84 protein-coding genes (2 of these 84 running past the window's edge) are annotated in these 115,343 nt (G+C 62.5%); 40 read left to right on the top strand and 44 right to left on the bottom strand.

Annotated features, from left to right (window positions below):
* The 3 genes from HCF10_RS03395 to HCF10_RS03385 form a co-directional block, all read left to right on the top strand.
* Positions 1 to 402 carry the final stretch of a LysR substrate-binding domain-containing protein gene (locus HCF10_RS03395; protein ID WP_167654872.1) on the top strand. It extends 471 nt beyond the left edge of the window, so only the last 402 of its 873 coding nucleotides appear in the window; its start codon lies off the left edge, out of view; it ends in the stop codon at positions 400 to 402.
* A gap of 91 nt (positions 403 to 493) precedes the next feature.
* Positions 494 to 964 carry a RidA family protein gene (locus HCF10_RS03390; protein WP_131697190.1) on the top strand — a complete coding sequence of 157 codons (471 nt, stop codon included), beginning with the start codon at positions 494 to 496 and terminating at the stop codon, positions 962 to 964.
* Positions 961 to 2,142 carry an aminotransferase class V-fold PLP-dependent enzyme gene (locus HCF10_RS03385; RefSeq protein ID WP_167654871.1) on the top strand — a complete coding sequence of 394 codons (1,182 nt, stop codon included), beginning with the start codon at positions 961 to 963 and terminating at the stop codon, positions 2,140 to 2,142. Before HCF10_RS03390 ends, HCF10_RS03385 begins: the two co-directional genes overlap by 4 nt.
* Here the strand turns inward: HCF10_RS03385 and HCF10_RS03380 are convergent.
* Entirely contained in the window at positions 2,139 to 2,480 is a 342-nt protein-coding gene (locus tag HCF10_RS03380) for an aspartate-semialdehyde dehydrogenase (RefSeq protein WP_065926412.1), read from the bottom strand. The genes HCF10_RS03385 and HCF10_RS03380 overlap by 4 nt on opposite strands.
* A 218-nt stretch (positions 2,481 to 2,698) precedes the next feature.
* Between HCF10_RS03380 and rapA the strand changes: the two genes are divergently transcribed.
* Positions 2,699 to 5,545 (top strand): RNA polymerase-associated protein RapA, encoded by a 2,847-nt coding sequence (gene rapA / locus HCF10_RS03375; protein ID WP_065926413.1) that lies wholly within the window; start codon positions 2,699 to 2,701, stop codon positions 5,543 to 5,545.
* Between the two features lie 180 nt (positions 5,546 to 5,725).
* On the opposite strand, the gene HCF10_RS03370 is transcribed toward rapA, so the two are convergent.
* On the bottom strand, positions 5,726 to 7,072 hold the full coding sequence (locus tag HCF10_RS03370; protein WP_145334980.1) for a spinster family MFS transporter: 1,347 nt from the start codon (positions 7,070 to 7,072) through the stop codon (positions 5,726 to 5,728).
* Between the two features lie 253 nt (positions 7,073 to 7,325).
* Between HCF10_RS03370 and HCF10_RS03365 the strand changes: the two genes are divergently transcribed.
* From HCF10_RS03365 to HCF10_RS03355, 3 genes are all read left to right on the top strand, one after another.
* Entirely contained in the window at positions 7,326 to 7,691 is a 366-nt protein-coding gene (locus HCF10_RS03365) for a YkgJ family cysteine cluster protein (RefSeq protein ID WP_131697193.1), read from the top strand.
* A gap of 138 nt (positions 7,692 to 7,829) precedes the next feature.
* Complete coding sequence (locus HCF10_RS03360; RefSeq protein ID WP_167654870.1) at positions 7,830 to 10,094, top strand: putative bifunctional diguanylate cyclase/phosphodiesterase; 2,265 nt, start codon at positions 7,830 to 7,832, stop codon at positions 10,092 to 10,094.
* 203 nt (positions 10,095 to 10,297) lie between these two features.
* Positions 10,298 to 12,475 carry a hypothetical protein gene (locus HCF10_RS03355; protein WP_131697195.1) on the top strand — a complete coding sequence of 726 codons (2,178 nt, stop codon included), beginning with the start codon at positions 10,298 to 10,300 and terminating at the stop codon, positions 12,473 to 12,475.
* 219 nt (positions 12,476 to 12,694) lie between these two features.
* Here the strand turns inward: HCF10_RS03355 and HCF10_RS03350 are convergent, their stop codons facing one another.
* Positions 12,695 to 12,997: a DUF2288 domain-containing protein gene (locus HCF10_RS03350; protein ID WP_131697196.1), complete on the bottom strand. Its 303-nt coding sequence runs from the start codon at positions 12,995 to 12,997 to the stop codon at positions 12,695 to 12,697.
* Positions 12,998 to 13,350: 353 nt separating this feature from the next.
* Between HCF10_RS03350 and HCF10_RS03345 the strand changes: the two genes are divergently transcribed.
* The 9 genes from HCF10_RS03345 to HCF10_RS03305 all read left to right on the top strand — a co-directional run bounded on the left by HCF10_RS03345 (position 13,351) and on the right by HCF10_RS03305 (position 21,038).
* On the top strand, positions 13,351 to 14,478 hold the full coding sequence (locus HCF10_RS03345) for a branched-chain amino acid ABC transporter substrate-binding protein (protein WP_090408372.1): 1,128 nt from the start codon (positions 13,351 to 13,353) through the stop codon (positions 14,476 to 14,478).
* Between the two features lie 229 nt (positions 14,479 to 14,707).
* Positions 14,708 to 15,631, top strand: a complete 924-nt coding sequence (livH, locus tag HCF10_RS03340) for a high-affinity branched-chain amino acid ABC transporter permease LivH (RefSeq protein ID WP_003172375.1) — start codon at positions 14,708 to 14,710, stop codon at positions 15,629 to 15,631.
* Positions 15,628 to 16,881 (top strand): high-affinity branched-chain amino acid ABC transporter permease LivM, encoded by a 1,254-nt coding sequence (locus HCF10_RS03335; protein ID WP_131697197.1) that lies wholly within the window; start codon positions 15,628 to 15,630, stop codon positions 16,879 to 16,881. The genes livH and HCF10_RS03335 overlap by 4 nt, the downstream gene beginning before the upstream one ends.
* Positions 16,878 to 17,645 carry a high-affinity branched-chain amino acid ABC transporter ATP-binding protein LivG gene (gene livG, locus HCF10_RS03330; protein ID WP_131697198.1) on the top strand — a complete coding sequence of 256 codons (768 nt, stop codon included), beginning with the start codon at positions 16,878 to 16,880 and terminating at the stop codon, positions 17,643 to 17,645. Before HCF10_RS03335 ends, livG begins: the two co-directional genes overlap by 4 nt.
* 1 nt (position 17,646) lies before the next feature.
* Positions 17,647 to 18,348 carry an ABC transporter ATP-binding protein gene (locus tag HCF10_RS03325; protein ID WP_131697199.1) on the top strand — a complete coding sequence of 234 codons (702 nt, stop codon included), beginning with the start codon at positions 17,647 to 17,649 and terminating at the stop codon, positions 18,346 to 18,348.
* 236 nt (positions 18,349 to 18,584) lie between these two features.
* The gene (locus tag HCF10_RS03320; protein WP_092356485.1) at positions 18,585 to 18,881 is read left to right on the top strand and encodes a BufA1 family periplasmic bufferin-type metallophore; all 297 of its coding nucleotides are present in this window, start codon (positions 18,585 to 18,587) and stop codon (positions 18,879 to 18,881) included.
* 23 nt (positions 18,882 to 18,904) lie between these two features.
* Complete coding sequence (gene bufB, locus HCF10_RS03315; RefSeq protein ID WP_167654869.1) at positions 18,905 to 19,783, top strand: MNIO family bufferin maturase; 879 nt, start codon at positions 18,905 to 18,907, stop codon at positions 19,781 to 19,783.
* The gene (locus tag HCF10_RS03310; RefSeq protein WP_167654868.1) at positions 19,780 to 20,556 is read left to right on the top strand and encodes an HvfC/BufC N-terminal domain-containing protein; all 777 of its coding nucleotides are present in this window, start codon (positions 19,780 to 19,782) and stop codon (positions 20,554 to 20,556) included. Before bufB ends, HCF10_RS03310 begins: the two co-directional genes overlap by 4 nt.
* Positions 20,553 to 21,038, top strand: coding sequence for a DoxX family protein (locus HCF10_RS03305; RefSeq protein ID WP_131697202.1), 486 nt, complete (start codon positions 20,553 to 20,555; stop codon positions 21,036 to 21,038). The genes HCF10_RS03310 and HCF10_RS03305 overlap by 4 nt, the downstream gene beginning before the upstream one ends.
* On the opposite strand, the gene HCF10_RS03300 is transcribed toward HCF10_RS03305, so the two are convergent.
* Positions 21,035 to 21,943, bottom strand: a complete 909-nt coding sequence (locus HCF10_RS03300) for a LysR family transcriptional regulator (protein ID WP_131697203.1) — start codon at positions 21,941 to 21,943, stop codon at positions 21,035 to 21,037. The genes HCF10_RS03305 and HCF10_RS03300 overlap by 4 nt on opposite strands.
* A gap of 218 nt (positions 21,944 to 22,161) precedes the next feature.
* On the opposite strand from HCF10_RS03300, the gene HCF10_RS03295 reads away from it, so the two are divergent.
* The 3 genes from HCF10_RS03295 to HCF10_RS03285 all read left to right on the top strand — a co-directional run bounded on the left by HCF10_RS03295 (position 22,162) and on the right by HCF10_RS03285 (position 25,249).
* Positions 22,162 to 22,761 (top strand): short chain dehydrogenase, encoded by a 600-nt coding sequence (locus HCF10_RS03295; RefSeq protein WP_131697204.1) that lies wholly within the window; start codon positions 22,162 to 22,164, stop codon positions 22,759 to 22,761.
* 96 nt (positions 22,762 to 22,857) lie between these two features.
* Complete coding sequence (locus tag HCF10_RS03290) at positions 22,858 to 23,529, top strand: COG3650 family protein (protein WP_145334984.1); 672 nt, start codon at positions 22,858 to 22,860, stop codon at positions 23,527 to 23,529.
* A gap of 106 nt (positions 23,530 to 23,635) precedes the next feature.
* Positions 23,636 to 25,249, top strand: a complete 1,614-nt coding sequence (locus HCF10_RS03285; protein WP_092487710.1) for an NAD(P)/FAD-dependent oxidoreductase — start codon at positions 23,636 to 23,638, stop codon at positions 25,247 to 25,249.
* Positions 25,250 to 25,309: 60 nt separating this feature from the next.
* Here the strand turns inward: HCF10_RS03285 and HCF10_RS03280 are convergent, their stop codons facing one another.
* Positions 25,310 to 26,404 carry a PLP-dependent cysteine synthase family protein gene (locus HCF10_RS03280; protein ID WP_167654867.1) on the bottom strand — a complete coding sequence of 365 codons (1,095 nt, stop codon included), beginning with the start codon at positions 26,402 to 26,404 and terminating at the stop codon, positions 25,310 to 25,312.
* A gap of 216 nt (positions 26,405 to 26,620) precedes the next feature.
* Between HCF10_RS03280 and nhaA the strand changes: the two genes are divergently transcribed.
* Positions 26,621 to 27,796: a Na+/H+ antiporter NhaA gene (gene nhaA, locus HCF10_RS03275; RefSeq protein ID WP_167654866.1), complete on the top strand. Its 1,176-nt coding sequence runs from the start codon at positions 26,621 to 26,623 to the stop codon at positions 27,794 to 27,796.
* 77 nt (positions 27,797 to 27,873) lie between these two features.
* On the opposite strand, the gene HCF10_RS03270 is transcribed toward nhaA, so the two are convergent.
* On the bottom strand, positions 27,874 to 28,338 hold the full coding sequence (locus HCF10_RS03270) for a glycine zipper 2TM domain-containing protein (protein ID WP_003189251.1): 465 nt from the start codon (positions 28,336 to 28,338) through the stop codon (positions 27,874 to 27,876).
* A gap of 157 nt (positions 28,339 to 28,495) precedes the next feature.
* On the opposite strand from HCF10_RS03270, the gene HCF10_RS03265 reads away from it, so the two are divergent.
* Positions 28,496 to 28,756 (top strand): hypothetical protein, encoded by a 261-nt coding sequence (locus HCF10_RS03265; protein ID WP_167654865.1) that lies wholly within the window; start codon positions 28,496 to 28,498, stop codon positions 28,754 to 28,756.
* A 36-nt stretch (positions 28,757 to 28,792) separates the two neighbouring features.
* Here the strand turns inward: HCF10_RS03265 and pdxH are convergent, their stop codons facing one another.
* From pdxH to dinG, 5 genes are all read right to left on the bottom strand, one after another.
* Positions 28,793 to 29,440: a pyridoxamine 5'-phosphate oxidase gene (gene pdxH / locus HCF10_RS03260; protein WP_167654864.1), complete on the bottom strand. Its 648-nt coding sequence runs from the start codon at positions 29,438 to 29,440 to the stop codon at positions 28,793 to 28,795.
* A 27-nt stretch (positions 29,441 to 29,467) separates the two neighbouring features.
* Complete coding sequence (locus HCF10_RS03255; protein ID WP_167654863.1) at positions 29,468 to 30,652, bottom strand: OmpA family protein; 1,185 nt, start codon at positions 30,650 to 30,652, stop codon at positions 29,468 to 29,470.
* Positions 30,653 to 30,795: 143 nt separating this feature from the next.
* Entirely contained in the window at positions 30,796 to 31,941 is a 1,146-nt protein-coding gene (locus HCF10_RS03250; RefSeq protein ID WP_131697212.1) for a serine hydrolase domain-containing protein, read from the bottom strand.
* Positions 31,942 to 32,023: 82 nt separating this feature from the next.
* On the bottom strand, positions 32,024 to 34,321 hold the full coding sequence (locus tag HCF10_RS03245; protein WP_167654862.1) for a beta-galactosidase: 2,298 nt from the start codon (positions 34,319 to 34,321) through the stop codon (positions 32,024 to 32,026).
* A gap of 98 nt (positions 34,322 to 34,419) precedes the next feature.
* The gene (gene dinG / locus HCF10_RS03240) at positions 34,420 to 36,564 is read right to left on the bottom strand and encodes an ATP-dependent DNA helicase DinG (RefSeq protein ID WP_027604440.1); all 2,145 of its coding nucleotides are present in this window, start codon (positions 36,562 to 36,564) and stop codon (positions 34,420 to 34,422) included.
* A 99-nt stretch (positions 36,565 to 36,663) separates the two neighbouring features.
* Between dinG and HCF10_RS03235 the strand changes: the two genes are divergently transcribed.
* A complete protein-coding gene (locus HCF10_RS03235) occupies positions 36,664 to 37,128 on the top strand; it encodes a CopD family protein (protein ID WP_167654861.1) in 465 nt (154 codons plus the stop codon).
* Between the two features lie 37 nt (positions 37,129 to 37,165).
* Here HCF10_RS03235 and HCF10_RS03230 read toward each other — a convergent pair whose 3' ends face one another.
* Both HCF10_RS03230 and HCF10_RS03225 read right to left on the bottom strand, forming a co-directional pair.
* The gene (locus HCF10_RS03230; RefSeq protein ID WP_131697215.1) at positions 37,166 to 37,924 is read right to left on the bottom strand and encodes a collagen-like protein; all 759 of its coding nucleotides are present in this window, start codon (positions 37,922 to 37,924) and stop codon (positions 37,166 to 37,168) included.
* Between the two features lie 156 nt (positions 37,925 to 38,080).
* Positions 38,081 to 38,776 (bottom strand): OmpA family protein, encoded by a 696-nt coding sequence (locus HCF10_RS03225; RefSeq protein ID WP_131697216.1) that lies wholly within the window; start codon positions 38,774 to 38,776, stop codon positions 38,081 to 38,083.
* 191 nt (positions 38,777 to 38,967) lie between these two features.
* Here HCF10_RS03225 and HCF10_RS03220 point away from each other — a divergent pair, with 191 nt between their 5' ends.
* The gene (locus HCF10_RS03220) at positions 38,968 to 39,465 is read left to right on the top strand and encodes a DUF6231 family protein (RefSeq protein WP_131697217.1); all 498 of its coding nucleotides are present in this window, start codon (positions 38,968 to 38,970) and stop codon (positions 39,463 to 39,465) included.
* Positions 39,466 to 39,767: 302 nt separating this feature from the next.
* On the opposite strand, the gene HCF10_RS03215 is transcribed toward HCF10_RS03220, so the two are convergent.
* Both HCF10_RS03215 and HCF10_RS03210 read right to left on the bottom strand, forming a co-directional pair.
* Positions 39,768 to 41,183, bottom strand: coding sequence for a diaminobutyrate--2-oxoglutarate transaminase (locus tag HCF10_RS03215; protein WP_145334996.1), 1,416 nt, complete (start codon positions 41,181 to 41,183; stop codon positions 39,768 to 39,770).
* A 180-nt stretch (positions 41,184 to 41,363) separates the two neighbouring features.
* Positions 41,364 to 41,579 carry an MbtH family protein gene (locus HCF10_RS03210; RefSeq protein WP_131697219.1) on the bottom strand — a complete coding sequence of 72 codons (216 nt, stop codon included), beginning with the start codon at positions 41,577 to 41,579 and terminating at the stop codon, positions 41,364 to 41,366.
* Positions 41,580 to 41,871: 292 nt separating this feature from the next.
* Between HCF10_RS03210 and fhuF the strand changes: the two genes are divergently transcribed.
* Complete coding sequence (fhuF, locus tag HCF10_RS03205; protein WP_145334998.1) at positions 41,872 to 42,597, top strand: siderophore-iron reductase FhuF; 726 nt, start codon at positions 41,872 to 41,874, stop codon at positions 42,595 to 42,597.
* Positions 42,598 to 42,611: 14 nt separating this feature from the next.
* On the opposite strand, the gene HCF10_RS03200 is transcribed toward fhuF, so the two are convergent.
* From HCF10_RS03200 to HCF10_RS03155, 10 genes are all read right to left on the bottom strand, one after another.
* On the bottom strand, positions 42,612 to 44,255 hold the full coding sequence (locus HCF10_RS03200; protein ID WP_167654860.1) for a cyclic peptide export ABC transporter: 1,644 nt from the start codon (positions 44,253 to 44,255) through the stop codon (positions 42,612 to 42,614).
* A complete protein-coding gene (locus HCF10_RS03195) occupies positions 44,255 to 48,037 on the bottom strand; it encodes a non-ribosomal peptide synthetase (RefSeq protein ID WP_167654859.1) in 3,783 nt (1,260 codons plus the stop codon). Before HCF10_RS03195 ends, HCF10_RS03200 begins: the two co-directional genes overlap by 1 nt.
* Entirely contained in the window at positions 48,034 to 57,063 is a 9,030-nt protein-coding gene (locus HCF10_RS03190; RefSeq protein ID WP_167654858.1) for a non-ribosomal peptide synthetase, read from the bottom strand. The genes HCF10_RS03195 and HCF10_RS03190 overlap by 4 nt, the downstream gene beginning before the upstream one ends.
* A 2-nt stretch (positions 57,064 to 57,065) precedes the next feature.
* Positions 57,066 to 66,545, bottom strand: coding sequence for a non-ribosomal peptide synthetase (locus HCF10_RS03185; RefSeq protein WP_167654857.1), 9,480 nt, complete (start codon positions 66,543 to 66,545; stop codon positions 57,066 to 57,068).
* A gap of 50 nt (positions 66,546 to 66,595) precedes the next feature.
* The gene (locus HCF10_RS03180; protein WP_167654856.1) at positions 66,596 to 71,401 is read right to left on the bottom strand and encodes a non-ribosomal peptide synthetase; all 4,806 of its coding nucleotides are present in this window, start codon (positions 71,399 to 71,401) and stop codon (positions 66,596 to 66,598) included.
* A 67-nt stretch (positions 71,402 to 71,468) separates the two neighbouring features.
* On the bottom strand, positions 71,469 to 72,461 hold the full coding sequence (locus tag HCF10_RS03175) for a TauD/TfdA family dioxygenase (protein WP_145335008.1): 993 nt from the start codon (positions 72,459 to 72,461) through the stop codon (positions 71,469 to 71,471).
* A 194-nt stretch (positions 72,462 to 72,655) separates the two neighbouring features.
* Positions 72,656 to 73,594 (bottom strand): ABC transporter substrate-binding protein, encoded by a 939-nt coding sequence (locus HCF10_RS03170; RefSeq protein WP_237683037.1) that lies wholly within the window; start codon positions 73,592 to 73,594, stop codon positions 72,656 to 72,658.
* Between the two features lie 28 nt (positions 73,595 to 73,622).
* Complete coding sequence (locus HCF10_RS03165; RefSeq protein ID WP_145335010.1) at positions 73,623 to 74,663, bottom strand: FecCD family ABC transporter permease; 1,041 nt, start codon at positions 74,661 to 74,663, stop codon at positions 73,623 to 73,625.
* A complete protein-coding gene (locus tag HCF10_RS03160; RefSeq protein ID WP_145335012.1) occupies positions 74,660 to 75,643 on the bottom strand; it encodes a FecCD family ABC transporter permease in 984 nt (327 codons plus the stop codon). Before HCF10_RS03160 ends, HCF10_RS03165 begins: the two co-directional genes overlap by 4 nt.
* On the bottom strand, positions 75,640 to 76,446 hold the full coding sequence (locus HCF10_RS03155) for an ABC transporter ATP-binding protein (RefSeq protein ID WP_145335014.1): 807 nt from the start codon (positions 76,444 to 76,446) through the stop codon (positions 75,640 to 75,642). The genes HCF10_RS03160 and HCF10_RS03155 overlap by 4 nt, the downstream gene beginning before the upstream one ends.
* A 409-nt stretch (positions 76,447 to 76,855) precedes the next feature.
* Between HCF10_RS03155 and HCF10_RS03150 the strand changes: the two genes are divergently transcribed.
* The 14 genes from HCF10_RS03150 to pdeM all read left to right on the top strand — a co-directional run bounded on the left by HCF10_RS03150 (position 76,856) and on the right by pdeM (position 93,811).
* Positions 76,856 to 79,000, top strand: coding sequence for a TonB-dependent siderophore receptor (locus HCF10_RS03150; protein WP_167654882.1), 2,145 nt, complete (start codon positions 76,856 to 76,858; stop codon positions 78,998 to 79,000).
* Positions 79,001 to 79,654: 654 nt separating this feature from the next.
* Positions 79,655 to 80,125 carry a YchJ family protein gene (locus tag HCF10_RS03145; protein WP_167654855.1) on the top strand — a complete coding sequence of 157 codons (471 nt, stop codon included), beginning with the start codon at positions 79,655 to 79,657 and terminating at the stop codon, positions 80,123 to 80,125.
* A 23-nt stretch (positions 80,126 to 80,148) separates the two neighbouring features.
* On the top strand, positions 80,149 to 80,631 hold the full coding sequence (locus HCF10_RS03140; RefSeq protein ID WP_131697231.1) for an LEA type 2 family protein: 483 nt from the start codon (positions 80,149 to 80,151) through the stop codon (positions 80,629 to 80,631).
* Positions 80,628 to 80,828 (top strand): SEC-C metal-binding domain-containing protein, encoded by a 201-nt coding sequence (locus HCF10_RS03135; RefSeq protein ID WP_003189235.1) that lies wholly within the window; start codon positions 80,628 to 80,630, stop codon positions 80,826 to 80,828. Before HCF10_RS03140 ends, HCF10_RS03135 begins: the two co-directional genes overlap by 4 nt.
* Before the next feature lie 166 nt (positions 80,829 to 80,994).
* The gene (locus HCF10_RS03130; protein ID WP_167654854.1) at positions 80,995 to 83,436 is read left to right on the top strand and encodes a penicillin acylase family protein; all 2,442 of its coding nucleotides are present in this window, start codon (positions 80,995 to 80,997) and stop codon (positions 83,434 to 83,436) included.
* A 138-nt stretch (positions 83,437 to 83,574) separates the two neighbouring features.
* Complete coding sequence (locus HCF10_RS03125) at positions 83,575 to 84,579, top strand: ligase-associated DNA damage response exonuclease (RefSeq protein WP_131697233.1); 1,005 nt, start codon at positions 83,575 to 83,577, stop codon at positions 84,577 to 84,579.
* On the top strand, positions 84,576 to 86,210 hold the full coding sequence (locus HCF10_RS03120) for an ATP-dependent DNA ligase (protein WP_145335022.1): 1,635 nt from the start codon (positions 84,576 to 84,578) through the stop codon (positions 86,208 to 86,210). The genes HCF10_RS03125 and HCF10_RS03120 overlap by 4 nt, the downstream gene beginning before the upstream one ends.
* 234 nt (positions 86,211 to 86,444) lie before the next feature.
* Positions 86,445 to 87,224, top strand: a complete 780-nt coding sequence (locus HCF10_RS03115; RefSeq protein ID WP_131697235.1) for a transporter substrate-binding domain-containing protein — start codon at positions 86,445 to 86,447, stop codon at positions 87,222 to 87,224.
* A gap of 57 nt (positions 87,225 to 87,281) precedes the next feature.
* The gene (locus tag HCF10_RS03110; protein ID WP_131697236.1) at positions 87,282 to 88,010 is read left to right on the top strand and encodes an ABC transporter permease; all 729 of its coding nucleotides are present in this window, start codon (positions 87,282 to 87,284) and stop codon (positions 88,008 to 88,010) included.
* Entirely contained in the window at positions 88,007 to 88,717 is a 711-nt protein-coding gene (locus HCF10_RS03105) for an ABC transporter permease (RefSeq protein WP_090408453.1), read from the top strand. Before HCF10_RS03110 ends, HCF10_RS03105 begins: the two co-directional genes overlap by 4 nt.
* A 9-nt stretch (positions 88,718 to 88,726) precedes the next feature.
* Entirely contained in the window at positions 88,727 to 89,845 is a 1,119-nt protein-coding gene (locus HCF10_RS03100) for a succinylglutamate desuccinylase/aspartoacylase family protein (RefSeq protein WP_167654853.1), read from the top strand.
* A gap of 13 nt (positions 89,846 to 89,858) precedes the next feature.
* A complete protein-coding gene (locus tag HCF10_RS03095; protein WP_131697238.1) occupies positions 89,859 to 90,623 on the top strand; it encodes an ABC transporter ATP-binding protein in 765 nt (254 codons plus the stop codon).
* 57 nt (positions 90,624 to 90,680) lie between these two features.
* Positions 90,681 to 93,161, top strand: a complete 2,481-nt coding sequence (locus tag HCF10_RS03090) for a ligase-associated DNA damage response DEXH box helicase (protein ID WP_167654852.1) — start codon at positions 90,681 to 90,683, stop codon at positions 93,159 to 93,161.
* Positions 93,161 to 93,811, top strand: coding sequence for a ligase-associated DNA damage response endonuclease PdeM (gene pdeM / locus HCF10_RS03085; RefSeq protein ID WP_167654851.1), 651 nt, complete (start codon positions 93,161 to 93,163; stop codon positions 93,809 to 93,811). The genes HCF10_RS03090 and pdeM overlap by 1 nt, the downstream gene beginning before the upstream one ends.
* 15 nt (positions 93,812 to 93,826) lie before the next feature.
* On the opposite strand, the gene HCF10_RS03080 is transcribed toward pdeM, so the two are convergent.
* Both HCF10_RS03080 and dcd read right to left on the bottom strand, forming a co-directional pair.
* Positions 93,827 to 94,027: a hypothetical protein gene (locus HCF10_RS03080; protein ID WP_027604457.1), complete on the bottom strand. Its 201-nt coding sequence runs from the start codon at positions 94,025 to 94,027 to the stop codon at positions 93,827 to 93,829.
* Between the two features lie 107 nt (positions 94,028 to 94,134).
* The gene (gene dcd, locus HCF10_RS03075; RefSeq protein ID WP_003172320.1) at positions 94,135 to 94,701 is read right to left on the bottom strand and encodes a dCTP deaminase; all 567 of its coding nucleotides are present in this window, start codon (positions 94,699 to 94,701) and stop codon (positions 94,135 to 94,137) included.
* A 389-nt stretch (positions 94,702 to 95,090) separates the two neighbouring features.
* Between dcd and HCF10_RS03070 the strand changes: the two genes are divergently transcribed.
* Positions 95,091 to 95,300, top strand: a complete 210-nt coding sequence (locus tag HCF10_RS03070) for a cold-shock protein (protein ID WP_002554837.1) — start codon at positions 95,091 to 95,093, stop codon at positions 95,298 to 95,300.
* A 211-nt stretch (positions 95,301 to 95,511) separates the two neighbouring features.
* Here HCF10_RS03070 and rpoS read toward each other — a convergent pair whose 3' ends face one another.
* The 8 genes from rpoS to HCF10_RS03030 all read right to left on the bottom strand — a co-directional run bounded on the left by rpoS (position 95,512) and on the right by HCF10_RS03030 (position 102,629).
* Complete coding sequence (gene rpoS / locus HCF10_RS03065) at positions 95,512 to 96,516, bottom strand: RNA polymerase sigma factor RpoS (protein WP_131697241.1); 1,005 nt, start codon at positions 96,514 to 96,516, stop codon at positions 95,512 to 95,514.
* A gap of 105 nt (positions 96,517 to 96,621) precedes the next feature.
* Positions 96,622 to 97,458, bottom strand: coding sequence for a peptidoglycan DD-metalloendopeptidase family protein (locus HCF10_RS03060; RefSeq protein WP_131697242.1), 837 nt, complete (start codon positions 97,456 to 97,458; stop codon positions 96,622 to 96,624).
* A gap of 207 nt (positions 97,459 to 97,665) precedes the next feature.
* Positions 97,666 to 98,301: a protein-L-isoaspartate(D-aspartate) O-methyltransferase gene (locus tag HCF10_RS03055; protein ID WP_178116722.1), complete on the bottom strand. Its 636-nt coding sequence runs from the start codon at positions 98,299 to 98,301 to the stop codon at positions 97,666 to 97,668.
* Positions 98,302 to 98,342: 41 nt separating this feature from the next.
* A complete protein-coding gene (gene surE, locus HCF10_RS03050; protein ID WP_131697244.1) occupies positions 98,343 to 99,092 on the bottom strand; it encodes a 5'/3'-nucleotidase SurE in 750 nt (249 codons plus the stop codon).
* On the bottom strand, positions 99,080 to 100,138 hold the full coding sequence (gene truD / locus HCF10_RS03045; protein ID WP_167654850.1) for a tRNA pseudouridine(13) synthase TruD: 1,059 nt from the start codon (positions 100,136 to 100,138) through the stop codon (positions 99,080 to 99,082). Before truD ends, surE begins: the two co-directional genes overlap by 13 nt.
* Complete coding sequence (gene ispF / locus HCF10_RS03040) at positions 100,135 to 100,608, bottom strand: 2-C-methyl-D-erythritol 2,4-cyclodiphosphate synthase (protein ID WP_092487654.1); 474 nt, start codon at positions 100,606 to 100,608, stop codon at positions 100,135 to 100,137. The genes truD and ispF overlap by 4 nt, the downstream gene beginning before the upstream one ends.
* 54 nt (positions 100,609 to 100,662) lie before the next feature.
* A complete protein-coding gene (gene fghA / locus HCF10_RS03035) occupies positions 100,663 to 101,508 on the bottom strand; it encodes an S-formylglutathione hydrolase (protein WP_145335039.1) in 846 nt (281 codons plus the stop codon).
* 8 nt (positions 101,509 to 101,516) lie between these two features.
* Positions 101,517 to 102,629 carry an S-(hydroxymethyl)glutathione dehydrogenase/class III alcohol dehydrogenase gene (locus HCF10_RS03030; protein ID WP_017137160.1) on the bottom strand — a complete coding sequence of 371 codons (1,113 nt, stop codon included), beginning with the start codon at positions 102,627 to 102,629 and terminating at the stop codon, positions 101,517 to 101,519.
* Positions 102,630 to 102,738: 109 nt separating this feature from the next.
* Here HCF10_RS03030 and HCF10_RS03025 point away from each other — a divergent pair, with 109 nt between their 5' ends.
* Entirely contained in the window at positions 102,739 to 103,635 is an 897-nt protein-coding gene (locus HCF10_RS03025; protein ID WP_167654849.1) for a LysR substrate-binding domain-containing protein, read from the top strand.
* A gap of 129 nt (positions 103,636 to 103,764) precedes the next feature.
* On the opposite strand, the gene ispD is transcribed toward HCF10_RS03025, so the two are convergent.
* The 9 genes from ispD to rnhB form a co-directional block, all read right to left on the bottom strand.
* Entirely contained in the window at positions 103,765 to 104,472 is a 708-nt protein-coding gene (gene ispD / locus HCF10_RS03020; protein ID WP_131697247.1) for a 2-C-methyl-D-erythritol 4-phosphate cytidylyltransferase, read from the bottom strand.
* Positions 104,469 to 104,747: a cell division protein FtsB gene (gene ftsB / locus HCF10_RS03015; protein WP_131697248.1), complete on the bottom strand. Its 279-nt coding sequence runs from the start codon at positions 104,745 to 104,747 to the stop codon at positions 104,469 to 104,471. Before ftsB ends, ispD begins: the two co-directional genes overlap by 4 nt.
* 170 nt (positions 104,748 to 104,917) lie before the next feature.
* Entirely contained in the window at positions 104,918 to 106,207 is a 1,290-nt protein-coding gene (eno, locus tag HCF10_RS03010; RefSeq protein ID WP_027604464.1) for a phosphopyruvate hydratase, read from the bottom strand.
* Between the two features lie 157 nt (positions 106,208 to 106,364).
* Entirely contained in the window at positions 106,365 to 107,210 is an 846-nt protein-coding gene (kdsA, locus tag HCF10_RS03005) for a 3-deoxy-8-phosphooctulonate synthase (RefSeq protein ID WP_010212442.1), read from the bottom strand.
* Positions 107,211 to 107,215: 5 nt separating this feature from the next.
* Positions 107,216 to 108,847 carry a CTP synthase gene (locus HCF10_RS03000; protein ID WP_053137224.1) on the bottom strand — a complete coding sequence of 544 codons (1,632 nt, stop codon included), beginning with the start codon at positions 108,845 to 108,847 and terminating at the stop codon, positions 107,216 to 107,218.
* Positions 108,848 to 109,120: 273 nt separating this feature from the next.
* Positions 109,121 to 110,440, bottom strand: a complete 1,320-nt coding sequence (gene tilS / locus HCF10_RS02995) for a tRNA lysidine(34) synthetase TilS (protein WP_167654848.1) — start codon at positions 110,438 to 110,440, stop codon at positions 109,121 to 109,123.
* A 162-nt stretch (positions 110,441 to 110,602) separates the two neighbouring features.
* Positions 110,603 to 111,550 (bottom strand): acetyl-CoA carboxylase carboxyltransferase subunit alpha, encoded by a 948-nt coding sequence (locus HCF10_RS02990; RefSeq protein WP_003172288.1) that lies wholly within the window; start codon positions 111,548 to 111,550, stop codon positions 110,603 to 110,605.
* Positions 111,551 to 111,678: 128 nt separating this feature from the next.
* Positions 111,679 to 115,200, bottom strand: a complete 3,522-nt coding sequence (gene dnaE, locus HCF10_RS02985) for a DNA polymerase III subunit alpha (RefSeq protein ID WP_167654847.1) — start codon at positions 115,198 to 115,200, stop codon at positions 111,679 to 111,681.
* A 77-nt stretch (positions 115,201 to 115,277) separates the two neighbouring features.
* On the bottom strand, positions 115,278 to 115,343 hold the 3' portion of the coding sequence (gene rnhB, locus HCF10_RS02980) for a ribonuclease HII (protein WP_027604470.1). It continues 567 nt past the right edge of the window; only the last 66 of its 633 coding nucleotides appear in the window; its start codon lies off the right edge, out of view — the gene reads right to left on this strand; its stop codon occupies positions 115,278 to 115,280.

Raw genomic sequence — 115,343 nt, 5'->3', positions numbered from 1 at the left:
CAGGCCACGCGGCTGATGCCGGAGGTGATCTCACCGGTGTGCAGCCCGGCATTCAAGGCCAGCCACCTGCACAACGGTGCGCTGTTGATGGCGACTTCGCACCGGCCTTTTGAGTGGACGGATTGGTCTCGGCATTATCAAGTCGACCTCAAGCACCATCCTCGCGTCATGCTCCACGACTACAACATCGTGGTCGAAGCCGCTGTGGCCGGCCAGGGCATTGCCATGGGCCGTCATCGCCTGATCCAACGCAGGCTCAATGACGGCAGCCTGGTGGAAGCCTTCGATTGGCCGCCCTATCACAGTGAAATAGGCTACTGGTTGATTGCACCGCAAGACACTGCCAATGACGCCGCGCGCTGTTTCAGCGAGTGGTTGAAGGAGATCTGCAGCGACGCGTGAGTTATTTCGATACGTCGCATGAGATCTATCCGTTTGTCGACAATCCCCCCTGCCCCACATGCTGAAACCTCCAGCCCCAAGAGGATTCACCATGAGCGACTCCCTCCGCCACCGCGTGCAAGCCCTTGGCCTGACGCTGCCGTCCCCCAGCCAGCCGATTGCCAACTACATCAACCATGTGGTCAGCCAGAACCAGCTGTTTATCTCCGGGCAAATCCCGCTGATAGACGGCAAACCCGCCTATGTCGGCCGCCTGGGCGAATCCCTCAGCGAGGAAGAAGGTGTCCAGGCGGCGGAGCTGGCCGCATTGAGCTTGCTCGCGCAATTGAGCGACGCCCTGGGCGATGACCTGTCGCGCCTGGTGCGCATCCTGCGCCTGGGGGTGTTTATCGCCAGCAGCGGCGACTTCCAGCGCCAGGGCGCGGTGGCCAATGGAGCCTCCAACCTGCTGGTGAATGCCCTCGGCGAAAAGGGCCGTCATGTGCGCACGGCAGTGGGTGTTTCCAGCCTGCCGGCCGGCGTGGCGGTGGAGGTTGACGCGATTTTCGAGTTGCAACCGTGAGCCCGCTTGAAGTGCAACATCTGCGTGAGGGCACACGCGGCTGCCAATCGGGCATCGTGCACTTCAACCCTGCCGGCGCCTCATTACCAAGCCAGGCGACCCTCGACGCCATCATCGACCAACTGCAACGCGAAGCCCGTGACGGCCCGATGGAAGCCGGCGAATATGGCGCCGTGCTGGTGGAAAAAGCCCGCCGCGCGGCCGCGCAGTTGCTCAACGCGCCCACCCCGTCGATTGCCTTTGCCAGCAGCGGCTCGACCGCCTGGAGCATGGCGTTCCAGGCCTTGGACCCTTGGCAGCCGGGCGATCGCATTCTGGTAGGGCGCCACGAATGGGGCGGCAATCTGGCGAGCATGCAGTTGGCGGTGCAAGCCGGCGCGCGGGTGGAGGTCATCCCGTGCGATGCCACCGGCGCGGTTTGCCCCGTGGCATTGGACGCCATGATCGACCCGAACGTAAAACTGATCGACCTCACCTGGCTCCCCGCCAACGGCGGCCTGATCAACCCCGCCCAGGCCATCGGCGAAGTGGCCAGGCGTCATGGGATCGCCTACTTTATCGACGCCGGCCAAGCCGTCGGCCAGGTGCCGGTAGATGTGCAGGCGTTGCAGTGCGATGTGCTCAAAGCGGCCGGTCGCAAGCACCTGCGCGGGCCACGGGGCACGGCACTGCTGTACGTGCGGCCGGATTTCCTCCAGCACTTGAAACCGGCCCAACGCGACGTGTTTTCCGCCCCCTGGGCCGCCGATGGTTTCGACCTGCGCAACGACGCCCGGCGCTTTGAAACCAGCGAGGCGTCGTTTGCCCTGTTGGCGGGCTTGGGCAATGCGCTGCAGGAGATGAATCAATTGGGGATCGAGCGGGTGTGGGAAAGGGTCACGCAAACCAGTAGGCGAATCCGCCAAGCATTGCGTGAGATTCCGGGTATTTCCCTGCATGACCTGGGCACGGTTCAATCAGGCTTGATCGCCTTCAACCTCGCCGGTTGGGACGCCTTCGAGCTCAAACGGCGATTGGGGTTGAAGCGGATCAATATTGGCGCTAACGGCGTGGCCTACACCCCGTTGGATATGCAGGCCCGTGGCCTGACCAGCATTGCGCGGATCTCCGTCAGCCCGCTCAACAACGATGACGACATCGCGTTGCTGATGACGGCCCTGCGGGAACTGCGGGGCTAAACCTCCACGTCCACCCACAAACCCTGGCGCGGCGCGTCTTCGATCAGCGGCACAACCGGTACGGTGTTGTCGGCATTGAGCAGGTCGCCCGGGATCGCCAAGTGTTGATCCGGGTCTTCATCGGCTTCGCGCCGGCGTTTCTGCTGTTCCTGCTGGCGGCGTTGTTCCTCGCGCAGCAAAAAGGTCGACTGCTCGGCATCGCCCTTTTTCAGGTCGATGGTGCTTTCGTTGGAGCCCGCTTGCACAGGGACCACGGGCGGAATATCGGGTTTCTGGCGGACCGGGTCGAGTTGCGACGTAACCGGTACGACGCTGACGGGCAGCATAGGTGGAAGCATAATAGTTGTTCTCCTGTCAGCAGGCTGTCGGCGGGCCGCGTGGCGACTTGAGCGCAGGTTCGTCAACCTGTGACCCAGTCGACACTCACAAGTGCCCGCCACCCGTCGATTCTGCACTCACCCGGCCACTCAAACGGCGTAGTTTTTGTCAGAGTCCTTGGGCGTGGGGCCTTGTTCCGTTAAGATAGTCGGCTTTTTCACGGCGGGAGTCAGGCAGCATGGCGCAGCAGTATCAACCGGGGCAACGCTGGATTAGTGACAGCGAAGCAGAGCTGGGGTTAGGCACCGTTCTGGCACAGGACGGCCGCTTATTGACCGTGCTCTATCCGGCCACTGGCGACACCCGCCAGTATGCGCTACGGAATGCGCCCCTCACCCGCGTGAGGTTCTCGCCGGGTGACTCCATCACCCATTTCGAAGGCTGGAAAATGACCGTACAGGAAGTCGACGACGTCGACGGCCTGCTGGTCTACCACGGCCTCAATGGGCAGAACGAGCAGGTCACCCTGCCGGAAACCCAGCTCTCCAACTTTATCCAGTTCCGCCTGGCCAGCGACCGTCTGTTCGCCGGGCAGATCGACCCGCTGGCCTGGTTCTCGCTGCGCTATCACACCCTGGAACACACCAGCCGCCAATTGCAATCCTCGCTGTGGGGCCTGGGTGGCGTGCGTGCGCAACCTATTGCCCACCAATTGCATATCGCCCGTGAAGTCGCTGACCGTATCGCGCCACGGGTTTTGCTGGCGGACGAAGTGGGCCTGGGCAAGACCATCGAAGCCGGCCTGGTGATCCATCGCCAACTGCTCTCGGGCCGTGCCAACCGCGTACTGATCCTGGTACCGGAAAACCTGCAGCACCAGTGGCTGGTGGAAATGCGCCGCCGCTTCAACCTGCAAGTGGCGCTGTTCGATGAAGAACGCTTTATCGAAAGCGATGCCGCCAATCCGTTCGAAGACACCCAACTGGCCCTGGTCGCGCTGGAATGGCTGGTGGACGATGAGAAAGCCCAGGACGCGCTGTTCGCCGCCGGCTGGGACCTGATGGTGGTCGATGAAGCCCACCACTTGGTGTGGCATGAAGACAAAGCCAGCCCGGAATACAGCCTGGTCGAACAACTCGCCGAGGTCATCCCGGGCGTGTTGCTGCTCACCGCCACCCCGGAACAACTGGGCCAGGACAGCCACTTCGCGCGCCTGCGCCTGCTGGACCCCAACCGTTTCCACGACCTGCACGCCTTCCGCGCCGAAAGCGAGAACTATCGCCCGGTGGCCGAAGCCGTGCAGGAGCTGCTCGACAAGGGCCGCCTCTCCCCCGCCGCGCACAAGACTATCCAGGGCTTCCTCGGCAACGAAGGTGAAGCGCTGCTGACCGCCGTCAACGATGGCGACGCCGAAGCCAGCGCACGCCTGGTGCGTGAACTGCTCGACCGCCACGGCACCGGCCGCGTGCTGTTCCGTAACACCCGTGCCGCCGTGCAGGGCTTCCCGGAGCGTAAGCTGCACGCCTACCCGCTGCCGAACCCGGACGAATACCTCGAGTTGCCCCTGGGCGAACACGCCGAGCTGTACCCGGAAGTCAGCTTCCAGTCGCAACCGGACATCGACGAAGAAAACCGCTGGTGGCGCTTCGACCCGCGCGTCGAGTGGCTGATCGACCAGTTGAAAATGCTCAAGCGCACCAAGGTCCTGGTGATCTGCGCCCACGCCGAAACCGCCATGGACCTGGAAGACGCCTTGCGCGTTCGCTCCGGCATCCCGGCCACGGTGTTCCACGAGGGCATGAACATCCTCGAGCGTGACCGCGCCGCCGCCTACTTCGCCGATGAAGAATTCGGCGCCCAGGTGCTGATCTGCTCGGAAATCGGCAGTGAAGGCCGCAACTTCCAGTTCTCCCACCACCTGGTGCTGTTCGACCTGCCGTCCCACCCCGACCTGCTGGAACAGCGGATCGGCCGTCTGGACCGGATCGGCCAGAAGCATGTGATCGAACTGCACGTGCCGTACCTGGAAACCAGCCCGCAACAGCGCCTGTTCCAGTGGTACCACGAAGCGCTGAACGCGTTCCTCAACACCTGCCCGACCGGCAACGCCTTGCAGCATCAGTTCGGCCCGCGCCTGCTGCCACTGCTGGAAAATGCCGACGACAGCGAGTGGCAAGCCCTGATCGACGAGGCCCGTGCCGAGCGCGAGCGTCTGGAGCAGGAACTTCACACCGGCCGCGACCGCTTGCTGGAGCTCAACTCCGGCGGCGCCGGCGAAGGCGATGCGCTGGTGGAGGACATCCTCGAGCAGGACGACCAGTTCGCCCTGCCGATCTACATGGAAACCCTGTTCGACGCATTCGGCATCGACAGCGAAGACCATTCGGAAAACGCGCTGATCCTCAAGCCAAGCGAGAAGATGCTCGACGCCAGCTTCCCCCTGGGCGACGACGAAGGCGTGACCATCACCTACGACCGTAACCAGGCGCTGTCCCGTGAAGACATGCAGTTCATCACCTGGGAACACCCGATGGTGCAGGGCGGCATGGACCTGGTGCTGTCCGGCTCCATGGGTAACACTGCCGTGGCGCTGATCAAGAACAAGGCGCTCAAGCCAGGCACCGTGTTGCTGGAACTGCTTTACGTCAGCGAAGTGGTCGCGCCGCGCGCGCTGCAATTGGGCCGCTACCTGCCGCCGGCGGCACTGCGCTGCCTGCTGGATGCCAATGGCAACGACCTGTCCGGCCGCGTCTCGTTCGAAACCTTGAACGACCAGCTGGAAAGCGTGCCACGGGCCAGCGCCAACAAGTTCGTGCAGGCCCAGCGCGATCAACTCACACCGCGGATCAACGCCGGTGAAGAGAAGATCACGCCGCGTCACGCCGAACGTGTGGCCGAAGCCAAACGTCGCCTGGCGGCAGACACCGACGAAGAACTGGCGCGCCTGACCGCGTTGCAAGCGGTCAACCCGACCGTACGCGACAGCGAGTTGGTCGCCCTGCGCAACCAACGCGAGCAAGGCCTGGCCATGCTCGACAAGGCTGCGCTGCGACTGGAAGCCATTCGGGTGTTGGTAGCGGGTTGATTACCGCCCTGCCCTGTTGAATAGAGGCCCGCGCAATGCGGGCCTTTTTTATTCACTTGAGAACAGCTTTGGCTTTGCGGGCCTCATCGGGGGCAAGCCCCCTCCCACATTGATCAGTGCTCGACATGACAACTCGGTCAACTGTGGGAGGGGGCTTGCCCCGGCACAGTCACCGCGGTTTCAAGCCGTCGCTGCCGCAGCCGGCACCTCAACAGCCACCAATCCCTCCTTCATCCGCTTGGCATCACGCACAAAACTGCGTGACGCCTGGAACAGAAACAACATGGTCAGGAACAGCGCCACCGGAATCAGGTACATGGCGTCGTGCAAGCCCACTGCCTTGTAAGCCTCAGTCATCTGCTCCGCCCCCGCCGCATACATCGCCGCATGGGCAAAATGGTCGGACAGCCCGCCCACCACAATCGGCCCCATGCCTCCGCCCAGCAAGTACAAGCCGGCAAAGAACAACGCCATCGCCGTAGCCCGCAGGCGCGGCTCGACCACGTCCTGGATCGCCGTGTACACACAGGTGTAGAAGTTATACGCAAACAACCAGCCCACACTGAACAGCGCCACAAACACACCGATCTCGATGCGCCCGGCATGCAAGGCCCAGGCGGTGGTGACGGTGGAGATGATCAGGCTGCACGCCGCAAACAGCAGTCGGCCATTGGCAACGCGCTGATGGATCTTGTCGGCAATCCAGCCACCCAAGGTCAGGCCCACCAGGCCGGTCAACCCGACAATGACGCCAGTGGCGACCGCCGCGTCCTGCAGTGGCATGAGGAAATAGCGCTGCAGCATCGGCACCAGGAATGAATTGCACGCGTAGGTGGCGAAGTTGAAGCACAACCCGGCCAGCACCAGCCACAGGAAGGTCGGCACGGCCAGCACGCGGCGGATCGGGCGGTCGACGCGCTCCTGGGAGACTTGTACGGCTTCGGCGGCGCCGCGCTTGGGTTCCTTGATATAGAACATGAACACCGCAAGGATCAGCCCCGGCACGGCGGCGATAAAGAATGGCGCGCGCCAGCTGTCGAAAGCCTTGACCATCCAGCCGATGGTGAAGAACGCCAGCAACAGGCCCAAAGGCAGGCCCAACATGAAAATCCCCATGGCCCGGGCACGACGGTGTGCCGGGAACAGGTCGCCAATCAGCGAGTTGGCAGCCGGCGCATAGCTGGCTTCACCGATACCGATGCCCATGCGCACCAGCAAAAACGTCCAGAAACTGCCAACCAGGCCGTTGACCGCTGTCAGCCCGCTCCACGCGAACAGGCCCCAGCCCATCAGCTTGCTGCGCGAACCGGTATCGGCCAGACGCCCCAGCGGCAGGCCGGCAATGGCGTAGACGATGGTAAAGGCGGTGCCGATGATGCCGAGCTGGAAGTCGCTCAGGTGCCATTCCATGCGGATCGGCTCGATGATGATCGCCGGAATGGTGCGGTCGAAGAAGTTGAACAGGTTGGCGAGGAACAGCAGGAACAGAATGCGCCAGGCATTCGCCGCTTGGGTCGAGTTCTGCATGGGTCCGTCTCTTTTATTGTTATGAGAGCTGCGATGCCCGATGCATCCCGCCCGGAACCTGCAACATAGTCAGGCGAGCCGTGGTTGTCTGTAATGATTCGTAAAGCTGATAGGGCATGATTTCACCCGTCACTACGGGACTTTGCCGACAAAAATATAAGTGCATGCCCCCCTTCCCAACGGCCATGACCCGATTAGAATGGCGAGCCTTCCCGAACCACTCTCCCCTTACCTTTCTTAATCGAAGACGCCCATGTCCGAAGCCAGTCCGTGTCTGAATTGCGGTGCCTGCTGTTCACACTTTCGTGTGTCTTTCTTCTGGGGTGAGTGCGCCTCCTCGGGGGGCACGGTGCCCGATGACCTGGTGGTGCAGATCAACCCCACCCGCGTGGCCATGATCGGCACCGACCAGAAACCCGCACGCTGCTGCAGCCTGGAGGGCAACGTGGGCCAGGCCACCAGTTGCTCAATTTATGAGCAGCGCTCCAGTGTGTGCCGCGAGTTCGATTCGTCCTGGAGCCAAGGCGTGCAGAACGTCGACTGCGATGCCGCCCGCGCAGCATTTGGCCTCGCCCCCTTGGAGCAACCTTTCGAACTGATCCTGCCCCTCAGCGCTTAGCATTAAACGCCATTAACGACATGCCAAAATCATAGCGAGCAAAATGCCATTATCGATGGCGAATCCCCCGAGGCTTCTATACTCGACCTCATAGATCATCGCCTGAGGCTGTGACGTGACGCTATGACGGGACATGCTATGGAATGGCTAGGTCTGCACTTTTTTACCGACCTCCCCGCGAACGGGCACTTATTACTCAATTGCAGTCATAACCCGTTCCTGGTGCTGCTGGCCTACCTGGTCGCCTGTGCGGCAGGTTTCGGCACCCTGGATATGGCCGAACGAGTCGGCAATGTCGAAGCCCCCACCCCTCGCCGCCACTGGCGCTGGTTGGGGGCCGGTTGCCTGGCAGGTGGTATCTGGTCCACTCACTTCATCAGCATGCTGGCTTTCCAGGCCCCCATCGCAATTCACTACGAACTGTTCATGACGTTCGCCTCGCTGATCATCGCCCTGATCGCTTCGCTGTTCGCCATGCAAACCCTCAGTCACAACCACCTGCGGTTTAACCAATACCTGCTGGCATCGGTATGGATGGGTATCGGCATTGCCTTGATGCATTACGTCGGCATGTCCGCCATGCGCTCCCAAGCCCAGGCGTATTTCGAGTCGGGACTGCTCCTCGCCTCGGTGGGCATCGCCATTGGCGCCAGCCTCGCCGCATTGCTGCTGTCGAGCTACCTGCGCACCGGCGCCGGGGTCTTCCATCAACTGCTCAAATACGCCGCAAGCCTGATATTGGGCGCGGGCATTATCAGCATGCACTTTACCGGCATGGCCGCCATGCAACTGATAGTCCCCACGGGGGCCGACCTCTCATTACCGCTGGATGACAACCCCATCCAGCTGGGCCTGTCGGTCGCCGTGATCACCCTGCTGGTGATCGGCAGCAGCATCAGCGCCGCGCTGGCGGACAAGAAGCTGCAGCACAAGGAGCGCGACCTGCGTCGGGTCAACGCGCTGCTCAGCGAACTGGACCAGGCGCGCGCCTCCCTGCAACAGGTGGCCCATTACGACGCACTGACCAGCCTGCTTAATCGACGGGGTTTCAATCAGATTTTCGCGGAAAAGATCGCCGAAAAAACGGCTTCAAACGGCATGATGGCAGTTATTTTCCTCGATATAGATCACTTCAAGCGCATCAACGACAGCCTCGGCCATGACGCCGGGGATCAATTGCTCACCGTTCTGGCCAGCCATATCAAAGGCTCTGTGCGCAGCCATGCGGACGTGGTCGCCCGGTTTGGCGGCGATGAGTTCTGCATCCTGATCAGCGTTCATCACCGCGACGAAGCGCGACACCTGGCCCAGCGCATCATGCAGAAGATGAAGGATCCGATCGAACTGGCCGGTCGCCGTATGGTGATGACCACCAGTATCGGCATCAGCCTGTTTCCCGAGGATGGCCTGACCTGCGAAGAGCTGCTGAAAACCGCCGACCTGGCGCTGTACCAATCCAAGGACACGGGACGCAACAGCCTGAACTTCTTCAGCTCCAACCTGAAGACCCGAGCCTTCCTCGAACTGCAACTGGAAGAGGAGCTGCGCAGCGCCCTGCGTGCCCAGAACCAACTGGTGCTGTTCTACCAACCGATCTTTGACATGAAGCTGGGCAAGGTCACGCGCCTGGAGGCCCTGGTGCGCTGGCAGCATCCGCAACAGGGGCTGCTGGCCCCCGACCGGTTTATCGGGATTGCCGAAAGCAATGGGCTGATCGCCGAACTCGACCATTGGGTCTTGCGCCAGGCCTGCCATGACTTGAGCCTGCTCTCCGACCGAGGCTATACCGAACTGACCATGGCGGTGAATTGCTCGGCCCTGAACCTGGCCCGCGACGAAATGGCGGATGAGATCGAAAACGCGCTGCGCTTCAGCGGGATCGGCGCCAACCGCCTGGAGCTGGAAGTCACCGAAAATGCCTTGATGGGCAATATCAGCAGCACCCTGGCGCTGCTGCGGCAAATCCGCGCGCTGGGCGTGTCGCTGGCTATCGACGACTTCGGCACCGGCTACTCCTCCCTCGCCTACCTCAAGCGCCTGCCGCTCAACACCCTGAAGATCGATCGCTCGTTTATCCAGGATATTCCCAAGTCGACCGCCGACATCGAGATCGTCCAGGCGATTATCGGCATGGCCCATACCCTGCACCTGCAGGTGGTGACCGAAGGTGTGGAAACCCAGGCCCAGTTCGAATTGTTGCTCAAACATGGCTGTGATTTCGTCCAGGGCTACCTGTTGAGCCCGGCGGTCCCCGCCAGTGAAATAATTGGCGCAATGCAAGGTATCGACATACGCAATCCGCTCTACCCATTCAGCGTGTCGGGCACCAAGGACGCCCGCCCGGGGAAAGAGTCCTCCCCTGGCCGCTCCGGATCCACCTCTATCGTCCGGCCAATTCGCTGACGTCGAATCTTTGGCATTTCGCCATCACTTACCTAAAGATCGCCGACGAACGGCCGATTCATTAGAGTCCGGCCAGGTTTTTCCTGAGCACACTGGGTAAGCCTGATCGTACCGGACAAGGACGCACTGTAAAGTCGCGAACTCCCATTCTGCGATGGCTATTTGATACTTTTTCAGCCATCCGCCCAGGTACATGGCGCACAATGACTTCTAAAAATAACTCTGGCACCGTGGTATCCGATGTGTTGCTCCCAGCTCCTGCGGAAAAGCCCTCAGGTTCAAAGTCATTGAGCACCGCACGCCCGCTGGCCACCCAGCAATACCTGTACTTCACCGAAACCAATACCGACCGCATCCTCGATAACCTCGACGGCCTGCGCGACATGGTGTTTCCGCGACCGCCTCACCTGGAAGGCGACAGCGAGCAGCACAGCGAGCAGGAATTCCCCTCGGTCTGCCTGATCGGCCTGGGCCGCTGCGGTTCGAACATCGCGCTGGACGTAGCGGAGTTGGTGTACAACGCGCGCAAGTTCTACCTCAACGAATTCAGCACTGAAGATAAATCCTTGGATAAGGGCTACAGCCCGGCCCAGTGGATTCGCAACAACCTGCGCCTGGGCGGCGGCAAGGCCAGCAAGCCGGTGTTCCTGGTGGAACCGCTGGTGATGCTGGGCGACCTGGACAAGGACATCGCCGGGCGTATCCGTTTCTCGCGCAAGGGCGAAAAAAGCGGCTTTCTGCGCGACTACAGCAAGATGAAAATCATGGACCTCTCCGAAGTCCATGCCGGTGGCGCCGGTAACGCGCCGATCCTCGGCCAGTACCTGGCCAAGATCATCCTCAACAAAGACACCCAGCGCTTTTCCAGCCCCGACTGGAAGATGATCCATTCGTACCTGATCGATTCCTGCGGCATCAAGGCCAATCAGTCGCGCCTGTACTTCTCGATCTTCAGCGCCGGCGGCGGTACCGGTTCGGGCATGGCCTCGGAATTCGGCCTGGCGCAGCAGCATTCGTACATGAACAAGACGTTCGACACCAAGCCCGCCGACGAGCACGACAGCAAGAGCGGCCACGCTTTCGTCTTCGAGCCGATCTTCACCAGCGGCATTTGTGTGCTGCCGAACATCTCCGACCACCGCAGCGAAATGTCCGAGGCACTGCACATCAACGCCGGACGCTTGCTGTGCAAATACCTTTCGGAAGAATGGGACTTCTCGTACAACTTCGACAATGAAGACAGCAGCGAAGCCAGCGTGAAGGGGCGTATCCGCCCGTGGAACGCGATGATGCTGATCTCCAACGACATCATGCGTTACGCCGAAGAGAGCGATGACGGCAATATCCAGAACATTGACGTCAATGCCATGGAAAAACACGCCAACCAGTACATCTCCCAGCAAATCTTCAACATCCTCACCGCCCAGGCCGTGACTACCGACTACGACCAGAACTACTTCCGTCGCGCCGGCATCGACATCGGCGAAACCATCCGCCTGGACGCCAATGACCTGTTCATGAGCCTGGCCGGGCCGGTGGCGATTGCCTACGCCGAATCCGTCGTACCGGAAACCCCGGCGCCGTCAAATGACAAGTTCAAAGTCTTCGAGAAAGAGCCCCAGCGCCTGAACATCGACGACCTGTTCTTCCGCTCCATCGACCTGCCGCATTTCAACAAGGTCACCCAGGCCATCGAAGGCATCAGCCTGTTGCCGATCGAGTCCAAGCGCTACAGGGCGTCCCTGGAGCAGTACAAGAACTCAGGCTACGACGCGGCGGCGCTGCACGACCTGCACTTCTTCAAGAACTGCTCGTCGGTGGTGTCCATCGTTTCGCTGCCCAAGGACTACAAGCTGTCCTACATGGACCTGAACCGGCTCAAGACCCACCTCAACAGCCTGTTCCCCAACACCACCCTCAAGCGCTATGCCCTGGTGATCGGCGCGTCGGCCAACCTGTCGCTGACCACCCTGATCGCCAAGAGCCCGTGCCTGTCGGATGACTTCCTGACACTGATCGTGGCCTTCATCAAGCGGTGCTTCGCGCGCAACCCGTATCGCTTCGACGACACGCTGGATAACTCGATCCTGGATTTCATCATCCACGAGGACTTCGACGAAGACCGCATCGACGAACTGCTCAACGAGTTTGAAAACCCGGCGAAGATCCTCGATACCAATTGGTACGCGATCAAGCCGATGTATGAGAAGAAGTACCGCGAGTTGATCAACGACAAAGAGAAGTTCGTGTCGATCAATGACATTCGCCTGTCACGGGATTGCGTGAAGAAGGCGATCAAGTACCTGCGCGAGATCTACCGTCATCGCATTGGCAAGACCAAGGTTATTTCGTTGAATAACCATACCGGCAAGACCGCGTAAGCGTTTATGGCGAGGGAGATTGCTCCCTCGCCACGGTCCCTTAACACCCGGAAACAATTCCCACGACCTTTCGACCCGCGCAAAACTGTTCCCGTGACGTGCACGTCACCTTCGTGCTGTGATCTTTCTCCACGGCAAGATGCCATTACTGCGTCGGCGGTTACTCCAATACACACTTCGACGAACAAAAAACACGCACATCTTTAGTGCATAAATTTCTTACGACGCCCTTTCCTGGATCAGTATCCAGGGCGAAACCACCACCGCCCACAAGTTCGGATCACGCTCCACCAAGTCCAATGCCCTCGTCGCAGACACTTCGCCCAGACTGCCGGAAGCCAGCCAGGCAGCGACTTTATCGCGGTTGTCTTCGGCCATTGCCTCTGCGGCCTCGATCAAATCCAGATCAGTATCGACCCACAATAGGGCACCCTTGGCAAAGAACGGTTCAAGCTCCTTCCAGGAAATTTCGGCGGTTTCACCGAGCAGCTTGGCATAGAGGGTGCTAGGTTCTTGCGTCATGGGAGTTCACCTGAGAAAAAATCGGCGCAATCATAACGTCGTGCCTTTCCTATAAAAAGCCAGGTAGAAAAACCCAGTTGCAAATGAGTCATCGATAGAAAGTGTCAGGAAAGCCAAGGATTGCCCGATACTCTGGCATCAACCCGCCGCAATTCTGTCTTTTTCTTTCATTTAAGCGACACACCCGGGTTTTGCCCCCAGCAGCCAGCTTTTCAAGCGATCAACCGGCGCTCTACACTGTACCGGTACAGTTGCCAGGGCACTGCCGGGGGATATCCGAGATATCTGATCCGGTTCTACAGCTCACAAGGCCGCTAGAACTATAAAAAATACAACAGTAAGAGTGGAGCACTATGAATAAGGCTACTAAGCAGATTTCCAAACTGTTTGCCGCTATGGTCCTGGCTGGGGTTGCCGGCCATTCGTTCGCAGCTGACACCATCAAGATCGGCATCGCCGGTCCAAAGACTGGTCCTGTAACGCAATACGGCGACATGCAATTCATGGGTGCCAAGCAGGCCATCGCCGACATCAACGCCAAGGGCGGCGTCGACGGCAAAATGCTCGAAGCCAAGGAATACGACGACGCCTGCGATCCTAAACAAGCCGTGGCCGTTGCCAACAAAGTGGTCAACGACGGCGTCAAGTTCGTGGTCGGTCACCTCTGCTCCAGCTCCACTCAGCCAGCGTCCGATATCTATGAAGACGAAGGCGTAATCATGATTACCCCGGCGGCCACCAGCCCGGAAATCACCGCCCGTGGCTACAAGCTGATCTTCCGCACCATCGGCCTGGACAGCGCCCAGGGCCCAGCGGCCGGCAACTACATCGCCGACCACGTGAAGCCGAAAATCGTTGCCGTCCTGCACGACAAGCAGCAATACGGTGAAGGTATCGCCACCGCCGTCAAACAGACCCTCGAGAAGAAAGGCGTGAAGGTTGCCGTCTTCGAAGGCCTGAACGCCGGCGACAAAGACTTCTCCTCGATCATCCAGAAGCTCAAGCAAGCCAACGTCGACTTCGTCTACTACGGCGGCTACCACCCGGAGCTGGGCCTGATCCTGCGCCAGTCCAAGGAAAAAGGCCTGAACGCCAAGTTCATGGGTCCAGAGGGCGTCGGCAACGATTCCATCTCGCAAATCGCCCAGGGCGCTTCCGAAGGCCTGCTGGTGACCTTGCCTAAATCCTTCGATACCGACCCGGCCAACAAAGCCATCGTTGACGAGTTCGCCAAGAACAAGCAGGACCCAACCGGTCCGTTCGTGTTCCCGGCCTACTCAGCCATTGAAGTCATCGCCGGCGGCATTACTGCAGCCAAGAGCGAAGACACCGCCAAAGTGGCTGCCGCCATCCACGCGGGCACCTTCAAGACCCCTACCGGCGAGCTGAGCTTCGACGCCAAGGGCGACCTGAAGGACTTCAAGTTCGTGGTCTACGAATGGCACTTCGGCAAACCAAAAACCGAAGTTTCCCCTCAGTAAGCCAGGCGTTACTGGTCCAACAAGCCCACTGTGAGAGCAGTGGGTTTTGTTTTACGAGGTTTATGGGCCTGTCACCCGCGATCCGGGCGCTGGCTCACCTGAAAATCTTAAAACCGTCACCAGCGGTTCGCTGGCAAACGCTTTGTGCAAATGTGCTCACAGAACACAGCACGGGGCCGGAACATGACTCCACCAGTGAAATGCGTATCGGGTTTTTAGGAGCGCTGTAATGCCTGAGATCTATCATTTTTTCCAACAGCTGGTTAATGGCCTGACCATTGGCAGCACCTATGCCTTGATAGCCATTGGCTACACAATGGTTTACGGCATCATTGGAATGATTAACTTCGCCCATGGCGAGGTGTACATGATTGGTTCCTACGTGGCCTTCATCGCCCTCGCCGGGCTGGCCATGATGGGTATCCACTCCCTGCCGCTGTTGATGACCGCCGCGTTCCTGGCGTCGATCGTCGTAACCAGTGCCTATGGCTACAGTATTGAGCGCGTTGCCTACCGTCCCTTGCGTGGCAGCAACCGTTTGATCCCGCTGATTTCCGCCATCGGCATGTCGATTTTCCTGCAGAACACCGTATTGCTGTCCCAGGACTCCAAGGATAAATCCATCCCCAACCTGATCCCGGGGAGCTTCTCCTTCGGTCCGGGCGGTGCGGAAGAAGTGCTGATTTCCTACATGCAGATCCTGGTCTTCGTCGTCACCCTGGTGGCCATGCTGGGCCTGACGCTGTTCATCTCCCGCTCCCGTCTGGGGCGCGCCTGCCGGGCCTGCGCCGAAGACATCAAGATGGCCAACCTGTTGGGCATCAACACCAACAACATCATCGCCCTGACCTTCGTGATCGGTGCCGCACTGGCAGCCGTCGCGGCGGTACTGCTGAGCATGCAGTACGGCGTGATCAACCCCAACGCCGGTTTCCTGGTAGGCCTCAAGGCCTTTACCGCAGCGGTATTGGGCGGCATCGGCAGTATTCCGGGCGCGATGCTCGGCGGTCTGGTGCTGGGGGTGGCCGAGGCGTTTGGTGCCGATATTTTCGGCGACCAATACAAGGACGTCGTGGCGTTCGGCCTGTTGGTCCTGGTGCTGTTGTTCCGTCCGACCGGCATCCTGGGCCGTCCGGAGGTTGAGAAAGTATGAGCAGATATCTTAAATCGGCGTTTTTCAGCGCCTTGCTGGTGTGGGCAGTGGCCTTCCCGGTACTCGGCCTCAAGCTGAGCATTGTCGGCATCAACCTGGAAGTGCATGGCACCGGTCCCGTGACCCTGACCATCATCGCCCTGTGTTCGGTGCTGATGTTCCTGCGCGTGCTGTTCACCCAGCAGGTCGGCGCTCTGTTCAAGCGTAACCGTGGCCCGTTGGTCTCGCCCAAGGTCAGCCAATTCCTGACCCTGCCGCGCACCCAGCGCTACATCATCATCGGCCTGATCGTGGCCGCGCTGATCTGGCCGTTCTTCGGCTCGCGCGGTGCGGTCGACATCGCCACCCTGATCCTGATCTACGTGTTGCTGGGCCTGGGCCTGAACATCGTGGTGGGCCTCGCCGGCCTGCTCGACCTGGGTTATGTGGGCTTCTACGCCGTGGGTGCCTACACCTATGCGCTGCTCTCGCACTACCTGGGCTGGAGCTTCTGGATCTGCCTGCCGCTGGCCGGCATGGCGGCGGCCACGTTCGGCTTCCTGCTGGGCTTCCCGGTGTTGCGCCTGCGCGGTGACTACCTGGCCATCGTGACCCTGGGCTTCGGAGAAATCATTCGTCTGTTCCTGCGCAACCTGACCGACATCACCGGTGGCCCCAACGGCATCAGCAGCATTCCCAAGCCGACCTTCTTCGGACTGTCGTTCGACCGCACCGCTGCCGAAGGCATGCAGACCTTCCACGAGTACTTCGGGATTGCCTACAACCCGGTGAGCAAAGTGGTGTTCCTGTACCTGGTGGCGCTGTTGCTGGCACTGGCGGCACTGTTCGTGATCAACCGCTTGCTGCGCATGCCCATCGGCCGTGCCTGGGAAGCGTTGCGCGAAGATGAAATCGCCTGCCGTGCCCTGGGCCTGAACCCGACCATCATCAAGCTCTCCGCCTTCACCCTGGGTGCCGCGTTCGCCGGTTTTGCCGGCAGCTTCTTCGCCGCTCGCCAAGGCCTGGTGACCCCGGAGTCGTTCACCTTTATCGAGTCGGCGATCATCCTCGCCATCGTGGTATTGGGCGGCATGGGCTCGCAACTGGGCGTGATCCTGGCGGCGATCGTGATGATCCTGCTGCCGGAAATGATGCGTGAGTTCAGCGAATACCGCATGTTGATGTTCGGCGCCATGATGGTGCTGATGATGATCTGGCGACCTCAAGGCCTGCTGCCCATGCAACGTCCACACATGGAGCTGCGCAAATGAGCCGCGAGATCCTGAAAGTCGAAAACTTGAGCATGCGCTTCGGCGGTTTGCTAGCGGTCAACGGCGTGGCCCTGACCGTGAAAGAGAAACAGGTGGTTGCACTGATCGGCCCCAACGGCGCCGGCAAGACCACGGTGTTCAACTGCCTCACCGGTTTCTACAAACCGAGCGGTGGCAGCATCCTGCTGGACGGCCAGCCGATCCAGGGCCTGGCCGGTCACGAAATCGCTCGCAAGGGCGTGGTGCGGACCTTCCAGAACGTGCGGTTGTTCAAGGACATGACGGCGGTCGAGAACCTGCTGATCGCCCAGCATCGTCACCTGAACACCAACTTCTTTGCAGGCCTGTTCAAGACCCCGGCGTTTCGCAAGAGCGAGCGCGAGGCCATGGAATATGCGGAGTACTGGCTGGACAAGGTCAACCTCACCGAGTTCGCCAACCGCCCCGCCGGCACCCTGGCCTATGGTCAGCAACGTCGCCTGGAAATCGCCCGCTGCATGATGACCCGCCCGCGGATCCTGATGCTCGACGAACCGGCCGCCGGCCTGAACCCCAAGGAAACCGAAGACCTCAAGGCGCTGATCGGCGTGTTGCGTGAGGAAAACAACGCCACGGTGCTGTTGATCGAACACGACATGAAACTGGTCATGAGCATTTCCGACCATATCGTGGTGATCAACCAGGGCACGCCGCTGGCGGACGGGACGCCGGAGCAGATCCGCGGCAATCCTGAAGTGATCAAAGCCTATCTGGGGGAAGCGTAAAATGCTGCAATTCGAAAACGTTTCCACTTTCTACGGCAAGATCCAGGCCTTGCACAACGTCAACGTGGAAGTGCGCCAGGGTGAGATCGTCACGCTGATCGGCGCCAACGGCGCCGGCAAGTCGACCTTGCTGATGACCTTGTGCGGCTCGCCGCAGGCCCACAGCGGCAGCATCCGCTACATGGGTGAAGAGCTGGTGGGCCAGCAGTCATCGCACATCATGCGCAAGAGCATTGCCGTGGTGCCGGAAGGCCGCCGGGTGTTCTCACGCCTGACCGTGGAGGAAAACCTGGCCATGGGCGGGTTCTTCACCGACAAGGGCGACTACCAGGAGCAGATGGACAAGGTGCTGCACCTGTTCCCTCGTCTCAAGGAGCGCTTCAGCCAGCGCGGCGGCACCATGTCCGGCGGCGAGCAGCAAATGCTCGCCATCGGCCGGGCGCTGATGAGCAAGCCCAAGCTGTTGCTGTTGGACGAACCGTCCCTGGGCCTGGCACCGATCATCATCCAGCAGATCTTCGACATCATCGAACAGCTGCGCAAGGACGGTGTAACGGTGTTCCTCGTGGAGCAGAACGCCAACCAGGCGCTGAAAATCGCCGACCGCGCCTACGTGCTGGAAAACGGCCGGGTGGTGATGCAGGGCACTGGCGAGCAGTTGCTGACCGACCCGAAGGTACGTGAGGCGTACCTGGGCGGTTAACACCCGGTTGCGGCACGAACCGGATCTCAATGTGGGAGGGGCTTGCCCCCGATGGCGGTACATCAGTCACATGCTCTGTGCCTGACACCCTGCCATCGGGAGCAAGCTCCCTCCCACATTTTTTTGCATTGTTTGAAATTATTTAGTCTGGCCTTGTAACGAACATCCTCCTCCCGCCTCTAGTGGTGCAAGCAGGCATTCAAGCCCGCTCCTCAACCTACTGCTGGAGATCCATCATGACGACCAAACTGTCCGCCGCTTCCCTCGTCCTCGCCCTGAGTTCGGCCTTGAGCCTCTCCGCCCTGACCACCAGCGCACACGCTGCCGACGACATGCAGAAGTGCTTCGGCGTCGCTGAAGCCGGCAAGAACGATTGCGCCGCCGGCGCCGGCACGTCCTGCGCCGGCACCTCGAAGACCAAGGATCAGGCCAACGCCTGGAAACTTGTCCCGGCCGGCACCTGCACCCAAACCCCAAGCTCCACCTCGCCGACCGGTTTCGGCCAGGAAGCCGCCTTCACCGCCAAGTCCTGAAACCCTGCCTCGCCTGAGTACGGATGATGACGCTTTCACGCCTGCCCACAGTCTCACCGGTTCAGGTGCCCGGCCTCCCCTGCCGGGCTGGGCTGGGGCTGAAGCACGAGCACTTCCAGGAAGTGCTCGATACTTCCCCAGACATCGGTTTTTTTGAAGTGCACGCCGAAAACTACATGGTGGCCGGCGGCCCGTTTCATCACTACCTGGGGTTGATTCGCGAACGTTACCCCCTGTCGTTGCACGGCGTGGGCCTGTCCATCGGTGGCGAAGGCCCGCTCAACCGTGAGCACCTGGGGCGCTTGGCCGTACTGATCGAACGCTACCAACCCCACTCATTTTCCGAACACCTGGCCTGGTCCAGCCACGGCCCGGCGTTTCTCAACGACCTGCTGCCCCTGGCTTATGACGCCGCCACCTTGAGTCGGGTATGCGAGCACGTCGACCAGGTACAGTGCGCTCTCAAGCGGCCGATGCTGCTGGAGAACCCATCGACCTACCTGCAGTTCCAACGCTCCACCCTGGACGAGACCGACTTCATCGGCGAGATCATCCGCCGCACCGGCTGCGGCCTGCTGTTGGACGTGAACAACGTCTACGTGTCATGCATCAACCACCAGCGCGACCCTCTGGCCTACATCAACGCCCTACCGTTGCGCGCCGTGGGTGAGATTCATCTGGCCGGCTTCGCCGAAGACACCGACAGCCTGGGCGATCGCCTGCTGATCGATGACCACGGCGCGCCCATCGATAACGCAGTGTGGCTGCTATACGAACACGTGCTCGCGCTGATGGGCCCGGTCGCAACACTGATCGAGCGCGACAACCAAGTGCCGGCCTTCAGTGCGTTGTACGCGGAGGCCCAACACGCTGAACGGTATTTATCGCAGGTCCACCCATGAGCCTTCACGACGCCTTTGCCAGCGCCTTGCTGGCGCCCGACCAGCCTTGCCCCCACGGCCTGTTCAGCAGCAACGGGGCCGATCCAGCCAGTCGTTTTGCGGTGTATCGCAACAATGTTCACAGTTCGTTGATCAAGGCGTTGGCAACGGCTTATCCCGTAACGGCGCAATTGGTAGGCGATGAATTTTTCCGCGCCATGGCCGGCATTTTCGTACAGGCATACCCGCCTGCCAGCCCGCTGATCAGCGAGTACGGCAGCACATTCGCCGACTTTATCCAGGGGTTTGAACCGGCCGCCAGCGTGCCTTACCTGGCCGATGTGGCCCGATTGGAACGCTTGCGGGTTCGCGCTTATCACGCAGCGGATACAACCTTGGTAGATCCGCAAACCGTACTGCAGCAACTGAAAGCCCAAGCGACGCTGGGGGCGCTGCATCTGCAACTGCACCCGTCCGTTGGCACATTGAACTCCGCCTACGCAGTGGTTGCGGTATGGGCGGCACACCAGACCGAGGGCGCCCTGGCCACCCTGGATCCCTGGCATGCCCAAGGCGCGCTGGTGTTGCGCCAAGGGTTGAATGTCAAGGTCTTCGCCATCGACGGCGGCTCGGTCGCCTTTATCAATAGCCTGAAACGCGGCTCGGCGCTGGAAATGGCCGTCGCAAATGCCCTCGAGGCCAGCGCCGAGTTCGACCTGCACCAATGCCTCACGCTGCTGATCAACCACAACGCCCTCACTCATCTGCTCCCAGAACAACAGGTATCGCCATGAGCACTTCCGATTCGTGCCTGATCAAACAGGCCATCGCACTTTTCGAGAAAATCCCGTACAGCCTGCTCGCGTTTATTGCGCGCTTCTCCATTGCGGCAGTGTTCTGGAAATCCGGGCAAACCAAGGTCGAAGGCATTGCCATTGACCTGATCAACGGCACGTTCGAACTTGGTATCCCCAGACTCGCCGCCTCGACATTGCCGCTGTTTCGCAGTGAATACCATGTGCCGTTGCTGTCGCCCGAAGTGGCCGCGTACATGGCGGCGTTTGCCGAGCACTTCTTCCCGGTGCTGATCCTGGTGGGCCTGGCCACGCGCTTCTCGGCCCTGGCCTTGATCGGCATGACCCTGGTCATTCAGTTGTTCGTGTACCCGGACGCCTACCCTACCCACGGCACTTGGATTGCGCTGCTGTTGCTGTTGGTCGCCAAAGGGCCGGGCAGCCTGTCCATCGACCACCTGATTGCGCGCCGCTACCGTTAAAGCCGATCCAGTGCCTCGCCGCCGCGCTTGAACCAGTCTACCAGGTAGTCGGCCAATACTTGGGTACGCCTCGGCAGGCCGCCTTGATAAGGATGGACCAGGTACATCGGCATACTCCGCGTCTGGTAATCGCGCAGGAGCCAACGCAATCGACCGTCAGCCAATTCCGTCGGCAGTACGTAGGACGGCAAGCGGGCGATCCCGGCCCCCACCAGGGCAGCCTTCTTCAGCAGGTTGTAATGGTTGGAGGCAAAGGTGCCGCCCACCCTCACCCGCAACAACTCGTGCTGCTGGTGATACAGCCATTCCTCGCGGCCGCTGTAGTGGCTGTTGAGTAAACAGGTGTGCGCCGCAAGATCCCCAGGGGTCAGTGGTTCGCCGTGCTGCTCCAGATAAGCGGGACTGGCACAGGTCATCTCGTGCCAGGCCAGCAGCGGCTTGGCCACCAGACGCTCGTTTTCAATCGCCCCCGAACGCACCCCCAAGTCAAAGCCGTCTCGCGCCAGATCTCGGTAGCTGTTGTTGAGCTCCAGCTCGATCTGCACCTGGGGATAGTGCTTGGAAAACTCCAGCAACAAACCATCGAAGAAGGTTTCCCCTAATGAAACCGGAACCGTCATACGCACAGGCCCGGTCAAATCGTCCTTGAGACGCGCCAATGCCTGACGGGCGCGATCCACCTGCACCACCAGCGCTTGCGCCTGGGGCAACAACGCCGCACCGGCGGCGGTCAGGCTGAGCCTGCGTGTGGTGCGGTGCAACAAGACCACACAGAACTGCGCTTCCAAGTGGCTGATGCGCTTGGACAACTGGCCCTTGCTGCAACCCAGTTGCTCCGCCGCCACGGTAAAACTGCCGGCTTCGATCAATACGGCGAAGGCTGCCAGATCATCCATCTCGCTCATGGACTGTTTCCATTTGAAAACCAAAGGTTGCCTATTAGCACGTTTATCTACTTGAAAAGCCACCCTAGACTTGATGCCTACCCCTACTGTAGGAGAAGGAGCTTGCTCGCGAAAATCGTCAACGATAACGCGGTCAGCCTGGTACACAGCGGCGCTTTTGCGTTTTTCGCGGGCAAGCCCGCTCCTACAGTTCCTGATAAACCCAGAGGAACAGCACCATGAAAATCCTATTGATTGGCGCCGGCGGCACCATCGGCTCGGCAGTCAAGGCCGAACTGGCCCAGCGTCATGAGGTGATCAGCATTGGCCGCAGCAGCGGCGACTTCCAGGTGGATATCAGCGACAGCTCCTCGATCCGCAAACTGTTCGAGCAGACCGGCAAATTCGACGCACTCGTCTGCGCTGCAGGCAACGTGAATTTCGTGGCGCTGGGGGATATGAGCGAAAGCGATTTTGAGCTGGGCTTGCGTGACAAGTTGATGGGGCAGGTCAACCTGCTGTTGATCGGCCGCGAGTATGCCAACGACGGTGCATCGTTCACCTTCACCAGTGGCATTCTCAACCGTGACCCGATCCGTACTGGCGCTTCGGCTGCGCTGGTCAATGGCGCGCTGGATGCGTTCGTCAAAGCCACTGCGATCGAACTGCCACGAGGTTTACGCATCAACTCCGTAAGCCCCACGGTCCTGCTGGAAGCCATGGGCAGCTACGCGCCGTACTTCCGTGGCTACAAGCCGGCTGCTGGCGCCGACGTGGCATTGGCCTACGCCAAAAGTGTGGAGGGCTTACAGACCGGTCAAACCTTTACCGTCGGCTGAATGTGAAGTCGGTAAGAAATGCCTGAAGCTGGCGGACGGGGTTGTGATGCAGCGCCAGCCTGCGTAACGTGGCGGCACTTGTCTGGAGACCCGATAATGCGTGCCGCCCGTACCCTCGCCCTGTTTGCCTTGCTTCCTTTGTTCGCCGCGTGCCAGATGTTCGAAAACGAGCCGGCCAAACCGTCTACCGTCGGGCTGACCCGTATGCAGGGTGAACTCACGGCGGTGGGTGGCAAACTGCTGTTCCAGCCGTGCGACGATAAACGCAACTATGTCGTCAACGACACCAGCGGCACCAGCATCCTGCAGGAAGCCGCCTCCCTGGCCGGCCAGCAAGGAGCACTGTTTGCCGACTTGCGTGGCAAGTTCTCGGGCGTCGCCAGCGGCACCCAAGGCAGCGTCGACCTGCAACAGCTCTACCGCGTAGAGCGCTCGACCTCTGCCTGCACCGACCCGGACTTCAAGCGCATGACCCTGCGGGCCAACGGCCACAAGCCGGCCTGGGCCATGAACGTCACCGCCAAGGGCATGGTGCTGGAGCGTGAAGGCCAGCCGCCACTGGCGGTGCCTTATGTCGAAGAGCAAATCGGCGACGGCCGCTTCAACCTGATGACCGAAGCCAACAACCAGCACATCGAACTGTGGGTAGCGCCGCAACGCTGCATCGACAGCGTCAGCGGCAGCCTGCAACACATGACTGCGGAATTGCGCGTCAACGGTCAGGTACAGCGCGGTTGCGCGGCGTTTGGTGGTTCCCGGGACGACTGATTCAGCGCTGCGCTGTTTTAACCTGACGGAAAACCGCCATTGAGGCTTATAATCGCCGGTTTGCAAAACAGCCGGCCTCTTTGTCCGCCGCCTACCGGATCCTGTCATGTTACGAATCACCGAACTCAAGCTGCCCATCGACCATCCCGAAGAAGACCTGCGGCCTGCCATCGTGCAGCGCCTGGGCATCGCCAGTGATGACCTGCTCGATTTCACCCTGTTCAAACGCAGCTACGACGCGCGCAAGAAGTCGTCGGAGCTGTGCTTCATCTACACCATCGACCTTAACGTGAAGGGTGAGGCCGCCCTGCTGCTCAAGTTTGCCGATGACCGCAACGTCAACCCGGCGCCGGACGTCAGCTACAAGGTAGTGGGCCAGGCCCCGGAAGGCTTGGTCGAACGGCCTGTGGTCGTCGGTTTTGGCCCGTGCGGTATCTTCGCCGGGCTGTTGCTGGCACAGATGGGCTTCAAGCCGATCATCCTCGAACGCGGCAAGGAAGTACGCCAGCGCACCAAGGACACCTGGGGCCTGTGGCGCAAAAGCGTGCTCAACCCCGAGTCCAACGTGCAGTTCGGTGAAGGCGGCGCCGGGACCTTCTCCGACGGCAAGCTCTACAGCCAGATCAAGGACCCGAAATTCCACGGCCGCAAAGTCCTGCACGAGTTCGTCAAGGCCGGCGCGCCGGAAGAAATCCTCTACGTCAGCAAGCCGCACATAGGCACCTTCCGCCTGACCGGCGTGGTGGAAAACATGCGCGAGCAGATCATCGCCCTGGGCGGTGAAGTGCGCTTCGAGCAACGGGTGACCGACGTGCTGATCGAAGACGGCCAGTTGAATGGCGTGGTCATCGACGGTGGTGAGCAGATCCTCTCCAAGCATGTGATCCTGGCCCTCGGCCACAGCGCCCGCGACACCTTCCGCATGCTCCACGGCCGTGGTGTATACATGGAAGCCAAACCGTTCTCGGTGGGTTTCCGGATCGAACACCCGCAATCGCTGATCGACGCCGCGCGCCTGGGCAAATATGCCGGGCACCCAAAGCTGGGCGCCGCCGACTACAAGCTGGTGCACCACGCCAAGAACGGCCGTTCGGTCTACAGCTTCTGCATGTGCCCGGGTGGCACCGTGGTGGCCGCGACCTCCGAGCCGAACCGTGTGGTGACCAACGGCATGAGCCAGTACTCGCGTAACGAGCGCAATGCCAACTCCGGCATCGTGGTCGGCATCACGCCTGAAGTGGATTACCCAGGCGGCCCGCTGGCGGGTATCGAGTTGCAGGAGCGCCTGGAGTCCCACGCCTACATCCTCGGCGGCAGCAACTACGAGGCCCCGGCACAGTTGGTCGGCGACTTTATCGCCGGTAAGCCGTCCACGGCCATCGGCAGTGTGGAACCGTCCTACAAGCCAGGTGTGGCCCTGGGGGACCTGGCCCTGGCCTTGCCAGACTTCGCCATCGAAGCGATCCGCGAAGCACTGCCGGCGTTCGAGAAGCAGATCAAGGGCTACTCGCTGCACGATGCCGTGTTGACCGGTATCGAGACGCGCACCTCGTCGCCGCTGCGGATTACCCGTGACGAATCGATGCAGAGCTTGAACGTGAAAGGCCTGTTCCCGGCCGGTGAAGGCGCTGGCTATGCGGGCGGGATTCTGTCGGCCGGTGTTGACGGGATTCGGATTGCCGAGGCGTTGGCGCGGGATATGCTCGGCATCGAGGCCTGAGAACAGCGCAAATTAAATGTGGAGGGGGCAAGCCCCCTCCCACATTGGTTTTGCGTTGTATCAGATATTCGCGCGCAGGATGTCGGCTGGCAATGGCTCGCCCTGCTCCACGCTGGCCGCAACGGCCGTGATCAACCCCTCGAGCGCATAGCCCTGCCCCGCCAACCACGCCTGATCGTAATAGGTCGTTGCATACCGCTCGCCCCCATCACACAAGATCGCCACGATCGAACCTGACTGCCCCGCCGCTTTCATCTGCTGCGCCGCCACCAATGCGCCAATCAGGTTGGTCCCGCTGGAACCGCCGACTCGCCGCCCCAGGCGTTCAGCCAGGTAATGCATGGCCGCCAGCGACAGCGCATCCGGCACCTTGACCATCGCATCAATCACGTTGGGTAGAAACGACGCCTCGACCCGTGGCCGGCCAATGCCTTCGATACGCGAACCGCAGTCCAGGCGCAGGCTGGCGTCGCCGCTCCGGTAGAAATCGAAAAACACCGAGCGCTCGGCGTCGGCACACAACACGCGGGTGCAGTGCTGGCGATAACGCACATAACGGCCCAGCGTGGCGGTGGTGCCGCCGGTACCGGGGCTGGAAATCAACCAGCTCGGTTCCGGGTGCTGCTCAAAGCGCATCTGCTGGAAGATCGACTCGGCGATGTTGTTGTTCGCCCGCCAGTCGGTGGCACGCTCGGCATAAGTGAACTGATCCATGAAATGACCGCCGCTTTCCTGCGCCAAGCGTTCGGACTCGGCGTAGATCTGCGTGGGATCCTGTACCAGATGGCTCTTGCCGCCGTAGAACGCAATCTGCGCGATCTTTTCCTGGGATGTCGTGGCGGGCATCACCGCAATGAGCGGCACCCCGAGCAGCCGGGCAAAGTACGCTTCGGAAATCGCCGTCGAGCCGCTGGAGGCTTCAATTACCGGTGCGCCCGGCTTGAGCCAGCCATTGCACAGCGCGTACAGGAACAGCGAACGGGCCAGCCGATGTTTCAGGCTGCCGGTGGGGTGGCTGGATTCATCCTTGAAGTACAACTCGATGCCCGGCAGGCCCGGTAGCGGTAACGGAATCAGATGGGTGTCAGCACTGCGCTGGAAGTCCGCTTCAATGATGCGAATGGCTTCGCGGGCCCAGGGACGGTGGTCGCTCATGAGGGAGATCTCTAAGGATTTCAGCCCCAATCTTAGGATGTTTCCAACACTGCACACAGATACAGTGACGACTCAATTGGACACACAATTGCTAGGCTTTGACGCTACGCCACCCTAGCGCATCTCTTATAACAAATAAGAATATAACTTTTGTTTTAACAACTAACGGTACGGGTTAGGGTACCCACCTGTTGAACCTGGATTGGAGAGCATCCCTTGCCTCTGCGTAGCACTTTCACCCGTTTTTTCCAGCTGGAAGCCGCCAGCGGCCTGTTGTTGATCGCCGCTGCCGCCTTGGCGCTGATCATCAACAACTCTCCGTTGTCGCACCTGTATGGCGCATTTCTCGACGTGCCGGTGGTAGCCCAGATCGGCGCGCTGCAAATCGCCAAGCCCGCGCTGCTGTGGATCAACGATGGCCTGATGGCCCTGTTCTTTCTGCTGATCGGCCTGGAGGTCAAGCGCGAGCTGCTTGACGGTCACCTGTCCAAGCCTTCGCAAGTGGTGCTGCCCGGCGCAGCCGCCATCGGCGGTATGGTGGTGCCGGCGCTGATCTACTGGGCCATCAACAAGGACTACCCCGCCGCCCTCTCCGGCTGGGCAATCCCGATGGCCACCGACATCGCCTTCGCACTGGGCGTCCTGGCACTGCTGGGCAAGCGGGTGCCGGTGTCCTTGAAGCTGTTCCTGATGACCCTGGCCATCATCGACGACCTTGGCGCGATCATTGTTATTGCAGTGTTCTATTCCGCCGACCTGTCCGGTGCAGCCCTGGCCGGCGCGGGCGCCTGCCTGGTTGCCTTGATTGCAATGAATCGCCTGGGCGTGATCAAGCTCATGCCCTACCTGATCATCGGCCTGATCCTGTGGGTGTGCGTACTCAAGAGCGGCGTGCATGCCACCCTGGCCGGTGTGACCCTGGCGTTCTGCATCCCGATGCGCACCAGGAACGCCGAGCCCTCGCCGCTGCTCACGCTGGAACACGCCCTGCATCCGTGGGTGGCCTACGGCATCCTGCCGCTGTTCGCCTTTGCCAACGCCGGCGTTTCACTCACCGGGGTCAGCCTGGAAAGCTTCACCCACCACGTGCCCATGGGCATTGCCGCCGGCCTGCTGATCGGCAAGACCGTCGGTGTGTTCGGCTTCACCTGGCTGGCCATCAAGACCGGCCTCGCAGCACTGCCGGGCGGCGCCAACTGGGGCCAGGTCTTCGGCGTGGCAATCCTGTGCGGCATCGGCTTCACCATGAGCCTGTTTGTCGGCTCCCTGGCGTTTGTGCCGGGTGCCAGTGAGTTTGCCGGGGAGGATCGAATGGGGATTCTGACCGGGTCGATACTCGCGGCGTGTATCGGGTATGTAGTGACGGCGATGGCGAGTCGCAAAAAAGCCTGAGCCGACTCAAACGCAGCCCATAAAAAACCCCAACCGGTCACCCGGTTGGGGTTTTTCTTTTGCCTGCGGCTTACCGGTCAGCGAGTAACGCGGCTGGTGCCATCAACGGTCATGATGCGTACGCGATCACCGATGCGGAAGATTTCATTTTCCTGCACGGCTTGTACGTAGGCGCGCATGCTGCCGTCGTCTTCGCGAACGGTGATTTCCACGCCCTGGGTGCGGGTCAGGCCTTCTTCGGTGGCCGAGCCCAGCAGGCCGCCGGCAACGGCGCCGATCACGGCAGTCACGATACTGCCACGGCCACCGCCGATGGCGCTGCCGCCAACACCACCGATGACCGCACCCGCAGCGCCGCCGATTGGGGTCTTGGTGCCTTCGATTTTCACCGGGCGCAGGGATTCGATGGTACCCATGCGCACGGTCTGTACACGACGCGCTTCGTCACGGGAGTACGAGTCGCCGGTCAGACTCGAAGCGCAGCCGCCCAGCAGAAGCGACAGGGTGGTAAAGCAGGCAACCAGTAAAACGGACTTACGCATAGCATCAACTCCAAAGGACAGGTATTCATTAAACGCTGCGGCTTGACGCCTGTCACGGCAAGCCAGGCAGAAAATTGCTTTCATTCAGCCTCAGTACAGACACCTCATACCAGAGATACCGACCAACGGTACCACTCTCATCGTAACCAGGAACTTCATGGACTATTTCATCATTGTAGTCATTACCGTCGCCGGCCTGTACTTCCATGGCTGGTTGTACCTGCGTATCAAATGCTGGATAGACCGCGACCTGGCACTCTCCCTGGCGGGCGAAGACCTGCACAAGCGCGCCTATATGTTGCAACAACTGGAGCAGGCTCGGGCGTCGAAGATCAAGCGAGGCGACTTGCCGCAGTGGCTGAAGAACGCCGCACAGCACTACACAGCCGAAACCTCTTCAACAGAGACTTCGGTGTGATCGACATCATTCCAGTGGGATGACGAAAGGTGCCGCTCAGGGCGCCAGGCGCTCGCGGGCCCATTCGGTCCCTTGCAGGCGGTAGTTCAGGCGATCATGCAGGCGGCTGGCGCGGCCTTGCCAGAACTCGATACGCTCCGGCAACAGGCGATAGCCTCCCCAATGCTCGGGGCAATCGGGCTGGGTATCGCTGAAACGCTGTTCGGTGGCCTTGAGCAGGTCCTGGAGTTCTTCACGGTCGCGAATGACCTGGCTCTGCGGAGAGGCCCAGGCGCCTAAACGACTGCCCAGGGGGCGGACCTGATAATAAGCGTCGGACTCCTCAGGCGTGACCTTGACCACCCGCCCTTCAATGCGCACCTGGCGCTCCAGGGTCGGCCAGAAGAACGTCATGGCCGCAAACGGCCGCGCCGCGAGCTGTTCGCCCTTGGCGCTCTGATAGTTGGTGAAGAAGGTAAAGCCCTGCGCATCCAGGCCCTTGAGCAGCAAGATGCGGCAGTGCGGGCGACCGTCCTGGTCGACCGTAGCCAGGGTCATGGCATTGGCTTCCACCGGTGGCTGCTCGGTTTTCACCGCATCGGCAAACCACTGGTGGAACAACGCAAACGGCTCGTTCGGGGCCTGGGCCTCGCTCAAACCGTCCCGTGTGTAGTCACGGCGCATATCGGCCAGTGCCTGAGTCATGCGGCTTTATCCTCGTGGTTCAACGGATCAGTTTTTCGCCTGGTCGTTCGCAACCGGTGTAGCCGCCTTGGCTTTGGCCGGGGCCGGTTTCTTGGCAGCTGGCTTGGCCGGGGCTTTTTTAGCCGCTGGCTTGGCAGCCGCTTTTTTAGCGGCGGGTGCCTTTTTAGCCGGGGCCTTGGCGGCCGGAGCCGGGGCTGGAACGTTCTGCACCGCAACCATTTCGGCTACAGGCGGAGTCTTGCCCGACTGATACTTGCTCAACAGCGCCAGCATGGTCGTGCGCTGGGTGAACATGATTTCCATGCGACGGTTCAAGGCACGGCCCTGTGTGCTGTCGTTGGCGGCACGCGGCATCAGGTCACCCATGCCACGCAGCATCAGGCGGTCCTGTTTCAAGCCACTGAGGCTGAAGATCGAGGCAATGGACTGCGCGCGTTCCCTGGTCAACGCCTGGCTGGCAGGCGCGGTACCAGTGGCATCCACGTGCCCCAGGACCAGCACGGCGGTTTTGGGATCGGATTCAACCGCCTTGGCGACGCGAGTGAACGGACCCAGGGTAACCGGCAGCAGCATCGCCGGGCGTTTCGGGTTGTAGGAGCCGTCTACCGGAGCAATCACGACGAGCACGTTGTCGCGACGTTCCAGTTGCAGGTTGCTGTCCTTGATGGCGGCGCGCAGGCGCGGCTCATAGTCGTCCAACCAGGCCTGGGTGACTTTCGGGTCAGGCATCGGCACATTGGTCACGTCGACCTTGGCCAATGGCTTGGGTTTGCTTTCGAACGGCCACCACCAGTGGGTTTCGCTGTCGGTCTTGGCGACGGCAGGCGCGGCGTCTGGAGCCGGGGTCGCGGCCTTGAGGTCGGCTTTCAGGTCAGCCTTGGCATCAGCGGCCTTCTCGTCAGCGCTCTTGGAGGAGAACGGCCACCAGCTCGAACCGGTGTCAGCCTTGGCGGCCGGCGCTGGCGCGGCGGCAACAGGCGCAGCAGCTGCGGCTACAGGCGCAGCAGCTGCGGCTACAGGTGCGGCAGGCTTGGCGCCTGCAGCGGGTTTGGCATCCGGCTTGGCGTCGGTTTGGGTCACTGCGTCCTTGGTAGTGGCCTTATCCGACCCAAATGACCACCAATGCCCGCCCTCGGCATCATTTTGTGGAGTTTGTGCGCAACCGGTAATAGTGAGGCAAAGCGCCAGTGCCAAGGACTTGTTCGATAACATGAGATATCCACAAAATGAGAAAAGAAACGGGGGTCTCGATGACCCGTTAAACAGACGCTTACAGAACATTAAAGTTACATCATTTCGTTCAGCGTCTTCTTATAGTTGCCTTTGTAACAAAAAAATGTGAAACAGCAAGGGGTTTACAGACAACCGGCCAATATTCTGACCAACTTCTGTGCCCGTGGGTCCATAAGTACATAAGGCCCCAATGTATTAGTCACGAAACCAAACGCTACATCATGCTCAGGGTCGGCAAAACCCACCGAACCACCGGCGCCTGGATGCCCGAACGCACGGGCGCCAAGGCCAAACGTAGCATTGGGCAACTGTGGTTGATCCAACATGCAGCCCAGCCCGAAGCGGGTTTGTGTCAATAATGTTTTATCCGGCCCGATACTGTGTTCACGGGTCAATTCTTCGAGCATGTCGGCTTCCAACAAACTACCGTCCAACAAACCACTATAAAAACCGGCCAGGCTACGCGCATTACCGTGACCATTTGCCGCCGGCTGCTGCATGCGTCGCCATTCAGGTTTATTAGTACTGGTGAGAATAGACGGTGGATTGGCAAATGCCCGCGTCGTCAAGGCAGTAGGCTCGCGCATCATTACTTGCAGTAAACGTTGAGCGGCTTCATCGCCCATATTGCCTTTGCTGCGCGCAATATGTGCAACACGATAAAACTCTTCGTCGGCCAGGCCCACGTGGAAGTCCAGCCCCAGCGGCCGGGCCACCCGCGCCACAATGGACTCACCCGGCCCACGCCCATCGGCGCGGCGCAGCAATTCGCCGACCAGCCAACCGTAGGTGATCGCCTCGTAGCCATGACCCTGGCCCGGCGTCCACCACGGGGCTTCGGCGGCCAGGGTATCGACCATCAATTGCCAGTCATACAAGGCTTCGGCGGGCAGCATCTCGCGGATTGCCGGCAACCCGGCCTGGTGGCAGAGCAACTGGCGCAGGGTGATGCTTTCCTTGCCGGCGGCGGCAAACTCAGGCCAGTACTTGGCCACTGGCGCGTCCAATTGCAACTTGCCCTCGGCCACCAGTTGCAGGGCCGTGACGGCGGTGAAGGTCTTGGTGCAGGAAAACAGGTTGACGATGGTGTCGCTGTGCCAGGCCTCGGTACCGTCCTTGTCGGCGGTACCGGCCCACAGGTCAACGACGGTTTCGCCGCCGATCTGGATGCAGAGCCCGGCGCCACGCTCCTGCGGGTCATCGAATAACGCGGCAAACGCTTCACGCACCGCTTCGAACCGGAGCTCGTAATGACCCTGAACCTGCACCTAAGCCCCCTCGGAAAACACCGTAAAAAGTGGCCGACATTGTTCCAGCCATTATGGAGTTTGTGAACCCATCAACGATGAATCAATGACCATTTCCCGAATGCCCACCGGCGTGTCCGGCGCCCTGCCCCGGGCCTTTGCCATCACGCCCTGGATTGCTGCCTTCGCTTTCATGAACCGTGCTGGCGGCCTTGGCCTTTTCCGCTTCCTTACCCAGTTGATCCACCGCCGCCAGGTTGCTTCTGCGCACACTGTCGACAAAACCCTGGAACGGTACGTCAGTGATGCCCACCAGGCCGAAGTGGCCGTTTTCACCGTCCAGCAACCGGCCGGTCACTGGCTGATCCAGGTACTGGAACCAATGCACGCCGACAATTGACGGCTCGGCCATGGCTTGCTTGAGGAAGTTGGCATATGCCGCGCTACGCTCTTCTTCCCTGGCCAACTGGGTCACGCCGCCCCAGAACGGGCCACGGTCCGCAGAGCCGAAGTTGAATTCAGTAATCAACACCGGTTTGTCCAGTGCACGAAGCGCGGCAAAGTCATAGCCATCCTGGGGTTTGAGCGTGTACATGTTGAAGCTCAGCACATCGCAATACTGCGCACACGACGCCACGGCCTCCGGCGTACTCACCGCATAACGCCCGCCCAGCAGCAGTTGGTTGGGGGCGTGCCATTTCAGCGAGTCGGAGATGGTCTTGAAGTAGGCATCGGCAAAGGTCTTCTGGAAGTATTTGAAGTCAGCTTCGATTTCCGGGTGTTCCGGGTTGGGCATCGGCGGCTCGAAGCCTGGATCTTCCATCAACTCCCACCCCGCCAACTCGATGCCCCAGGCTTTCGACAGGCCTTGCTCGTTGCGGTACTTGTCACGCAATTGCTTGAGGAACGCGCGCTTGGCCGGCACGTCGGTGGTCATGCGCAAGGTGCCGTAGGCCAGGGCGTAGCGGGATTTCGGATCATCGCCGGGGCCGGCCCAGGCCAGTTCGTTATCGGCAAAGAAGCCGATCAGCCAGGGGTCGTCGCGGTGGTCGCGGGCGGCGATAGCCACCGCGCGCTCGGTCGCCATGGCGAAACGCGGATCGAACGGATCGGGCATGCCGCCCCACCAGTCGGTGCCGGTGCTGATGCTGGCGTAGTCGCCGACGATCGACAACGGCAAGGTGTACGGTACACGGTCGGCACTGGCCAACGCGCCGTCGCTCCAGTTGCCGACGGTATTGAAACCCCAGGCTTGCAGGCGATCAAGTGTGTGGGTCAACCAGCGTTTCTGGTCAAACCCTTCGCCGCCATAAGTGCGCTGCAGGTTGGCGCCGTAAAAATCGTACCAACGTCCGGCACCAAAGCCACGACCTTCACCCGCACCATTGCCGGTGCGGTTATCGCCGCTGCCGTAATACTTGTCGAAGGGTTCGCCGGCCTTTGGCAGCGCCACAAACATCCACTCACGACCGGCCACGTAGGTCTGGCTGTTGTCCGGGGCCACGGTATTGACGCCCAGGGAATAGAACGGATGGCCTTCCGGGGTCACCAGGTACCAGCGACCGTCGCGCTTTTCGGTGCGGAAAAAGCCGCTGGCCTTGAACGCCGGCCCTTTATTCCAGCCGCCGAACTTGTCCAATGCGGATTTATCACGCGCGGCCAGCCAGCCCTGCAGTTGGGTTTGCTCCTTTGCGGCGGCCGCCTTGAGTTGTTCGTCGCTGCTGACCTTTTCCGGCCAGCGCGCGCGGGTGGACTGGCCATAAGCATCTACCAGTTCGCTATAGGCCGCCTTCAGCACCGGCTCGCTGTCCTGCACACCAAAGCGTTCCAGCAGAATGCTTTGCGCGGCGTTGGGCTTGATCATCGACAGGGTCACCGAGACCACTTGGCTGCGGTCGATTTCGCCAGCGCTGCTGGCCAGCAACACACGCTGGCCGTCCACGGTGATCGGCATCGGCGGGCCGGCCTTCATGCCCTGGCTCAACGGCGAGTTGGCTTGCAGCGGTACCAGCAAGGTCTGGGCCGGTCCGGCCGGCAGGTCGATGCGGCTGACCAGGGTCTTGCCATCGCTGCTCTGCACCTTGACGTAGAGGGTCAGCGCCCAGTCCATGGCGCTCTGGATACGCAGGCTCATGGCGCCGGATTGCGACCAGTCCCAGGCTCCGGCCTGTGGGCTGAGCACCAGGCTCGGCTCGGCGGCCGGGTTGAAGGTGATGCGACGCAACACCTCGCCTTCCGGGGTTTGTTCGGCGTTGTATTGCGGCAGGCTGGCGTCCTGGGTCGCCACCTTGACCACATCGGCAGGCCGGACGAAGTTGAACAATGTCTGTTGCCCCGCGGGCGCGGCCATCAAGGGCGCAGTGAACAGCAGGGCAAAAAGGGCGGGCAGCGTGCGAATCATACGAACAAGGTTCTCCCAAACGGCCGGTGAATGGCCTGATGACATAAATCGATAGCAGTGAGATAGACCACAAAGTGGGCGAATTCGCCCACGGTGGCTTAAGAAATTTCGCGCCGGAACGGCGGCAACGCGTTCAGGATCGCCTTGCCGTAGCGCTGGGTAACCAGGCGGCGGTCGAGCAAGGTGATGGTGCCCCGGTCTTCCTCGGTACGCAGCAAGCGACCGCAGGCCTGCACCAGCTTCAAGGAAGCATCCGGCACCGAGATCTCCATGAACGGGTTACCGCCCCGCGCTTCGATCCACTCGGCCAACGCGGCCTCGACCGGATCATCCGGCACCGAGAACGGGATCTTGGCGATCACCACGTGCTCGCAGTAGGCACCGGGCAAGTCCACGCCTTCGGCAAAGCTCGCCAGGCCGAACAGCACGCTGGAATCCCCGCCATCGACCCGCGCCTTGTGCTTGTTCAGGGTTTCCTGCTTGGACAGGTTGCCCTGGATAAACACCTGCTTGCGCCAGTCGCGGTCGAGGCCGTCGAACACGTCCTGCATCTGTTTGCGCGACGAGAACAACACCAGGGTACCGCGCGAACCTTCCACCAAAGACGGCAGGTCGCGGATGATCGCCGCGGTGTGCGCCGGTGCATCCCGTGGGTCGGCCTTGAGGTCGGGCACCCGCAGCACACCGGCGTCGGCATGATGGAACGGGCTTGGCACCACCGCAGTAACGGCCTTTTTCGGCAAGCCCGCGCGCATGCGGAAGCGGTCGAAGGTGCCCAGGGCGGTCAGCGTGGCGGAGGTCACCAGGCAGCCATACGCCACGTTCCATAGGTTGCGCCGTAGCATTTCGGCGGCGAGGATCGGGCTGGCGTTGACCTCGATATCAAACAACGCACCGCTTTCCGACAGGGTCAGCCAGCGGGCCATGGGCGGGTTGTCTTCCGGGTCTTCGACGGTAAAGGCCGTCCACAACTCCCAGTTGCCCTGGGAACGGGACAACAGGCTGCCGAACAGCGGGTACCACTCCTCGGCCTGGTTGCTGGCGATGCCGATGTTGACCTCACCGTCCATGCCTTCCTTGAGCAGGTCGGTCAGGCGGGTGAACAGGTCGGTGAGGCGCGAAAAGCCTTTCTTCAGTTCGATGCCCATTTCGCGCATATGCTCGGGAATCATCCCGCCGACGAAGCGGTGGCGCGGGCGCTCACGGCCTTCCACATCCTCACCGGGCTTGAAGTCGGCCACCTGTTCGCAGGCGCTGAACATGAACTGTTGCTGGGTCTTGATCTCCCGCGCCAGCTCCGGCACCTGTTCGATCAGCTTGCCCAAATCGCCGGGCAGTGGGTGCTGGGCGAGCAATTTAGTCAAATTCTTCGCGGTGGTTTCCAGCCAGTCGGCGGTGGAGCGCAGGCGCGTGTAGTGGGCGAAGTGGCCGATGGCCTTGTCGGGCAGGTGATGGCCTTCGTCGAATACATAGAGGGTGTCGCGCGGGTCCGGCAGTACCGCGCCGCCGCCCAAGGCCAGGTCAGCCAGCACCATGTCATGGTTGGTAACGATCACGTCAACCTTGCCCATGCCTTCGCGGGCCTTGTAGAAGGCGCACTGGCCGAAGTTGGGGCAATGACGGTTGGTGCACTGGCTGTGGTCGGTGGTCAGGCGCGCCCAGTCGGCATCTTCGAGGGCCGTGGGCCAACTGTCGCGATCGCCGTCCCATTTATTGCCCGCCAGCTTTTCGATCATGCTGGTAAACAGCTTCTGGCTGACCTCATCCACCTCGATCTTGAAGCCTTCTTCCTCGAACAGCGACGCCGTGGCAGTTTGTGCATGGCCTTCCTGCAGCAGCACGTCGAGCTTGGACAGGCACATGTAGCGGCCACGGCCCTTGGCCAGGGCGAAGGTAAAGTTCAGGCCGCTGTTGCGCATCAGGTCGGGCAGGTCTTTGTAGACGATTTGCTCTTGCAGGGCGACGGTGGCGGTGGCGATCACCAGGCGCTTGCCGGCGGCCTTGGCGGTAGGGATCGCAGCCAGGCTGTAGGCCACGGTCTTGCCGGTACCGGTGCCGGCTTCGACGGCGACGACGGCGGGCTCACCTTCGCGGCGGCCTTCGTCATCGGTGTCGATATCCCCGAGGACCTTGGCCACTTCGGCGATCATCAGGCGTTGGCCGTAGCGCGGTTTCAAGCTCTTGGCTTCGAGAAAACGCGTATAGGCGCCCTGGATCGTGGTTTTGAGTTCAGTGCTGATCATGGATAGTCGGGCGCAAAAAACGCTGGATAAATTTTCAGTGGTTCGAATCGGCCGCTATCATACCCCGCTAATTAATCCCGCGCAGAACGGAGTACCACAATGACCGCGTTTAGCCTCGCTTACACCCTGCATGTATTGGCCGCCCTGATCTGGGTCGGCGGTATGTTTTTCGCCTGGATGATCCTGCGCCCCGCCGCCGTGGCGGCACTTGAAGGCCCTGCCCGGCTCAAGCTGTGGGCAAATGTGTTTCAACGTTTTTTCGTGTGGGTGTGGGTGGCGGTGCTGGTTTTGCCGATCAGCGGCGTCGGCTTGTTGCAACTGCGCTTCAGCGGATTTGAAACCGCACCGCGTTATGTGCAGGTGATGATGGGGTTGTACCTGGTAATGACGGCGCTGTTTATCCGCATCCAGGCGCTGAAGTTCCCGCAGCTGCGCGCGGCGGTGGCAGCCGAAGATTGGCCGGCGGGTGCGGCTGCACTGGGGCAGATTCGCAAGCTGGTGGGAATTAATTTGATCGTGGGGTTGGTGGTGGTGGCGATTGCTTCGGCTCGGCCGATGTTCTGAGTACAGCTGCAAGCCTGAAGCTTGCAGCTGCGGCTCTTTAGAGCCGCTGAATAGTCACTGTACCCGCAGGCCCCACCGGTCCCGGCTGCCCTTCCAACCCTGGGCGGCCCTTCTCGCCTCCCTCGGTGCGGTACACCAGGCAGCCTTTGGACTCCCCACCTTTGCCCGGCTTGCCGGCCGTACCGGCCAAACCGCCAGCACCGCCATCCACCCAGACCTTGATGTGTTCAGCCGGGAAGTCCTTCGGTAACTCCACGCGGACCTGTGCCCCCGCCCCACCCGGCAAGCCATCGCCGCCATTGTCGCCATTGGCACCACGCCCAGCCGAACCCCAGGTGCACCCAGGATCCACGCCATTGGCGCCATCCAGCCCGGCATACCCTTGGGCACCGGCGCCGCCACGGGCATCCACCGACAGTTCTTCAGCCGTCAGCGAGTTGATGCGCAAGGTCAGGTCACGCCCGGCCTTGGCTGGTTTTTCATGGGTACCGGGGGCACCGCGCGAAGTGATCTGGCTGCCATGCTCAAGTTGCGCATGCCGCACCTGCAGTTGCAGCGCGGTATTGCCAGGAACCATTGCGATGCGTGCATCGCGGCCCAGGTGCAGTTCATCCACCGTGACCTGGCTGATGGTGGCCGGAATCAGCAAAGTGCCGTAGTCCGCCACGTCCAGGCGCTCCAGTTGCAACACGCTGGTGCTGGAGGGAAGGCGCATCAATGAGTTGGTTTCAACACTGACGCTCTGGGCCAGGGCAACGGGGCTGACCAACAGGGCCAACAGAAAAACCTTACGCATCATGGGGCTCCTGAGTGTTTTCGAATTTTTCTTTGGATGCACAGTAACGACTTCTACAGGCGATTTGCCAGTGAAGGTTCAAAAAACTTGAGAGGGCTGCGATTTAAGCGAGGATCGCCGGCAATGCCCCTGTGGATACCACAGGGGCAAGGGCTGTCAGCGGTTGATCTGGATTTCCGTACGGCGGTTCAAGGCGCGGCCTTCAGCGGTCTTGTTGTCGGCGACCGGATGGCTTTCGCCCGCGCCGGTTACAGACACAAAGGCACTGCGGGGCACACCGGCGCCGACCAGGTAATCGGTGACCGAATGCGCACGTTTTTCCGAGAGTTTCTGGTTGTAGGCGTCTTTACCGACGCTGTCGGTGTGACCACTGACCCGCAGTTGGGCGCTCGGAGCTTCCTGTTTCAGGCGCGTGGCAATGGTGTCGAGTTTGGTTTTATCCGCTGCCGTCAACTTGGCGGAGTCGAACTGGAAGTGCACATCGCGGATCACAATGGTTTCTTCCTTGACCACGACAACCTCCTCAACCACCGCCGCTGGCGGCGCCGGTGGGCAACCATTGGCGTCGACCTGCACGCCTTTCGGCGTGCCCGGGCACTTGTCGCGGCTGTCCGGCACGCCATCGCCATCTTCGTCGCCATCGCCGTGCACCCAGCAATAGGCGCCGGCCATGCCGCCGACCAGCAAGGCACCATAGCCTGCGTAGGCTGAGCTTTCAGTCGCACCGATCGCCGCACCGGTCACACCGCCGACAGCGGCACAGGTAGGCCAATCGGTTTTTTGCAAGCCTGCGCAACCTGTCAATACTCCGGTTAGCAGAACCAAAGGTAGAGCTGTCCGCATGATGCTCATCTGACTTTCTCCTGAGGGGATCGGCGGGGGCCGATGAGTGGAGTAAAGACCGCTCTTTTCAACTGCGCCACTACGCCACGCCCCCGTATTCATTGAGGATGGCAGCCCACGTAGGACTTTTCGCAACCGCCCGCTCTAGGCCCGCACGCTCAGCCGCGCTAGTCTCTACGGTCCTGATGTGAGGATTTCTGATGACCGCTGGTATTTCTTCCCGTACGCCCCAGCAAGCCTTGGCTGCACTGCTGGATCTGCACCAGCCAAAACGCCTGTTGCTGTTGGGCGCCAGCCAGTTCCCGGCGCTGGATGCATTTAAAGACGCACACCCGGATACCCAGGTGTTCTGCGCCGATCCAGGGCCATTGCCGCAAGCATTGGCGGCACTGCGTTTTGACCTGGCGCTGGTGGTCGATTGCCTGGAGCACCTGTCAAAACCCCAGGGCCTGACCTTGCTCGGCGGCATCCGCAACCTCAACGCCAGCCGCATTGCGGTGCTGGTGGACCTGGGCGCCTGCGGATGGAAGGAAACCGACTTCTTCTCCCTGGCCCTGCAGGCCGGTGAGCGTTTCCAGCGCGATGAGCAGGTGCTGACGCTGTTTACCTACGATCTGCTTGACTATAAACAGGTGCCGGACTGGCTCAACGCCCGTTTCTGGGCCAACCCGGAAAACTTTGGAAAGTATTGGTGGTAACCCGATGATCTGACACCTTGCAAGCGTTAGATCCTCATCGTATTAGATGATAGCCCTACATATTCCCAGTCTTAGCTGGTGATTACGGGGCGATCTAATGACCCTGAATCTGTTAAAGCAGCCTTTTTTCGGCCGTTTTTTGCGGGGCTGCCATCGGTATTGTCTTGCCTGCCTCGCCTACGTTTTTCAACGGCTTGCTAAGGGCGACTGGCCCGCGGCGCAGCTCGCTACCGATTCACTGCCGCCCAGCCTGCCATACCGGTGCGGCCACCAGCCTGCCAGGAACCTGTGGCATACCTGCATCAGCTCGCGGCGGCGACCTCCACGTTCTGCGCCGCCTGGTAGAGAATCTGCCCAACCAGATCGACCTCCGCTTCGCTGATGATCAGCGGCGGCAGGAAGCGAACGGTTGCGCCGTGTCGGCCGCCCAGCTCGACGATCAGGCCACGCTCCAGACAAGCACGTTGTAGCTTGCGCGCCCGCTCGCCATCGGTAGCGGGCTGGCCAAGGGCATCCTGGCTGGCAGGATCGATGATCTCCATGCCCAGCATCAGACCACGGCCGCGCACGTCGCCGATCCAGTCGAACTCGGCCTGCAGCCCGTGCAGCAGCGTCTGCAAGCGTGCTCCGACGTTGCGCACATGGCTGCAGATGCCTTCGCGCTGAATGAAGCGCAAGGTGGCATCGCCTGCGGCCATGGCCAGTTGATTACCTCGGAAAGTGCCGGCATGGGCCCCGGGCTGCCATTGATCCAGCTCGCCCCGATAGACCACCACCGACAGCGGCAGACCACCGCCGATAGCCTTCGACAGCGTCACCACATCAGGGGTGATGGCGCTGCGCTCAAAGGCAAACAGATCGCCGGTGCGCCCGATACCGCATTGGATCTCGTCGAGGATCAGGGGAACACCGTGCTCACGCGTGATCGCCCGCAGCCCCTGCAGCCAGCGATCAGGGGCGCAAATCACCCCGCCCTCGCCCTGCACCGTTTCCAGGATCATGGCCGCCGGCTGGGTCACGCCGCTTTCCGGGTCGGCGAGCAGGTGGCGGATGTAATGCAGACTGGCGTCGATCGCCTGCTCGCCGCGCAGGCCGAACGGGCAACGGTAGTCATGTGGATACGGCAAGAATTGCACCCCCGCCAGCAGGCCACCCAAGGCATTCTTCGGCCCCAGGTTGCCGCTCACAGACAGCGTGCCGAGGGTCATACCGTGATAGGCGCCATGGAACGCCAGGATGCTCTGCCGCCCGGTTGCCGTGCGCGACAGCTTGAGCGCCGCCTCCACTGCGTCCGCCCCCGTGGGGCCACAGAACTGGATGCGCGCGTCCCTGGCGAAGTCACCAGGCAGCAGATCGAAGACCGTCTCTACGAAGGCATCCTTGATCGGCGTACTCAGATCGAGGGCATGCAGCGGTATGCCCGAGGCCAGGGTCTTCTGGATCGCCTCCACGGTCACCGGGTGATTGTGCCCCAGCGCCAGGGTACCGGCACCGGCCAGGCAATCGATGTACACCTGCCCCCGCGAGTCCTCAACATACACCCCCTGCGCCCGCTTGAGCTCCAGCGGTATGCGCCGTGGGTAGCTGCGCGCATTCGACTCGCGCTGCATTTGCCGCTGCAATGCCGGCGTGCTGTCCAGGCAATAGCGCTGGCTTAGCCCGCTGTGCCGGTACTGGAGTTCGAGCGTGGTGTTGGTGATCGGGGGGATTGCATTCATGAGTGCATCCTCGTGTTGCGCGGATAGCGCGTTATCTGACAACGCTGCCGGAACGTGCGTCATGCAGTGAACGACCAGCCAACTCAGGCGATTCCAAGTTGCTGCTATCGGCTACCGGACAACGCAGCGGGGGGCTGTCGCCCGGCAATACGGAAAACCAGGGGCTGGATGCACAAGGCCTCAGCCGCGATCCTGGGGCTGCATGGCTTGACGCAAGCTCAAAGGCCGCATGTCAGTCCAGAACGACTCGATAAAAGCCAGGCACTCCTCCTTGCTGCCCTGCTTGCCGGCCGCGCGCCAGCCTTGCGGTATCTCCTTGTAATCCGGCCAGATCGAATACTGCTCCTCATCGTTGACTACAACCAGAAATCGCGTTTCAGGACTGTCCAGACTCATGTTCCACTCCGTTTCCACTGAAGATGCGAGCGCTCGCAGGGTAGTTTGAGCTTTGCATGCGAGCGGCCGTAGGATAATACAGTTAATAATAATTATCATTAGACGTTAGCGTGATGCGCTCACACGCCCTGGTGTCACAGACAGGGTTAGCCTGCACGCCCCCGGTTTGTTTATACTGATCGCCACCGTTGATAACGAGTCTCAACAGCAAGCGCCTGACTATGCCTCGACCCGCAGCCTCCCTGACCAAGCATTGCGCAATGCCGCCTGACGGTGACACTGGGCCGCGAGGATGATCGCCAGCCTCGCCCCGCTGTTCAGCGGCCCGCTGGCGGACTATGGGGAAAACCTGCAACTGGCCAGTGATCAACAGCAGGCAATTGCCGGCTCGCAATTGTTTCAGCCGGACTATTTCGCCGAGTTCATTCGGGAACTGGCAGCCCGCCATGGCAGCGACGATTTCATGGCGCTGACCTCTATCTGGTCGAAATGGTATTTCTGCTTCATAGCACCCGCCGTGGCGGCCAGCTTGCTCTTGCAGCGCGAGTTGCCTATCGCCCTGAGCGATGTCGGCGTCATCCTCTCGGCCGCGGGAAAGCCGCTTGCCCTGCACCTGCCCCATGAAGGCAGCGTTCTGCCACCCTGCGCGCCCTTCGCGCGCTTCGACGCCTTGATCGAGCGGCATCTGAAACCGGTGATCGAGGTAATGGCCAGCGTCTCGAAAGCCTCGCCACGACTGTTCTGGAGCAACGCCGGCAACCTCTTCGAATTCGCCACTACCCAAATCGAACTGCATCGATTGGCAACGTTCGATTGCGCAGCCCCGGCCAGAACCGTGCTGGAAAGCCGCCTGCGCCCCGATGGCCGGCGCAACCCGCTGTTCGCCCCGGTGTACTACAAGGACGTCGGCGCTAACGAACCGCAGCGGTTACGCCGTATCTGCTGCATTCGCTACCGCCTGCCCGGCATAGGCTATTGCAGCAGTTGCCCACTCGACCGCGACAAAACACCCGAATAAGCCGCTCCAAGCGGCTACCTGACCAACTGGAAAGGGTTCTCGCTGGTGTGGTCATAGTCCACCAACTGGCCGTAATCAAGCCGGTAGATGCGATCGGCCACGTCGAAGTAGCGGTCATCGTGAGTGATGGCGATGACCGTTTTTCCGGCCGCCTGCAACTCGGGCAGCAGCTCGTGGTAGAACACGTGGCGGAACACCGGGTCCTGGTCCGCCGCCCATTCGTCGAGCAGCAGCACCTCGCGACCCTCCATCATCAGCAACAGCAGGGCCAGGCGCTTGCGCTGCCCCTGTGAAAGGGCCGTGGTGGACAGGCGTCCATCGACAAACTGCACCTTGTGCGCCAGCCCCAGGCGTTGCAGATAGTGATCGACCCGCTCCTCCAGCCCATCGAGCTGGCCGTTCTCACCGAGCACATCGGCGAACAGATAGAAGTCGGCGAAGATCGCCGCGAAATGTTCGCGGTGCCACTCGCTGTTCGAGACATCCAGCGTCACGCCATTGAGCGCGACCGTCCCCTCGCTAGGCTGGTAGAGCCCGGTCAGCAATTTGGCCAGGGTCGACTTGCCGCTGCCATTGCCGCCGACGATAAAGATCAGTTCGCCACGGCGAACGTGCAGATCGATGGGGCCCAACTGGAAGGCGAATTCGTCGCTCTGCCCGGGGTAGCGGTATTGCACGTTGCTCAGGCGCAACTCACGGAAAGGCTCGGCGGCCTTGGGCGGCAAGGTGAAGTGCACCGTCTCGCCCAGGGCCAGGTCATCGATGGCCTGCAAGGCCACATGGCCGCGGATCACCGTCGGGACGGCATCGAGGATCATCGAGATCGGCGTACGCAGGAACATGATCGCCAACACATAGCCCACCACCACCTGCTGGCTCAGCAGCCCGAGGCCCTGACCGAGGAAGAACAGCGTACCGATCAGCAAGAACACCAGCAGCGACGTCCAGTTCAGGTTGATCGCCCACAGGGTATCGGCGCGTACCGAGGCCTGCAGCGAGGCCTGCGCGATCGGCTCCAGGCGCTGGTTGTACAGCATCTGCCGACGCTCCCGGCTCAAGGCCAGTTCGCAGCGGCCGTTAATGGTCGCCTCGAACTGCTCGGTCAACCGGTCGTCCTGCTGCCGCACCTGCTGCATCAGGCGCTTGACCTTGCGCCCGAGCAGCACGTCGAGCAGCACGCCGAAGGCGATCACCGCCAGGGTCAGGGCGAAGAAGGGCAGGCTCAGCCAGGCCATGTAAGCCAGGCCAGCCAGCAGCAGCAAGCCGTTGTACAGCGAGATCGGCAATTGCTTGAAGGCCGTGGCCACGGTGGTCACGTCCTTGGTCAGCGCGTTGTAGATGCGCGGGCTGCCCAGTCGCTCGATGCGCTCCAGGGCGGTGCCCAGCACCTTGCCCACCAGGCGCAGGCGCAACTGATAGACCAGGCGATGGCCAATCTGCACCAGCAGCCACTGGGCCAGGGTGCCGCTGACGAACAGCAGCAACAGCAGGCCGGCGAACAGCGCCAGCGCCTGGCTCAGGTCATCCAGCCCCTGCTCCAGGCTGCGGTTGATATAGCCGATCAGGCCGATGCTGCTGACCGCACTCAAGGCACTGCACAGCACCGCCAGGAAAATGCGCCAGCGCGCATCATGCAGCAGTTCCTTCAATAACATCATCAGTTCGACACCTTCTCGGCTTGGTGTTGCGGCGCAATGCTTGGCGCCAGCAAAGACAACAGATCCTCACTCAAGCGCGGCTCGGCAAGGATCGCATGATGACCGACATCCAGGCTCCGATCATGCAGCGCCTTGCGCGTGTGCGCCTGCCAGGGTGTACGCAGATCACCGTGGGCATTGCTGCGCCACAACCAGATGGGCACGTCGACCACCGGTAAGGCCTGTTCGTACAGGCGCGTCTTGATCGCCCGGTAGCGCACCATCACGGCCTGCAACTCGGCATCAGCGCCGTGCGATTGCAGATGCTCACGCACCTCGGCGTCGGCCAGCATGCGGGTCACTCCCTCAGCATAATCGCAATCGACCAGTTGCCGGGCCAGACGCTCGCGCAACGTATCGCCAAGCGGCCGCGAACGGCTGCGACACAGGAACACCAGGTCGGCGAGCAACTGGCCACCCTCGTCGCCGTCGCCAGCAAGGCTGCGCTGCGGATCATGATCCACCGTCGCCAAGGCCTTGATGGTGAAGCCGGCTGACTGTAGGTGCGCAATCAACAGCAGCGCCAGGCGAGAAGCCAGGCACCAGCCCAGCACCACCAGCGGCCGCTGCTTGAGCGACTCAGGAATGCTCTGCACATAGCGCTGCAGCAGCCTGCCCAGATCCTTGCTTTCCCAACCCTCGCCAAATGCCGCCAGGCCATAAACGGCCTGGTTTTCGCCAAGTTGCTCCACCAACGGTCGGTAGTCTTTCAGGTGGCCCTCCGCGCCATGTACCAGGAGCAAGGCAGGCGCCTCACCGGCCACATCGTTCAGCACCTGCCAGCCCTCGCTACTCGCGCCCTGATCGAGGCTCTGCACCAGTTCGCGCACGGTCTGCCGCTCGAACAGCAGATTAGTCGGCGGGTTGAGCCCCAGTTGCTCGCGAATCAGCGCCACCACCTTGATCGCCGCCAGGGAATGCCCGCCCGTGGCGAAGAAGTTGTCGGTCACGCCGAGATCCTCGACACCCAGCACACGGCACCAGATTTCCAGCACGGCGCTTTCCAGTTCGCCGACCGGGGCCACCCGCGCACCTTGCAGGCGCTGTCGGGCACGCTCCAGCAGCGCCTGCCGATCGAGTTTGCCATTGCTGTTCAGCGGCAGGGCTTTCACGGCGAAGATGCCGGCGGGCAGCATGTAGTCCGGCAGTTGTTGGGCCAGATCGTCGCGCAGCAGGTTCGCGGCCCGGCTCTGCCCTTGCTCCTCCACGACGAAGGCCAACAGGCGCTCACCATCAAGCAACACCGCCGCCTGCTGCACACCCGGCAGGCCGCGCAACGCCTGTTCGACCTCCGCCAGTTCCAGACGAAAACCGCGAATCTTCACCTGCTGATCATTGCGCCCGAGAATGCGCAAGGCACCATCGGCCTGGCGCAACGCCAGATCACCGGTGCGATACAAGCGTGCGCCAGACCGCAGGTCTTGGCCGAATGCCGAACTGCCGACATCCCCCAGGTAGCCACGGCCGACACTGGCCCCGGCCACGCACAACTCACCCGCCTGCCCGCAGGGCACGGGGCGCTGTTGTTCGTCGAGCAGATAGATGCGGTTGTTGCCGAGCACCTGGTTCAAGGCCGTGCCGCTCGCCCCCTGCTCGCTGTCGATGGCCCGCCAGAGCACGCCGACCGTGGTTTCGCTCGGCCCGTAGTGGTTGTATAGGCGGCAACCAGACCCTGCCTGTGCCAGCCGCGCCAGCAGGCTCTCGCCCACCGCTTCGCCGCCAAGCACCAGCACCTGACGCGGCAGCACACCCTCCAGCGGATGCTCGCCGATCAATGCCTCGAGGTGCGATGGAACGATCTTCAGCACATCCAGCGGATGATCGCGCAGCTCCTCGGCGAAGGCCTGCGCATCGGTGACGCTGGCCTGGCTCAGCAGGTGCACGCAGCCCCCCTGCAGCCAGGCCGGGTACAACACGGTATTGCCCAGGTCGGCGAGCAGCGACGACACCAGCCCGTAGTGAGCACCTGCCGGCAGATCCAGCGCGTGAGTGATCTGGCTCGCGTAGTGGCGTAGCTGCCCCTGCTCGATCTGCACGCCCTTGGGCTTGCCGCTGGTGCCCGAGGTGTAAAGCACATAGGCCAGGTGCTGCGGCGCGCTGGCCACAGGCGCAGCGAGTGGTGCAGCGCTGCTGGCCTTCGACCAGGCCAGGCTGGGCACCTCGCAGACCAGGTTCGACTCATCCAGATGCAGCAGAACAGCAGGTTTGGAATCCTCGAGAATGCTGGCCAGACGCAGCGGTGGCAGCGCCGGGTCCAGCGGCAGATAGGCCGCGCCTGCCTTGAAGCAGGCCAGCATGGCGACCAGCATCTGCGCGCCACGCGGCAGCAGCAGCGCCACCACTTGGTCAGGGCCAACGCCGGCCTGCTGCAAACTGCCGGCCACCCGTTCGCTCAGCTCATCCACCTCGGCATAGGACAACAGCTGCCGGCCATCGCGCAGCGCCGGGCTGGCCGGCTGGTGGCGCGCATGGGCACGGAATCGCTCGACGATATCGACGTCCGCTGGCAGTTCCCCGCCAGTCGCTGTGGGCTGCGCCTCCTCCGTCAGCACGGTATCCAGGCCGTCCAGCGGCGCTTGCGGCGCCTGCAGCAGTTGGCCGATCCAGTGCACGTAACGGCGCAGCAAGAGCTGCATCTGCTCACGGCGATACAACCCGGTGTCGTACACCAGCGCCAACTGGCCCTGGCCGGACTCATCCAGCAGCCAGTGCAGTTGCAGTTCCACCGGTGTGTCGAAGGACAAGGCCAGCAGCGCCTGTACCTCGGCCAGATGCTGCACGCGCAGCCCGGCCTGATAGCTGGCGCGCCACTCCGGCAGCAACTCGGCCTGGCCGAGGTACTCCTGCCAGAGCACGGCGCTTTCCAGTTGCCGGGCCAGTTGCCGGGCCAGGCTGACCCAACTGGCGTGCTCGGACAAATGCACCTGCATGGGCAGCGTTTGCTCGAACAGCCCGTAGGCGCCCTGCAGCTCCTCATAGTCGTCACGCGGGTCGTGCTGCAGGCCCAACTGCGCATGGCGCTGACCGTTCAGGCGGCCGAGCAAGGCGCCCCAGGCTGCCAGGGCGAGTGGTTCGATGGCCAAAGCCTCGCTCCCGGCCAGTGCCTGCACGGCACTGCACAGTGCAGGTTCGAGCGCCTGCTGCACGCAGCCACGGGCACCGCTGGCCATTCCATAGCGTTCGATCAGGCGCAGCCCCGGCACCTCCTGCAGGGCCAGGTTGCGCCAGAACTGCGCGCCCTGCTCGGCGTCCTCGTCCAGTTGCAGGCCGGCGATCCACTCGGCGTAGTCGCTGTACTGCATCGGCTCGGCCTCCAGTGCCGCGCCCTGCCCCAGCAGCTCACGGCGCAGTTGCTCGAGGCTGTGCAGATCCAGCGAGCAGGCCGGCAGCGCCAGCCATAGCTGCTCGTCGCGCCACCAGGCCAGCAGGTCGGGCTGCTGCGCCTGGCACTGGGCCTGGGCGTCGCGCTGCCAGGCCGCCGCATCGGTGCCGGCACCCGCCTGGTGCCAGTCCAGGCGCAACTCGCCCGGCTCGGCCACACGCTGGCGCAGGCCAGTGGCGCCGAGCGGGCGCTGATAGCGCAGGCGCAGCGCATCGTGTTGGCCCAAGGCGTCACGCAGGCGCTGTTCGACCCGCTCTGGAGCAACGCCGGCGAGCGTCATGCGCACCCAGCGGTACGCCTGCGGGTTGGCCTCGGCCAATTGCTTCTGGGCCGGGGAAAGAGGCAGGCCAAGATCCATCATGAGGTCATCTCCAGAGCGTTTTCCTCAGCCGTAGCCGGTGCGGCCGCGACCTGATCGCGGCGATAGATGTCGCCCATGGCGACGACGATGCGCCGCTCGCCCTCGAAGGGGTCGCGGGCATGGGCGGCGAGCATGTTGTCGAGCATCACCACATCGCCGCGCTGCCAGTCGAAGCGCACCGCACAACGCTCGTAAGCGGCACTGATCGCCTCGATGGCGGCCTCTTCCAGTTCGCTGCCATCACCGTAGAACACCTGCCGGGGCATGACGCTATCGCGCCCCTTGAGGAACTGCTCACGGATATCGGCATCGAGAAACGCCGGATGGTAGAGCTGGATCTGGTTGAAGAAGCTGGCATCGCCGGTCAGCGGGTGGAGGATCACCGCCGGGCACACCTGACGCGTATGCAATTCGTTGGCGCCGCGCCACTCGAACTCGATCCCGCCCTCATGGCAGATGCGCTCGGCCTCGGCACGCTCCTCAGTCTGGAAGAAGTGCTGCCAGCTGACATCCAGGCTGGCGCTGAAATTGCGCACGTACATCAGTTGCTTGCGACGCAGCTTGACCTGCAGCCAGGCCGGCAGCTCGCGGTACACCTCACGGCTGTCGACGATGGGCGTGGCCCCGCCGCTGGTGGCCGGCGTCTCGCAATAGAACCACTGCCGGCGCGGCCAGCGATGCTGGTGAGCGCTCTCGTTGTGGAACATGATCATGCGGTCCTTCGGATAGGGCGTGGACTTGTAGATCTTGTTGCCGCCCTCCATCTTCGGCAGATCGCCGTACTGGCCGTACAGCTCCGGGCACAGCGCCTGGCAGAACTGCTCGAAGTCCGCCGGGGTCGGCAGATCGAAACCACGGAAGATAATCCCGCCGTGCTCGCGCAGCCAGCCTTCCACCTGCTCGCGATTGCTCTCGGCCCACACGGCGGGGGCCAGCTCGCGCTCGCGCAGTTGCACCAGCAGGGGGAAGCTGGAGCCGGCACGCAGCGGCCGGGTTTCGATCGGTGTGGCCGCGGCAGCCGGGCCATTCTGGCGCAGCTTGCCGAGCTTGCTCATCTTGCGTTGCAGCGGGTTGTCCGTGGTGGTGGACATGGCAGCGGCTCCCTTGGAAGGCAGAGGTAAGGCATCGATGGGGCTGTCCGGCGCACCCAGCGCAGCATCGAGCAGCGCCAGGAAGCTGTCGCGCAAACGCTCGATGGTGGCTGGGCGGAACAGGCTGGTGCGGTACACCCAGCGCAGGCTGAGGGCATCGCCGTCGGGGGTGGCGAACAGCGCCATGTCGAACTTGGAGTGTTGTTGTTCACGGCTCACCGGCGTGACCTCGAGGTTGCCGAGGCGGCGCGGCTGACGCGGCGTGTTGTCCAGTACGAAAAGGGTCTGCAGCAGCGGATGCTGGTTGGCCCCACGCGGCAGGTCGAGACATTCCACCACCTGCTCGAACGGTGTGTCCTGCCAGGCGAAGGCATCCAGGCAGACATCGCGCACCAATGCCGCCTGCTCACGGAAGCTCAGCTCCGGTTGCAGGCGAATGCGCAACGCCAGCAGGTTGACGAAGAAGCCGATCAGTGCCTCGGTAGCCGGGTGTTCGCGGTTGGCCACGTCGGTGCCGATGACCAAGTCGCGGCCCTGGGTTTCGCGCTGCAGCACGGCGGCATAGACGGTCAGCAGCAACATGAACAGCGACAAGCCGCTGTCACGCTGCAAGGCCTCCAGGCGTGCCAGCGTCGCCGCTGGCAACTGGAAGTCCAAGGCCGCACCACCACCGCTATCGCGCTCGCCGCGTGGGAAGTCGAACGGCAACGGCACCTGGCTCGGTACGCCGGCCAGGGTACGTTGCCAGAACTGCTGGCCCTGGCGCTGACGGGCGCGCAGCGCCGCTGAAACCTGCCAGGCGGCATAGTCGACGTACTGGATCGCCAGTTCGCGCTCCACGGGCAGCCGGCCCTGGCTGTAGGCCTCGTAGCCTTCGACCAGCTCACCGATCAGCACCGAGCCGGACCAGCCGTCGGAGGCGATATGGTGCAGCACCAGTTGCAGCACATGCTCCTGCTCGCCCAGGCGATACAGCACCGCGCGCAGCGGCGCCTCAACGCTCAGGTCGAACGGGCGCGCGGCCATTTCATGTTCAGCCTGTGCCCACTGCGCCTGGCTCAGGGTCGCCAGTTGCAGCGTCAACGCAGAATCCGCCTGGATGCGCTGGCGCGCCTCGCCCTGCTGCTGATGGTAGGTGGTGCGCAGGATCGCATGGCGCCGTATCACACGCTGCAAGGCCCGCTGCAACGCCTGGGTATCAAGGGCGCCACGCAGGCGCACGTTGCTGCTCATGTTGAAGCTGCTGTCGCTCGGCTGCAGTTGCTGCATCAGCCAGACCCGTTGCTGCGCAGGCGACAGCGGCTGGTCGATGTGCTGATCGACCCGCGCGATGCTCAATCCAGCCGGGTCGATGGCGGTGGCCTGGGTGTCCAGGCGCGCCGCCAGCTCCGTCAGCAAAGGCGTCTCGAACAGCCAGCGCAGCGGCACCTCGAAGCCCTGCTCGCGCAGCCGCGAACGCACCTGCGCGGCCATCAGCGAGTGCCCGCCGAGCTGGAAGAAATGCCCATCGAGCGGCACCTGCTCAAGTTGCAGCACCTGGCCCCAGATCTCGCTCAGCAGGGCCTCGCTGGCGCTCATTGGCCGCTGCGCGCTGCCTGCTGCCGCCTGCTGCTGGTTGCGCAACTGCGGCAATTGCTGACGATCCACCTTGCCGTTGCTGTTGAGCGGCAATGCCGGCAGCGCTTGCAGGTGAGTTGGCAGCATATACACCGGCAGACGTGCCTGCAGATGTTCACGCAGCTCGTCTGCGCTCGGCTCGCCAGCCAGACTGGCAACCCAGAACGCGGCCAGGTGCTCACCCTGCACCGCCACCACCGCCTGGGCGACCCCCGGGTGACCGAGCAGCGCCGCCTCGATCTCGCCCAGCTCGATACGGAAGCCGCGCAGCTTGATCTGATCGTCGCTGCGGCCCAGGTAATACAACTGCCCATCGGCCTGCCAGCGGGCCACATCGCCGGTGCGGTACAGGCGCCCGCCAGCGCCGCCGAACGGGTCGGCGATGAAACGCTCGGCGCTCAGCGCCGGCTGCCCGGCATAACCACGGGCCAGCCCAAGGCCTGCGATATACAACTCGCCGGCACGGCCTGGCGGAACCTCACAGAGAAACTCGTCGAGCACATGGCAGCGCGTGTTGAGCAGCGGCCGGCCAATCGGCACCACCGGCTGATGCAGCTCCTCCACCGACGTCTGGGTCGACCAGACGCTGGTTTCGGTCGGCCCGTAGACGTTGATCAGGCAGCCGACGAGCTGCTTCAGCTCGCTGGCCATTTCCGCCGCCAGGGCCTCGCCGCCGGCCAGGGCGACCCGCCCGGCCAGCACCTGGCGATCGCCCTGCAACAGCATGGCCCAGGTCGCCGGGGTGGCCTGGATCAGCTCCACCGCCCGCTCACGGATCAACTGCGCCAGCAGCAGCGGGTCCTGGCGTTGCTCGTCATCGGCGAGCACCACGCTACCACCGCGCACCAACGGCAGGCACAGTTCCAGGCCGCTGATATCGAAGGTCACGGTGGTCAGCGCCAGGTAGCGCTGCACGCCGTCCAGCGGCAAGGCGCGCTCCATCGCCAGCAGGAAGTTGGCAAAGTTGCCCCGGCTGATCTGCACGCCCTTGGGCTGCCCGGTGGAGCCGGAGGTGTAGAGCGTGTAGGCCAGTTGCTGCAGGTGCCTCGGCAGCGCCGGTGCATCGGCCGGCTGCGCCTGTAACGCCAGGTCCTGCCAGAGCTGGCAGCGCACCGTGGCTGGGAAACGCTCATCCTGAAGGTCGCACAGCAGCAGATGCGGCCGTGCCCGCTGCACGATGGCCGCCTGCCGCGCAGGCGGATGGCTCGGATCGAGCGGCAGGTACTGCGCCCCGGCCTTCTGGATGCCCAGCAGGCAGACCAGCAGGCGCTCGTCGCGCGGCAGGCAGAAGGCGATCGTGGACTCCGCCGTCACACCTTGCGCCAACAACCAGTGCGCAAGCTGGTTGGCCTGTGCCTGCAACTGCCCGTAGCTCAGTTGTCGATCGCGGCAGAACACCGCGGTGCGCTCGGGATGCAAGGCGGCCTGAACCTCGAAGCGGGTCACGAAATCCGCCTCGATGTCCAGCTCGGCAGCTTCGCCCGCGCTGTGCAGGCGTTGTACCGAGGGCAGTGGCAGCGCCAGCAGCGGCTGCTGCAGATCGAGATGCGCCAAGCTGGCCAGCACGCCCAGGTAGTCGTCCACCAGGCACTGGATGCGGGCCGGGTCGAACAGCGCGGTGGCGTACTCGACTATCAGTTGGCTGCTGGCCTCATCGCCGCGGCCCTGGCTGAACAGGTTGAAGGTCAGGTCGAACTTGGCGCTGATCGCCCCCTGCGGCAATGCCAGGGGCGCTACCGTGACGCCGGGCAGTTGCAGATTGCGCTCGCCGAGGTGATCGACCTGGTAGTTGAACATGGCCTGGAACAATGGCGTGCGGTCGAGGCTGCGCTCGACCTCGAGCACGTCGAGCAGGCGCTCGAACGGCAATTGCTCATGGGCCCGATCATCCGCCAGGCGCTGGCCAAGGCGCTGCAGAAAATGCTCCAGGCTTTCCAGCTCATCAAGCTGCACGCGGTAGGCCAGGGTGTTGACGAACAGACCGACCAGCGCCTGGCTGTCCGCAGCCTCACGCCCGGACACCGGCAGGCCGATGGCGAAATCGCGGCGCCCGGCGTGTTTCCAGAGCAGCAGTTGCTGCGCGGCGAAATACAGCACGAAGGGGGTGACCCCAAGCTGCTTGGCACGGGCCGCGATTGCCGAGGTCAGCTCGCCTGGTAACGGGAACTGCTCTCGCGCGCCGGCATACGCCTGCAGTGCCGGGCGCGGGCTTTCGCTGAGGGCCAGCGGCTCGTCACTCAAGCCCTGCAGGCGCTGCTGCCAGTAATCGAGCAGTACCTGGCCGACATCCCCTTCCAGCGCCTTGCGCTGCGCTTCGATCACTTGCAAAAGGCCCGTTCTGGGCGCGGGCTGACGGCCCTCGTAGAGAGCGGCCAGATCCTGCACCAGCAGCCCCATGGACCAGCCGTCCACGGCGATATGGTGGGCGTTGAACAGCAGGCGATAGTCGTCTTCAGCGAACTGGAACAGGTCGATGGCCACCAGCGGCCCATGGGCCAGGTCGAAAACCCGCTGCGCGGCCAGGGCAATCGCTGTCTCCCGCGCATCTGCCGGCGATGCGCGCAGATCGTGCAGGGCGAAGCTGGCCTCGGGCGCCTCCACCAGGCGCTGACGCACCTGCCCGTTGTCCTCGAAGAAACGGCAGCGCAGGGCTTCGTGACGTTCGATCAGGCTCAGGCAGGCGCTGCGCAGTCGTGGCACGTGCAGTTCACCCTGCAAGACCAGCAGTTGCGTGACGTTGTAGGCGGTGGTGTCGGGTTCGAGCTGCTGCATGAACCACAGCCGCTCCTGGGCATGGGACAGCCGCGCCACCGCGCGGGCCAACGCTGGCGACGCCTCTGCCCGCTCGCTGCGGGTGGCAGGCGCCGGCTCCAGCGCGGCCGCCAGTTGCCGCGGCGTGGGGTTTTCCAGCAACTGGCGCGGCATCAGACGCAGGTCGGCCTGGCGCAGCCGGGCGATCAGTTGCAGGCTGAGAATCGAATCGCCACCAGCGGCGAAGAAGTCATCGTCCAGCCCCAGTTGCGGCTGGCCCAGCAGTTCTCGGAAGGCCGCCAGAATACTGGCCAGACGCGGCTGCGCGCGGCAGTCGGCACTTGCTGCCATGGCCGCCAGGGTCGGCTGTTCCAGCACGTCGCGCGGCTGCAGCCGGAGCCCTTCGCGCGCGGCCAGGCCGATCAGTTGCAAGCTGAGAATCGAATCGCCGCCGAGGGCGAAGAAATCGTCCTGGCGAGTGACCGCGGCGCAGCCGAGCACCTGGCACCACAGCCGGGCCAGCAATTGCTCGCTGACGCTCTGGGGCGCCTGTCCGCCCTCGTCCACCGCCACGTTAGTTTCAGGCTCAGGCAAGGCGCGGCGATCGAGCTTGCCATTGGCGGTCAGCGGCAAGGCGTCCAGGCTCGACCAGTACGCCGGCTGCAGCGGTTCGGGCAGTTGCGCCCGGGCCTGCGCCTGAATGGCGCTCAGTTCGTCCGGGGTCAGGCGCGGCGCGAGATAGGCCACCAGTTGCATGCGCCCCTGAATCTCGCGTGCCAGCACAGCGGCTTCGCGTACCAGCGATTGCCCGCTCAGCCAGGTACTGACCTCACCGGGCTCGACGCGGAAACCGCGAATCTTCACCTGATCGTCCTGGCGCCCGAGGAACGCCAGACGCCCATGGTGATCCAGGCGTACCCGATCACCGCTGCGGTAGAAACGCCGCCCTGCGTCATCGATAAAGGCGACGGCAGTGGCTTGCGGCTGGCCAAGGTAGCCCAGCGCGACCTGGGGGCCGCCGATCAGCAACTCGCCCGCCACGCCGCGCGGCACGGGCTGGCCCGCCGCATCGACGATACGCAGCTCGGCACCGGCCAATGGCTGGCCCAGCGGCAGGTAAGCGCCCTGCCCGGCCTCCGTCACCTCGCCACAGACCACACCGACGGTGGTTTCCGACGGGCCGTAGTGGTTGAACACGCGCAGCTCCGGCGCCAGTTCGCGGATGCGGGCAAACAGCGCCGCATCGAAGCCCTCACCGCCCAGGATCAGCAACTGCCGCGGCAGTACCCGCCGGGCATCGTCCAGCGCCAGCAGGCCACGCAAATGCGAGGGGGCGATCTTCAGGCAGTCCACGGGATGTTGGGCCAGGAAATCGGCCCAGCCTGGTGGATCGAAGGCCAGGGCGGCCTCCGGCAGGATCAGCGAATCACCTGAGTGCAAGGCGGCGAAGACGCAGGTCAGGCCGAGGTCGGCGGCGACCGTGGCCAGGGTCGCCCAACGGCTGCTGGCGCTGGCCTGCAGGCGCTGACTGACGGCGGCGGCGTAATGCGCCAGGTTGGCATGGCTGACCAGCACGCCCTTGGGCTGGCCGGTGGAGCCCGAGGTGTAGATCAGGTACGCGGCCTGCTCGGGCTGGCTAAGGCTGGGCACAGGCTGGCACGGTGCGGGTGCGGCGAGATCAGCGGCGCTCAGTTGCAGACGCGCGACCGCGCCGTTCAGCGCTGGCGCCTCGGCCAGGGTCAGCAGCAGGCTCGCCGCGCTGCTTTCAAGCAGTTGCTGCAAGCGCTGCACGGGCTGCGCCGGGTCGAGGAACAGGCAGGTCGCACCACGTTGCCAGCAGGCCAACATCGCCAGCACCTGCTCGGCGCTGCGCGGCATGCATAGGGCGACTACCTGACCGGGGCCGACGCTCTGCTCGGCCAGGCGCAGCGCCAGTGCCTGCACGGCATTGGCCAGATCGCCGTAGGCCAGCGACTGCCGCGTATCGCACAGGGCGGGCGCTTGCGGCGTGCGCGCGGCCCACTGCTGCACCTGTCGATCCAGCGGCTCAGGGCTGGCGCCCAGCGCGGGGCCATGCAGTTCGCTGCCCGGCGAGGCCAGGCGCAGTGCCGACAACCGCTGCCCGGGATTGACTGATGCCTCCTGCAGGATGGCCTGCAGATCGTCGAGCAGTTGCTCGATGGTGGCCGCCTCGAACAGCTCGTCGCTGTATTCCAGCTCGCAGCGCAGGCGCTGGTCGGCGCAACGCAGCAGACGCAGAGTGAGATCGAAACGGGCATGACGCTGCGGCGGGTCGAGCACCTCGACGCTTACCCCCGGCAGGCTCAGGGTGCGGCTTTCCGGTAATTCGACCTGCACGAACATGGCCTGAAACAACGGGCTGGAACGCGGCCGATCGAGGGCTTCGAGGATCTTTTCATACGGCAGGGTCTGCTGGTCGAACGCCGCCGCCACGCTGTCGCGGGTGCGCAGCAGGGCGCTGCGAAAGTCCGGGTCGTCCTCCAGGCGCTGGCGAATCACCAGGGTGTTGAGCAGCGGCCCGATCAGCGGCGCCAGTTCGGGGCGATCGCGTTGCGCCACCGAAGTACCCAGGCACAGGTCACGCTCGCCGCTGTAACGCGCCAGCAGGCAGGCAAAGGCGGTCAGGCCAAAGATGTACAGGGTCACGCCCTGCTCGCGGATGGCCCCATCCACCTGCGCCGACAAGTCAGCCGGCAATTCGCGCACCCGTACCGCGCCGCTATGGCGGCGCTGGTTGGCGGTCGGACGCGGATGATCGCAGGGCAAGGCCAGCGGCCCGGGCGCATCAGCCAACTGGCTGCGCCAGTAATCGAGCTGCTGGCCGCAGGCGTCGCTGGTCAGCCACTCGTGCTCCCAGGCGGCATAGTCGGCGTACTGGATGTCGAGCGGCGGCAACTGGGCTGGCGCGCCCAGGCTCAGGGCACGGTAGCCCTCGGCCAACTCGCGGGTCAGTTGCTGGGCCGACCAGGCGTCGTAGGCGACGTGGTGGATGGTGAAGAACAGCCAGGTGCTGCCCTGCTCGGCATCGCTGAACGCGCGCCAGCGCCAGGGCACCTCGCGGCTCAGGTCGAAGGGCTCGGCCAGTTGCCGGGCGTACTCGTCGGCGCACCATTGCTGCGGGTCGGCAAGCGCCTCGCGGGGTAGCGGCTCGACCGCCGGCAGGCCCGCCGTCCAGGGCTCGCAGTGCGCCTGCAAGCGGCCTCGGGCATCGGCCACGTAGCGAGTGCGCAGGATCGTGTGCCGCTCCACCAGTTGCTGCATGGCCTGCTGCAGGCACGCCAGGTCCAGACGGCCGTCGAAGCGCAGCACCGAGCAGAGGTTGTACAGCGCACGGCTGCTCAGGGCCTCGGCCGAGAGAAAACGCAGTTGCGCATGGGCCAGCGGCACCGCTGCACCCTCCCTGCCAGCGGCCGGGACGATGGGCAGGCGCCAGCTATCGATGCCCTTCTCGGCCAGGCGCTGGCGGAACAGCTGCTTCTTGTCCGCCGGCAGTGAGGCCAGGCGCTGGGCGATCTCGACAAAGGCCTGTTGGTTGGTCGCATTCATCTTCAGTCTTCCATCTCTGCCAGCAAACGCTGCATCTCATCCAGTGCCTGGTCGGTCGAAGGCCGCTGCGGGTTTTCGATCTGTTCGGCCAGGCCGGCAATGGTCGGGTTGTGGAACAGGCTGCGCAGCTCGACCTTGACGCCGAAGCGGCTCTCCACCCGGGTCATCAGGCGCATCGCCAGCAGCGAATGGCCACCGAGTTCGAAGAAGCTGGTGAGCACGCCGACCTGCGGCAGATCGAGTAGCTCCTGCCACAGCTCGGCCAGTTCGCACTCCAGAGCCGTACGCGGCGCCACGCCTTGCTCGGCCTGCGCTTGCGGCGCCGGCAGGGCCTTGCGGTCGATCTTGCCGTTGGCATTAAGGGCGAAACGCTGCACCTGGATGAAGCCGGCCGGCACCATGTAGGCCGGCAGCAGGCTTTCCAGATGACGGCGCAGCGCCACCTCGTCGACCGGGCTCGCGGCCTGCAGCCAGGCGAACAGGCTGTAGCTGCGCGCATCGACCATGACCACCGCCTCTTCCACGCCGGGGTAACGACGCAGCAGCGATTCGATCTCCCCCGGCTCGATGCGGAAACCACGCACCTTGACCTGGAAATCGGCACGGCCGACGTAGGCCAGGCGCCCATCGCTGCGTCGGCGCACCAGGTCGCCGGTGCGGTACATGCGGCTGCCAGGCTCGCTGGCGAACGGATCGGGCAGGTACGCCGCTGCGGTGATCGCCGGCGCCCGCTGGTAACCACGGGTCACCCCGCTGCCGGCGAGATACAGCTCGCCGGTGCTGCCCAGCGGCACTGGCCGCAGGCATTCGTCGAGCACGTAACAACGGGTGTTGAGCAGCGGCAGGCCGATATCGGCCACGCCGGCCGGCACTTCGCGCAGCGCTTGGGTGGTCGACCAGACGGTGGTTTCCGTCGGCCCATAGGCGTTGATCAGCCTCACCCCCTTGGCCTGCAGCACACTCACCAGTTCGGCCGGCACAGCTTCGCCTCCGATCAGGCCGCGCAGGGCCGGCCAGTCGTCACGCCCGGTTTCCAGCAGGATCTGCCAGCCGGCTGGGGTGGCCTGGAACACCGTGGCACGGCGCAGCAGATCGAACAGGCGGTGGCCATCGACCACCTGCTCGCGACGCGCCAGGAGAATGGCCGCGCCCTTGAGCAGCGGCAGGAACAGCTCCGGCTTGCACATATCGAAGGCGTAGGTGGTGCTGGCCAGCCAGACGTCCTCGGCCGTCAACGGCAACTGGCGGTCGAGGCCGGCAAGCAGGTTGCTCAGATTGCCGCGGGTAACCTGTACGCCCTTCGGCGTGCCGGTGGAGCCCGAGGTGTAGATCACGTAGGCCCGCTGCAGCGGCGCCACCGGTAATGCAAGGTCGTGCGCCGGCTGTTCGTCCAGCGGCAGGTGGTCGACGGCCAGGCTGTCGACACTGCCGAGCACGTCGGCGCAGGCCTGCTCGCTGAGCACCAGTTGCGGCCGCGCATGCTCGATGATGAAGCGCAGCCGTTCGCCCGGTTGCTGCGGATCCAGCGGCAAGTAGGCCGCGCCCGCCTTGTGGATCGCCAGGATGCTGGGCAGCAGCCAGGGGCCACGGGTCATGCACAGCGCGACCAGATCGTCGCAGCCGACACCCTGGGCACGCAGCCAGTGGGCCAGGCGGTTGCTCAGGGCATTGAGCTGGGCATAGCTGTAGCGTTGCTCCTGGCAATCCACGGCCAGCGCATCCGGGGTGCGCAGGGCCTGGCGCTCGAAGCGCGCGATCAGATCCTGTGTCTCGCTCAGCGCATGCGCTGGCAGGTTCCACGTGCGACGTGTCAGGGCATGATCGGCATTCGCCAGGTCGATATCCCACAGCCGCGCCTCGGGCCGCGCCAGCATGCCGTCGAGCAGGTGACAGTACTCGTCGGCGTAGCGTTGCATGGTGCTGGCGACGAACAGCTCGGTGTTGTACTCCAGCACGCAGTGCCAGGCGCTGCCGTGCTGCTCGATATGCAGGCCGATGTCGACCAGGGCGCTGTCGCTCTCGACATTCAGGCGCTGCGCCGGCAGGCCGGCAAAACCCTGGCCGACCGCCGCCACGTCATCGCGCTGGATCAGGTTGAACAGCGCCTGGAACAGCGGCGTATGGCTGAGATCGCGGCGTACCTGCAAAGCCTCCACCAGCCGCTCGAAAGGCACGTCGCCGTGCTGCTGCGCGGTCAGGTGGGTGGCTTGCAACGCCTGCCAGAACGACGCCACAGATTGCAGTGGGTCGATCAGGCTGCGCAGCACCTGGGTGCTGGCGAAATAACCGATGAGGTTGTCGGTGTGCGCCTGCTGACGCTGCGCCACCGGCAGGCCGATCCACAGCTCGCGCTGCCCCGAATGCCTGGCCAGCAGCACTTTCCATGCTGCCAGCAGGGGCGCGAAGACGGTCAGGCCATGGCGCTGCGCGGTGCTACGCAGGCGTTCGACCAACTCGACGGGCAGCTCGAAACGCAGGCGCCGCCCGTGGTAGCCCTGCTCGGCAGGACGTGGCAGGTCGGTGGGCAGGTCCAGCACCGGCGGTTCGCCGGCCAGGGCCTGCCGCCAATAGTCCAACTGCGCTTCGATACGTGCCTGCCCGGCAGGGGTCTGCCAACTGGCGGCGACATCGCCGAACTGCAGCGGCAGCGGCGCCAACGCCGCCTGGGTGGCGCTCAGCTCGGCCTGGTAAAGACGTTGCAGTTCATCGAAGAATATCTCCAGCGAGCGGGCGTCAGCGATGATGTGGTGCAAGGTGGCCTGCAGCACGCTCTGCCCTTCGCCCTGATACAGCCGCACCCGCCACAGCGGCGTCGCGCTCAGGTCGAAGGCGCGCTGCGCTTCCTCGCTCAAGGTGCGGGCGAAGGCCGGCGAATGTACATCCTGCTGCAAGGGCTCGACGCTGAGCAGCGTGCCGTGCAACTGCACGACTTGCTGCCGCGCGCCTGCTTGCGTCTCGCTGAACACGCTACGCAGGCTGTGCTGGCGCTCCACCAGTTGTGCCAGAGCGCGTTCCAGTACATCGGCTTGCAGAGTACCGTGCAGGTGCATGGCCAGTGACAGGTGGTAGGCCTGGGTGTCGCCCTGCAAGCGGTCGAGGAACCACAGCCGCTGCTGGGTGAAGTGCAGCGGCGCCGGCGCCTCGCCGAATGGCCGCAGGATGCTCTCGCCTGCGCCCTCGGCAGTGGCCAGGCTGGCCGCCAGTTCACCCAGGGTCGGGCACTCGAACACGCTGCGCAGCGGCAGTTGCCGCTCGTAGCGCTCGGCGATGCGCGCCACCAGCCGTGCCGCCAGCAGCGAATGGCCGCCGAGGGCGAAGAAATTGTCGCCTGCGCCAACCGCGTTGCAACCGAGCAGCTCGCACCACAGTTCGGCCAGTTGCGCCTCCCAGGGTTTGCTCAACTCGCCGTCGCGCTGACCTTCATGTTGGATTGGAGCCGGCAGCGCCTTGCGCTCGACCTTGCCACTGGGGCTCAGCGGCAAGCTGTCGAGACGCACGAACTGGCTCGGCAGCATATAATCCGGCAGGTGCTGCGCCAGTTGCACGCGTAGCGCGGCGTCGCCCAGGTCAGCACCCGCCGCCTGCGTGACCGAGTAGTAAGCCACCAGGCGCGCGCTGTCGCCGCTGCCGAGCAGCACCACGGCCGCTTCCCGCACCCCGGTAAGCCGCGCCAGCAGGGCTTCGATCTCGCCCAGCTCGATACGGAAGCCACGCAGCTTGACCTGGAAATCCAGGCGCCCCTGGTAGTCCAGGCTGCCTTGGGCGTTGCGCCGCACGCGGTCGCCGGTGCGGTACATGCGCGCCCCCGGCACGAAAGGATCGGGCAGGAAGCTCGCCGCGCTCAGGGCAGGTGCGGCGAAATAGCCACGTCCCAGGTTGGCACCCGCCAGGTACAGCTCGCCGGAAACGCCCGGCGCCACGGGTTGCAAGTCGGCGTCCAGCACATAGGCGGCGGTATTGACCACCGGCCGGCCGATCGGCACCTCCACCCCGCCGCTCTCGCCCTGACGCGGCTCGAAGGTGCTGTAGACGGTGGCCTCGGTCGGCCCATAACCGTTGATCACCTGGGCACCACGCTGCTCCATGGCCTCGGCCAGCGCGCACGGCAGGGCCTCGCCACCGGAAATGGCGCGCACGCCCTGCCAACTGCCCCCGGTGTGCGCCACCAACATGCGCCAGGTGGCAGGGGTGGCCTGCATCACCGTCGGCTGGCCGGCCTTGATCAGGCGGTCGAGGACTTGCGGGTCGCGTGCCTGCTCACGGTCGGCGAGCAAGATGCTGGCCCCGCGACTCAGCGGCAGCAGCAGCTCGACGATGGCGATATCGAAGGTCGCTGTGGTCAGCGCCAGCACCCTGTCCTGCGCCGTCAATGGCAGCACCTGCTGCACGCCGAGCATGAGGTTCATCAGGTTGCCACGGGCGATGGCCACGCCCTTGGGCTGGCCGGTGGAACCCGAGGTATAGAGCACGTAGGCGAGCTGGGCAGGATGCACGCTCGGTGCGCGGTAGGGCTCGGGGGTGGTCAGCGCATCGATATCCAGCAGTTCGCCGGCACTGCCCCACTCGGCCAGTTCCGCCAGGGACTCGGCATTGGTCAGGCACAACCGCGGCTGCGCATGGGCAAGGATGTAACGGCCGCGCTCGGCAGGGGTATCCTCGGCCAGCGGCACGTAGGCGGCGCCAGCCTTGAGAATGGCTAGCATGGCCATGGGCAGCCGCGCATCGCGCGGCAGGCGCAGGGCCACACGATCCTCGGCGCCGACGCCACGGGCCTGCAAGGCAGCGGCCAGGCGTTCGGCCGCCTGGTTCAGTTCGGCATAGCTCAGGTGCCGTTCGCCGGCCTGCACGGCGATGGCTTCAGGCTGCCCGGCGACCTGCCGTGCAAAGGCCTGCAGGATGTCTTCCCGGCCCTCCACAGTCTCACCGTGCAAGCGCGCCAGCGCGCGCTGCTCGGGCTGCCAGGCGAGTTCGCCCAGTACCTGCTGCGGTTGTTCGAGCACGGCATCGAGCAGCGCCAGATACTGCTCGAGCATGGCCTGCGCGGTCTGCTCGCGGAACAGCTCGCTGCTGTACTGCAGGCTCAGGGCGATGCCGTGTTCGCTGTCGCGCACGTCCAGATGCAGGTCGCACAGGGCGCTGTCCGGGCGATTGTCGAGCGGCTCGGCGATCAGCTCGGTCAGCTCGAAACGCTCCAGGGCATGGCCCGGGAAGTAGTTGAACATGGCCTGGAACAACGGGTTGTAGCTGACCTGGCGGGCCACGCCGAGCTGTTCGATCAGGTAGTCGAAAGGCAGGTCCTGATGCGACTGCACCGCCACGGACAGCGCCTGTAACTCGCGCATCAGTTGCAGCAGGCTGGTCGTGCCGGAGAGCTTCTGGCGATAGACCAGTGTATTGACGAAGCAGCCCACCAGCGGCTGCAACGCCGCGTGATGGCGGTTGGCGGCCGGCACCCCGACGAGGATGTCGTGCTCGCCGCTGCGGCTGCGCAGCAGCAGCTGGAAGGCGCAGAGCATGGGGATGAAGTTGCTCCAGCCGTGGCTCGCGCTGAATGCCCGCAGGCGCGCCGCCAGCGCATCCGGCAGGCGTTGCTCGACGCGCCCGCCGGCCTGGCTGGCATGGGCCGGCCGGGGGAAGTCCGCGGCCAGTTCAAGCACCGGCAATTCGCCGGACAACTGCTCGCGCCAGTAGGCAAGCTCGTCCTGGCAGGCGGCGCTGTCCATCCACTGGCGTTGCCACAGGGCATAGTCGGCGTACTGCATCGGCGCCTCGGCCAACGCCGGTTTACGCCCCTGGCGCAGCTCGCGGTAATGGCTGCAAAGACCGTCGATGATCAGTTGCAGCGACCAGCCATCGGCGACGATATGGTGGCAATTGAGCGCCAGCACGTGCGCCTGCGGCCCGAGGCGATACAGGCAGGCACGCAGCAGCGGCGCGCTGTCCAGGGCAAACGGAGTCATCGCGTCCTGGCGCAGCAGGTCGTGCAGCTGCGCCTCACTGGCCACCTCGATCAGCGGCAAGGCCAGCTCGGCCTTGGCGAGAATGAGCTGCGACGGCTCACCGCCGTCGCTGACGAAACGGGTACGCAGGACTTCGTGCTGATCGACCAGGGCCTGCAAAGCTGCCTGCAGGTCAGCGACATGCAGGTCGCCGCTCAGGCGCACCGCGCCGGCCAGGTTGTAGGCCGGGCTTTGCGGCTGCAGTTGCTGGAGGAACCACAGGCGCTGCTGGGCGAACGACAGCGGCAGGGTCTGCGGGCGCGGCAGGCGCATCGGCGTGGTTTTCTCGCCGGTCTGTTGTTGCTCCAGCCACTCGGCCATGGTGGCGATGGTCGGGCGCTCGAAGACCACGCGTAGGGGCAGTTCCTTGCCGCTAAGCTTGCCGATCTGGCCGATCAGTTGCGTGGCCAGCAGCGAATGCCCGCCCAGCTCGAAGAAGTGATCATGAATGCCGACCCGCGCGAGCCCCAGCACGCCCTGCCAGGCTTCGGCCAACTGCGCTTGCAGCTCACTGCGTGGCGCCACGTAGCGCGCCTCGCTCTGCGCGGCGAAGTCGGGCGCCGGCAGGGCCTTGCGGTCGATCTTGCCGTTGGCGTTGAGCGGCATGCGCTCGAGCAGCATGAAAGCGCTGGGCAACATGTAGGGCGGCAGGTTGGCGGCAACGAACTCGCGCAGCGCCTCAATGGAGGGCTGCGGCTCGGCCACCAGGTAGGCGACCAGCACCTTGGCGCGCTGCTGGTCGTCACGGGCCAGCAGCACCGCTTCACGCACGCCGGGGTAACGGGTCAGGCAGGCTTCGATCTCGTCCAGCTCGATACGGTGGCCGCGAATCTTCACCTGGTGGTCGGTACGACCGACGTACTCCAGCTCGCCATTGGCCAGGAAACGGGCCAGATCGCCGGTGCGATACAGGCGGCTGCCGTCGTTGGCGATGGGGTCGGGCAAAAACACCGCCGCAGTGCGTGCCGGGTCGGCCATATAGCCACGGCCAACCCCCACGCCGGCGACGAAGATTTCACCCACCGCACCGCGCGGCACCGGTTGCAATTCAGTATCGAGCAGGTACAGACGGTTGTTCAGAGTGGCGCGACCAATCGGCACACTGCTGCGCGCCTGGGCCAGGCGCTCGGTGAGCGGATGGAAGGCCACGTCGTCGGAGCATTCGGCCGGCCCGTAGGCGTTCATCAGCGGGATGCCGGGGTAGCGCTCGAACCAGCGCCGCGCCAGCGCCGGTGGCAGCGCCTCGCCAGTGGCCAATACCCAGCGCAGTGCGGTGCGCTCCAGGCCTGCCTCGAGCAGGCTCTGCATCAGCGACGGCACCGCTTCGAGAATGCTCACGCCATGGCGAGCGATGGCCTCGGCCAGGGCCTCGGGGTTCTGCATCACGCAGTCGCCGAGAATCACCGTGCGCGCCCCCAGCACCAGGCCGGCGAGGGTCTGCCAGACGGAGATGTCGAAGCACTGCGGCGCGCTCTGGGCGATCACGTCATCTTCATTCAGGCCCAGGCCCGGCAACTTGCCAAGCATGTTGTTGAGCATGCCGGCGTGGGCCACCATCGCCCCCTTGGGCGTGCCGGTGGAGCCCGAGGTGAAGATGCAGTAGGCCAGCGACAGGCCATGCACGGGAATGTCCAGGTCAGCATCGCTGTAGCCGCTCAGGGCCGCTGGCTCGTAGCGGATCGCCGCCGGCGGCTGCGCCATCTGCTGCAGCGCCTGCTGTGCCAGCTCACCCTGCTCCACGCCATGCAGCAGCAGCGGCGAACGGCTCTGGGTGAGCACTTGGGCCAGGCGTTGCGACGGATTGCGCGGGTCCAGTGGCAGCCAGCCGGCGCCAGCCTTGAGTGTGGCGAGGATCATCACCACCAGGTCGAGGCCACGCTCATCGAGCAACGCCAGCAGGTCGCCGTCCTGCACGCCATTGGCGCGCAGATGACGGGCCAGTCGGTTGGCCTCCCGGTTCAACTGATCGAAGCTCAGGCTGCGCTCGCCATGCACCACGGCGATTCGCTCGGGGGTGCGACGCACCTGCTGTTGCAGGCGCTCGACGTACAGCGGCTGCAGTTGCGCCGCGTCCGGCGCCAGGTCACCGCTGGCCCAGGCATGCTGTTGGGCGATCTCCGCCGCATCGAGCATGGCGATGCGTTGCAGCGGGATATCCGCCTCGCTGACCAGGCTGTCGCCCATGTTCAGCAGCAGCGTGCGGAAGTGGCGCAGCATCTGCTCGACTTCCTCGCGCAGGAACCAGTCGGTCTGGTAGGTCAATTGCAGGTGCAGGCGCTCGCCGGGCACGATCACCACGGTAACCGGATAGTTGGTGTGGGTGCGGTTGGCCATGTCGCTGATCAGGTAGTCCAACTGGCCCTGGCGCAGGCTGGCGGAGATCGGCGCGTTCTCGAAGACGAACAGGCTCTGGAACAGATCCTGGCGCTGTACCTCACTCCAGCTCTGGATCTGCGCCAGCGACACGCTTTCATGTTCGCGCAGGCTCAGGTTCTCGGCCTGCAAGGCCTTGAGCCAGGCACCGAGGGACTGCTGCGGTTGCCAGCTCCAGCGCAGCGGCAGGCTGTTGATAAACAGCCCGACGATGCTCTCCATGCCCTGCATGTGCACCGGGCGCCCGGCCACGGTGACGCCGAACAGCAGGTCACGATTGCCGCTGTAGCGCGCCAGCACCAAGGCCCAGGCACCCTGCACCAGGGTGTTGAGGGTGATGCCCAGACCGCTGGCGGCCTGCTGCAGGCCCTGCGTCTGCTCGACGCTGAGGTGCTCGACGCAATCCTCCACCGGCTCCGGCGCATCGATCACGCGGCCAGGGTGGCCGAAACCGAACTCGGTGGGGGTGTCGAAGCCGGCCAGGCGCTGCTGCCAGAAGGTCTGATGATCCTCAGGCTTCTGCTGCTCCAGCCAGCGGATGAAGTCGCGGTACGGGCGTGGCTTGGGCAGCTCCAGACGCCGCCCTTCACGCGCGGCGCGGTAACCGTCGAGAAAGTCCATCATGATGATGGAGAAGCACCAGGCATCCATGAGGATGTGGTGATAGCTGCGCACGAACTGGTAGGTGTCCGGGGCCAGCTTGAACAGGCGCACACGCATCAGCGGTGCCTGGGTGAAATCCAGCCCCTCGCGACGCTCCTCGGCCAGCAGATGCTCCAGACGCGCCTGCTGCTCGGCCTCGTCGATATCCGACCAGTCCTCATAGCTGATCGGCAGTTCGACCTGCTTGTGCACCACCTGCATCGGCCGCTTCTGCTGCTTCCAGACGAAGGAGGTGCGCAGCAGCTCGTGGCGCTCCACCACCTGTGCCCAGGCCTGGCGGAACGCCTGCAGATCGAGTTGCGGCAGCACCATCACATGGCGGTACTGCAACAGGTACATGCCCTTGCCCGGGTGCATCAGGCTGTGAAACAGCAACCCCTGCTGCATGGGAGCCAGGGGATAGATGGCCTCGATATTGCGGGAAAGTGCTTTGACCTTATCGTTCATGCCGAGGGTCTCCTTGCCATGGGCTGGGGATGTAGGGGCGCCGGGGGTGCTCATTGCAGTTGCTCGAGCAGACCGAGGAATTCGTCGTCGGAAAGCCCCGAGTCGGCGAAGTCGGCAGCGGTGGCGCGACCAACCTCGGGGGCCAGGCAGTGTTCGAGCAGGGCTTCGATACCCTGCTGGAACTGCTGCGCCAGTGCGCCGATCAGGGCCTGGTCATGCACGTGCGGGGCGTAGCGCCATTCGATGTGCAACTGGCCTTGGTCGACCAGGGCAGTCACGTCGAGCAGATGGGTGCGGCGGGTGTCGGGGGCGCGCATGGCCGGGCACAGCGGCTGCGCCAGGCGCCACAGGCGCGAACCACCCAGCCACTGGTCGACCCGTCCCAGGTAGTTGAAGGTAAGCAGCGAAGCGGCACCAAGCCCGTGCTGTGGATCGAGGCGCAGCAGGCCGTAGCCGATGCCCTGCTCCGGTACGCGGCGCAATGCCTCCTTGGCGGCGATGATCGCCTCCTCCGGCTGTTCGGCGGCACGCACGGCCAACGGGTAGCGGCTGGTGTGCCAACCCACCGACCGCGACAGATCCGGGCCCTGCTCCCAGCCACTGCGACCGTGGCTCTCCATCTCCAGGGTGACCTGCTCGCGCCCCAGCCATTGGCCGATCGCGCCAGCCAGTGCCGCGACCAGCAGATCCTGCACCTGGGTGCTGTAGGCCCCATGGCAGTCGCCCAGCAACAATTCGGTTTTCTCGAGGGACAGTTTCGTTTCCAGCGTGCGGCTTTCGCCATACAGGCTGACATCTCGGGCTACCTCGCCCTCCTCGGCCAACTGCGTCTGCCAGTAGTCGCGCTGGGCCAGCACCTCGGGGGCCTGGCGATGACGCTGCAAGGCCTCGCTCCAGCGATCAAAGCGGGTGGAAACCACCGGCAACGAAGCCTGCGGGTCGTGGTACAGGCTTTCCAGCTCCTCAAGCAGCACCTGCCAGGACACCGCATCGACCAGCAGGTGGTGCGCCGTGCACAGCAGATGCTCGCTGCCGGTGAAATACACCCAGCGGATCAAAGGGGCTCGATCCAGTTGCCATCCCTGCTGCCACTGCTGCAGCAGCGCGTCGTCCAGCGGCTGTTCGACCACCTGCAGCAGCGTGTCGGCCATCGCCGCCGACAGCGGCTGATAGCGTTGCTGCCAGCCCTGCCCGCTCTGCTCGAAGATCAACCGCAGGCTGCTGTGACGCTGCAACAGGATCGCCAGTGCCTGGGCCAAACGCGCCGGTTCCAGCGGCTGGTGAACGGCCAGCAACAGGGACTGGTTCCAATACTGTGGCGTGGTCTGCCGCTGGTCGAAGAACCAGGCCTGGATCGGCGTCAGGGCGAAAGCGGCGCTCGGCTCGGCGTTATCGACCTTGGCGTGCTCGGCCACACTGGCGAGGTCCACAGCCTGCTCGGCCCAGCCGCTGACCGAAGGGAACTCGAAGACCTGCTTGGGCTTGAGCTGCAGGCCCTGCTGCTTGGCACGGGCGATAATCTGCAGGCTGAGGATCGAGTCGCCACCGACCGCGAAGAAGTTGTCGTCGGCTTGCAGATCGGGCTTTTCCAGAATCTCCCGGGCAATCACCAACAGCCGCTCGACCCTGGCGCGCTGTGGCGTCTGCGCCACCCGCGCCAGCGCCCGCACGCTTGGCTCCGCGAACAGTTGCTTGGGGGTGAGGGTGATCTGTTGCTGGCGCGCGCGGGCAATGATCTGCAGGCCGAGAATCGAATCGCCGCCATGGGCGAAGAAGTTGTCGTCCGGGCCGATGTTCGGGTTGCCCAGCAGTTCACGCCAGATCGCCAGCAAGGCGCTTTCCAGTGCATTCAACGGCTGTTCGGTACGCGCTTCGAGATTACGCGGCGCTTGCTCGGCCAGGTTCAACAACGCCTGACGATCGACCTTGCCATTGGCCAGCAGTGGCATCGCCTCCAGGCAATGCCACTGCGCCGGTTGCATGTAGTCCGGCAGGCGCGCCTGCAACGCGGCCTGAATGTCCGCCAGTGCGCTCGGCGCGGCGACCAGGAAGGCCACCAGGCGGTTGCCGGTCAATGACGTCGGTGCGTTGAGCACGCGCACGTCATCGACCTGGGGCAGTGCACGCAATTGCGCTGCCACTTCCGAAGGCTCGACGCGGTAGCCGCGAATCTTCACTTGCTCGTCCAGGCGCCCGAGGAACAGCACCCGCCCCAGATGATCGAGGCGTACCCGGTCACCCGTGCGGTAACCCAGTGCACCGAAGCGCGCCCGATCGGCCTCGCTGGCACTCAGGTAGCCACGCGCCACGGTCGCGCCCTCGATATACAACTCGCCGCTGACGCCAGCCGGCAGCACTGCGCCATCCGGCCCGCGCACGCTGACTCGCACGTTGCCCAGGGGGCGTCCGAGCGGTGCGTCACCCTCACCTTCGAGGTCGTGGGTCAGCACGCCCACCGTGGTTTCGCTGGGCCCGTAGTGGTTGACGATGCGCAGCTGCGGGCTTAGGGCGCGCACCCGCGCCAGCAGATCGGCGCCCGGGGCTTCGCCACCGAGTACCAGGCACTGGCGCGGCAACAGGCGCTGCGGCTCGCTGGCCACCAGCAGGGCGTTGAGGTGCGAGGGCACGATCTTCAGCATGTCCACGGGCTGCTGCCCGAGCAGCGCCGCCAGCGCCTCGGCATCGAAGGCCAGCGCTTCGTCCAGCAGGCACAAGCGCCGGCCGCTGAGCAGCGCGCCGAACAAGGCGGTGTGGCCCAGATCCGTGGCGCAACTGGCCAGACTCGTCAGGCTGGCGTCGGCGCTCAAGCGCAGGCGTGCCAGGCAGGCGCTGGCATAGTGAATAAGGTTGCCCTGGGTCACCTCCACGCCCTTGGGCCGTCCGCTGGAGCCGGAGGTGTAGACCACGTAGGCCGGCAAGTCCGCCGGCACGCTGGTGCGCAGCGGCGCATCGCTGAACAGCGCCTCGACCGGCACGGCCAGCCACTGCACCTGCGTCGGTAACCAGTTTGGCCGTTCGCCCTCACCCACATAGACCCTGGGCGTTGCATCCAGGCAGATGTCCTGCAGACGCGACTCGGGCCACTGCGGGTCGAGGGCCAGATAGGTCGCGCCGCACTGCCAGGCGGCGAGCATATGCATCACCAGTTCGCGGCTGCGCGGCAGGCAAAGGGCAACCCTATCACCGCTCGCACTCAGCGAACCGTGCAGGCGCTCGCCACGGGCGACCACGGCCCTGGCCAGTTCGGCATAGCTCAATTGCCCCTGCTGATCCTCCAGCGCGATGGCCTGGGGCTTCTCCATGCAGTGTTTGGCAAAAGCCTTCCAGGCGCTCTCTTCCGGTACCGGCAGGCGTTCGCCAGACAATTGCGAACGCTGCTCGAGAGGCAGCCAGTCCAATTCGGCAAACGGCACGTCCGGCTGCTCCATGGCCGCCATGACCAGGGCAATGAACTGCGCCTGAAAACGCTCGACGCTCTCGCGCCGATACAGCGCCTTGCTGTAACGCCAGCGCCCGATGAATTCGGGCAGGTCATCGATGATCACCAGGTTCAATTCGTGGGCCGCACCACGCTGCTCGCCAATCATGCGCTCGATGTAGCGCTCGAACGGCACGTCACGCTCCTTGTTCAGCGTGAACATGTGCTGGAACACCGGTGCCCGGCCCCTCTGCCGCGGCAGATCCAGATGCTTGGCCAGGCGCGCGAAGGGATAGTGACGATGGCGCAAGGTCTGCCGGACAGTGGCAGCCACCTGCTTGGCCCACTCAGCACTGGACAGGTCACGACGCAAACGGCAGCGCACCGGCAACGGGTTGACCAGATAGCCCGGCAGTTCAGCCTGCTGGCGCTTCAGGCGCCAGCCACTGGGCGTACCGAGAACGAAATCATCCTGCCCGGACAGCACCCCGAGAAATTGCTGGAACAGTGAGAACCAATAGACGTAGGGCGTCACTCCCAGGCTTTTGGCGACCGCCAGCAGCCGCTCGCTGTTGTCCGCGCCAAAATGGAACGACAGCTCTCCGCCCTCGAAGCCCTGGGTGCTGCCATGGGCGAAGTCGGTGGGCAGCTCCAACGTCGGCGCATCGGCCAGCTGCGCCTGCCACCAGGTCAGTTCCTCGGCCTCGATCGCCTCGCTGCGCAGGTACAACGCGCTGCACCAGTTGCGATAGGCCTCGGGGTCGACATAGGTAAGCACGTCGCCATCGACCAGGGAGAACAGCTCACTGAACAGCACGTCGAAGGTGGTCAGGTCGGAGGCGATATGGTGGATGCCCAGCAGCACCGTGTGCTCGACACGGTCGCCCAACTGGTTGCTCAACAGCACCAGCCGGCTGATCTCACCGGCAGCCAGATCGAAGGGTTTGTCGGCCAGCTCGATGACACGTTGCTGCACACTGGCCGCATCCGCGTCCTGCCAGATTTCGCATTGCAGTGAGGTGGGCTGCGGGCGGCTGTCCCACTGCAGCAACTCGCCATCACGCTCGACATAGGCACTGCACAGGTGCGGATAACGCTGCTGCACCGTCTGCCAGGCCCGCTCCAGACGATGCGGCAGATCCGCCCAGAGGTACTGCGGCCTGATACGCCCGGCCAGGGCGATGTTGTAGGCGCAACTGCCGGGCTCCATACGCTGCAGGAACCATAGGGCCTGCTCGTTATCGTTGAGCGGGCGCGCCTGGAAGTAGTCCGGGTGGCGCGCCAACCAGGCCAGGATTTCCGCACTGCGCGCTTGCAGCTCACGCTCCAGCTCGGTACTCAGGGCCTCAGGCAAGCCAGTGGAAATCATCAGGCAGCCTTCGCTCGCGGACATGCGGATACCGCGCAGCCAGCAGTCATGCATCAGGCGATCGAACATGTGTCGTCCTTCATCGTGAGGATTCGAGGTCAGCCAACCTGGCAGTGGCTTCGAGGATTATTCAGCGTCAGACGGCCGAGGCGGGCTCGGCCATGGCCACCACCACCTTGCGTTCCCCCTGAAAGGTGGAGCGACCATGGGCGACCAGCATGTTGTCGAGCATCAGCGCATCGCCCGCCTGCCAGGGGAAGCTGATCTGGGTGCGCTGCAGAACATCGCGCACATGCTCCAGCGCCTCCAGCTCGATGGGCGAGCCATCACCGTAGAAGACGTTACGCGGCACGCCCTCCTCGCCGACGATCGACACCAGGGTTTCGCGTAGCGCTGCCGGGAGGTTGGAGATGTGGAACAGATGCGCTTGGTTGAACCAGACCCACTCCCCGGTGACTGGGTGCTGCGCGACGGCCTGGCAGACCTGGCGCGTACGCAGCTCGCCGTCGTCCTTCCACTCGAAGTCGATGTGGCTGAGCCGACAAAAGCGCTCGACCTCGCTGCGGTCCTCGGTGCTGAACGCCTGCTGCCAGGAGAGATCCAGACCATTGCCGTAGTTGCGCACGTACATCAGGCGCTTGTCGGCAAAACGCTGGCGGATGGCGGGATCGATGCGCTGATAGATCAGGCGACTGTCGGCGATGGGCGTCTCACCGCCGACCGGCGCGGCCTGGATGCAGTGAAACCAGATTTTCATCGGCCAGTTCAACGAGTAGGACTGTTCGTTGTGCAGCGGAATGACCTGGTGAGCGGGGTATTCGGTCGAGGTATAGACGCGGCTGTTGAGCTTGGTGCGTGGCGTGGAGGCATAGTCGTAGGTCAGCAGCTCGTGACCGAAACTGCGGGTGAAATCCTCGAAGTCGTTGGCGTCACGGAAGGAGAAATCGCGAAAGAGGATGCCACCGGTGGTCTGCAGGTCGCTGTCGGCGGCACGCCGGATCAGCTCTGCGTGATCACGCCAGGAGTCGCCGGGCACTGGGGCGCGCAACACGAAGGGCAGCGGTCCCTCGACACCCGCCTGAACCTCATCGAGTGAATGGTTTGCACGGTTGAGCAAATCGGTAAGCATCTGCGTTCCTTGGTGCTACTGACGAGACGCACAAAATTATCGCAAAGCTGACTCATTATCAAACAGGAATTAATATTATTTAAACTTGAAATCTCGGGCACTTACTGCTGCACACAAGCCGCGAAGCAGCAGAGCCCGAGGCATTATTTAGCCATCACCTGGGCGGCCGTAGCCGCTTACCCAGGCTGGCTGGCTCACTTTTCCTGCAGGTTGTAATCGCGTTCGCCGATATGCGACAGCAGCAGGTAGGCAGAGCCGATCATGCCCTGCATGGTGTCGGCAAAACGACTGCGGTTGAAATATAGGAACTGATGGTTCTTCACCGCGAACAGGTTCTGCCACTGCGGCGAACGGCGGAAGGCCTCGGTGCCAGCCTCCGAACCGAGCATTTCCTCATAGGTATCGATGATGAAATCACTGTCGAAGTCGCCAATGCGCTCCAGGCTGTAAGGCACGTTCTGACGCGCCTCCTTGAAGGCCGACACGCGCCCGAGGCCGAAGTCGGCGATCACGTCATCCATGCCGGAACGGCCGATCAGTTGAAAACCATCCGGATAGACCTCCAGGGTGGTTACCGTGATACGCCCCGGCTCCTTCACCCGCTTGGCGAATTCGCCGACGATCCATTGGTATTCGTTCAGCAGCTTCTGGTAGCGCTGCTGCTTGCCTACCAGTTCGGCCAGCTCCTTGGCGTAAGTCTTGATGTCGGCCTCGCGCGCCGGCAGCAGCACCACCGGGGCAATGCTGCTGAGGCGCTCTTTCAGGTCCTGGTGATAGGACAGCCCGACGATCAGGTCAGGCTTGAGCGCCGCGATGGCCTCGAGATCGGGCGACTGGTGCGAACCGACATAGCGAATGCCGGAGACATCGAAGCGCTGCTGAGCGCCACGGAATAACACGTCCGAGAACAGCTTCTTGCGCCCCGTGGACCCGCAAGGGGTTATGCCCAGCTCGAGCAGTTGGGTGGTCAGGCTGAGGTCATGCAGGGATACCACGCAACGCGGTGCGACCGGCACTTCGACACGGCCGAAACGGTTCTCGAACACACGGGTGTCGGCGGCGACAGCCTGCATCGAACTCAGGCCCAGCAGTACACAGGCTATCAGGGAAAGGGCTTTGAACTTCACCATCATCTTCGACATGTCCTTCAGTGACGACGCGTCAACGGTTGCGTTGCCGCGCCAGCAAAACCAACAGATAAGGTGCACCGATAATCGCCACCACCAGACCGGCCGGCAGTTGCAACGGCGGCAGCAAGGCGCGCCCCAGAGTGTCACCCAACAGAACCAGTACGGCCCCGAACAGGGCCGACAGCGGCAACAACGCGCCATGCCGGTCACCGCACAACTGCCGCGCCAGGTGCGGCGCGACCAGGCCAACGAAGGTCATAACGCCGATATTGGCCACCGTTGCTGCGGTCAACGTGACGCTGCACAGCAACAGCAAGAGCATTATCAGCGGTGCATTCAGGCCGCGGCTGAGCGCCACGCTCTCGCCCAGTTGCAGGAGATTGAGCTGGCGATGACAGAACAACAGGGGCATGCCCGCCACCAGCAGCCAGATCAGCAGGCTCTGCACCTGCGGCCAACCACTGCGATGCAGGCTGCCGCCAAGCCACATCAGCGCCGATTCGACCCGATCGATATTGCCGTAGGTGATCAGCAGATCGGCGACGGCACCGAGCATGGCCGTCAGCCCCACGCCAACCAGAATCAGGCGCAGCGGGGCAATGCCACCGCGCCAGGATAGCGCGACGATAAACAGCGCCACCGCCAGACCGCCGAGCAACGCTGCCAGAGGATAGAGCGGCAGCGGCAAGGCCTCCGGCCACTGCACCAGGATCAGCAACATGGTGACGCTGGCGCCCGCCTCCACCCCGACCAATCCCGGGGCAGCCAGTGGGTTGCGCGTCAGTGACTGCATCAACACGCCAGCCAGAGCCATCGCCGCGCCCCCGAGTATCGCCAGCAGGATGCGCGGCAGGCGCAACTCCCACAGCACGTTGGCCGACAGCGCCTTCTCATCGGCGAACAGGCCCTGCCAGAGCTGAGCCATGCCCATCGTGTAGCTACCTACGCCCGCCGCGTACAGCGTCAGGCCCGTCAGCAACAAGAGCAGCACAGACGCCGCCAACACATCGATGGGTCGGCCGACCCAGGGCAACCCGGGGCAACGCCTTGGCGTGGTCAGCCAGCGACTCACTTGAGCTTCCTCAGCACCAGCGCGACGAATACCGGGCCGCCGATCAGCGCGGTGACGATGCCGGTGTTGAGTTCGTAAGGGCTCACCAGGGTGCGCGCCACTACATCGGCCAGCACCAGCAGCAAGCCACCCAGCAGCGGCGTAGCCAGCAGCAGCTGCCGCAGGTCGTGGCCAACCAGCAGCCGCGCCGCATGCGGTACTACCAGCCCGACAAAACCGATGGGGCCAGCCAACGCCACTGCGCAACCGGACAGCAGCACCACGGCCGCCAAACTCAGCAGCCGCATCCGCAACAGGTTGACGCCCATGCTGGAGGCCACCTGCGCGCCCAGCCGATAGGCATTCAACGCCCGCACATTGATCAGGCAAAGCAACATGCCGACGATCAGGTAGGGCCAGAGCCAGCTTGGCAGGTTTGCCCCGCTGATACCCAGCGAGCCGGTCAGCCAGCGGCGCAGGCTGTCCAGGCCCTGCTGATCGAGCAGCAGCAGAATCGCGGTGATAGCGCCGAACAGCGCGGCCATCATCGCCCCGGAAAGCGTCAGGCGTACCGGATTGGGCGTGCGCCCGGCCAGCAGCATGACGCCGATGGCGGCCACCAGAGCGCCGCTGAAGGCAAACAGGGGAATCATGGTCATGTCGTTGCCGGGTAGCACCAGCAAGCCAATGACCACGAACAAGGCCGCACCGCTGTTGATGCCGAGGATGCCCGGGTCTGCCAACGGATTGTCGCCCACGGCCTGCATCACCGTGCCGGCCAGCCCCAGGCAGGCGCCCACAGTCATCGCCACCCACAGGCGCGGCAGGCGCGAACCGCGGATGACGCTGTGATCAGAATTACTCGGGTCATACGCCAGCAGCGCCTGCCAGACATCGCTCCAGGGGATCGACTTGGCCCCCACTGCCAGGTGCAGCGTCGACGCCAGGCCGATGCCGATCAAGATCGATAACCAGATCGGCCAGCGCCACCCACCCGTCATCGGGCTACCTGGCTGTCGAGCGCGCGCAGGCGAGCAGGCGAAGCCGGCACGCACAGAGGATCACCGGAATGCGGATCGATGAGAATGTGCGCATCCAGATCGAACACAGCCTTGAGGTTGGCCGGAGTGAAGACCTCGGCAGGCGTGCCCTGGGCGTGCACCTTGCCCTGGCGCAACATCACCAGTTGATCGGCATAGCGCGCGGCCTGGTTGAGGTCATGCAGAACCGCGACGACAGTGCGCCCTTGGTCACATAGCTCGGCGAGCAGTTCGAGCAAGGCGATCTGATGAGCGATGTCGAGAAAGGTGGTGGGCTCGTCGAGCAGGATGACCGGGGTCTCCTGCGCGAGAGTCATGGCAATCCAGCAGCGCTGTAACTGCCCCCCGGACAGGCTGGTCAGGGTGCGGTCCAGCAGCATGCCGACGTCGGCCAGTGCCACGGCGCGGTCGATCGCCTGCTGATCGGCGTCACTCCACTGCTGCCACCAGCTTTGCCAGGGGTAGCGCCCCTGCATGACCAGCTCGCGCACGGTTATCCCGGCAGGCGAAGCGGTGCGTTGCGGCAACAGCGCTATTTGCCTGGCCAGATCACGTCGCGAGAGCTGAACGTGGGGCTTACCCTGCAGCAGTACGTCGCCGCTGGCTGGTCGTAGCATGCGCGCCAGCACGTTCAGCAAGGTGGTCTTGCCACAACCATTGGCACCGATCAATGCGGTAAAGCAGCCCTCGGGAATGGTCAGACTGATGTCATTCAGCACCTTCAATCCGTCGAATTGAAGCTGAAGCCCCATTGCTTTCAACATGCATACACACTCGAATTCGAACCACTGCGCCAGCGCCCGCCTGGCTCAGAGCCCGCGCAGCTTGCCAGGCATGCGGGTTCACCGCGAATCTCATCCAGCTCAGGGCGGGCATTGCCTATCAGGCAGCGTCCAGGCCTTGAATATTTATACGTAGTAGCTTGCAGTAATATCTTAGTGATGACAATAAATTGTGAGCTAGTACAAATCTTTCTCATTTAGATGTAGAGTTCGCGCGCTACAGCTGACTGCCACGGCGCACTGGCGTGAAGGATCACAGAATGTCCTCCGCATTGCGCACACATACAAGAAGACCAGAGGATGTTCCTTCGCCATGCGCCAGGTTACGCACCTAAGCCCCGAACGTTTCGCCCGACGCCCAGCCTTCAGCCTTACCGCACTCACACTGGCCATGGCCAGCCTGGGCACGGGCAGCCTGCATGCCGCTGAGACTAACCAGGCACCCACGGCTGCGTCCGTGGAGATTGATGCCATCAACGTTACCGGGCAAAGCGTTGAACAGCCCACCGAGCATGTGGTCGGCTATGTAGCCAAACGCAACATGAGCGCTTCCAAGACCGATACGCCGATCACCGAGACGCCGCAGTCGCTGTCTGTGGTGACGAGCGACGAGATCCGCGACCGCCAGGCGGAAACGTTGGCCCAGGTGTTGAGCTACACGCCAGGGTTCACCGCCAGTGCGACCTCTTTCAACCGCACTGCGGACCGCTTCCGCATCCGCGGCTTCTCGGTCGAATCCGCCACCGGCGGCTCGCTGCGAGACGGCCTGCGCCTGCAGAACAACTCCTACGACGGCATTCAGGAACCTTATGGCCTGGAGCGCGTCGAGGTCATCCGTGGCGCTGCCTCGGTGCTCTACGGCCAGCTCTCGCCCGGCGGCATGGTAAATGGCGTCAGCAAGCGCCCAACCGAAACGCCGCTTCATGAGCTGCAACTGCAGGCGGGCTCCAATGACCGCAAGCAGCTCGCCGCCGATTTCAGCGGTGCTCTGCCCGGTAGCGACACCCTGAGCTATCGCCTGACCCTGCTCAGCCGCAACAGCGACACCCAGCAGGATCATCTCAACGACGACAAGATCTACATCGCCCCGGCGCTGACCTGGCGCCCTGAGGAAGACACATCGCTGACCCTGTTGTCCTTCTACCAGAAGACCGATACGCGTTTCCCCGCGCCCCTGCCCTATCAGTTGGTCAAAGGTGTGGGTGACGGCGCCTTCAAGATCGGCCGCCACGACTTTATCGGCGAGCCGGGCTACGACGACATGAATGGCGAGATGTCGGCCCTGGGGTACGAATTCACCCACCACTTCAACGAGCACTTCACGCTTAATCACAAGCTGCGTTACTCCGAGTCCGATGTGAAGTGGAAATACCTGCAGGTCAGAACCGGTAATCCGGCAGTCACTGCCGCGGTGATCAATCAGGCCGCCACGACCGGCATTCTGCAAAGGCAATACAGTGATCGCCGTGAGCGTGCTCGAACCCTGGGCAGCGATACCAATATCGAATCGAAATGGCAGCTCGGTAGCGTCGAGCACACCGTTCTGGTCGGTTTCGACGGCTATGACACTTCCTACGACTCCCATAACTTCCGAGGCGTAGCCCCCAGCCTGGACCTGAGTCGCTACAACTATGGTCAGCCCGTAGTGGTCAACAGAAGCCCCGCCCTGGACCGTGGCTCGCAGCTGGATATGCTGCAAAAAGGTGCCTATTTCCAGGATCAGATCAAGTTCGGCGACAAGTGGGTCCTGCAGGTAGGTGGCCGCCACGACTGGGCTGACCAGCAGCAGACGGCGCATCGCAATGGCGCCAAGGCCAGCCAAAGCGACGAAGCCACCACCTGGCGTGCGGGCCTGGTCTACCTGGCGGACAACGGCCTGGCGCCCTATATCAGCTATAGCGAGTCGTTCTTCCCGGTTTCCGTTGCGGAAGTCACCGGCCAGACCTTCACCCCCACCGAAGGCAAACAGTACGAAGTAGGCGTGCGCTATCAGCCCAAGGACAGCAATATGCTGCTCAGCGCAGCAGTCTATGAGCTGACCCAGACCAACGTGCTCAAGCAGGATCCAGCTACCGACGAGTACCGCCAAACCGGCGAGGTACGTTCCCGCGGTCTGGAGCTGGAAGCCAAGGCGGATGTCACCCCGGCACTCAGCGTGATCGCCACCTACGCCTATACCGATGCACGCACCACCAAGAGCGCTATCGCCGCCGAAGTGGGTCAACGTACCGACGAAACGCCCTACCATCAGGCAGCCCTGTGGACCCGCTACGACTTCGTCAACTGGGGCATCCCGCAGCTGAGCGTGGGCGCCGGCGCTCGCTACATGGGTACAATACAGGCCTCGGGCATGGATTCCGCCATGCCAGCCTATACCCTGTTCGACGCCATGGCGCGCTACCAGATCGACGAACACTGGGACGTGACCGTCAACGCCAGCAACCTGACCGACAAGCGCTACGCGGAGTGCAGTTTCTCCACCTGTCACTACGGTGACGAGCGCACCCTGCTGACCTCGGTGAACTTCAACTGGTGATCTACCGCTCCGCGCGCCGAGCAAGCACCTTGCTGCGGCGCGCGGCCTTACCTGCCTAACGGACAGAGGCAGCGGGCGGAACAAGGATCGACAGGCATAGCGACGCCCCGATTCCCAGACTGGGAGCGGTGCTGGTTTCGAAGTTTGGAAAGCGATAAAAACGCAAAACCGCCAATCATCCCGGCCATGTTATGGCTGGAGTGATTGGCGGTTAGCTATTTCAGGACTTCGAGCAGAAACATGGTTCTGCTGAATCGACAGGCTACAGACCTTAGTGAGTGCCTGCAGTGACGAACTGGAGCGAGACTCGCATCTGGCATTCAACCCATTGAAATCCAAGGTATTTATTTTATTGTCGAAGCAGGAAAGGGGGCCCCCACCACTGCTTAAGGCAAAGAGGCGCCTACAAAACCCGGGGCGATTCAAACATCGGTTATGCGCTCATACTTGTTTGCGCGTATAGCATGACCTCATAGACTAACCTTCACCTATGACGAACGCTTGATGAGAGGCTTGCCGTAGACCTGCAATGAGGCAGATGGCGGTCGCTAATTTGCAACACGCGCTTGGGGTAAGCGAAACAAGTTAATTTAGGTCAGCGACTGATTTATGAAAAATAAAACACATATAACTGTTAGCAGAGTACCTGATCAAATGAGTACATCCATTTGCCCCTGCGGCAGTGGCAACCTGCTGGATGCCTGCTGCGGCCATTATCACGCCGGGCACCCGGCCCCCTGCGCCAGCGCCCTGATGCGTTCACGCTACAGCGCCTATGTGCTGGGCCTGGTGGACTACCTGGTCGCCACCACTTTGCCCGCGCAACAGGCTGGCCTGGACCGTGAGACCATCGGAGCCTGGAGCGCCCAGAGCACCTGGCTCGGCCTGGAGGTTGAAAGTTCCGAGGTGTTCGGCGGCCAGCCGGAACACGCCTTCGTGACCTTTACCGCACGCTGGCATGACAGCACCGGTGAACATAGCCACCGCGAGCAGTCTTCTTTCGTACAGAATGATGGGCGTTGGTACTTCATCGATCCCACGGTGGAAGTCAAAGCCGGACGCAACGATGCGTGCCTGTGCGGCAGTGGGCAGAAATTCAAGAAGTGTTGTTCCAGCTACCTCTAATTCCCTACCACAGGACCAACGCCATGCTTCGGATCTACAGCTTGATGCTGGCGTTAATCTTTGGCCTGACCGGTTGCGTCTCCTGGTTCGAAGACAATTCGCCCCCACCCCACGTCTCCCTGGTGAAAGTCGAAGTGGTGCGGGCCAAGCTGCTGGAGCAGAAATTCAAGCTGTACTTTCGCGTGGATAACCGCGACGACTCGGACCTGACCGTGCGTGGGCTGATCTACAAGGTCACCCTGGATGATTTTGTGCTCACCGAAGGCGAGTCCAATGAATGGCTGACTGTACCGCCCAAGGGCCATGCATTTTTCAAGGTGTCGGTGCGCACCAACCTCTGGCCGCAGATCCGCGATGTGGTGCAGATGCTGAAAAAACCCGACAAGCCTGTGCCGTATCGTCTGGAGGGGGAACTGAAAACCGGATTATTCATCGGTTATGACGTGCAGGTGAACCACAATGGCGAGATAATCCCCGGCGATTTTATCCCGGAGCGACATCGATGACTCAGCAACCCCATGTCCATGGTCCTGACTGCAACCACGATCACGATCACCATGATCACGACCACGGCCATGTCCACGGCCCGAACTGCGGCCACGCTCACCAGGAGCCGGTGCGCAATGCGTTGAAGGACGTTGGCCGCAACGACCCTTGCCCGTGCGGCAGTGAGAAGAAATTCAAGAAGTGCCACGGCGCGTAAGTTGCGCTGAAGGCCAAGGTGGGAGGGCACAAGCCCCCTCCCACACCGATCTGCGCCAGGCTTAAGTTTAAGTACTCATGTGTTTACACAACTCCTGCTTGCGTCGTTTCACCGCGCTCACTAACGTAGCGCCTTTACTGACGCTACCCCCCGCAGGAGCTTTGCCATGGCCTCGCCAGCCCTCTCACATTTTCTTCCCCGGTTCGGCGTTGCCGCGGCAGTGGCCAGTGCATTAAGCCTGGCCGGTTGCCAGCTCCAGAGCACCCAGGACACCCTGCCCCCCGTTGCCGGCGTACAGCCGATCAAGGGCCTCGCACAGAATGTTTCGATACGCCGCAACGCCCAGGGCATGCCGCTGATCGAAAGCAACACCTTCCACGACGCGCTGTTCAGCCTCGGTTATGTGCACGCCAGTGACCGCATCACCCAGATGGTCACCCTGCGCCTGCTGGCCCAGGGCCGCCTGGCGGAGATGTCCGGGCCTGAGGTGCTGGATGTGGACCGTTTCATGCGTGCGGTCAATCTGAAAAAAAGCGCCGGCGAGCTGTATAACGCCTCGTCGCCGCGCCTCAAGCGCTTCTTCGAAGTGTATGCCCGTGGCGTCAACGCCTACCTGTTCCGCTACCGCGACAAGCTGCCGCCGGACCTGGCCCAGACCGGCTACAAGCCGGAATACTGGAAGCCGGAAGATTCGGCGCTGCTGTTCTGCCTGTTGAATTTCAGCGAGTCGGCCAACCTGCAGGAAGAGCTGGCGTCGTTGCTGCTGGCACAAAAAGTCGGTGCGGACAAACTCGCCTGGCTGACGCCGAGCGCGCCGGATGAGCCGATCCCTCTGGCCGAGGCCGAGAAACTCAAGGGCGTGAACCTCAGCCAGATCACCGGCCTGGCCGGGCTGGACACCGTCAGCCAGCAATTGAGCAGCCTCAACTCGCTGGGCGTTACCACGTCGAGTAACTGGGCCATCGGCCCGCAACGCAGCCGCAGCGGCAAAAGCCTGCTGGCAGGCGACCTCGCCGCCCAGCCGCAGGCGCCGTCACCGTGGAACTACGTGCAGATTCGCGCACCGAAATACCAGGCCGTCGGCGCCTCGATTGCCGGCCTGCCGACCCTGTTGTCCGGTTTCAACGGCAACGTGGCGTGGAGCATGAGCACGGTCAAGGGCGATACCCAGGACCTGTTCCTGGAAAAGGTCAAACGCCAGGGCAGCGCGTTGTACTACGAGAACAACGGAAAATGGCTGCCGGCAGCGGTACGTAACGAAACCTTCTTCGTCAAGGGCCAACGCTCGATTCGCGAAGTGGTATACGAAACCCGCCACGGCGCCCTGCTCAACAGCAGCCAGGCCCTGACCAGCGGCTTGGGCCTGGCCCTGCAAACCGCCGACTTCAAGGATGACAAGAGCCTCGACGCGTTCTTCGACCTCTCCCGCGCGCAAAACGCCGGCAAGGCCTCGGACGCAACCCGGAACATTCGCGCCATTGCCTTGAACATGATCTTCGCCGACGCCAGCAGCATTGGCTGGCAGGTCACCGGCCGCTTCCCCAACCGGCGCGAAGGCGAAGGCCTGCTGCCCTCGCCCGGCTGGGATACGCGCTTTGACTGGGACGGTTACGCCGACGCGATGCTGCACCCCTATGACCAGGACCCGGCTCAAGGCTGGATCGGCACCGCCAACCAGCGCACCGCGCCGCGTGGCTACGGCATGCAGTTGTCCAACTCCTGGGATGCACCGGAGCGCAGCGAGCGCCTGGCGCAACTGGCCAATGCCGGCAAGCACGACAGCCGCAGCATGATCGCCATGCAGTACGACCAGACCACCACTTTCGCCGCAAAGCTCAAGACCATGTTCCAGGCACCGGGCATGGCCCAACCGCTGAAACAGGCGATTGATGCGCTGCCAGCCGCCGAGCAGGCCAAGGCACGGGAAGCGCTGAAGCGCCTGATGGCGTTCGATGGGCGCCTGGTGTCCACCTCCGCAGACGCCGCGCTCTACGAGCTGTTCCTGCAGGAAAGCACCCGGCAGATCTTCCTTGACGAGCTGGGCCCGGAAAACAGCGCCAGCTGGAAAGCTTTTGTCAGCAACGCCAACCTGTCCTATGCCGCCCAGGCCGACCACCTGCTGGGCCGCGAAGACAGCCCGTTCTGGGACGACGTGCGCACCGCGCAAAAAGAAGACAAACCCGCCATCCTCGCCCGCAGCCTGGCCGCAGCGATCAGCGCCGGCGACAGCCAACTGGGCGCTGACCACAAGGCCTGGCAGTGGGGCAAGCTGCACAGCACCACCTGGAAAAACACCAGCGGCCAAGTGATTCGCGGCCCACTGGCGTCCGGTGGCGACCACAACACCTTGAACCCGGCGCCGTACAACTGGGGCCAGGACTTCAACACCACCCAGGTGCCGGCGCTGCGCATGATCGTCGACTTCGGCCAGCTGGAACCGATGATGGGCCAAGGTGGTATCGGCCAATCCGGCAACCCGGCGAGCCCGAACTACGCCAATGGCATCGACCCATCGCTCAAGGCGCAATACCTGAGCTTCCCGATGCAGCCGCAGAACTTCGAGAAGGTGTATGGCAAGGCCAGGTTGACCCTGACCCCAGGCAAGTGACCTGACTTCCACCTGACGAAACCGGATCCAGATGTGAGAGGGGCTTGCCCCTCCCACATTTGGCCCACATGCATTCAGATAGAACTTCTGCGCTCGCCCCCGCCTCATACCTGATAAGCCCATCGCCCCGGTCAGCCCATGGATCTTGTCATCGCCCGGCCCGAAGGCCTCTACTGCCCCGCCGGAGATTTCTACATCGATCCCTGGCGCCCGGTGGAACGCTCTGTCATCACCCACGCCCACGGCGACCACGCTCGCAGCGGCAACCAGCACTACCTGGCCGCCGCCCCCGGCGAAGGCATCCTGCGCTCGCGCCTGGGCCAGGACATCAACCTGCAAACCCTGGCCTATGGCGAACAACTCGTGCACCACGGCGTGACCCTGAGTTTTCACCCAGCCGGGCATGTACTCGGCTCGGCCCAGGTGCGCCTGGAATACCAAGGCGAAGTCTGGGTGGCTTCAGGCGACTACAAAGTGGAACCCGATGGCACCTGTGCGCCTTTCGAACCGGTGCGTTGCCACACCTTTATCACCGAATCCACCTTCGGCCTGCCGATCTACCGCTGGCAGCCCCAGGCGCAGATCTTTGCCGGGATCAACGACTGGTGGCAGGCCAATATCGCCGCCGGCAAAGCCAGCGTGTTGTTCTGTTATTCCTTCGGCAAAGCCCAGCGCATCCTGCATGGCATTGATGCCAGCATCGGCCCGATCCTCAGCCACGGTGCAGTCGAGCCCTTGAACCGGGTGTACCGCGAAGCCGGAATCTACATCCCCGAAACCCTCTACGCCGGAGATTTCAAAAAGACCGACCCGTTGCTGCGCCAGGCCCTGATCATCGCACCGCCGTCCGCTGGCGGTAGCAGTTGGATCAAGCGCTTTGGCGACTACAGCGATGCCTTTGCCAGCGGCTGGATGCGCCTGCGCGGTACCCGGCGGCGGCGCGGGGTGGACCGGGGGTTCGTGCTGTCGGACCACGCCGACTGGCCCGGGCTGCTGTGGGCCATCGAACAAACCGGCGCCGAACGGGTGATGGTCACCCACGGTTCTGTCGGCGTATTGGTACGCCACCTGCGGGAAAAAGGCCTGGATGCCCAGGGCTTCACCACTGAATACGGCGATGACGAAGAAGAGGCCACGGCATGAAAGCCTTCGCCGAGCTGTACGCCAACCTCGACGCCACCACCTCCAGCAATGCCAAGCTCGCAGCCCTGCAAACCTACTTCCTGCAAGCGCCGCCGGAAGACGCCGCATGGGCCGTGTATTTCCTGTCTGGCGGGCGCCCCCGGCAATTGGTGCCCACGCGCCTGCTGCGGGACATGGCCACCGAAGCGTCCGGCATCGAACCGTGGCTGTTCGAAGAAAGCTACCAGTCTGTAGGCGACCTGGCCGAGACGATTTCCCTGCTCCTGCCGGAATCCACCTACACCTCCGAGGACGGCCTGGCCGTATGGCTGGAAGAAAAACTCCTGCCGCTGCGTGGCCTGTCGCCCCTGGACCTGGCCGAACGGTTGCCGGCGTTATGGGCGCAACTGGACCAGCCAAGCCTGATGGTGTGCATCAAGTTGATCACCGGCAGCTTTCGCGTCGGCGTGTCTAAATTGCTGGTCACCCGCGCGCTCGCAGCCATGGCCGACCTCGACAGCAAGCGCGTGGCACAGCGGCTGGTGGGCTACACCGATTTATCCAACCGACCGACAGCCGAAGGCTACCTCAAGCTGATCGCCGCCGAATCATCCGACGAACATGCACAACGGGGCGGACAGCCCTATCCGTTTTTTCTCGCCCATGGGCTGGCGCAACCGGTGGAGCAATTCGACGCCTTGCTCGGCTCCCCCGCCGACTGGCAGGTGGAATGGAAGTGGGACGGCATTCGCGCGCAACTGGTCAAGCGCGAAGGCCGGCTGTGGATCTGGTCGCGGGGCGAAGAGCTGGTGACCGAACGCTTCCCCGAACTGCACAGCCTGGTCAGTGGGCTGCCCGATGGCACGGTGATCGATGGCGAGATCGTGGTCTGGAAGGACGCGGTGCAGCCCTTTGCCCTGCTGCAACAACGCATTGGCCGCAAGACCCTGAGCAAAAAGGTGCTCGACGATGCACCGGTCGCCGTCCTGGCCTATGACCTGCTGGAACATCAGGGCGACGACTGGCGCAACCACACCCAGGCTGAACGCCGTGCCCAACTGGAACAGGTGATTGCCCAGTGCAACCAACCTGTGCTGATGCCCTCGCCACTGCTGACGGGCGCCACATGGCAGGACCTGGCACAACAACGCGAAGCCTCCCGCAGCCTCGGCGTGGAGGGCATGATGCTCAAGGCACGCGACGGCCTGTACGGCGTGGGCCGAACCAAAGACATGGGCCTGTGGTGGAAGTGGAAAGTCGACCCCTTCAGTGTCGATGCGGTGTTGATCTATGCCCAACGCGGCCATGGCCGACGCGCCAGCCTCTACAGCGATTACACCTTTGCCGTTTGGGATGGCCCGCCCGGCAGCGAGCGAACCCTTGTGCCCTTCGCCAAGGCCTATTCGGGGCTGACCGACGAAGAGATGCGCAAGGTCGACGCCATCGTGCGCAAGACCACCGTGGAGAAGTTCGGCCCGGTCAGCAGCGTGACGCCAAGCATGGTGTTCGAGTTGGGGTTTGAAGGCATTGCCCTGTCCAAGCGGCATAAGAGCGGGATTGCGGTGCGCTTCCCACGGATGTTGCGTTGGCGGCAGGACAAGACGATAGAGGAGGCCGACAGCCTGGCCACCCTGCAAGATCTTCTGGCCTGACATAAATTCACCACCCCTCCCACATTTGAATGTCCTTATGACCTGAAATGGTGCGATCAATTTTCAACGCCCATTTTCGGGCATCTCCTACACTCATGACTCCCTTGTCCCACCTTTTAAAACGCTCATTCGGAACTATGGTGCAGAAATTGCTACTCGTGATCCGTCTGACACCGTTCAGTAACAGTCCTAAACGCGCCACAAGCGCTTATCTTGGTTTCCAGGGATTACATAATGAAAAAAGCATTGCTGACCCTTTCTGCACTGGCTCTGTGCATGGCCGCCGGTACCGCGCTGGCCAAGGAATACAAGGAACTGCGTTTTGGTGTCGATCCGTCCTACGCTCCGTTCGAATCCAAGGCAGCCGACGGCAGCCTGGTGGGCTTCGATATCGACCTGGGCAATGCGATCTGCGCCGAACTGAAAGTGAAGTGCAAGTGGGTCGAAAGTGACTTCGACGGGATGATTCCAGGCCTCAAAGCCAACAAGTTCGACGGTGTGATTTCGTCCATGACCGTGACCCCGGTGCGTGAGAAGGCCATCGACTTCTCCAGCGAACTGTTCTCCGGCCCGACTTCGCTGGTGTTCAAGAAAGGCGCGGGTTACTCGACGCCAGAGTCCCTCAAGGGCAAATCCGTGGGCTACGAGCAAGGCACCATCCAGGAAGCCTACGCCAAGGCCGTGTTGGATAAAGCCGGTGTAACCACCAAGGCCTACGCCAACCAGGACCAGGTTTATGCCGACCTGACTTCCGGTCGTCTCGACGCTTCGGTGCAGGACATGCTGCAAGCCGAACTGGGCTTCTTGAAGTCCCCGGCCGGTGTCGGCTACGAAGTCAGCGCCGCCATCGATGACCCATTGCTGCCATCGAAAACCGCCATCGGTATCAAAAAAGGTAACACTGAACTGAAGGCCCTTTTGGATAAAGGTATCAAAGCGTTACACGATGATGGCACCTACGCCACCATCCAGAAGAAACACTTCGGCGATCTGAACCTGTACAGCGGCAAATAATGCCTGGGGCGCCCCTTCTCTCAAGGGGCGCTTTTTTATCGCCATAGGTCCTGATTTATGTTCGAAGAACTGTTGCAAACCCTCGGGCTGAGCGCACTCAGCTTGAAGGGTTTCGGCCCGTTGTTGCTGCAAGGCACCTGGATGACCATCAAGTTGTCGGTGCTGTCCCTGGCCGTCAGCGTATTGCTGGGCCTGCTCGGCGCCAGCGCCAAGCTTTCCAGCCTGCCCTTCCTGCGCATCCCCGCCCAGCTCTACACCACACTGATTCGCGGTGTACCGGACCTGGTGCTGATGCTACTGATTTTCTACAGCCTGCAAACCTGGCTCACCAGCCTGACCGACTTCATGGAATGGGAATATATCGAGATCGACCCATTCAGCGCCGGGGTGATCACCCTGGGCTTTATCTACGGTGCTTATTTCACCGAGACGTTTCGCGGCGCGATCCTCGCCGTCCCCCGTGGCCAGCTGGAAGCCGCCACGGCCTATGGCCTCAAGCGCGGGCAACGCTTCCGCTTCGTGACCTTCCCGCAGATGATGCGCTTTGCCCTGCCGGGTATCGGCAACAACTGGATGGTGATGCTCAAGGCCACGGCCCTGGTGTCGATCATCGGCCTGGCGGACGTGGTCAAGGCCGCCCAGGATGCCGGCAAAAGCACCTACCAGCTGTTCTACTTCCTGGTGCTCGCCGCACTGATCTACCTGTTGATCACCAGCGCGTCCAACTTCGTCCTGCGTCGTCTTGAACGTCGCTACTCCGCAGGCTCACGGGAGGCGGTGCGATGATCGAACTCTTGCAGGAATACTGGCGCCCCTTCCTTTATAGCGACGGCCAGCACATCACCGGCCTGGCGATGACCATGTGGTTGCTCAGCGCCGCTCTGGTCATCGGCTTTGTGGTGTCGATCCCGCTGTCCATCGCCCGTGTATCGCGCAACCCGCTGGTACGCTGGCCGGTGCAGTTCTACACCTACCTGTTCCGTGGCACGCCGCTCTATATCCAGTTGCTGATCTGCTACACCGGCATCTACAGCATTGCCGCCGTGCGTGAACAACCGGTGCTGGATGCGTTCTTTCGCGATGCGATGAACTGCACGATCCTGGCCTTCGCGCTCAACACCTGCGCCTACACCACCGAGATTTTCGCCGGTTCCATCCGCAGCATGGCCCACGGCGAAGTCGAGGCCGCCAAGGCCTATGGCTTGAGCGGCTGGAAGCTGTACGCCTACGTGATCATGCCGTCGGCGTTGCGCCGCTCGTTGCCCTACTACAGCAACGAAGTGATCTTGATGCTGCACTCGACCACGGTAGCGTTTACCGCGACGATTCCAGACATCCTCAAGGTGGCGCGGGACGCCAACTCGGCCACGTTCATGACGTTCCAATCATTCGGCATCGCCGCGCTGATCTACCTGACCGTGACCTTTGCCCTGGTCGGTTTGTTTCGTCTGGCGGAGCGCCGCTGGCTGGCGTTTCTCGGGCCAAGCCATTAAGGAGCCTTCATGCGTCATCAGGTACACGATCTGATCGCGCCGGTGCCCGGCACGGCGCGGCAGATTCACAGTTTCCACTTCGGCCCCGAACACGCCGAAGGCAAGGTCTATATCCAGTCGTCGCTGCATGCCGATGAACTGCCGGGCATGCTGGTGGCCTGGCACTTGAAGGTGCGCCTGGCCGAGTTGGCCGCCGCCGGGCGCTTGCGCAGCGAAATCGTGCTGGTGCCCATCGCCAACCCGGTGGGCCTGGAACAGGTGTTGATGGATATCCCGCTGGGCCGCTACGAGTTGGAAAGCGGGCAGAACTTCAATCGCCTGTTTGTCGACCTCAGCGATACCGTCGGCGATCAGGTCGAGGGCTCGCTCGGCGATAACCCGCAAAAAAACGTCGAACTGATTCGCGCCGCGTTGAGCGCTGCCCTGGCCATGCAAATCGCGGAGACCCAGTTGCACTCCCAACGCCTGGTGTTGCAACGCCTGGCCTGCGACGCCGACATCGTGCTGGACCTGCATTGCGACTTCGAAGCCGTGGCGCACCTCTACACCACGCCCGAAGCCTGGCCGCAGGTGGAACCGCTGGCGCGCTATCTCGGCTCGGAGGCCAATTTGCTCGCCACCGACTCCGGCGGGCAGTCCTTCGATGAGTGTTTCACCCTGGTGTGGTGGCAGTTGCAGCAACGTTTCGGCACGCGCTTCCCGATCCCCATGGGCAGCTTTTCGGTGACCGTCGAGCTGCGCGGCCAGGGCGACGTCAACCATGGGTTGGCCGCCCTCGACTGCCAGGCAATCATCGACTACCTGATCCACTTCGGCGCGATTGCCGGTGACGCAGCGCCGCTGCCGGCACTGCCCTACCCCGCTACGCCCCTGGCCGGTGTCGAACCCGTGGCGACACCGGTGGGCGGCTTGCTGGTGTTCAGCGCCCTGCCCGGTGAATACCTGGAAGCCGGGCAACTGATCGCCGAAATCATCGACCCCATTACCGACCGCGTAACGCCCGTGCACTGCCAGAAGGCCGGACTGCTTTACGCCCGTTCGCTGCGCCGTATGGCCACTGCCGGGATGGTCATCGGCCATGTCGCAGGCACCGAGGCCTACCGCAGCGGCTATCTACTTTCGCCTTGAGGATGCACGCCCCATGTACAAATTGACCGTTGAAGGCCTGCATAAAAGCTATGGCGACAATGAGGTGCTCAAAGGTGTCTCGCTCAAGGCCAAGACCGGTGATGTGATCAGCCTGATCGGCGCCAGCGGCTCGGGCAAAAGCACCTTTTTGCGCTGTATCAACTTCCTGGAAACCCCCAACGACGGCGCCATGACCCTCGACGGCCAGCCGATCCGCATGGTCAGCGACCGCCATGGCATGCGCGTGGCCGACGATGCCGAACTGCAGCGCCTGCGCACGCGGCTGGCGATGGTGTTCCAGCATTTCAACCTGTGGAGCCATATGAGCGTGCTGGAAAACATCACCATGGCCCCGCGCCGGGTGCTGGGTTGCAGCAAGAAGGACGCCGAAGACCGCGCCCGTCGCTACCTGGACAAGGTGGGTTTACCGGGACGGGTAGCGGACCAATACCCGGCGTTCCTGTCCGGTGGCCAGCAGCAACGGGTGGCCATCGCCCGCGCCCTGGCCATGGAGCCGGAAGTGATGCTGTTCGACGAACCCACCTCGGCCCTCGACCCGGAACTGGTGGGTGAAGTGTTGAAGGTGATCCAAGGCCTGGCCGAGGAAGGCCGCACCATGATCATGGTGACCCACGAAATGAGCTTTGCGCGCAAGGTGTCCAGCCAGGTGCTGTTCCTGCACAAGGGCCTGGTGGAAGAGCAAGGCGCGCCAGAGGATGTGCTGGGCAATCCCAAGAGCGAGCGCCTGCAACAGTTCCTGAGCGGCAATTTGAAGTAAACCTTTGCGACGCCTGGAGGGTCTGTGGAATAGACCCTCCAGAGCGTTCGCTGCCGCATGGCAAAACCCCTCGACTTCGCCAAAACGTGGTTTGCCGCCAAAGGCTGGAAGCCGTTCGCCTTCCAGAAAGACGTATGGACGGCGGTCAAGGACGGCCAGTCGGGCTTGCTGCACGCCAGCACCGGCGCCGGCAAAACCTACGCCCTGTGGTTTGCCGCCCTCAATCGTTTCGCCACAACCCGCCCGCCGGCCTCCGGTAAACGTAAACCACCGGCAGAGCCGCTCACCGTTCTGTGGATCACGCCCATGCGTGCGTTGGCCGCCGACACCGCACGCGCCCTCGAAGCGCCGCTCGAGGCCTTGCAGATTCCCTGGAGCGTCGGCCTGCGCACCGGCGACACCAGCAGCAGCGAACGCGCCCGGCAAACCCGACGCCAGCCCACCGCGCTGGTCACCACCCCGGAAAGCCTGACCCTGATGCTCGCCCGCGCCGACAGCGAAACGAGCCTGGCGCACCTGCGCATGGTGGTGGTGGATGAATGGCATGAGCTGATCGGCAACAAGCGCGGCGTGCAGTTGCAACTGGCGTTGGCGCGGCTGCGGCGCTGGCACCCCGAACTGATGGTGTGGGGCATTTCGGCCACCCTCGGTAACCAGTCCCACGCCTTGGAAGTGCTGATCCCACAAGGGGACGGGATTAATGTACAGGGGCAAACGACCAAGCAGTTGCACGTCGACACCTTGCTGCCGCCCATCGCCGAGCGGTTTCCGTGGGCCGGGCATATCGGCTTGAAGATGCTGCCGCAGGTGGTCGCCGAAGTCGACGCCAGCAGCAGTTGCCTGGTGTTTACCAACACGCGGGCGCAGTCGGAAATCTGGTATCAGGCGTTGCTGGAGACGCGGCCCGATTGGGCGGGGGTGATTGCCCTGCACCATGGCTCGCTGTCCCGCGAGACCCGCGACTGGGTGGAGCGGGCGTTGAAAGACGGTCAGCTCAAGGCAGTGGTGTGCACATCCAGCCTGGACCTGGGGGTGGATTTTTTGCCGGTGGAGCGCGTGCTGCAAATCGGCTCGGCCAAAGGCGTGGCGCGACTGATGCAACGCGCCGGGCGCTCGGGTCATGCACCCGGACGGCCGTCGCGGGTGACCCTGGTGCCGACCCACAGCCTGGAACTGGTGGAAGCCGCTGCGGCCCAGGACGCCATTGCAGAGCGGCGTATCGAAGCCCGCGAATCGCCCCACAAGCCGTTGGATGTGCTCGTACAACATTTGGTGAGCATGGCCCTCGGCGGTGGCTTTACGCCGCAGGCATTGCTGGCTGAGGTCCGTGGCGCCTGGGCCTATCGGGACCTCAAAGAGGCCGATTGGGCCTGGGCCCTGGGCTTTGTACGGCATGGCGGCTTATCGCTGACCGCTTACCCGGATTACCGCCGCGTGGAGCCGGACGAGCATGGCATCTGGCGTGTGCCCGATGCCCGGCTTGCGCGCCGCCATCGCATGAGCGTGGGTACCATTGTCAGCGACGCCAGCATCCAGCTGAAATTCTGGAGCAAGGGCGGCGGCGGCAAGAACCTGGGCAGTGTTGAAGAAGGCTTTATTGCACGGCTCAAGCCGGGTGATGGTTTCTTGTTTGCCGGCCGCCTGCTGGAATTGGTGCGAGTGGAAAACATGACCGCCTATGTGCGCCGCAGCAGCGCCAAAAAAGCCGCGGTACCGCGCTGGAATGGCGGGCGCATGCCCCTTTCCAATGAGCTGGCCCAAGCCGTGGTGGAGCGCTTCGATGCGGCGGCGCACGGGCTCTACGAGGGCCCGGAAATGCAGGCGGTGCAACCGCTGCTGCAGACGCAGTTGCGCTGGTCCGGCTTGCCGACGCGCGCACACTTGCTGGCCGAAGCCTTGAAATCGCGGGAGGGCTGGCACCTGTTCCTCTACCCGTTTGCCGGCCGCCAGGTGCACCTGGGGCTGGCGAGCCTGTTGGCGTGGCGGGTCAGCCAGCAGCAGCCTGTGACATTCTCGATTGCCGTCAACGACTACGGCTTGGAGTTGCTCAGCGCCACCGAGGTGGATTGGCCACGCTTACTGAATGAGGCGCTATTGAGCCCGAAGCAGTTGTTGGCAGACGTGGCAGCCAGCCTGAACGCCGGAGAACTGGCCCTGCGCCGCTTTCGCGAGATTGCGCGTATCGCCGGGCTGGTGTTTGCCGGTTACCCCGGCGCGCCGAAAAGCACGCGCCAAGTGCAAGCTTCCAGCGGGCTGTTCTTTGAGGTGTTCAAGCAATATGACCCGCAGAACCTGTTGCTGGCCCAGGCGGGTGAAGAAGTCCTGCGCGATGAGTTGGATATTCGTCGGCTGGAAGAGACCTTGCTTCGCCTCTCGGCGCTGACACTGGACTTACATGTAATTGAACGTCCTACACCCCTGGCCTTCCCGCTGCTGGTAGAACGGATGCGCGAAAGCATGAGTTCGGAAAAACTCTCGGAGCGCATTGCGCGGATGGTCAAGGACTTGGAAAAAGTCGCCGATAACGGCAAACGCTGATGGTGTGCTCAGTCACGCTGGAGGGCGAAGAATTGTGGCTGTTGGCGGATAAGGCGCTCTACTGGCCGGGGCGCGAGTGCCTGCTGATCGCCGATGCACACTTTGGCAAGGCATCGGCCTACCGCAGCCTGGGCCAGCCGGTACCGCAAGGCACCACCACCGAGAACCTGCAGCGCCTGGATCGGCTGTTGGCGGCCGTGCCGTGCGCCCAGGTGATCTTTCTCGGCGACTTCCTGCACGGGCCCGGCTCCCACGCCAGCGGCACCCTCAGCGCCTTGAGGGCCTGGCGAGCACGTCATTGCGACCTGTCGATGACCTTGATTCGCGGTAATCACGATGAACGCGCGGGCGACCCACCGGCTGACTTGAGGATCGACGTGGTGCCGGAGCCACTGCTGATGGGGCCTTTCGCCCTGCAACACGAACCGCACGCCCATGCCAGCCACCATGTGCTGGCGGGGCATGTGCACCCGGTGTATCGCTTGCGCGGCAAGGGCCGGCAGAGCCTGCGCCTGCCGTGCTTTCAGTTCGGCACGCGCGTCAGCCTGCTACCGGCGTTTGGGGCGTTTACCGGGGGGTATGCAGTCGATCAGGACAATGACCACCGAATCTTTGTCATCGGCGATCACCAGGTGTGGCAGATTCGCTGACCCGCCTTCCGTGCCTCAGGCGACCGGCGCGGGAGGCGGTTCATCCGGAAGGGTTGGCTCACCGGGCTCGGTGGGCTGCTGGGGCCAGTCTTCATCAGGTTGGCCGGGGATACCGCCCGCATAGGCGGGGTCGGCCATCAGGGACCAGGCCAGAACGCCAATCTGGTTGGGTTCAAGCCGGGCAAGTTCTGCGCTGATTCGCGGGTCAATCTTCATAAGGCACTCCTCAAGCGTGGCTCGGCGCGTTTCGCACGCACCGAGGCAGTACACCCAATAGAGTCACTTTCTGCGGACTAATTCCCTTTACGCGTAGGACCTTTCGATCAAGCGCGTGGCAAGGTGACGCCGCGCTGGCCCTGGTACTTGCCGGCCCGGTCTTTGTAGGACACTTCACAGGCCTCGTCAGACTGCAGGAACAGCATCTGCGCCACGCCTTCGTTGGCGTAGATCTTCGCAGGCAGGGTGGTGGTGTTGGAGAACTCCAGGGTCACGTGACCTTCCCACTCAGGCTCAAGCGGCGTCACGTTGACGATAATGCCGCAGCGCGCGTAGGTGCTTTTACCCAGGCAAATGGTCAGCACATCGCGGGGGATACGGAAGAACTCCACGGTGCGTGCCAGGGCAAAGGAGTTTGGCGGGATAATGCACACGTCGCTTTTCACGTCGACGAAGCTCTTTTCGTCAAAGTTCTTCGGATCGACGATCGCCGAGTTGATGTTGGTGAACACCTTGAACTCATCGGCGCAACGCACATCGTAGCCGTAGCTGGAAACGCCGTACGAGATCACGCGGTCATCGCCTTCGCCACGAATCTGGCGCTCAACGAAGGGCTCGATCATGCCGTGCTCTTGCGCCATGCGGCGAATCCACTTGTCCGATTTGATGCTCATGGCGGGTGTCCTGAATAGCGAGGTGGAAAAAATCTGTGTGGCATCTTACCGGGGCCGGCGTTGGGGTTCAAAGGGCGTGGATCTTTTCTTGATGAATGTGCCGGCAGCTATAAGGTTCAGCCAGCGGGGCCGGGCCCCGTATTGCCGCAACCGGCGCCTGTAAATACCACCGCCAGTCACGAAAATAGAGAAACCTTCGGAAATACCATTGGCACGTCCCGGAAAAAGGGTTAAGGTGGCGCCACTGTGCTGCTTGTGTCACTGAGAATCTCTACACGATATGTTGAATTTCGATCCAACCATCTCCAAGAATTTTTCCTGCTCTTTGCACTCAGTCTCGGCCAGGGCTTTTCCTGAGTCGCAGTTAACTTTGTCCAAGGAGATACACCATGTCTAATCGCCAAACTGGTACCGTTAAGTGGTTCAACGATGAAAAAGGCTTCGGCTTCATCACTCCACAATCCGGTGACGACCTGTTCGTTCACTTCAAAGCTATCCAATCCGACGGCTTCAAAAGCCTGAAAGAAGGCCAACAGGTTTCTTTCATCGCTACCCGCGGTCAGAAAGGCATGCAAGCTGAAGAAGTTCAAGTTATCTAACTTGTACTGACTTAGTCGAAAAGACCCCGCCCTTAAAAGCGGGGTTTTTTTATGCCTGGAATTTGGTATTAACACCCACTTGATACCTGACATAAAAAATGTGGGAGGTGGCCTGCTCCCGATGGCGGCGTAGCAGTCGATACATGCATTGACTGACACACTGCTATCGGGGGCAAGCCCCCTCCCACATTCAAGCATTCAAGCTGTGTCGTTATTGAAACAACGACTCACTCGACAGGCCATTTTTCTCCAGAATCTCGCGCAGGCGCTTGAGCCCTTCCACCTGGATTTGCCGCACCCGCTCACGGGTCAGGCCGATCTCCAGGCCTACGTCCTCCAGCGTGCTGCTCTCATGCCCACGCAGGCCAAAGCGGCGAATCACCACCTCACGCTGCTTGTCAGTGAGTTCCGACAGCCACTGGTCAATGCTTTGGGAAAGATCAACGTCCTGCAGCAGCTCGCAAGGATCCGTAGGACGATCATCCGTCAGGGTGTCCAGCAGGGTTTTATCCGAGTCCGGACCCAGCGAGACGTCGACCGAAGACACCCGCTCGTTAAGACCAAGCATGCGCTTGACCTCCCCTACCGGTTTTTCCAGCAAGTTGGCGATTTCTTCGGGCGAGGGTTCATGATCGAGTTTTTGAGTGAGCTCGCGCGCTGCCCGCAGGTAGACGTTGAGCTCCTTGACCACATGGATCGGTAACCGGATCGTGCGGGTCTGATTCATGATCGCCCGTTCGATGGTCTGGCGAATCCACCAGGTAGCATAGGTCGAGAAGCGAAAGCCCCGCTCAGGGTCGAACTTCTCCACCGCCCGGATCAAGCCCAGGTTGCCCTCCTCGATCAGGTCCAACAAGGACAGCCCACGATTGACGTAGCGTCGGGCGATTTTCACCACCAGGCGCAGGTTGCTTTCAATCATGCGCTTGCGCCCAGCCGGATCACCCTTTTGCGATAAGCGCGCAAAATGGACTTCTTCTTCAGGGGTAAGCAAAGGGGAAAAGCCGATCTCATTGAGGTACAACTGGGTCGCATCGAGCGCCCGCGTGTAATCAATGTATTTGTGTTGCTTTAACGCGGTGGAGTTCTTGGATTTGGTGCGAACTGAAGGTACAGCAGGTCCCTCATTCGACATCGATTCCGTAGCGATACCGGTCTCCATAAGGAGAACCTCATCGTCGATGTCAAACTCCGGCGCTTCTTTACTGAGAGCCATTGTTATAGTCCTTTGGTGAGTTCGACCTCAAGCTCAAGCGACGCCTTTATCCTTGGCAACGCTGGAGCCTGTTCCTTCTACGCGAGGAACAGGCTGTGCAACACATCAACGACGGGGTAGGAATTGCAGCGGATCTACAGGCTTCCCTTGACGGCGAATCTCAAAGTGCAGTTTCACCCGGTCTGTACCAGTTGACCCCATTTCGGCAATTGTCTGTCCGACTTTGACTTGCTGCCCCTCCCGAACCAACAGCCTACGGTTGTGGCCGTAAGCACTGACGTAGGTATCGCTGTGTTTGATGATGACCAGTTCGCCGTAGCCCCGCAAACCACTCCCGGCGTACACCACCGTCCCATCAGACGCAGCTAAAACAGGCTGTCCCAAATCCCCGGCAATATCAATGCCTTTATTCAAACTGCCGTTTGAAGAGAATTTCCCAATTAACACTCCATTTGAGGGCCATCCCCAACCGGTCGGCGCAGGCCCTGCAGGGGGCGACGGCGCGGGTGCCGGCTTGTTCGCAACACTCGGCGAAGCGGTACCGGCAGGCCGGGTGATGATGGTGGTTTTGCTCGAAGACGACGGCGAAGATCCGGTGCGTGTCACAACTGCCGTAGGGGTAGAACCGGTGCGACCGTCAAAGCGAATCGTCTGACCCGGATGTATCGTGTAAGGCACGGGAATATTGTTACGGGCTGCGAGCGCCTTGTAGTCCCAGCCATATCGGAAGGCGATCGAGAACAGCGTGTCGCCCTTGCGCACCACATATTGCCCGGTCGTTACCGTCGGCTTTTGCGGCGCGGCGTTATTGCGGTCAACGACCCGCGCACCGCTGCTTGGCGAGCTGGAGCACCCTACCAGAAGGGAACCAAAGACAAGGCCAAGCACCAGTCGCTGAAAACTTGTTTTACTCATACGCTGCGCAAGACCTGTGAGACTCACCCGCCGCTCCCTTTGTGGTGGCTGAACATGAACGCCTGTATCAGGCTTGAAATATGACGCAAGTATAACTGGGCATTGAAGTTTTACCGTCACGCGACTGAAACGAATCATTCAGTGCGTTGAATCGATCTGCCCATCATGTTGATTTGATAGACCCCGCCGTAAGACACATCCTCACCGACAGAATTCACTGCCAGCGTGAAATGATCAGGCCAGCGGGCCGTTGAGTAACGGAACAAATCGTACGGCCCCCAATACATGTCGGGAAAAGCCATTCTCTTCACGGACAATAAGCATCAATTGTTGCACTTCACCGGCCCCCACCGGGATGACCAGGCGCCCGCCCGGGGCCAGTTGGTCGAGCAACGCTTGCGGAACATCAGTGGCCACGGCGGTGACGATAATCCCGTTGTACGGCGCCAGTGCCGGCCACCCTTCCCAACCATCGCCCCAGCGGAATACCACGTTGCGCAGGTTCAGCTCCACCAGGCGTTCCTTGGCGCGATCCTGCAGCACCTTGATGCGCTCCACCGAGAATACCCGCTCCACCAGTTGCGACAGCACGGCCGTCTGGTAGCCGGAACCGGTGCCGATCTCCAGCACCTTGTCCAACGGCCCCGCCGCCAGCAGCAACTCACTCATGCGCGCAACCATATAAGGCTGGGAGATGGTCTGGTTATGGCCGATGGGCAATGCCGTGTCTTCATAGGCACGATGGGCCAAGGCTTCATCGACAAAGAGGTGCCGAGGCGTACGCCGGATCACTTCCAACACCTGGGCGTTGGAAAGCCCCTCTTCGTACAGGCGCTGGATCAAACGCTCACGGGTACGCTGGGAGGTCATCCCGATGCCCCGGCGCAGCAGGTCGTCTTGTTCACGAGCCATCAGCGCAGCCCCTCCAGCCAGCCATCGAGACTACTGAAGGCATCACTGAAGGTGCGATCAAGTTGCAACGGGGTAATCGACACATAGCCTTGCATCACCGCGTGAAAGTCCGTGCCTGGGCCACCGTCTTCGGCATCGCCCGCTGCCGCGATCCAATAGCCTTCCTTGCCACGCGGGTCGACCACCTTCAACGGTGCTGCCGCACGGGCGCGATGGCCCAGGCGCGTAAGCTGGATGCCGCGAATATGGTCGAGGGGCAAATTGGGAATGTTGACGTTGAGCACCGTGCGCGGCGGCAGGTCCAGGGAGCCATGGGCCTCCACCAGCTTGCGTGCGAAATAGGCGGCGGTGGGCAGGTTGTCCAGTTGGCGCGATGCCAACGAAAATGCAAACGAGGTCCGGCCAAGGAAGCGCCCTTCAAGCGCCGCCGCCACGGTACCGGAATACAGCACGTCGTCGCCCAGGTTGGCTCCGAGGTTGATACCCGACACCACCAGGTCCGGCTCGTGATCCAACAGGCTGTTGATCGCCAGGTGCACGCAGTCGGTGGGGGTGCCGTTCACACTGATAAAGCCATTGGCCAGAACCTGCGGGTGCAGCGGACGGTCGAGCGTCAGCGAACTGCTGGCGCCGCTCTTGTCCTGGTCGGGGGCAACCACCACGCACTCGGCGTAACCTTCCAGCGCACCATAGAGCGCGGCAAGACCGGGTGCGGTGGCACCGTCATCGTTTGATATCAGAATACGCATGGGCTGTCCGTCTGCCCCACCGGCACCAGATCAACAAGCTCGCGCACCAAGACAGTGGCGAAGCATCCGGCCGGCAGGACGAATTCCAATTGCAGAATGTCAGGCCCGAGATAATGCCACGTCAACCCGCCAATGGGCAGTCGCAGAATGCGACGTTCCTGGCTCATGCCGGCTTTCACCAGCCAATCACGCAGGTCGGCTTCACCGGCGGCAACCGCCTGTTCCAACTCAAACGTGGCGCCCGTCGCCGGAGAATCACCCTCGCCCCACTGCGGGCCGGTGGGGTGAAGGTCCAGGATCGCCAGGCGCGGGTCGCTGCACTCAGCCTCCCCCGCCGGAAAAAAGCTGCGGCTGTCGGTGAACGCCAACAGATCGCCCACTTGCGCGCGCTGCCAGGAACCGTCGGCGACGCGCGCCGCCAGCACTTTGTTGAACAGGAAGCTACGCGCGGTGGACAACAACCGCGAACGCACATTGCGCTGCTCCGGGAGAGCCTTGCGCGCCGCCCATTCCCGCGCGTCGACGACATTGCCACCGTTGTGGCCAAAACGCTGGGTGCCGAAATAGTTGGGAATGCCGTACTGGGCAATCAATTTCAGCCGCGCGTCGATGGCGGCGGTATCACCGGCCAATTGGGTCAGGCGCAAGGTAAAGCCGTTGGCCGAGTGCGCGCCACGCTGCAGCTTGCGCTTGTGGCGGGCGGTTTTCAGGATATTGAGGGTGTCGTTTTCCGCACCGCTCATGTCCGGATCGGCCTTGCCCGGCAGTTGTACGCTGAACCACTGGCGGGTCAACGCCTGGCGATCCTTGAGCCCGGCATAGCTGACGGTGCGCAACGGCACGCCAGCCGCCTTAGCGATACGCCGCGCGGCTTCCTCAGTATTGAGCCCGCGTTTCTCAACCCACAACCACAGGTGCTCGCCTTCGCCGCTGAGCGGAATTTCGAGCACCTCGTCGACCTGGAAATCTTCAGCCGTGGCCTTCAGAACCGCGCTGCCCAGGGCCTCGCCATAGGCACGCGGGCCTAGCAGTTGCAGGTCGTTCATGCGCGCAGCAACAAGGCGACGGAGTGCACCGCGATGCCCTCTTCACGACCGGTGAACCCGAGCTTTTCGGTGGTGGTGGCTTTCACGTTGACTTGATCCAATTCAATTTGCAGGTCTGCGGCAATCAGTGCACGCATGGATTCGATATGCGGGGCCATTTTCGGCGCCTGGGCCACGATGGTGTTATCGACGTTACCGACCTTCCAGCCCTTGGCGTGGATCAGGCCGACCACATGGCGCAGCAAGGCACGGCTGTCCGCGCCCTTGAAGGTGGGATCGGTATCCGGAAAGTGCTTGCCGATATCGCCCAGCGCCGCCGCGCCGAGCAAGGCATCGCTCAAGGCATGCAATACAACGTCGCCGTCGGAATGAGCCAGCAACCCATGGTGGTGCGCAATGCGCACGCCGCCCAGGGTGATGAAATCGCCTTCAGCGAAACGGTGCACATCGTAGCCGTGGCCAATACGCATAAAAAAACGCCCCGATTTAATTCAGGGCGTGATTCTACCTACTTTTGCCTCACATTAACCGAGCAAAGCACGACCATGATGTCGCAAATGGTCTTCGATGAAGCTGGCGATAAAGAAGTAGCTGTGGTCGTAGCCAGGCTGCAGGCGCAGTTCCAGTGGATGGTTCGCCGCCTTGGCCGCTTGCGCCAAGGCTTCGGGCTTGAGCTGCACCGCGAGGAAATCGTCGCGGTCGCCCTGATCCACCAGCAGTGGCAGCTTTTCCGAGGCTTCGCCGATCAGCACACAGGCATCCCATTCGCGCCATTTCGAGCGTTCTTCTCCCAGATAACGGGAGAAGGCTTTCTGGCCCCACGGGCAATCCATCGGGTTGTTGATCGGCGAAAACGCCGACACCGACAGGTAACGCCCGGGGTTGCGCAAGGCACACACCAACGCACCGTGGCCGCCCATGGAGTGGCCACTGATGCCGCGTTTGTCCGAAGCCGGGAAATGCGCTTCAACCAATGCCGGCAATTCCTGCACCACGTAGTCATGCATCCGATAGTGCTTGGCCCACGGCTCCTGCGTGGCATTCAGGTAAAACCCTGCGCCCAGGCCGAAATCCCAGGCGTTATCCGGGTCGCCCGGTACACCTGGCCCACGCGGGCTGGTGTCCGGCGCCACGATGATCAACCCCAGTTCCGCAGCCATGCGCTGGGCACCGGCTTTCTGCATGAAGTTCTCATCGGTGCAGGTCAGGCCGGACAGCCAGTACAGCACCGGCAGCTTGCCACCCTGCTCCGCTTGCGGCGGCAGGTAGACGGCAAAGGTCATGTCGCAGCCGAGCACATCCGAGTGATGCTTGTAGCGTTTATGCCAGCCGCCGAAGCTCTTCTGGCACGACAGGTTTTCCAGACTCATGGCCGACCTCAGAAGTGGATGACGGTACGAATGCTCTTGCCTTCATGCATCAGGTCAAACGCTTTGTTGATGTCTTCCAGGCCCATCGTGTGTGTGATGAACGTGTCCAGCGGAATCTCGCCGGTCTGGGCCATTTCCACGTAGCTTGGCAATTCAGTACGGCCGCGTACGCCACCGAACGCCGAGCCACGCCAGACGCGACCGGTCACCAGTTGGAATGGACGCGTGGAGATTTCCTGGCCAGCACCGGCAACGCCGATGATCACCGACTCGCCCCAACCCTTGTGGCAGCACTCGAGCGCGGCACGCATCAGTTGCACGTTGCCGATGCACTCGAAGGAAAAGTCCACGCCGCCATCAGTCAAATCGACAATCACGTCCTGAATCGGGCGGTCATAGTCTTTCGGATTGATGCAGTCGGTGGCGCCCAGTTGCTTGGCGATCTCGAACTTGGCCGGGTTGATGTCAATCGCAATGATACGGCCGGCCTTGGCCTTGACCGCACCAATCACGGCTGACAGGCCGATACCGCCGAGACCGAAGATGGCCACGGTGTCGCCCGGCTTGACCTTGGCGGTATTGATCACCGCACCGATGCCGGTGGTGACGCCGCAGCCAAGCAGGCAGACCTTCTCCAGCGGTGCTTCTTTAGGAATCTTGGCGACGGAAATTTCCGGCAGCACGGTGTACTCGGAGAACGTCGAGGTGCCCATGTAGTGGAAAATCGGCTGACCCTTGTAGGAGAAACGCGTGGTGCCATCCGGCATCAGGCCTTTGCCTTGGGTGGAACGAATGGCCTGGCACAGGTTGGTCTTACCCGACAGGCAGAATTTGCACTTGCCACATTCCGGGGTGTACAGCGGGATCACATGGTCGCCGACCGCCACCGAAGTCACGCCTTCGCCGATGGCTTCGACCACCGCACCGCCTTCATGGCCAAGGATGGACGGGAAGATGCCTTCCGGGTCAGCGCCGGAAAGGGTGTAGGCGTCAGTGTGGCAAACCCCGGAGGCGACCACACGCAACAGCACTTCGCCCGCCTTGGGCATGGCCACATCGACTTCCACGATCTCGAGGGGTTTCTTGGCTTCAAAGGCAACGGCAGCGCGGGACTTGATCATCCAGGTTTCTCCAGGGAGTTAAAAACTGATGGAGAGAGTGTAAAACATGCCTCCATGATTAATAATCCAGGCAAAAGCAAAACTTTATTGCTGTACAGGGACAATCAACATGCTGGAGAACCGCTGGGAAGGCATCGATGAATTCGTTGCCGTCGCCGAATGCAGCCAATTTACGGCGGCTGCCGAGCGGCTGGGTGTGTCTTCGTCCCACATCAGCCGCCAGGTGGCACGCCTGGAAGAGCGCCTGCAAACACGGTTGCTGTATCGCAGTACCCGGAAGGTGACCCTGACTGAAGCGGGTCAGACATTTCTGCAACATTGCCAGCGCTTACAGGATGGCCGCGAAGAAGCCCTGCGCGCCGTGGGTGACCTCACCAGCGAACCGAAAGGGATGTTGCGCATGACCTGCGCGGTGGCTTATGGCGAGCGTTTCATCGTGCCACTGGTGACGCGGTTCATGGGCCTGTACCCGCAATTGCGGGTGGATATCGAACTGAGCAACCGCCAACTGGATCTGGTGCACGAAGGCCTCGACCTGGCGATTCGCCTGGGACGCTTGCAGGATTCGCGCATGGTCGCCAGCCGCCTCGCACCCCGACGCATGTACCTGTGCGCGTCGCCGTCCTACCTGGCCCGGTACGGACGCCCACACAGCTTGTCGGAATTGAGTCGGCATAACTGCCTGATCGGCAGCTCGGACATTTGGCAATTGGCCCAGGACGGGCGGGAATTTTCCCAACGGGTACAGGGCAACTGGCGCTGCAACAGTGGGCAAGCGGTTTTGGATGCGGCGCTGCAAGGGGTGGGGCTGTGCCAACTGCCCGACTATTACGTGCTGGAGCACCTGCACAGCGGCGCATTGGTGTCGCTGCTGGAGGCGCATCAGCCGCCGAATACGGCGGTGTGGGCGCTGTATCCGCAACAACGGCACTTGTCGCCGAAGGTCAGGAAGTTGGTGGATTTCTTGAAAGAGGGGTTGGCCGAGCGGCCGGAGTACGGCGGTTGAGTATTGGGTGTCTAAGCGGGCCTCATCGCGGGCAAGCCCGGCTCCCACATTTGACCGAGCTGTCTGGAGAGAAGGTGATCGAATGTGGGAGCTGGCTTGCCTGCGATGAAGTCGACCTGGTGCAACTGACTACCGTCGATTGGCCCACCGCAACCGCAGCCACTCCAGGTCTTCCGGCCGGGTCACCTTGATATTGTCCGACCGCCCTTCGATCAAACGCGGCGCCTGCCCGGACCATTCCATGGCTGAGGCTTCATCGGTGATCAGCGCATCGGCCACCAGGCTGTCAGCCAACGCGCGATGCAAGGCCCCCAGGCGGAACATCTGCGGCGTGTAGGCCTGCCAGATCAAGCTGCGGTCGACGGTTTCCACCACCCGGCCCTGCTTGTCGACGCGTTTGAGGGTGTCGCGGGCCGGCACAGCCAGCAGGCCGCCTACCGGATCGTCCGCCAACTCGGCCAGCAACTTGTCGAGGTCATCACGGCTCAGGTTAGGCCGCGCCGCATCATGCACCAACACCCAATCGTCATCGCTGGCGCCCAGGGCATTGAGCTGCAGCAGGGCATTGAGCACCGAGCCCGAGCGCTCCGAACCACCGTCCGCACGTTGGATACGAGGGTCCGCGGCACACGCCAGGCTGGGCCAATACGGATCATCAGCAGCAAGACTGACCACCAACCCCTTGAGGCTGGGATGGTCGAGAAAACAGCCAAGGCTGTGTTCGAGAATAGTACGTCCGCCCAACTGCAAGTATTGCTTGGGACGGTCCGCAGCCATACGGGCACCGACGCCCGCGGCAGGTATCACGGCCCAGAAGGCCGGCAAACGGTGGCTCATTGGGCCAACTGGTAGAGGGTTTCGCCCTCCTTGACCATGCCCAACTCATGACGAGCCCGCTCTTCAACGGTCTCGGTACCTTTTTTCAGCTCAAGCACTTCGGCATAGAGGACGCGGTTGCGCTCCAGCAGGCGTTCGTTCTCGGCGTGCTGGTCGGCAATTTGCTGGGTCAGGTCTTTTACTTGCGCAAAGCTGCCATTACCTACCCATAGGCGGTATTGCAGGCCAGCCAGCAACAAGAGCAAGACGAGGAACAACCAATTGGGACTGCGCATCGAATATCGGGTATCCAGTGAAAAAACACGCCATGCAAAACTTTTACAGCAACTGATAGCACGAAGCCTGGAAGAACCAGGCTTGTGCTTGATAGCCATCAGATTAACGCCGAAATGTTCACTATCGTGAATTTTCCGACGCAATCTGCCGACTTTTTACCATCTACCGATCAGCCGCGAAACTCGCCGCGACCGTTGTACTTGGCTTTGCCGGCCAGTTGCTCTTCGATACGCAGCAATTGGTTGTACTTGGACACACGGTCAGAGCGGCACAGGGAGCCGGTCTTGATCTGGCCCGCCGAAGTGCCCACGGCCAGGTCGGCGATGGTCGAGTCTTCGGTTTCGCCGGAGCGGTGCGAGATCACAGCGGTGTAGCCCGCAGCCTTGGCCATCTGGATGGCTTCCAGGGTTTCGGTCAGGGTACCGATCTGGTTGAACTTGATCAGGATCGAGTTGGCGATCTTTTTGTCGATGCCTTCTTTCAGGATCTTGGTGTTGGTCACGAACAGGTCGTCACCCACCAACTGGACTTTTTCGCCGATCTTGTCGGTGAGGATTTTCCAGCCATCCCAGTCGGACTCGTCCAGGCCGTCTTCGATCGAGATGATCGGGTAGCGCTGGGTCAGGCCCTTCAGGTAGTCGGCAAAGCCTTCGGAGTTGAACACCTGGCCTTCGCCGGACAGGTTGTATTTGCCATCTTCGTAGAATTCGCTGGCGGCGCAGTCCAGGGCCAGGGTCACGTCGGTGCCCAGCGTGTAGCCGGCGTTGGCCACGGCTTCGGAGATCACTTTCAGTGCATCTTCGTTGGACGCCAGGTTCGGTGCGAAACCACCTTCGTCACCTACGGCAGTGCTCAGGCCACGGGCTTTCAGTACGGCTTTGAGGTGATGGAAAATCTCGGTGCCCATGCGCAGGCCTTCGGAGAAGGTCTTGGCGCCGACCGGCTGCACCATGAATTCCTGGATGTCGACGTTGTTATCGGCATGCTCGCCACCGTTGATGATGTTCATCATCGGAACCGGCATCGAGTAGACACCCGGGGTACCGTTCAGGTTGGCGATGTGGGCGTACAGCGGCAGGTCCTGGTCCTGGGCGGCGGCCTTGGCAGCAGCCAGGGACACGGCGAGAATGGCGTTGGCGCCGAGGCTGCCTTTGTTTTCAGTGCCGTCGAGCTTGATCATCGCGTGGTCCAGGGCTTTCTGGTCCAGCGGGTCTTTGCCCAGCAGCAGGTCACGGATCGGGCCGTTAATGTTGGCTACAGCCTTGAGGACACCCTTACCCAGGTAACGGCTCTTGTCGCCATCACGCAGTTCCAGCGCTTCGCGCGAACCTGTGGAAGCACCGGACGGCGCGCAGGCGCTGCCGATGATGCCGTTATCGAGAAGCACGTCGGCTTCGACGGTGGGGTTGCCACGGGAGTCGAGAACTTCACGACCTTTGATGTCGACGATTTTTGCCATTGTTGTAAACACTCCAAAGTTGACGAAAACGACGCAGCTGAAGGAAATCTTTTGACCGACCGCAAGGGTGGAACAACGGGGCAGGCTTGCAGGCGACAAGGCTCAGGCCCGTAGGCCTGAGCGTAAAGCGTGGGAAAGTCTACCGGAGAATCAACGCTTACGCGGTCTCTACCGTCGGAAAACTCTTGACCAGTTCGTCCAACTGCTTGAGCTGGGCCAGGAATGGTTCCAGCTTGTCCAGGCGCAGGGCACATGGGCCGTCGCATTTGGCGTTGTCCGGGTCCGGGTGGGCTTCCAGGAACAGGCCAGCCAGGGACTGGCTGATGCCGGCCTTGGCCAGGTCCAGTACCTGGGCACGGCGCCCACCGGCGGAGTCGGCGCGACCACCGGGCATTTGCAGCGCGTGGGTCACGTCGAAGAACACCGGGTATTCGAACTGTTTCATGATGCCGAAACCGAGCATGTCCACCACGAGGTTGTTGTAGCCGAAGCTCGAACCACGCTCGCAGAGAATCAACTGGTCGTTACCCGCTTCCACGCACTTGTTCAGGATGTGTTTCATTTCCTGGGGTGCGAGGAACTGGGCTTTCTTGATATTGATCACAGCACCGGTCTTGGCCATCGCAACGACCAGGTCGGTCTGGCGCGACAGGAAGGCCGGCAGTTGGATGATGTCGCACACCTCGGCGACCACGGCAGCCTGTTCAGGCTCGTGGACGTCGGTGATGATCGGCACGCCGAAGGCTTGCTTGATGTCCTGGAAGATCCGCATGCCTTCTTCAAGGCCCGGGCCGCGATAGGAGGTCACGGACGAACGGTTGGCCTTGTCGAAGCTGGCCTTGAACACGTAAGGGATACCCAGTTTTTCGGTGACCTTGACGTACTCTTCACAGACCTGCATCGCCATGTCACGGCTTTCCAGCACGTTCATGCCGCCGAACAGCACCATGGGCTTGTCGTTGGCAATCTCGATGTCGCCTACGCGAATGATCTTCTGGGCCATCAGGTTTACGCCTTCTTCTGGTGTTGCGTCAGTGCAGCCTTGACGAAACCGCTGAACAACGGGTGACCGTCGCGTGGAGTCGAGGTGAACTCTGGGTGGAACTGGCAAGCGACGAACCACGGATGATCCGGGGCCTCGACCACTTCAACCAGCGCGCCATCACCGGAGCGACCGGAGATTTTCAAGCCAGCCTCTTTGATTTGCGGCAGCAGGTTGTTGTTCACTTCGTAGCGGTGACGGTGACGCTCGACGATCACGTCCTTGCCGTAGCAGTCGTGAACCAGGGAACCCGGCTCCAGCAGGCAGTCTTGCGCGCCAAGGCGCATGGTACCGCCCAGGTCGGAGCTTTCGGTACGGGTTTCGACGGCGCCGGTGGCGTCTTCCCACTCGGTGATCAAGCCCACGACCGGGTGGCCGCTCTTGCTGTCGAACTCGGTGGAGTTGGCGTCTTTCCAGCCCATCACGTTACGGGCGAATTCGATAACGGCCACTTGCATGCCCAGGCAGATGCCCAGGTACGGCACCTTGTTCTCACGAGCGTATTGCACGGCGGTGATCTTGCCTTCCACGCCACGCAGGCCGAAACCGCCTGGAACGAGGATCGCATCGACACCCTCGAGCAAGGCGGTGCCCTGGTTCTCGATGTCTTCGGAATCGATGTAGCGCAGGTTGACCTTGGTACGGTTACTGATGCCCGCGTGGCTCATCGCTTCGATCAGCGACTTGTACGCGTCCAGCAGTTCCATGTACTTGCCGACCATGGCGATGGTGACTTCGTGCTCAGGGTTGAGCTTGGCGTCAACCACCGCTTCCCACTCGGACAGGTCCGCGCCGTTGCACTGCAGGCCGAAACGCTCGACCACAAAATCATCCAGGCCCTGGGAATGCAGGATGCCCGGGATCTTGTAGATGGTGTCGGCGTCTTCCAGGGCGATCACCGCACGTTCTTCAACGTTGGTGAACTGCGCGATCTTGCGACGCGAGGAAATGTCGATCGGGTGATCGGAGCGGCAGACCAGCACGTCCGGCTGCAGGCCGATGGAACGCAGTTCCTTGACCGAGTGCTGGGTAGGCTTGGTTTTGGTCTCGCCGGCGGTGGCGATGTACGGCACCAACGTGAGGTGCATCAGCATCGCGCGCTTGGCGCCGACTTCGAAACGCAGCTGGCGGATAGCTTCGAGGAACGGTTGGGATTCGATGTCACCCACGGTGCCACCGATCTCGACCATCGCCACGTCGGCATCGCCTGCACCCTTGATGATGCGGCGCTTGATTTCGTCGGTGATGTGCGGGATCACCTGGATGGTTGCACCCAGGTAGTCACCACGGCGCTCTTTGCGCAGCACGTGCTCGTAGACACGGCCGGTGGTGAAGTTGTTGTTCTGGGTCATGGTCGTGCGGATGAACCGCTCGTAGTGGCCCAGGTCCAGGTCGGTCTCGGCGCCGTCGTGTGTGACGAACACTTCACCGTGCTGGAACGGGCTCATGGTGCCCGGGTCGACGTTGATGTACGGGTCCAGCTTGAGCATGGTGACTTTAAGCCCCCGCGCCTCCAGGATGGCCGCCAATGAAGCGGAGGCAATGCCTTTCCCCAATGAAGAAACAACACCGCCCGTGACGAATATGTAGCGCGTCATGAAAAACCCTAGAAGTCTGCGTTAAAGCGGTCCGAGCCGCCGGGGAAAGCGAAGAGAGGCCGAAGCCCCCGATCACCTGCATTAATCACAGTGCACCTTTCAAAAAAACCGCCGCGTTGTGACAGACCAGCAATGAAACACCGGTACGTTGATCGCTACACATTTTTTGGAATCGCCCAGCAAAGACTGCTTGGTAATCGGCAACTGCTGCGATTCAGGCGAATCCACAGAAGTTGTATCAAGAAGGGAGCGTAGTCTACCGGAAAGGCGCTATCAGCTCAAACCTTGATCGCAGGTCTGTGGTATCCAATCTAATTGCCAGCCTTCGCGCGGTGCTCCCCGGAGTCCAGTGAGGTGAGGCACGCCGAGCAATTGCTCGCCCTGATAGAGCAGCGGCAATCTGCCACGGACGAACACTGGCACTCCACATTCATTAAGCAGACGCTTCAAGTCGCGCCGGCCTCGGCCTGGCACATCGAGCATTTCACCGCCCTGGCGATAACGGACTTCCAAAGGGCCTTCGGGCGCCTTGCCGATTATCTTCAGCAGGCCATTGCCGGGTAACTCTAGTGGGTTTCGCGGATCAGGCCAGCTCACCGACCCGTGGGAAAATTCCGACCAGACGCCAGGCAGCCACCAGATGCGCTCGCCGCAACGGTGCAATTCCCCATCGGCAAGACGCCATAAGGGCTGTGCGTCCCCCTTGGCATCACGTAGGGAATACCAGCCAGCCCAATGGTCGCTGTCGGGTAACCGGGTCAGCGGAGCCAGCCAATGGCGCAGGGCGTTGCGCTGGCGAGCATCGGAAAGTTCGCGCAGTGGAACGAGGGCCAATGATGGCAAAAGCAGCCAAGGAAACCGTGAAGGTTGATCGGCGGCTTGCAGGTCCATGCAGGCTAACTCGCCCAGCAACGCCTCGGCCTCACCGAGGTGCTCGGCAGTGCGGGCCAGGCTGGAGACGGCTTGGGGCCAACGCTCCGTCAACGTCGGGATCACGCGGTGCCGCAGGTAATTACGGGAGAAGCGTGGATCGGCGTTGGAAGGATCTTCAATCCACTTGAGTTGATGATCACCCGCATAGGCTTCCAACTCGGCGCGCGAGACATCCAGCAACGGCCGCACCAGAAAACCACCCGCCAACGGACGATGCGCAGGCATTGCGGCGAGCCCGCGCACCCCAGCACCGCGCACCAGACGGAATAGCAGCGTTTCGGCTTGATCATCACGATGTTGGCCAGTGAGCACTGCTTCCCCATCCCTGGCCACTTCGGTAAACGCCTGGTAACGCGCCTCACGGGCGGCACGCTCAAGGCTGGCGCCGGGCGGCACGTGCACGTGCATAACCCGCAAGGGTACGCCCAGGCTGTCGCACACCGACTGGCAATGGCTTGGCCAGGCGTCGGCAACAGCCTGCAGACCATGGTGGACATGGACAGCGCTGAGGGGCGGTAATGTTTCGGATTTTGCCAGGATGGCCAGGAGATGCAAAAGGACAGTGGAATCAAGCCCACCCGAGAAAGCGATATGCCAGGCCGGGGCGTTGCGCCAGGGGGACAGGGCTTGCAGGAGCTTGGCGGGCAAGGTTGGTTTCATCAAACGTTACCGCCGCAAATCTGGAATACGTTGACCAAGCATACACAAAGCAAATGTGGGAGGGGGCTTGCTCCCGATAGCGGTGGGTCAGTCACGAGATGTGGTGACTGATACCCTGCAATCGGGGGCAAGCCCCCTCCCACATTAAATTACGGCGTCGGCTTACAGGCCGTAGCTCATCAGGCGCTCGTAGCGACGGGCCAGCAGCGCTTCGTTATCCAGCTTCTTGAGCATCGCCAGTTGCGACCCCAACTCGGCACGGATAGTGGCGGCGGCGGCGGCCGGGTCGCGGTGGGCGCCGCCCAATGGCTCGGCGATCACTTTGTCGACGATACCCAGGCCCTTGAGGCGATCGGCAGTGATGCCCATGGCTTCGGCAGCGTCCGGCGCCTTTTCTGCGGTTTTCCAAAGGATCGAGGCGCAACCTTCCGGCGAGATCACCGCGTAGGTCGAATATTGCAGCATGTTCAACTGGTCACAGACACCGATGGCCAGTGCACCGCCAGAACCACCCTCACCGATCACGGTGGCAATGATTGGGGTTTTCAGACGAGACATGACGCGCAGGTTCCAAGCAATGGCTTCGCTCTGGTTGCGTTCTTCGGCGTCGATACCTGGGTAAGCACCCGGCGTATCGATAAAGGTCAGGATCGGCATCTTGAAGCGCTCGGCCATTTCCATCAAACGGCAGGCCTTACGGTAGCCTTCCGGACGCGGCATGCCGAAGTTGCGGCGCACTTTCTCGCGCACTTCACGGCCTTTCTGGTGACCGATGACCATGACCGGCTGGTCGTCCAGGCGAGCGATACCGCCCACGATGGCCGCGTCGTCGGAGAAGTGGCGATCGCCGTGCAGCTCGTCGAACTCGGTGAAGATGTGCTGAATGTAGTCCAGGGTGTACGGACGGCGCGGGTGGCGGGCCAGGCGCGCGATCTGCCAGCTGGTCAGCTTGCCGAAGATGTCTTCGGTGAGCGTGCTGCTCTTGTCTTGCAGGCGAGCGATCTCATCGCCGATATTCAGCGAATTGTCATTGCCGACCAAGCGCAGTTCTTCGATCTTGGCTTGCAGGTCAGCGATCGGCTGTTCGAAATCAAGAAAATTCGGGTTCATAAGCGTCCGTCTTGGGTCGACGGCCAAGGGTTGCCTGGCCAGCCGGTTGTCTATTCGCGCCCTACCTTAAGGGAGAGGCGCGTTTAGGTCGAGATTAAATGTTCAGCCGAGGTCAGGCGCTCTGACCGTCAACGGTATTGGAGGAAGACGTTGTCACGGCCGAACTGGTCACGCAAAGCTTGAATCAAGCCGTCAGCAGGATCAATTCGCCAGCTCTCGCCAAACTGCAACATCGCCTTGGCGTCGTTGCCGGTGTACTCCATGGTCACCGGGCAGGCGCCGCGATGGCGCTTGAGCAGGTCACCCAACCAGCGTAGCTGATCGCCCTTGAGGGCTTCGGTTTTCACCTTCAGGCGCAGGCTTTCGGCCAGGTTGGTGCGTGCATCTTCCATGCTCATCACCCGCTTGATCCGCAGACGCAGGCCGCCGGAGAAGTCATCGTTGCTGACCTCCCCTTCCACCACCACCATGGCGTCGGTCTGCAGCAGCGACTGCGCAGAGTGAAAGGCGTCGGCAAACAGCGACGCTTCGATCCGGCCCGAGCGGTCGTCGAGGGTGATAAAGCCCATCTTGTCGCCTTTTTTGTTTTTCATCACCCGCAGGGCGATGATCATGCCGGCGACGGTCTGGGTATCCCGCGCCGGTTTCAGGTCGATGATGCGCTGACGGGCGAAGCGGCGGATTTCGCCTTCATATTCGTCAATCGGGTGGCCGGTGAGGTAGAGGCCCAAGGTGTCTTTCTCACCCTTGAGGCGTTCCTTGAGGGTCAGCTCCTTGGCCTTGCGATGGTTGGCGTACACATCGGCATCTTCTTCGACGAACAACCCGCCAAACAGGTCGGCGTGACCGCTGTCGTGGGTCCGAGCGGTCTGTTCGGCGGCCTTGATCGCTTCTTCCATGGCGGTGAGCAGCACCGCGCGGTTGCGGTCGATATTCGCCTGGTAAGCCTTCGGCTCATCATGGAAATACGGTCCAAGACGGTCGAGTGCGCCGCTGCGGATCAGGCCATCGAGGGTGCGTTTGTTGATGCGCTTGAGGTCAACCCGCGCGCAGAAGTCGAACAAATCCTTGAACGGCCCGTCCTGGCGCGCTTCGGTGATGGCTTCCACCGGGCCTTCGCCCACGCCCTTGATCGCGCCCAGGCCATAGATGATGCGACCTTCGTCGTTCACCGTGAACTTGAACTCCGAGGCGTTCACGTCCGGTGCGTCGAGGCGCAGCTTCATGGTGCGCACTTCCTCGATCAAGGTCACGACCTTGTCGGTGTTGTGCATATCCGCCGAGAGTACCGCAGCCATGAACGGCGCCGGGTAGTGGGCTTTCAGCCAGGCGGTCTGGTACGACACCAGGCCGTAGGCGGCGGAGTGGGATTTGTTGAAGCCATAACCGGCGAATTTTTCTACCAGGTCGAAAATGTTACCGGCGAGGTCGGCGTCAATATTGTTGGTGGCGCACCCTTCAATGAAACCGCCGCGCTGCTTGGCCATTTCCTCGGGCTTTTTCTTACCCATGGCACGCCGCAGCATGTCCGCGCCACCGAGGGTGTAGCCGGCCATCACCTGGGCGATCTGCATCACCTGTTCCTGGTACAGGATGATGCCGTAGGTCGGCGCCAATACCGGCTTGAGGCCTTCGTACTGGTAATCGGAGTGCGGGTACGCCAACTCGGCGCGGCCGTGCTTACGGTTGATGAAGTCATCCACCATGCCCGATTGCAGCGGGCCCGGACGGAACAGCGCCACCAGTGCGATCAAGTCTTCCAGGCAGTCGGGCTTGAGCTTTTTGATCAGCTCTTTCATGCCGCGGGATTCAAGCTGGAACACCGCCGTGGTTTCGGCTTTTTGCAGCAAGGTGTAGGTCGGCTTGTCGTCCAGCGGGATAAACGCGATATCCAGTGGTTCTTCGTTGACCTTGGCGCGGTCGCGGTTGATGGTCTTGAGCGCCCAGTCGATGATCGTCAGGGTCCGCAGGCCGAGGAAGTCGAACTTCACCAGGCCGGCCGCCTCCACATCGTCCTTGTCGAACTGGGTAACCAGGCCGCCGCCCTCTTCATCGCAATAGATCGGAGAGAAGTCGGTCAGCTTGGTCGGCGCGATAACCACGCCACCGGCGTGTTTACCGACGTTACGCACCACGCCTTCGAGCTTGCGCGCCATGTCCCAGATTTCGGCGGCTTCTTCATCGACCTTGATGAAGTCGCGCAGGATCTCTTCCTGCTCGTAGGCTTTTTCCAGGGTCATGCCGACTTCGAACGGGATCATCTTCGACAGGCGGTCCGCCAGGCCGTAGGACTTGCCCTGCACCCGCGCCACGTCACGGATTACCGCCTTGGCCGCCATGGAACCGAAGGTGATGATCTGGCTCACAGCGTTGCGGCCGTATTTCTCGGCCACGTATTCGATCACGCGGTCCCGGCCGTCCATGCAGAAGTCGACGTCGAAGTCGGGCATGGAGACCCGTTCCGGGTTCAGGAACCGTTCGAACAGCAGGTCGTATTCCAGTGGATCGAGGTCGGTGATCTTCTGAACATAGGCGACCAGCGAGCCAGCACCCGACCCCCGGCCCGGACCTACCGGTACGCCGTTGCTCTTGGCCCACTGGATAAAGTCCATCACGATCAGGAAGTAACCGGGGAACCCCATCTGGATGATGATATCCAGCTCGAAATTCAGCCGGTCGACGTAGACCTGGCGCTTGGCCTCGTAATCTTCGGTGGTGTCCTTGGGCAGCAGGACGGACAGACGCTCCTCCAGACCATCAAACGACACCTTGCGGAAATACTCATCGATGGTCATGCCATCGGGAATCGGGAAGTTGGGCAAAAAGTGTTTGCCCAGCTTCACTTCGATATTGCAGCGTTTGGCGATCTCAACGGAGTTTTCCAGGGCCTCGGGCAGGTCGCTGAACAGCTCGGCCATCTCCTCCGCGCTCTTTAGGTACTGCTCTTCGCTGTAGTTCTTGGAGCGGCGCGGGTCATCCAGGGCCCGGCCTTCGCCGATGCACACGCGGGTTTCGTGGGCCTCGAAATCTTCCTTCTTGATAAAGCGCACATCGTTGGTCGCCACCAACGGCGCGCCCAGCTTGTCGGCCAGGGCCACGGCGGCGTGCAGATGCTCTTCATCGTTGGGACGATTGGTGCGCTGGACTTCCAGGTAGAAACGGTCGGGGAAGACCTGCATCCACTCCCTCGCCAGCACTTCGGCTTCATGGGGATTACCGCCCAGCAGCGCGATACCGATCTCGCCCTCTTTGGCGGCCGACAGCATGATCAGGCCTTCGCTGGCCTCGGCGACCCATTCGCGCTCGATGATGATCGAGCCGTTGCGCTGACCGTCGATAAATCCACGGGAAATCAATTCGGTGAGGTTGCGATAACCCACGCCATTCATCGCCAGGAGGCTGATGCGGCTCAGGGGGTTATCCGGGTCTTTGTTGGACAGCCACAGGTCGGCGCCGCAGATCGGCTTGATGCCGGCGCCCATGGCGTTCTTGTAGAACTTGACCAGGGAGCACATGTTGTTTTGATCGGTAACCGCGACCGCAGGCATGTTCATGCCCACCAGGGTCTTGACCAGCGGTTTGATCCGTACCAGGCCGTCGACCAGGGAGTATTCAGTGTGCAGGCGCAGGTGAACGAATGAAGCCGGCATAGTGATCCTGTCCAGAAACTTAGAAACAACAAGGCCCGGGATTGTACCGGGCCTTGGCAAAAACATCAGCCTTGCGACTAAACCTCGCTGAGGTTCTCGCGCAGCTCATAAGCCTGGCGCACCGGGGCAAACGAGCGCCGGTG

It is taken from the genome of Pseudomonas sp. B14(2022), assembly GCF_012030485.1.
GTDB lineage: Bacteria > Pseudomonadota > Gammaproteobacteria > Pseudomonadales > Pseudomonadaceae > Aquipseudomonas.
This window is presented reverse-complemented; position numbering and strand designations above follow the sequence as displayed.

Bases quoted from the DNA above. Each gene is read 5' to 3' on its own strand.
- HCF10_RS03300 (WP_131697203.1), bottom strand. From the start codon at position 21,943: ATGAGCGAGATGGATGATCTGGCAGCCTTCGCCGTATTGATCGAAGCC.
- HCF10_RS03190 (WP_167654858.1), bottom strand. From the start codon at position 57,063: ATGAATGCGACCAACCAACAGGCCTTTGTCGAGATCGCCCAGCGCCTG.
- HCF10_RS03080 (WP_027604457.1), bottom strand. From the start codon at position 94,027: ATGAAGATTGACCCGCGAATCAGCGCAGAACTTGCCCGGCTTGAACCC.
- HCF10_RS03135 (WP_003189235.1), top strand. From the start codon at position 80,628: ATGACTCAGCAACCCCATGTCCATGGTCCTGACTGCAACCACGATCAC.
- HCF10_RS03150 (WP_167654882.1), top strand. From the start codon at position 76,856: ATGGCCAGCCTGGGCACGGGCAGCCTGCATGCCGCTGAGACTAACCAG.
- fghA (WP_145335039.1), bottom strand. From the start codon at position 101,508: ATGAGTCTGGAAAACCTGTCGTGCCAGAAGAGCTTCGGCGGCTGGCAT.
- HCF10_RS03130 (WP_167654854.1), top strand. From the start codon at position 80,995: ATGGCCTCGCCAGCCCTCTCACATTTTCTTCCCCGGTTCGGCGTTGCC.
- HCF10_RS03380 (WP_065926412.1), bottom strand. From the start codon at position 2,480: ATGCTTCCACCTATGCTGCCCGTCAGCGTCGTACCGGTTACGTCGCAA.
- HCF10_RS03210 (WP_131697219.1), bottom strand. From the start codon at position 41,579: ATGAGTCTGGACAGTCCTGAAACGCGATTTCTGGTTGTAGTCAACGAT.
- HCF10_RS03325 (WP_131697199.1), top strand. From the start codon at position 17,647: ATGCTGCAATTCGAAAACGTTTCCACTTTCTACGGCAAGATCCAGGCC.
- HCF10_RS03055 (WP_178116722.1), bottom strand. From the start codon at position 98,301: ATGACCTCCCAGCGTACCCGTGAGCGTTTGATCCAGCGCCTGTACGAA.
- livG (WP_131697198.1), top strand. From the start codon at position 16,878: ATGAGCCGCGAGATCCTGAAAGTCGAAAACTTGAGCATGCGCTTCGGC.
- HCF10_RS03140 (WP_131697231.1), top strand. From the start codon at position 80,149: ATGCTTCGGATCTACAGCTTGATGCTGGCGTTAATCTTTGGCCTGACC.
- HCF10_RS03290 (WP_145334984.1), top strand. From the start codon at position 22,858: ATGCGTGCCGCCCGTACCCTCGCCCTGTTTGCCTTGCTTCCTTTGTTC.
- HCF10_RS03390 (WP_131697190.1), top strand. From the start codon at position 494: ATGAGCGACTCCCTCCGCCACCGCGTGCAAGCCCTTGGCCTGACGCTG.
- HCF10_RS03105 (WP_090408453.1), top strand. From the start codon at position 88,007: ATGATCGAACTCTTGCAGGAATACTGGCGCCCCTTCCTTTATAGCGAC.
- HCF10_RS03180 (WP_167654856.1), bottom strand. From the start codon at position 71,401: ATGTTCGATCGCCTGATGCATGACTGCTGGCTGCGCGGTATCCGCATG.
- HCF10_RS03345 (WP_090408372.1), top strand. From the start codon at position 13,351: ATGAATAAGGCTACTAAGCAGATTTCCAAACTGTTTGCCGCTATGGTC.
- HCF10_RS03295 (WP_131697204.1), top strand. From the start codon at position 22,162: ATGAAAATCCTATTGATTGGCGCCGGCGGCACCATCGGCTCGGCAGTC.
- HCF10_RS03145 (WP_167654855.1), top strand. From the start codon at position 79,655: ATGAGTACATCCATTTGCCCCTGCGGCAGTGGCAACCTGCTGGATGCC.
- HCF10_RS03215 (WP_145334996.1), bottom strand. From the start codon at position 41,183: ATGAATGCAATCCCCCCGATCACCAACACCACGCTCGAACTCCAGTAC.
- HCF10_RS03125 (WP_131697233.1), top strand. From the start codon at position 83,575: ATGGATCTTGTCATCGCCCGGCCCGAAGGCCTCTACTGCCCCGCCGGA.
- HCF10_RS03220 (WP_131697217.1), top strand. From the start codon at position 38,968: ATGACCGCTGGTATTTCTTCCCGTACGCCCCAGCAAGCCTTGGCTGCA.
- kdsA (WP_010212442.1), bottom strand. From the start codon at position 107,210: ATGGCCCAGAAGATCATTCGCGTAGGCGACATCGAGATTGCCAACGAC.
- HCF10_RS03090 (WP_167654852.1), top strand. From the start codon at position 90,681: ATGGCAAAACCCCTCGACTTCGCCAAAACGTGGTTTGCCGCCAAAGGC.
- dnaE (WP_167654847.1), bottom strand. From the start codon at position 115,200: ATGCCGGCTTCATTCGTTCACCTGCGCCTGCACACTGAATACTCCCTG.
- livH (WP_003172375.1), top strand. From the start codon at position 14,708: ATGCCTGAGATCTATCATTTTTTCCAACAGCTGGTTAATGGCCTGACC.
- HCF10_RS03155 (WP_145335014.1), bottom strand. From the start codon at position 76,446: ATGTTGAAAGCAATGGGGCTTCAGCTTCAATTCGACGGATTGAAGGTG.
- HCF10_RS03245 (WP_167654862.1), bottom strand. From the start codon at position 34,321: ATGATTCGCACGCTGCCCGCCCTTTTTGCCCTGCTGTTCACTGCGCCC.
- HCF10_RS03025 (WP_167654849.1), top strand. From the start codon at position 102,739: ATGCTGGAGAACCGCTGGGAAGGCATCGATGAATTCGTTGCCGTCGCC.
- HCF10_RS03310 (WP_167654868.1), top strand. From the start codon at position 19,780: ATGAGCCTTCACGACGCCTTTGCCAGCGCCTTGCTGGCGCCCGACCAG.
- HCF10_RS03175 (WP_145335008.1), bottom strand. From the start codon at position 72,461: ATGCTTACCGATTTGCTCAACCGTGCAAACCATTCACTCGATGAGGTT.
- HCF10_RS03030 (WP_017137160.1), bottom strand. From the start codon at position 102,629: ATGATCAAGTCCCGCGCTGCCGTTGCCTTTGAAGCCAAGAAACCCCTC.
- ispD (WP_131697247.1), bottom strand. From the start codon at position 104,472: ATGAGCCACCGTTTGCCGGCCTTCTGGGCCGTGATACCTGCCGCGGGC.
- HCF10_RS03320 (WP_092356485.1), top strand. From the start codon at position 18,585: ATGACGACCAAACTGTCCGCCGCTTCCCTCGTCCTCGCCCTGAGTTCG.
- HCF10_RS03095 (WP_131697238.1), top strand. From the start codon at position 89,859: ATGTACAAATTGACCGTTGAAGGCCTGCATAAAAGCTATGGCGACAAT.
- HCF10_RS03115 (WP_131697235.1), top strand. From the start codon at position 86,445: ATGAAAAAAGCATTGCTGACCCTTTCTGCACTGGCTCTGTGCATGGCC.
- HCF10_RS03100 (WP_167654853.1), top strand. From the start codon at position 88,727: ATGCGTCATCAGGTACACGATCTGATCGCGCCGGTGCCCGGCACGGCG.
- ispF (WP_092487654.1), bottom strand. From the start codon at position 100,608: ATGCGTATTGGCCACGGCTACGATGTGCACCGTTTCGCTGAAGGCGAT.
- HCF10_RS03270 (WP_003189251.1), bottom strand. From the start codon at position 28,338: ATGCGTAAGTCCGTTTTACTGGTTGCCTGCTTTACCACCCTGTCGCTT.
- HCF10_RS03265 (WP_167654865.1), top strand. From the start codon at position 28,496: ATGGACTATTTCATCATTGTAGTCATTACCGTCGCCGGCCTGTACTTC.
- HCF10_RS03195 (WP_167654859.1), bottom strand. From the start codon at position 48,037: ATGATGGATCTTGGCCTGCCTCTTTCCCCGGCCCAGAAGCAATTGGCC.
- bufB (WP_167654869.1), top strand. From the start codon at position 18,905: ATGATGACGCTTTCACGCCTGCCCACAGTCTCACCGGTTCAGGTGCCC.
- HCF10_RS03360 (WP_167654870.1), top strand. From the start codon at position 7,830: ATGGAATGGCTAGGTCTGCACTTTTTTACCGACCTCCCCGCGAACGGG.
- HCF10_RS03305 (WP_131697202.1), top strand. From the start codon at position 20,553: ATGAGCACTTCCGATTCGTGCCTGATCAAACAGGCCATCGCACTTTTC.
- HCF10_RS03285 (WP_092487710.1), top strand. From the start codon at position 23,636: ATGTTACGAATCACCGAACTCAAGCTGCCCATCGACCATCCCGAAGAA.
- HCF10_RS03170 (WP_237683037.1), bottom strand. From the start codon at position 73,594: ATGATGGTGAAGTTCAAAGCCCTTTCCCTGATAGCCTGTGTACTGCTG.
- surE (WP_131697244.1), bottom strand. From the start codon at position 99,092: ATGCGTATTCTGATATCAAACGATGACGGTGCCACCGCACCCGGTCTT.
- ftsB (WP_131697248.1), bottom strand. From the start codon at position 104,747: ATGCGCAGTCCCAATTGGTTGTTCCTCGTCTTGCTCTTGTTGCTGGCT.
- HCF10_RS03255 (WP_167654863.1), bottom strand. From the start codon at position 30,652: ATGTTATCGAACAAGTCCTTGGCACTGGCGCTTTGCCTCACTATTACC.
- pdeM (WP_167654851.1), top strand. From the start codon at position 93,161: ATGGTGTGCTCAGTCACGCTGGAGGGCGAAGAATTGTGGCTGTTGGCG.
- rapA (WP_065926413.1), top strand. From the start codon at position 2,699: ATGGCGCAGCAGTATCAACCGGGGCAACGCTGGATTAGTGACAGCGAA.
- HCF10_RS03225 (WP_131697216.1), bottom strand. From the start codon at position 38,776: ATGAGCATCATGCGGACAGCTCTACCTTTGGTTCTGCTAACCGGAGTA.
- truD (WP_167654850.1), bottom strand. From the start codon at position 100,138: ATGAACGACCTGCAACTGCTAGGCCCGCGTGCCTATGGCGAGGCCCTG.
- eno (WP_027604464.1), bottom strand. From the start codon at position 106,207: ATGGCAAAAATCGTCGACATCAAAGGTCGTGAAGTTCTCGACTCCCGT.
- rpoS (WP_131697241.1), bottom strand. From the start codon at position 96,516: ATGGCTCTCAGTAAAGAAGCGCCGGAGTTTGACATCGACGATGAGGTT.
- HCF10_RS02990 (WP_003172288.1), bottom strand. From the start codon at position 111,550: ATGAACCCGAATTTTCTTGATTTCGAACAGCCGATCGCTGACCTGCAA.
- HCF10_RS03200 (WP_167654860.1), bottom strand. From the start codon at position 44,255: ATGATGTTATTGAAGGAACTGCTGCATGATGCGCGCTGGCGCATTTTC.
- HCF10_RS03070 (WP_002554837.1), top strand. From the start codon at position 95,091: ATGTCTAATCGCCAAACTGGTACCGTTAAGTGGTTCAACGATGAAAAA.
- HCF10_RS03370 (WP_145334980.1), bottom strand. From the start codon at position 7,072: ATGCAGAACTCGACCCAAGCGGCGAATGCCTGGCGCATTCTGTTCCTG.
- dinG (WP_027604440.1), bottom strand. From the start codon at position 36,564: ATGATCAGCACTGAACTCAAAACCACGATCCAGGGCGCCTATACGCGT.
- HCF10_RS03335 (WP_131697197.1), top strand. From the start codon at position 15,628: ATGAGCAGATATCTTAAATCGGCGTTTTTCAGCGCCTTGCTGGTGTGG.
- HCF10_RS03160 (WP_145335012.1), bottom strand. From the start codon at position 75,643: ATGACGGGTGGGTGGCGCTGGCCGATCTGGTTATCGATCTTGATCGGC.
- HCF10_RS03365 (WP_131697193.1), top strand. From the start codon at position 7,326: ATGTCCGAAGCCAGTCCGTGTCTGAATTGCGGTGCCTGCTGTTCACAC.
- HCF10_RS03120 (WP_145335022.1), top strand. From the start codon at position 84,576: ATGAAAGCCTTCGCCGAGCTGTACGCCAACCTCGACGCCACCACCTCC.
- HCF10_RS03110 (WP_131697236.1), top strand. From the start codon at position 87,282: ATGTTCGAAGAACTGTTGCAAACCCTCGGGCTGAGCGCACTCAGCTTG.
- pdxH (WP_167654864.1), bottom strand. From the start codon at position 29,440: ATGACTCAGGCACTGGCCGATATGCGCCGTGACTACACACGGGACGGT.
- HCF10_RS03185 (WP_167654857.1), bottom strand. From the start codon at position 66,545: ATGAACGATAAGGTCAAAGCACTTTCCCGCAATATCGAGGCCATCTAT.
- HCF10_RS03280 (WP_167654867.1), bottom strand. From the start codon at position 26,404: ATGAGCGACCACCGTCCCTGGGCCCGCGAAGCCATTCGCATCATTGAA.
- HCF10_RS03350 (WP_131697196.1), bottom strand. From the start codon at position 12,997: ATGACGCAAGAACCTAGCACCCTCTATGCCAAGCTGCTCGGTGAAACC.
- HCF10_RS03000 (WP_053137224.1), bottom strand. From the start codon at position 108,847: ATGACGCGCTACATATTCGTCACGGGCGGTGTTGTTTCTTCATTGGGG.
- HCF10_RS03355 (WP_131697195.1), top strand. From the start codon at position 10,298: ATGACTTCTAAAAATAACTCTGGCACCGTGGTATCCGATGTGTTGCTC.
- tilS (WP_167654848.1), bottom strand. From the start codon at position 110,440: ATGAAACCAACCTTGCCCGCCAAGCTCCTGCAAGCCCTGTCCCCCTGG.
- HCF10_RS03235 (WP_167654861.1), top strand. From the start codon at position 36,664: ATGACCGCGTTTAGCCTCGCTTACACCCTGCATGTATTGGCCGCCCTG.
- dcd (WP_003172320.1), bottom strand. From the start codon at position 94,701: ATGAGCATCAAATCGGACAAGTGGATTCGCCGCATGGCGCAAGAGCAC.
- HCF10_RS03230 (WP_131697215.1), bottom strand. From the start codon at position 37,924: ATGCGTAAGGTTTTTCTGTTGGCCCTGTTGGTCAGCCCCGTTGCCCTG.
- fhuF (WP_145334998.1), top strand. From the start codon at position 41,872: ATGATCGCCAGCCTCGCCCCGCTGTTCAGCGGCCCGCTGGCGGACTAT.